Below are 112602 nucleotides of genomic sequence, written 5' to 3'. Positions count from 1 at the left end.
AAGCTGCGGCGCTCGTGCGCCACCACCTCGGCGTCCCACCACGGCGGGTCGTCCACGGACTCGGCGGCCTCCACCATGACCTGGGCCACCAGCTGGTAGGCCGCCGTCCAGTCGGCGGCGAGCTGCTCGTCCCACTGGGGGTCGAAGTGCTCCAGCGTGGCCAGGAGACTGGCGCCGACCGCCGGGTAGTGCGCGGCGACGGTGCCGAACTTGCGGTGGTCACGACCCAGCTGCTGCAGGATCGGCACCAGCGAGTCCAGGTCGTCCACCCGGGCCACCACCTCGCCCAGGGCGGCGAACAGCCGGTCCCGCTGGTGGGCCATCGAGACCGGGAACAGCTGCCGGGTCTCGGGGTGGCTCAGGAACAGGTGTGAGTAGAACCAGAGCGGCGCCTCGTCCCCGGCCGCTGCCGCCTTGCCGAAGTTGGCCCGCATCGCCGCGACGTCCACGCGCGCGCTCCCCCTTGCCTTGCGGTGGTGCTGCCGTGCCCTGTCAGCGAAACTCTAACGACCGTAAGCACACGCTGCGCAACCGGCGATCAGCTCGCTGTCCCGCCCCGGGTCCCCGGGCCGGGGGCCGCGCCCGAACCGACCAGGAGTGCCCGTGCTGTCCGACCGTTCCCGTCCCGTGATCGAGGCGACCCTGCCCGCCGTCGCCGACAACATCGAGGAGATCGCCCGGCGCTTCTACCAGCACCTGTTCACCGCCCACCCCGAGCTGTTCGACGGCGTGTTCAACCGGGGCAACCAGTCCGAGGGCACCCAGCAGGTCGCGCTGGCCGGCTCCGTCGCCGTCTTCGCCAGCGCGCTGGTGAAGACCCCGGAGCAGGTGCCCGAGCACCTGCTGGCCCGGATCGCGCACAAGCACGCCTCGCTCGGCGTCACCCCCGCCCAGTACGACGTCGTCCACGAGCACCTGTTCTGGGCGATCGTCGACGTGCTCGGTGACGCCGTCACCCCCGAGGTCGCCGCGGCGTGGGACGAGGTCTACTGGCTGATGGCGCACGCGCTGATGAACATCGAGCGCGGCCTCTACAGCGCCCGCGGGGTGCGGCCGGAGACGGTATGGCGGGACTGGGAGGTGACCGAGAAGGTCGAGGAGACCGCCGACGTGGTCACCTTCCGGGTCCGGCGGGTCGACGACCGGCTGGTGAAGACGTCGCTGCCCGGGCAGTACGTGACGGTCAAGGTGCCGATGCCCGACGGCGTCCACCAGCCGCGGCAGTACAGCCTCACCCGCGCCGACGACGGCGAGCACCGACAGTTCTCCGTCAAGCGGGTCCGCGCCGAGGGCGGGAAGCCCGCCGGCGAGGTGTCCACGCTGCTGTGCGACTCCGTCGGCGTCGGGGACGTGCTCACCCTGTCGGTGCCCTTCGGCGACGTCGTGCTGGACGACTCCGGCCGCCCGGTGGTCTTCGCCAGCGCCGGGATCGGGATCACCCCGATGGCCGGCATGCTGTCCCACCTGACCGCGGCCGGCTCCCGGCTGCCGATCACCCTGCTGCACGCCGACCTCGACGAGGAGTCCTTCGCGCTCCGCTCCCAGGTGCTCGCGGACGTGGACAAGCTGCCGCACGCCACCGCGCACGTCTGGTTCGAGCGGGGCGCAGGCGGCACGCTGCCGGTGGCCGGCGTGCACGAAGGCGTCATGGACCTCGACGAGGTCGAGCTGCCCGAGGGCGCCGCGTACTACCTCTGCGGGCCGCTGCCGTTCATGAAGGCGGTGCGCAGCGCCCTGCTGGACCGCGGCGTGCCGGCCCGCGACGTGCAGTACGAGGTCTTCGGCCCCGACCTGTGGCAGGCCGACCTCGTCACCGAGCCGGTCCCCGGCTGACCCGCCGGGGAGCTCTGGGTACCGGGAGCACGGGCGCTCCCGGTACCGGGAGCCCGCCTGCTGGGTCGACCGGCGACGGGGGAGCCGCCGGTCGGCCCGCTCAGGCGGCCTGCAGTGCCCGGCGGACCTTCCGGCCACCGGTGGTCATCTTGTACAGCTTGGCGACCTGGGCCGGGGCGTTGGCCGGCGTCGTCGCGGCGAGCCAGCCGTTGGGCAGCGACAGCCGGAAGACCTTGTGCCAGGCCGAGGCGACCTGCCGCGGCAGCGACGCGGTGTGGTAGGTCAGGCCGTAGCGGTCGAAGAGGTCGCGCACCTTGGGGGCGATCTCGGCGTACCGGTTGCTCGGCAGGTCCGGGAACAGGTGGTGCTCCACCTGGTGGGAGAGGTTGCCGGTCATGACGTGCATGGCCTTGCTGCCGGAGATGTTGGCCGACCCGAGCATCTGCCGCAGGTACCACTCACCCCGGGTCTCGCCCTCGATGGAGGTCTTCTCGAACGTCTCCACGCCCTCGGGGAAGTGCCCGCACATGATCACCGAGTGCGACCACAGGTTGCGGACCACGTTGGCGGTGAAGTTGGCCGCCAGCGTCGGCACGGCCGACGGTCCCGACAGCAGCGGGTGGACCAGGTAGTCCTTGGTCGCCTGGCGGCGGATCTTGCGCAGCACGGCCTTGGCCGCGGCGCGGAAGGCCGGGTCGCTGCGCCGCTTCGCGGTGGCCAGGTTCTTGCCCAGCTCCAGGTCGTAGGCGGCGATGCCGTACTCGAAGAAGCAGGCGTTGACGAAGTTCCACAGCGGCTGGGCCAGGTACAGCGGGTGCCAGGGCTGCCCCTCGTCGACCCGCATGATGCCGTAGCCCAGGTCGTTGTCCTTGCCGATCACGTTCGTGTACGTGTGGTGCAGCTGGTTGTGCGAGTGCTTCCACTGCTCGGCCGGGCTGGCCATGTCCCACTCCCAGGTCGTGGAGTGGATCTCCGGGTCGCGCATCCAGTCCCACTGCCCGTGCAGGATGTTGTGCCCGATCTCCATGTTCTCGAGGATCTTGGCGACCGACAGGCCGACCGTCCCCACGAACCAGGCGGGCGGGAACCTCGACGCCAGCAGGACGGCGCGGCTGCCCAGCTCCAGCGAGCGCTGCACCGCGATGACCTTGCGGATGTAGGCGGCGTCGGACGCGCCCCGGCTGTCGAGCACCTCCTGGCGGATGGCGTCGAGCTCGACGCCGATGGCCTCGACGTCGGCGGGGGTCAGGTGGTCGATGGGGCTCTGGGACTTCTTCTGGACGGTCGTCATGGCCGGCTCCTCGTCGTCGTCGGTGGGGTCGGTCAGTGGTCGATGGCGCAGGCGCCGGCGGCGGCGCTGACGCAGGTCTGCACCAGCACGCCGTCCCCGGGGACGGCGGTGGTCACCTCGCCGTTGCGCAGGTCGCGGACCGCGCCCTCGCGCAGCGGCAGCACGCAGCCGAAGCAGATGCCCATCCGGCACCCGCTGGGCATCAGGACGCCGGCCTCCTCGGCCGCGTCCAGGATCGGGGTGGCGCCGTCGGCGTCCACGGTGGTGCCCGACCCGGTGAAGGTGACCGTGCCGCCCTCGCCGGTCACCAGCACCGTGGGGCGGAAGCGCTCGGTGTAGAGCCGGTCGGCCAGCCCGGCCGCGGCGAAGTCCGCCTCGAGCGCCTCCAGCATGCCGACCGGGCCGCAGGCCCAGGTGGCGCGCTCGGCGAGGTCGGGCACCAGCGCGGCGATCGCGGCGGCGTCCAGCAGGCCGGCGGAGTCGGTGTGCTGCTCGACCAGCCGGATCCGGCCGGCGGCGGCCAGCGCCCGCAGCTCGGCGCCGAAGACGACGTCGTCCGCGGTGGGCGCGGAGTGCACCAGGACGACGTCGGTGTCCGGCCCCTCGTCGAGGTGCCGGAGGATGCCCATCACCGGGGTGATGCCGGAGCCCGCGGTGACGAAGAGGACCTTGGCCGGCCGCTGCGCCGGGAGCACGAACTTCCCGGCGGCCTGGTCGAGCTGGACGACGGTGCCCGGCCGCAGGGCCCGGACCAGGTGGTTGCTGACCTTCCCGCCCGGGATCGCCTTCACCGTGATGCTGATGCACCCGTCGGCCCGGCCGCGGTGCGAGGTGAGGGAGTAGGCCCGCCACTGGCGGACGCCGTCGACGTCGACCCCGATGCGCACGTACTGGCCGGGGACGTGCCCCTGCCAGCCCCGGCCGGGCCGGATGACGACGGTGGCCGCGTCCCGGGTCTCCGGCTGCACGGCGACCACCCGGCCGCGCAGCGCGGCGCCGGACCGCAACGGGTCCACCAGGTCGAGGAAGTCGGTCGGCACGAGGGGCGTCGTCGCCAGCTCGGCGACGCGGAGCACGCCGTCGCGCAGCGCGCGCAGCGGGCGCCGGGCAGCCGGGCGTTCCACGGTGGACGTCATACCTCGATACTTCCCACCCGGTCCGGCGAGTACCTGTGCTCCGGACGTGAATCGCGCGGTAGCTTTTGTCCTCTCCGAACAAGAGAGGTGCCGTGGTGTCGAGCCGGACCACCGTCCCCGCCGAGGTCGCGGCGGCCATCCGCGCCGGGCTCCCGACGATCGCGGAGCGGACCGTGGCCGCCATCGTGGTGGAGGTGCCCAGCTACACCGACGCGTTCGGCGGCGAGATGGGCCGAGCGATCGAGAACGCCGTCCAGCTGGCCCTCGGCGGGTTCCTCGAGCTCGCAACCTCCGGCGGGGACGCCGACGCCGGCACCCCGATCGACCCTGCCCTGGACGGCGCCTACGCGCTGGGTCGCGGCGAGGCCCGCGGCGGCCGGTCGATGGACGCCCTGCTGGCCGCCTACCGGGTCGGCGCCCGGGTGGCCTGGCGGGAGATGAGCGGCACCGCGGTCGCGGCCGGCCTGACCGTCGAGTCGCTGGCCCGGTTCGCCGAGCTGGTCTTCGCCTACATCGACCGGCTGTCCGCCTCCAGCGTGGCCGGGCACGCCGACGAGCTGGCCGTCGGCGGGCGGGTCCGGGAGCGCTACCTGGAGCGGCTGGCCGCGCTGCTCGTGGCCGGTGCGCCGTCCGCCGACCTCACTGCCGCCGCCGAGAAGGCGGACTGGGCGCCGCCACGCTCGCTGACCGCGGTGGTGCTGCCCGAGGCCCGCGCCCGCGGCGCCCTGCTGCTGCTGGACCCCCGCACGCTGCAGTCCGGCGAGGGCGGGCTGCCGCCCGGGTCCGACGAGCTCACCGTGCTGCTCGTCCCCGACGCCGACGGCGCCGCCCGGCCCGGCCTGCTGCGCGGCCTGGAGGGCCGGGCGGCCGTGGTGGGCCCGGCCCGGCCGTGGCAGCAGGCCGCCGCCTCCTGCGAGCGGGCGGTCCGGGCGGTCCGGCTCGGCCTGGAGCCCGACGGCACCGCGCCGCTGGACACCTCGGCCCGGCTGGCCGACCTGGTGCTCCGGGCCGACGAGGAGTCCCTCGCCGACCTGCGGGCGCAGGTGCTCGCGCCGCTGGCAGGACTGGCGGCCGGCGCGCGGGACAAGCTGGTGGAGACCCTCCGGGCGTGGCTGCTGCACCACGGCCGGCGGGAGCGGATCGCGGCCGAGCTGTTCGTGCACCCGCAGACGGTGCGCTACCGGATGGGGCAGCTGCGCGAGCGCTACGGCGACCGGCTGGACGACCCGGGGACGGTCCTGCAGCTCACCCTGGCGCTGGGCCTCCCCGACCGTCCCAGCCGGTGAGGGGGCCGCACCCGGCGGCGGTCAGGACGCGGGCGCGCGGAGCTGGGCGTAGAGCCGGGCCAGGTCCGGCAGCTGGTGGTGGGCGTTCAGCCCGCTGGGGTTGGGCACCGCGAAGGTCCGCGCGCCGCCGACCCGCTCGGGCTGCAGGCCCAGGGCGGCCCGGGGCCGGTCGAACGCCTGCCGCCAGGCGGTGATCCCCAGGACGGCGAGCGTCCGCGGCCGGTACCGGGCCACCAGCTCGGCCAGGGCCGCCGCCCCGGCCCGCAGCTCGGCCGGCTCGAGCTCGGCCGCCGTCCGGGTCGGGCGGTCGACGATGTTGGTCACGCCCAGCCCGTAGCCGAGCAGCTCGCGGTCCTCCTCGGGTGTCAGCCGGCGCGGGGTCAGGCCGGCCAGGTGCAGCGCGGGCCAGAAGCGGTTCCCCGGGCGGGCGAAGTGGTGCCCCACCTCCGCCGAGCGCAGCGACGGGTTGATCCCGCAGAACAGCACGTCCAGGCCGGGGGCGACGACGTCCGGCAGCGGCTTGCCCAGCCGACCCACCTCCCGCGCGTACGCGCGTACGCATCCATGTGTACGGTCGTACACATGCTGGACGACGGGCGCACCATGCGCGAGCGGATGCTGGCCGGCGACCCCTACATCGCCGACGACCCGCAGCTCGCCGCGGACAACGCCCGGGCCCGGTCGCTGACCCACCGGTACAACACCATGGACCCGAACGACGGCGCGCTCCGCCGGGAGGTGCTCACCGAGCTGCTGGCCGCCTTCGGGCCCGGCAGCGAGATCCGGGCGCCCTTCTCCTGCGACTACGGGCAGCACATCTCCGTCGGCGCGCGGACGTTCGCCAACTTCGGCCTGGTCGTCCTGGACGTCGCCCGGGTCACCATCGGCGACGACGTGCAGATCGGCCCGTACGTGCAGCTGCTCACCGCCACCCACCCCCTGGAGCCGGGGCCGCGGCGGGACAAGTGGGAGGGCGCGGCCCCGATCGTCATCGGCGACAACGTGTGGCTCGGCGGCGGGGTGGTCGTCTGCCCGGGCGTGACCATCGGCGCCGACACCGTCGTCGGGGCCGGCGCCGTCGTCACCCGGGACCTGCCCGCCGGGGTGCTGGCGGTCGGCACCCCGGCCCGGGTCGTCCGCCCGCTGCCGTGACCCTCGACCCGGGCTCCCGCCCGGTCCGCCGGCACGACCCGCACCGCGCCGACCGGATCGTGGACGCCGCGCTCGACGTGATCGCCGAGCACGGCGTGCCGAACACCACGCACCGGCTCATCGCCGCCGCCGCGGACGTGCCGCTGGGCTCGCTGACCTACCACTTCGCCAGCCTGGACGAGCTCCGTGCCCGGGCGTTCACCCGGCACGCGGAGCGGATGGCAGAGGTCTACGAGGCGCACTTCGCCGGGGTCCGGGACGTGCCCGGCCTGGTCGAGGCGGTGACCGCGCTGGTGCACGGGGACGCCGGCGCCGACGCCCGCGACTGGGCGATCGCCTACGAGCTCTACCTCGCCGCGCTGCGCGACCCGGCGCTCCGCACGGTCACCGAGTCCTGGATGCGGCGCAGCCGCAGCGTGCTCGAGCGCTTCGTCGACCCCACCACCGCCCGCGGGGTGGACGCCCTCGTCGAGGGGCTCGTGATGCACAAGATCCTGTCCACCGCCCCGGCTACCCGGGACCAGACCCGCGAGATCGTGGCCCGCGCCGTGCGGCCGACCGGTACCGCAGAGGAGACGTCGTGACGGCCACCGACAGCCCCGCCACCCCGTCGGTCGGCGAGGTGCGGGCCGCCGTCCGCGCCACGTACGCCGCGTTCATCGGCGCCGGCTTCGCCTTCGCCAGCTGGGCGGCCCGCATCCCCCAGGTGCGCACCCGGCTCGAGCTGGACCCGGCCGCCCTCGGCCTGGTGCTGCTCGCGCTCGCTGCCGGGTCGGTGGTCGCCCTGCCGCTGTCCGGGCCGGTCATCGCCCGGCTGGGCTCGCGGCGCACGGTCGTCCTGATGTCCTGGCTGCTCACCGCCGCCCTCGTGGTCATCGCCGTCGGCCACCTCGCCGGCGTCGTCCCGCTGGTCGTCGGCCTGTTCCTGATGGGCTTCGCCAACGGCGCGTGGGACGTCGGGATGAACGTGCAGGGCGCCGTCGTCGAGCGGCACCTGGGCCGGCCGATCATGTCCCGGTTCCACGCCGGCTTCAGTCTCGGCACGGTGGCCGGCGCGCTCATCGGCGCGGCCATGGTCGCCCTGTCGGTGTCGGTGACCGCCCACCTGCTCGCCGTCGCCGCCGTCGTGGGCGTGCTCGTGCCGGTCGCCGTCCGGGCGTTCGTCCCCGACGTCGACGAGGGCGCGGCCGCCCCGGAGGGCGGCGCCGGCGGGGTGCTCGCCGCCTGGCGGGAGCCGCGGACGCTGCTCATCGGTCTGTTCGTGCTGGCGTTCGCCTTCGCCGAGGGGACGGCGAACGACTGGATCACCGTCGCCCTGATCGACGGCCACGGGACGTCGGAGGCGATCGGCACGCTGGGGTTCGCGGTGTTCCTCACCTCGATGACCGCCGCGCGCTGGGTGGGTCCGGGGCTGCTGGAGCGGCACGGCCGGGTGGCCGTCGTCCGGCTGCTGGCCGGGCTGGCGGTCGGAGGGCTGCTGCTGTTCGTCTTCGGCCCCAACGCCCCGGTGGCCTTCGTCGGCGCGCTGCTGTGGGGGGCGGGGACGTCGCTGGGGTTCCCGGTCGGCATGAGCGCCGGCGCGGACGACCCGGCCCGGGCGGCGACCCGGGTCAGCGTCATCGCCTCGATCGGCTACTGCGCCTTCCTGGCCGGTCCTCCGCTGATCGGCTTCCTCGGGCAGCAGGTGACCGTGCTGCGGGCGCTGACCGTCGTCGCCGTGCTGCTGGCGGTGGCCACGGCGATCGCCGGGTGCCTGCGGGAGCCGGCCGCCCGGGACTGAGCGGCGGCCGCGCGGTCAGGACCGGTGCCAGCGCACCGCGCCCGCCGCGGCCAGCGACAGCACGGTCAGGGACAGCCCGACGCTGCGCCGGGCGACGTCGCCGCCGCGGCCGGCGACCAGCACTGCGGCGGCGTCCAGCCCGGTGAGCAGCAGGGTGACCTCGGTGGTGCGGCGGGCCTCGGGGACCGGGGTGGCCAGCAGCGCCGCGCCCATCGCGATGTTGCGGGCGGCGATCAGCCGCACCAGCAGCGGCAGCGCCACGTCCCCGGTCGCCGCCGCGTCCCGCACCCCCAGCACACCGGCCATCGCCCGCGGGGCGAACAGCGCTCCGGTGCCCAGCCAGATCGACAGGCTCCCGATGATCTTCCGGGTGGTGTCCCAGGGGTCGCTCACCGCCCGGGGATGCCCGCCGTCCGGCCGGCTCAACCCGCACCGTCCCCGCGCCCCCGCCCGGCGGCGAGGACCAGGACGACGGCGAGGAAGGGCAGGGTGAGCCAGCTGGCCACCGCGTCGCTGGCCGTGGCGACGGCGAAGCCGGCCGCGGACGGGTCGTCGAGCGGGCCGACCACCCGGTGCAGCCCGATCGCGGCCACCGACGCCGGCAGCGTCACCAGGGCGGACACCCCGCCGCCGAGCAGCACCCCGGCGAGGACCGTGCCCGGCGCCCGGCGGACCGCCCGCGCGGCAAGGGCGACCCCGCGGCCGAGCGCGCCGCGGAGACGGAGCCCGCCGTCCGTGGGGAGACCGGCCACCACGCCGGTGAGCCACAGCTGGGCGGCCAGGCCGGTCAGGAACCCGACGACGTCGACCAGGAGCGCGGCGGCGATCCGCGGGTCGTCCCACACCAGCAGCTGGCGGAGCACGTCCGGGACGGTGTTGAGCAGGGTGATCCCGGCGGAGGCGGCGTAGACGGCACCGGCGTGCCGGCGCAGGAGCCGGAGCGCGGACCGCACCGCCGGCGCCGGTGCGGTCACTCCTTGACCGCGACCAGGGCCGTCCAGCACCCGGCGACGCGGGTCTCCTGGGCCGAGACGCGCAGACCGGCGTCCCGGCAGGCCGCGGCGAGGGACTCCGGCGTCGGGCGGTCGCCGTCCGCCGGGTGGAACGAGACCGCCCGCAGCGGCCGGCTGTCGACGATCCGCGCCGTCATCTCGCAGCTGTAGAAGCGCCCCCCGGGCCGCAGCACCCGGGCCGCCTCGCGCACGGCGTCGCGCCAGGCGGCGCAGTGGTGCAGCACGTGGTAGCCGAACACCGCGTCGTAGGAGGCGTCCGCCCCGGTGAGCGCCGTGGCGTCGCCCTCGGTGACGCGGACCCGGTCGCCGAGGTCCGCGACGGCGTCCCGGCAGGCCCGGACGCTGGCCGGGTACAGCTCGACGCCGTCGACCCGCGCGGCGCCGAACAGCTCCAGCGCCAGCCGCAGACCGGTGCCGCGGCGGCCGGTCCCCAGCTCGAGGACGTGCCCGTCGGGGACCGCGCCGCCCAGCCGGCGCAGGACCGGGGCCTCGAAGCGGCGCTGCGCGGCCGCCCGGGGGCGCGAGTCGACCCACAGCCGGTTGGCGTCGACCCGGGTCCGCGGGACGGGACGGGCCTGACCTGGGCGGTCCGGGGCACTCACGCGGGGGTCCTCCTCGGGCTGACGGATGGACTCGGCATGCCCGCCGGGGCAGCCGCGCAACCCTCGCCCCGGGCCGCGTCGGCGCGGGCCAGCAGCGAGGCGAGCTCCCCGGCGGGCACGTCCGCGCCCATGTCCGACAGGAACCGGCGCATCGGCATCGACCCGATCATCAGCAGCATCCCGGCGTCCCCCTGGGGGTCGTCGTCCCCGCCGGAGAGGCCCCGCCGCAGCAGCGCCGAGGTGTCCCCGCCGACCACCGGGTGGCCGACCCAGTCCTCCACCGGGGACTCCAGCGTCAGCGCGGGGACCAGGTCGTCCCCGGCCAGGGTCACGGTCGCCTCCGCCACGACGTCCGCGGCGCTCTCGCCGATCTGGACGACGTGCTCCCCGGGCGCGACGACCCAGCCGCCCTCGCGGACGTCGTAGTAGGCGAAGGCGCGGCGGTCCAGCTCGAGGGTCACCGTCCGGCTCTCCCCCGGCTCGAGGGACACCTTGGTGAAGGCGCGCAGCTCCCGCGCCGGACGCCGGACCGGCCCGGCGTCCGTCGCGACGTAGACCTGCACCACGTGCCTGCCCGCCCGCGCACCGGTGTTGGCGACCGTCACCGCCACCGTGGCGGAGTCGTCCCCGGTGGCGGTGACCCGCAGGTCCCGCGTCTCCACGGTGGTGTAGCCGAGCCCGTGGCCGAACGGGTACCGGGCCGCGACGCCGGCGGTCTCATACCAGCGGTAGCCGACCATCACGCCCTCGCCGTAGCGGACGTGCCCCTGCTCCCCCGGGAAGTTGAGGAAGCTCGGGGTGTCCGCCAGCCGGACGGGGACCGTCTCGGCCAGCCGACCGGACGGGGCCACCACGCCGTACAGCAGGTCGGCCAGCGCGCCGCCGCCGGCCTGGCCGAGCAGGGCGCCGTCCAGCACGGCGTCCACCCGGTCGTGCCAGCCCTCCACGGTGACGACCCCGCCGTGGGACAGGACGACGACCGTCCGCGGGCTCACCTCGGCGACCGCCCGGATCAGCTCCACCTGGGCGGCCGGCAGGTCCAGGGTGGTGCGGTCGCGCCCCTCGGACTCGTCGGACTCCGCCAGCCCGGCGAAGACGACGGTGACCTCGGCGGCGCGGGCCACGGCCACCGCCTCGGCCCGGAGCGCCGCGGCGTCCCCCAAGCCGTCCAGGGTGGCGCCGGGGGCGAACTCCACCGGCCCGCCGGCGAGCGCGCGGACCGCGTCGAGCGCGGCGTCGACGCGGGTGGCGTGCACGCGGGAGCTGCCGCCGCCCTGGTACCGCGGGGTGCGGGCGAACTCGCCGACGACGGCGACGCGGGTGCCCGGGCGGAGCGGCAGCGTGCCGGCGTGGTTGACCAGCAGCACGGCGCAGTCGGCGGCCAGCTCCCGCGCCAGGGCGTGGTGGGCGTCGGCGTCGAAGCCGTCGGCCGGTCCGGTGACCAGGGCGGCCAGCCCGGCCACGCGCGCGGCGCTGACGTCGACGAGCGACTCGTCGAGGCCGCCGGTCCGCACCGCCTCGACGACCCGCCCGTTCCCGGCCCCCCGGTCGCCGGGCATCTGCAGGTCCAGCCCGGCCGCCAGGGCGGCCACCCGGTCGTCGACCGCGCCCCAGTCGGAGACCACCGCGCCGGGGAAGCCCCACTCGTCGCGCAGCACCTCGGTGAGCAGCCAGCGGTGCTGGGAGGCGTAGACGCCGTTGACCTTGTTGTAGGCGCACATGACGGTGGCCGGCCGCGCCTCGGTGACCACCCGCTCGAAGGCCGGGAGGTAGATCTCGCGCAGCGTGCGCTCGTCGACGTCGGCGCTGACCTGCATGCGCTGCGTCTCCTGGTTGTTGGCGGCGAAGTGCTTGACCGAGGCGCCGACGCCCTGTGCCTGCTGGCCGCGGACGTGCGCGGCGGCCAGCACACCGGCCAGCAGCGGGTCCTCGGAGTAGTACTCGAAGTTGCGGCCGCACAGCGGACTGCGCTTGATGTTCACCCCCGGCCCGAGCACGACGTGCACGCCGAGCGCACGCGCCTCCCGGCCGACGGCCGCGCCGATCCGCTCGGCCACCTCCGGGTCCCAGCTGTTCGCGACGGCGACCGCGGGCGGGAAGCAGGTGGCGGGCAGGCTGTCGCGCAGACCGACCTCGTCGAACCCGGCGGCTTGCCGTCGGACGCCGTGCGGACCGTCGGTGAGCACCACCGAGGGCAGGCCGGCCTCCTCCACCGGGGCGGTCGACCAGAAGTCCTGCCCCGACAGCAGCAGCGCCTTGCGCTCCAGTGGCAGGGCGCTCACGTCGGGCGGGGCGGCGTCGGCCATGGCCCGATCATGCCGGTCCCCCACCGGGCCCGTCGGCGCCGGAAGCGACCCGACCCGCGGCGGCGGGCCCTGATGCTGCGATGCTGGGCGGCAGACGCCCCACCACCCGGGAGGTGCAGCACCGGTGTCCTCCCCCGTGGACCCTCCTGGACCGGACCCGGCCGAGGACGGCGGGGACGCCGTCTGCTGGCTGGACCGGGTCTGCCCCGCCTGTGGCCGGCTCGACGACGGTCCGCCGCCCGAGCGCTGCCCGGGCTGCGGTGCCCCCGTGGGGGCGGCCGGACGCTGACGGTCCCGGCGGTCAGCGGCCGCCGAGCCGCCGCAGCACGTCCTCGTACACCGCGAAGGTGTCGGCGGCCATCCGCTTGGCAGTGAAGTCCGCCAGGTACCGGCGTCGTCCCGCACCGCCGTAGTGCGCCCGCAACTCGGGGTCGGCCAGCAGCTCCGCCAGCGCGGCCGCCAGCGCGCGGGTGTCCCGCAGCGGCACCAGGAGGCCGGTCTCGCCGTGGACGACGACCTCCGCGGTGCCCAGGACGTCGGTCCCCACCACGGGCAGCCCGAGGTCCATGGCCTCCAGCGCGGCCAGCGGGAGGCCCTCCTGCCGGGACGGCAGCACGAAGACGTCGGCGGCGTCGAGCAGCATCCGGGCGTCGGTGCGGTGCCCGGGCAGGTGGACGTGGTCCGCGATGCCGAGCTCGGCGACCCGCCGGGTCAGCAGGCCGCGCATCGACCCCTCACCGAGCACGACGACCGCCACGTCCGGGAACCGCTCGACGAGCGGGGGCACGGCCTCGACCAGCAGGTCGTGGCCCTTCTGCCGCACCAGCCGGCCGACGGTCAGCACGACCGGCTGGTCGGGCCCCAGCCCCAGCTCCGCCCGCGCGGCCGCGCGGCCCGGGCCCGGGCCGCGCGGGACGATGCCGTTGGGCACGGTGACGATCCGGCCGGCGGGCACGCCGACCCGCTCGTAGCTGCGCTGCATGCTCTCCGACACCGCGATGAGCTGGTCGACGGGGCGGATGGCGCGGGTGAAGCGGACCAGCTTGCGCGGTGCCCGGAACAGCCACGGCTGGTGCTGGGTCTGCACCACCGCCGGCACGCCGGCCCGCCGCGCGGCCCGGGCGCCGTCGAAGTCCTCCCGGCCGCTGCCCACGTGCAGGTGGAAGACGTCGGCGGGGTGCTCGCCCAGGAACGCGACGATGGCGTCGCCGAAGGCCGGGTCCCGGGGGTGCGGCAGGGCGTGCGCGGTCGCGCCCACCGCGGCGGCGCCGTCCAGGACCCGCCGGCCGGCGACCGTGTCCCAGCACAGCACCGAGACGTCGGCCCCGGGCAGGAACTCCACCGCCAGGTCCAGCATGTGCGACCCCATGCCCGACGGGTTGGCCGACGGCGTGTACAGGCAGATGGACAGCCGCCGGTCGCCCAGCGACCGGAGGGCCTCCGGCCGGGGGGTGCCCGGGTCCCTGTCCTGCCCGTCGCCGATCGACCCCGCCATGCCGTCCCCTCGCTCGACCGGGGAGTTGGCTGATGGGCGCGGACGCGCCACCCGGCGAACGCTCAGTAGTACTGCATGCCGGCGTCGACGGACAGGTGTTCGGCGGTGATGAACCTCGCCTCGTCGGAGGCCAGGAACGCGACCGCGTTGGCGATCTCCTCCGCCTCCATCCAGTTCTGCGGCAGGAAGACACCGCTCATCCCGGCCAGCGGCGGGTTGCTGGCGACCGTCCGCTCGATCGCGGCGACCATGTCGCCACTGCCCATCGGGGTCGCCACGGCGCCCGGGTGCACGGAGTTGACCCGGATGCCGTGCTTGCCGAGCTCGGCGGCGAAGGCGCGGGTCATGCCGGTGACGGCGTGCTTGCTGGTCGTGTAGTGGATCATGAAGGGCTGCATCTTCTTGCCGGCGTAGGAGCTGATCAGCACGATCGACCCGCCGGCACCGCCAGCGACCATGTGCGGTGCGGCGGCCATGACGGTGTTCCACACGCCGGTGACGTTGACGTCCATGGTGTCCCGGAACATCTCCGGGGTCGTCTCGTCCCAGGTCGCCGGGATGCAGATGCCGGCGTTGGCCACGACGACGTCCAGCCGGCCGAACTCCGCGACGCCGGCGTCGACGAAGGACTTCATGTCCCCGAGCTCCCGGACGTCGCCCCGGTGGGTGAGCACCCGGCGGTCGAGGGCCTCCACCAACCGGGCGGTCTCCGCGAGGTCGTCGGGCGTGGCCGAGTCGTAGGGCACGCCGGGCAGCGGGCCGGCCAGGTCCAGCGCCAGGACGTCGGCGCCCTCGGCGGCCAGCCGGAGCGCGTGTGCCCGGCCCTGCCCGCGCGCGGCTCCGGTGACGAAGGCGACCTTGCCCTGCTGGCGCTGCGGAACGGTGCTCACCGGGGGTGCTCCTCGGTCGTCGGGACCGGCGCGGTGCGGCCCGCCGGGAGGGTCAGCGACCCTGGCGGGCACGGTAGCGGGCCGCCCGCTTCGCGGCGGCGGCCCGGCGCCGGTCGGTCTCGGCGGCGGCCCGGCCGATCGCGGCCCGGTCCCGGACCGCCTGGGCGGTCCCGGCCGGGTACCCGGCCTTCTTGACCCGGTTCTCGGTGGTCTCGGTCATGTAGGCCAGGGAGAAGATCAGCCCGAGCAGCAGGCCGCCGAGCGCCGTCATCCCGCGGATCCAGAACGGGCCGGGGACGAGCAGCAGCACCAGGAGGACCGGCAGGGCCATCTGCACGGCGGCGCGCAGAACGTGCCGCAGGGCCCAGCCGGCGGTGGTGGTGTCGTGCAGCACCCAGCCGGAGTGCCTGGCGGGCAGGCCGCCGCCGAGGGCGTACCAGAGCCAGCGCAGGACGCCGGGCCGTTCCCGTCCGCCCGGGGGCGGGGCGACGGGGGCCGGGGGCCGGTGGCCGTCCGAGGGGACCGCGCCGTGGGAACCGGACATGGGACCACGCTACGCACGGACGAGCGGCCCTGAGGGAAGTCGGTTGCCTCCTGGGGGTGTCCCTGGACACCATGCCGGGGATGGCACCGCGGGGCATGCACACCGGCCAGGTGCCGACCGACGTCGATCTGGTGCGCCGGCTCGTCCGGAGGCAGTTCCCGCGGTGGGCCGCCCTGCCCGTGCGCGCCGTCGCCACCACCGGCACCGACCACGACGTCTACCGGTTGGGGGACGAGCTCGTCGTCCGGCTGCCGATCGTCGACTGGGCCGCCGGCCAGGCGGCGTCCGAGGCCCGCTGGCTGCCGGTGCTGGCGCCGTACCTGCCGCTCGCCGTCCCCGTCCCGCTGGCGCTCGGCGAGCCCGGCGAGGACCACCCGTTCCCCTGGGCGGTCTGCCGGTGGCTGCCGGGCCGGGACGCCCACGGCAGCCTCCGGGACCTCGACCGGGCCGCGGACGACCTGGCGGGCTTCGTGCGCGCGCTGCGCGGCGTGCCGACGACGTGCGCACCCGAGCGCCCGCCGGGCGCCCGCGGCGGGCCGCACGCCGAGCGGGACGCGTCGGTGCGGGGGTGCGTCGCCGTCCTCGGGGACCGCGTCGACGGCCCGGCAGTCCTCCGCTGCTGGGAGCAGTCGCTCGAGGCGCCGCCGCACGCCGGTCCGGAGGTGTGGCTGCACGGCGACCTGCTCGCCGGCAACCTGCTGGTCGTGGACGGCCGGCTGTCGGCGGTCATCGACTTCGGCGGGCTCGCCGTCGGCGACCTGGCCTGCGACCTGCAGCCGGCCTGGCAGCTGTTCCACGGGCGCAGCCGCGCCCGGTTCCTCGACGCGCTGGACGCCGACCCGGCGGCGCGGCTGCGCGGGCGGGGGTGGGTGCTGTCCCAGGCCGTGATGGCGCTCCCCTACTACTGGGACACCAACCCGGCGATGGTCCGCCAGGCCTCGGCCGCACTGTTCCAGGTACTCGCCGACACCGACGACTGAAGGCGCCATACCCCATCTGAGCTGCGCTTTCGTCTTGCGCCCACGCTCTCGCCGCGGTAGTCTTCGAACGCGTGTTCGAGACGGTGGGAGGTGTCCGGTGGGCGAGTTGACCTCCGTACTGGACGCCTTTGCCGCCGATGACCTCGACTCGCTGGCCGGCCCTGCACTGCTGGACCGGACGGCGGAGCTGCTGGCGGCACGGAACCGCATCGACGCCGAGCTGGCCCGCACCGTGCGCAGGAGCGACCTGACCCAGGCCTGCGAGCACGACGGTATGCGGACGATGCAGTCCTGGTCGCGCGGGCACGGGCGGCTGTCCTCGGCGGCCGCGTCACGACTCGTGCACTCCGGTCGGGCGTTGGAGCACCTGCCCGCGGTGGCCGCCGCGTTCGCCGCCGGGGCGGTGACCGCGGAGGCGGTGGCGGTGATCGCCTCGATCACCACGACAGACCGGCTGGCAGCGGCGGCGGAGCAGGACGTCGACCTGGCCGAGATCGACCAGGCGCTGGCGCTGGTCGCGGCCACCCAGCCCCACGACACGCTCAAGCAGACCGTCGAGCGGTACAAGGCCACCCTGGACCCCGACGGTCCCGAGCCGGACCCCACCGAGGAGCGGCGGCTGAGCCTCGCGAAGCACGCCGAGGGCGGGAGTGGTCGATTCGAACTGGACACCGTCGGGTTCGAGAAGGTCCAGGCCTCACTCGAGTCGATCGTGCAGGCCAACCGCCCCGAAGGCGACACGCGCACCCGGTCCCAGCAGCTGGCCGACGCCCTCGTCCAACTGTGTGACAACGCCCTCGCCTCCGGCAACCTCCCCTTCTTGCGGACGGTGAAGCCGCACGTGGTCGTCTCCCTCGACGTCGAGGACTTCGCCGATGAGGCCACCGGCCACGGTGCGGCCGAGACCGGGTTCGGGGCGCGGATCTCCGCCGAGCGGGCGCGCTGGCTGGCGTGTGACGCGGTGCTCTCCCGGGTGGTGATGGGACCCGGCGGAGTGCCGCTGGACCTGGGGCGCACCCACCGGGTGGTCACCCCCGGACTGCGCCGAGCGGTCGTCGCCCGGGACAAGACCTGCGTGTTCGCCGGATGCGGCGCCCCGCACTGGTGGGCTGACGTCCACCACCTCGTGCACTGGGTCCACGGCGGCGAGACCAACCTCGAGAACTCAGCCCTGCTCTGCGAACGCCACCACACCAAGGTCCACCACGGCTTCCGGGTCGAACGACCACCCGACGGCCGATGGCGCACCTACCGCCCCGACGACACCGAGATCCTCATCGGCCCACGCCTGTAGCCCCGGTGGAGCACGTACGAGTGCCGGAACGGCCGGCTGCCCCCGGCAGAGCGCTCCGCCGCTGTCCGGGGCAACTTGGACCGGGCATGGGCGAGGGCGGCCGCGCAATCGGAGGTGCGGCGCCAAAGGCCGACCAATCACTATCGCCCAGACGCGCGCATGAGCTCGAATAACGCTTCAAAGGCAGCGTCATAGAGACTTGCCAACACTTGATCCGCACGGGCGTGTGGAAATGCTCGTTGAACAAGTGGCTCACCAAAGTACAGCTGGAACGAGATATTGGTTGTTGCCATCGCCACATCGACCATAGAGCCCGACCCGGTCCACAGTGCGGCGCCCGCCTCAAGCGCGAGGCGGGTTTCGTCCTCGAAGTGGAAGCCGAAGGGGCTGCGTCCCACCATCAAGCCGAACTCGCTCGTCCGTCGGTCCGATGTCATCAGCGTTGTCGCGATGCCTCGATGTTTATCAACGATGTCAAGCTCGTGAAGCAGCCAAAGACTTTGCCCTAACGGGTTCGACCCACCAGGCCATGCCTCCAACTGCTTGATCTCTTGAGATACTCGCGGGTCCGCCCGGTTAAAGCCACGTTCGCACAGCTTTTTAGTCACTTCATCCTCGTTTCGGGGCGCCAAGCGAAGGATGGGAAAGGTCGTCTTATCGTCGGCATCGGGCACCACGGCGTATGCGAAATGGTCCAGCGCCGCGCGGATGTTGTGCACGCAATCTCCAGCGAGAAGGCTCAGGCTAAGTAGTGCCGAGTCGACCCAATCCTCCAGTTGCGTCACATAGATTTCGCACAGCTCTTCATTGACTTCGCGAACCCCCACCTTCACCGGCGGGCGGTTTGCGAACTTGGAGAGTTCGTCAATGAACTCGCCTTGCAGGTCCATAGCTCTGTTCATCTTCGCGGTGGCGCCGAGAAAAGCATTCACGGTCGAGTACTCTAGCCGCGCCGGGCGACGCGCGTAACACACGAGACGGTCGGAGAAGTAGCGATCTGAGGCCTGACGGGACGACGTGCTGAAGAGAGACACGACCACTGGGCCGTGAGGGTGAATGTCCTTCCCGTTCTCCCACTGCCGTGCGCGGTCGTCTGTTCCCCTAACCGCCGCGAGACCGCGGTCAAGGGTGCCAAATGCGCCGCGTAGAGGCCGGCAGCGCCCATGACGGTCGCGTGCTCGGCTAGGGGGAAGGCTCAACGCGCCCGATGCGCGTCTAGCCAACTTGGGAATGACCTTTCCGCCGACGCGACTCTGGTTGCGCTGCAGTGGCGCGTGCGTAACGCAGCCCGTCGCCCAAGCCGGTCAGCATCCACTGATGGGCCGGGCGCGCTTGCCCGGGAAGGCCCCGGATCGTGGTCCACGTACTCCTAGGTGTCGTGACCAGGGACGTTGTTGACGGTCGGCGTGGCGGCTTGATCACGTAGGAGACCTCCGGCAGGAGTGGCGGTGCTTGACGTCGCCGTTCCCAACCGGAGGTCTCAGTGGCCCACGCTAATGCCCGCACGACCGTCTATGCCCGCAAGCTGATCGTCGACCGTGTGCTGGCCGGTCACCGGCCCGGCGAAGTCGCAAAACAGCTCGCGATCAGCCGGCAGACGGTCTACAAGTGGGTGCGCCGGTGGCGCGCCGAGGGTGAGGCCGGGCTGGTCGACCGCTCGTCGCGGCCGCACCACACGCCGCGGCGGACCCCGCCGGAGACGACCGCTGCGATCCTGGCCGCGCGGGTCGCCCACCACGCCGGACCGGTCCGGCTGGCCGCGATCCTGGGCGTGGCCGCGTCCACGATCGGCGCGGTGATCGCCCGCGCCGGCCTGCCCCGGCTGGCCGACGTCGACCGGCTGACCGGTCAACTGCTGCGCGGGCGGCGGCACAGCGACCGCCGCTACGAACGCGCCCACCCCGGCGACCTGCTGCACGTCGATGTGAAGAAGCTCGGCCGGGTGCCCGCCGGCGGTGGCTGGCGGGTCCACGGCCGCTCCGATGAGGTCCGCGGCCGCGGCCTGGGCTGGGACTACGTGCACGTGGCCATCGACGATCACACCCGGCTGGCCTACGCCGAGGTGCTGCCCGATGAGCGGGTGGCCACCTGCGCCGGCTTCCTGACCCGCGCAGTCGCCTGGTTCGCCGCGCACGGCGTGACCGTCGCCCGCGTCTTGACCGACAACGCCATGAGCTACCGCAAGGGACGCGCGTGGATTACCGCCTGCGCCCAGCTGGGTATCGCCCGCCGGTTCATCAAGCCCGGCTGCCCGTGGACCAATGGCAAGGCCGAACGGTTCAACCGCACCCTGCAAACCGAGTGGGCCTACGCCACCGCCTGGACCAGCAACGACGAACGCACCGAAGCCCTCGACAGCTGGCTGACCCACTACAACACTGCCCGCAGCCACTCCGCCCTCGGAGGCCGCCAACCGATCAGTCGACTCGCCGCGTGAACAACCTGCATGGTCACGACACCTAGGCCATGGCCATCCCCGTCAGTCTGCCGGCCAACCGACGGCAGTCCTCCAACTGCCGGGGAGACCCCCAGCGTCTTGCCTTCGCGATACTGCTGATCCGGGCGTGAACCGCCACCGCTCGGACGTCCGCCATCGGAGCAACTGGGTCGAGACGAATTCCGTCCGGCCCTGCCCACCAGGCCACGCCACGGGCCCGCGGCGAGCTTGCGAGTCGTGGGGAGGGGGTGGTCCTTCTGCTACCGACCTGACGGCAGCGAGATCCTCATCGGCGCACGGATCTGACTGTGCGCCGCGGCGGCCGAGGCCCGGTGGTCAGCTGCGCAGCGACCGGACGACGGCCCGGGCGCCGACGAAGGCCACCGCGCCCGCCGCGACCCACGGCCCGACCACGATCACCGGGTCGAGGGCCTGGTGGTTGACGTCCGCCCGGCGCTTCCCGAGCCGCGAGCTCAGGCCGGAGTGGGTGAACTCGCTGCGCACCCCGGTCTGGGTGAGCGGCTGGTCGGGCCGCAGCGTGGCGAACGAGCGCAGGTGGCTCTCCCAGGCGTCCACCCGGTCGGCCAGCACCAGCAACAGCCAGTGGGCGGCGCGGCCCTCGCTGTACGTCGCGTACGAGTACTTCCGGATCGCCCCGGACAACCCCTTCGTCGGCTGCGCGGTGCCGAACACCGGGGTCAGGAACGCGTGCTCGATCGACCGCTCCCGCGGCTCCCTCTCCGGCTGCCGGTCCGGGAACGCCCAGTGGGCACCGGTCTCCGCCGGGTACTGCAGCTTCGGGTACGACGGACGGTCGGCCGGGTCCAGGTCCGCCCCCCACCCGGGGATCCGGGCGCGCAGTTCCTCCGGGCTCTCGATCGGGCGCCGCTTGTCCGCGACGTAGGCGATGGGCAGGTCGTTCGGAGGCGTGGTCATGGCGCTCCCTCAGGCGGCGTCGGGCAGGACGATCGGCTTGATGCAGCCGTCCAGCTTGGCCGAGAAGATGTGGTACCCCTCGGCGATGTGCTCCAGCGGGATCCGGTGCGTGACCATGTCCCGCGGCGTCAGGTGACCGTTGCGGACGTGCTCGAACAGCCGGGGCCACTGCCGCTTCACCGGCGTCTGGTTCATCCGCAGGGTCAGCCCCTTGTTCACCGCGTCCCCGAACTTCACCGCACTGAAGATCGGCCCGTACGCGCCCACCACCGCCACCGTGCCGCCCTTGCGCACCCCGTCGATCGCCCAGTTCAGCGCGATCGGTGAGCCGCCCTGCAGCTTCAGCTTCGCCGCGGTCACGTGCTGCAGCAGGTTCCCGTCGGCCTCGGCCCCCACCGCGTCGATGACGACGTCCGCGCCGAGGAAGTCCGTCTGCTTCTTCAGCTCCACCACGATGTCGTCGTACTCGGTGAAGTTGAGCGTCTCCGCGTACGCGAAGCTGCGCGCCTTCTCCAGCCGGTACTCCAGGTGGTCGACCACGATCACCCGGCCGGCGCCCATCAGCCACGACGACTTCGCCGCCACGAGGCCCACCGGCCCGGCCCCGAACACCACGACGGTGTCGCCCTGCGCGATCTCGCCCAGCTGCGCGCCGAAGTACCCGGTGGGCACCGCGTCGGTGAGCAGCACGGCGTCCTCGTCGTGCATCCACTCCGGGATCCGCACCGGGCCGACGTCGGCGAACGGCACCCGCACGTACTGCGCCTGCCCCCCGTCGTACCCGCCCGTGGTGTGCGAGTAGCCGTAGATGCCGCCGACCGCCGTGGCGTTGGCGTTCACGTTGTGGCAGTTGGAGAACAGCCCGCGCGCACAGAACCAGCACGACCCGCAGAAGACGTTGAACGGCACCATCACCCGGTCGCCGACCGCCAGGTTCTCGACCGACGGGCCGACCTGGTCGACCACCCCGATGAACTCGTGGCCGAACGTGTGACCGATCCGGGTGTCCGGCAGCAGCCCGTGGTAGAGGTGCAGGTCCGAGCCGCAGATCGCGCCCATCGTCACCCGGACGATCGCGTCGTTCGGGTGCTCGATCCTCGGGACGTCCTTGTCCTCCACCCGGATCTTGTAGGGGCCGCGGTACACCATCGCGCGCATGGGGGAGCCTCCGGTGGAGCCGTCTGCCGACCGGCTCCCGGGACCGGGGAGCCTCCGCCCAGCCTGCGGCACCCCGCCGTCCGGGGCGACCCGAGCCGGCCCCGGACGCGGTGCCGTGCCCCGGACCGCGCACCACGGCGCCGAGCAGGGCAGACTCGGCGGCCGTCGGCACCACCCGCGACGCCGCCTCGCGGCTCGAGCCCCAGGAGGTCCCGTGCCCGTCCCCGACCCGACCAGCGAGGGCTTCGTCGACTTCGGGGGCTGGCGGACCTGGTACCGGGTCACCGGCGACCTCGAGGGCAGCCGGGCGGCCGGGCGGGCGCCGCTGGTCGTGCTGCACGGCGGCCCCGGCGCGACGCACGACTACACGCTCTCCATCGCCCGCCTCGCCGAGCAGGGCCGCGCCGTCGTCCACTACGACCAGCTCGGCGCCGGCCGCTCCACGCACCTGCCCGACCGGGGCGCGGACTTCTGGACCGTGCAGCTCTTCCTCGACGAGCTCGACGCGGTGCTCGGACACCTGGGCATCGCCGACCGGTACGCCCTGCTCGGGCAGTCCTGGGGCGGCATGCTCGCCGCCGAGCACGCCGTCCGGCGGCCGGCCGGACTGACCAGCCTGGTCATCGCCGACTCACCCGCCTCCATGGAGCTCTGGGTCAGCGAGGCCAACCGGCTCCGCGAGGACCTGCCGCCCGACGTGCAGGCCACCCTGCTGCGGCACGAGGCCGCCGGCACCACCGGCGACCCGGAGTACGCGCGCGCCGAGCAGGTCTTCTACGACCGGCACGTCTGCCGGATCGTGCCGAACCCGCCCGAGGTGGCCGCCAGCTTCGCCGCCATCGAGGCGGACCCGACCGTCTACCACACCATGAACGGCCCGAGTGAGTTCCACGTGATCGGCACGCTGCGCAGCTGGTCGGTGGTCGACCGGGTCTCCCAGGTCGCCGTCCCGACGCTGGTGGTCACCGGCGCGCACGACGAGGCCACCCCCGCCACCGTCCGCCCGTTCGTCGAGGGCATCCCGGACGTGCGCTGGGAGGTCTTCGCCGACTCCAGCCACATGCCGCACGTCGAGGAGGAGGACCGCTACCTCGCCGTCGTCGGGGCGTTCCTGCAGGCGCACGACCTGGACGAGCACGACCGCACACCGGTCTGAGCCCCTCCCGTCCCGCAGAGAGAGAAGGAGCACGCCCGTGCGCGCCGCGCTGTTCATGTCCCCCGGCGACGTCGTCGTCGACGACGTCCCCGACGCCACCCTGGCCGAGCCCACCGACGCCGTCGTCCGCGTCCTGCGCTCGTGCATCTGTGGCTCGGACCTGTGGTCCTGGCGCGGAGTGACGAAGCGGGCCGCCGGGTCGCGGTTGGGCCACGAGTTCCTCGGCACGGTGGAGGCGGTGGGCGCCGACGTCCGGACCGTGGCCGTCGGCGACCTGGTGGTCGCGCCGTTCCAGTGGTCGGACGACACCTGCCCGACCTGCGCCGACGGCCTGCAGAGCTCCTGCGTGAACGGCGGCACCTTCGGCGCGCCCGGGACCGACGGCGGCCAGGGCGAGGCGGTCCGGGTGCCGCAGGCCGACGGCACGCTGGTCACCGTCCCCGGGGGGACGGCGGCGGTCGACGACACCACCCTGACCGCCCTGCTCGCCGCCACCGACGTGGCCGCCACCGGCCTGCACGGCGCCACCCTGGCCGGCACCACCGAGGGCTCGACGGTGGCGGTGATCGGTGACGGCGCGGTGGGCCTGTGCGCGGTGCTCGGCGCGGTGCAGGTGCTCGGCGCCGAGCGGGTCGTCCTGCTCAGCCGGCACGCCGACCGGGCTGAGCTCGGCCGTCGGTTCGGTGCCACCGACGTCGTCGCCGCCCGCGGCGAGGAGGGCATCGCCGCCGTCCGCGAGCTGACCGGCGGCTGGGGGGTGCGGCACGTGGTCGAGGCCGTGGGCACGCCGGAGTCCTGGGCGATGGCCACCGGCATGGCCCGGGACGGCGGCACCATCGGCGCGGTCGGCGTCCCGCACACCACGCCCCAGCTGCCGCTGCTGCAGCCGTTCGTGCACCACCTGACGATCCGGATGGGCGTCGCCCCGGTCCGCCGGTACCTGCCCGACCTGGTGCGGCGGATCACCGCCGGGAGCTACGACCCCGGGCCGGTGTTCGACCGCACCCTGCCGCTGGAGCAGGTGGCCGACGGCTACGCGGCGATGGCCGCCCGCGAGTCGATCAAGGTGATGCTGGCGTGATCCGGCCGGCCCGGGCCTCGGACCTCCCCGAGCTGGCCGACATCGAGCGGGCCGCCGGCGAGCAGTTCCGCGAGCTGGACATGGCGGCGGTCGCCGACGACGACCCGCCGACGGCCGCGACCCTGCAGGGGTACCTGGACCGGGGCGCCGCCTGGGTGGCGGCGGGCCCCGACGACCGGCCGCTGGGCTACCTGCTGCTGGACGAGGTCGACGGGGCGCCGCACGTGGAGCAGGTGTCGGTGCACCCGTCCGCGGCCGGCCAGGGCTTGGGCCGGGCACTGATCGAGGTCGTCGTCGAGCACGCCCGGGCGCGCGGCGCGGACCGGGTGACCCTGACGACGTTCGCCGAGGTGCCCTGGAACGCGCCGTACTACCGGCGGCTGGGCTTCGCCGTGGTCCCACCGGAGGAGCAGGGCCCCGGGCTCCGCGGCGTCCGCGCGCACGAGGCGACGATCGGGCTGGACCGCTGGCCCCGGGTGGCCATGGCCCGGTCGCTGCGCGGCGGTCAGCCGGGGTAGATGCGGGCGGCGTTGCCGCGCAACACCAGCTCCCCGTACCGCAGCGCGGTGGGCTCGTCGACGACGCCGCGGTCCACCAGCTCCCCCAGCGCCTGCGCCAGCGACTCCCGCCACCACCGCGCGCCCAGGTAGAACAGCTCGGGGACGCGGAAGCCGTCGGTGGCGAACAGCAGCTTGCTCATCGGCGCCACGCCGAGGACCTCGTGCACCAGCTCCGCGCCCCGTGTGCTGCCCACCCACTGCATGGCCATCGACAGGTCCAGGTGCACGTCGGGGTACAGGCCCGCCAGCCAGGACGCCTCGCGGAGGTAGGGCCAGCAGTGCAGCACCACCACCGGCACGCCGCGGTGCTCCGGACGGTTCAGCCAGCTGCGCAGTGTCGCCGGGTCCCCGGCCCGCAGGTCGACGTCGGTCCCCACCGCACCGGCGTGGAACTGCAGCGGCAGCCGCGGCTCGGCGGTCAGCTCCAGGGCCTGGTCCAGGAACCAGGCGACGACGTGCGGGTCGACCAGCCGGGGGCTGCCGCCGTCCCGCCAGGTCTCGTACCCGGCCCGGGCGGCGGCCTCGTCGGCGGCCGGCAGGTCCAGCCCGCAGCGGTAGGCGGCGATCGACTTCAGCGCGGCCAGCCCGCCGGCCACCGCGCGGCCGAGCTCCGCCCGGAACCGGTCGGCCACCTCGTCGAACGGCGGCCAGCCGGCCGCGGCCTGCTGCACCAGCACCTCGACCCGGGCAATCCGGCGCACCGGCACGCCGGTGACCTGTTCCTGCTCGGCCGGCGTCATCAGGCCCGGCCAGCTCAGCCCGTCGTCGACGTACATCGACGCCAGCCGGGACTCCTGGAGCAGCAGGCGGACGTAGGCCGCGTGGCCGCGCTCGGCGCGGGCCCCGGCCACCGCCTCCTCCGTCGCGGGCACGCCGAGCAGCCCGGCCAGGTCCCGCATCGCCCGCGGGTGCGAGGGGTGGTCCCGGACGTGCAGCCGGGCGCGCTCGGGTTCCGGGCTCTCCAGCACCAGCTCGTACAGCGGGGCGGCGTCGTCCCCGAGGGCGAACACGCCGTCATCGCCCACCATCAGGTGCGCGTGGTGGTCGACGCCCGGGACGTCCCAGAGCTGCTCCAGCAGCCGGGGGACGGCGCCGGTGCTCACGCCGAGGACCCGCCGTCGACCACCAGCACCGAGCCGGTGACGTAGGCGGCGGCCGGTGACACCAGGAACCCGACGGTCTCGGCGACCTCCGCGGTGGTCCCCATCCGGCCCGCGGGCAGGCCGGCCTCGAAGGCGGCGAGCGCGGGCGGGTCGTGCCGGATCCAGTCGGCCATGTCGGTGTCGATCAGCCCGGGCGCGACCACGTTGACCCGCACGCCGTCCGGCCCGTGGTCGACCGCCAGGCTGCGGGACAGCTGCAGCAGCGCGCCCTTGGCGGCGCAGTAGGCGGCCCGGTCCCGCCCCCCGCGCAGCGCCGCGGTCGAGGCGACGTTGACGATGGCGCCCGCCCCGGCGGCGATCATGGCCGGCAGCACCTCGCGGCAGACCAGGAACGGGCCGGTGGCGTTCACCGCCAGGAAGCGGTCCCAGTCGGCGAGGGACAGGTCCGGCACCCGGTGGCGGTCGAACCAGCCGGCGACGTTGACCGCCGCCGTGGGGGCGCCCCACCGCTCCGTCAGCGACCGCACCGCCCCGCGGACGGCGGACTCGTCGGTGATGTCGGCCGGCAGCGGCAGCACGGCGCCGGACGCGCCGGCCAGCCGCTCCAGCCCCCGCTCGTCGACGTCCAGCGCGCCCACCCGGAAGCCGTCGCGCAGCAGCCGGGCGACCACGGCGCTGCCGATGCCGCCGGCCGCGCCGGTGACCAGCGCGACCCGACCGGCCGGGTCGGCCGGCCGGCCCGCGGGGTCGGTCACTCGACGATGGCCCGGGTGAGCAGCACCACCGTGACGAAGGTGCGGAAGAGCGCGATCGGGTCCGCGTCGGTGATCCGCACCTCCCGGGTGCCCGACCGCTGCACGCCGACCACCCGGGTGGCCATCTCGGCGAGGTCCCCGTTGTGGAAGGACACCTCCAACGTGGCCGGCAGCTCGATCTGCGGCGGGCGCGCCGAGCCCAGGCCGGCGACCGCCGCCGCGGCGGCCTCGCGGATCCGGGCGCAGGCCTCGGCCGGGTGCAGGCTGTCGGCGGCGAACCGGGTCACCGAGCGCTTGACCACGACGGCGGTGATGTCGGGGCAGACCGCCCGGGCCTCCTCCGCCGTGGTGTCGTCCCCGGTGACCAGCACGATCGGCACCCCGTGCCCCTGGGCGACCAGGGCGTTGATCCCCGACTCCCCCACCTCGACGCCGTTGAGCAGCACCTTGGCGATGGCCCGGGGGTTGTAGGTGTGCGACAGCGTGGAGGCCTCGCTGGCCATCGAGCCGTGGTAGCTGATGAAGAAGACCGCGTCGAAGGAGGAGTCCAGGCCCTCCATCATGTACATCGGCTTGTGCTTGCCGGAGAGGTAGCGGGCCTGGCCCAGCAGCTGCGCCGGCCGCAGGTTCTGCATGGTCGAGTGCGAGTCGTTGACCAGGAACTCGGTCGCCCCGGCCGACATCGCCCCCTCGATGGCGGCGTTCACCTCGTCCTGCAGCAGGCCGCGGTAGTGCTCGTACTCGGTGCTCGGACCGATGCACTGGGCCCAGTCGACGACGCCGGCGGTGCCCTCCATGTCGGAGGACAGGTACACCTTCACAGCACGCTCCTCGGGTGGGTCTCCGGTCCGGTCGACCGGTCGGTCATCACCGCGTAGGTGGCGCCCGGCTGGCCGGAGGCGCCGCCGTGCCGCCCGTCGGGGGTCAGCGCCAGCACCCGCAGCTCGGTGCGGAACTCGTCGGGCAGCGTGGCGGCGTCGGCCAGGGCGGCGCGGCACGCGGACTCGACGTCGTCCCCACGGGCGAGGGAGTCCACGACCGACCGCGCGGTGCCCGAGCGCATGCTCAGCTCTCCGCGCCCGGTGCAGGCGGCGCCGCCGCCGGAGATGTCGCACCAGATGCCCGCGCCGGGGATCGCGGAGTCCCCGATGCGGCCGGGGTACTTCCAGGGGTAGCCGCTGGTGGAGACGCCGACGACGAGCTCCCCGGACCGGTCCAGGGCGAGCACGTTGATCGTGCCCCACGGCCCGTCGTGCGGGGCCAGCCGTCCGACCAGCTCCAGCGCGGCCAGCCGGTACCGCTCGTCACCGGGCAGGCTCGCCGTCGCCTCCCCCTCGACGCTCTCGTCGGAGGGGGCGAGCGCCTCCCGGAAGAGCCGGCGGGACTCGTCGGTGAGCAGGTCGGCGGTCTCGAAGCCGCACTCGGCGGCGAACAGGGCGGCGCCCTCCCCCACCAGCAGGCAGTGCTGGGGCAGCCGCTCGAGCACCGCGCGGGCCACCGAGATCGGGTGCGGGTAGCCCTGCAGCGCCCCCACAGCGCCGAACCGCCGGGACGACGCCACCATCAGCGAGGCGTCGAGCTCCACGACCCCCTGCGCGTTGGGCAGCCCGCCGGTGCCGACGTAGCGGTCGGCCAGGTTGTCCTCGCAGGCCCGCAGCGCCACCTCGACCGCGTCCATCGCGCTGCCCCCGGCGCGCAGCACGTCCATGCCGGCGCCCAGCCCCGCCTCGCTGCGCTCGCTGCCCACGATGACCGGCGAGGTCACGTCCGCTCCGCCTCGAGCTCGACGAGCTGGTCGGTCTGCCCGGCGTCGACGACGGGGATGGTGCCGGCCGCCAGGCGCGGCACGGAGGCGAGCAGGAGCCGGGTGTAGGAGTCCTGCGGCCGCTCGAAGACGTCGTCGGTCCGGCCCTGCTCGACGATGACGCCGTCGTGCATCACGGCGATCCGGTCGCTGATCTGCCGGACGACGGCCATGTTGTGCGAGACGAACAGCATCGACAGCCCGAGGGTGTCCTTGAGGTCGAGCAGCAGGTTGATGATGTTGGCCTGCACCGAGACGTCCAGCGCGGAGACCGGCTCGTCGGCGATGAGCACCTTGGGCTCCAGGGCGAGCGCCCGCGCGATCCCGATCCGCTGCCGCTGGCCGCCGGAGAAGGACCGGGGCAGCTGGTCGACCGCCCGCTGCGGCAGCCCGACCAGGTCGAGCAGCTCCGAGATGCGGGTCGTCACGCGGTCCCGGGGCACCACCCGGTGGTAGCGGAGCACCTCCCCGAGGGTCTGCCCGACGGTCATCCGCGGGTTGAGCGAGCTGTACGGGTCCTGGAAGACCATCTGCACCAGTCGCCGCTGCTCGGTGGTGGGCGCCCCGCGCAACGGGGAGCCTGCGTAGTAGACGGTGCCCGCGGTCGGCCGGTACAGCCCGACCGCGCAGCGGCTGAGCGTCGACTTGCCGCAGCCGGACTCACCGACCAGACCCAGGGTCTCCCCGCGGTGCAGGGTGAGGTCCACGCCGTCGACCGCCCGCACCACCGAGGGCTCGCCCCGGCGCAGCAGCCGGTCCAGCGCCCCGTGCTTGCGGCCGAAGTGCTGGACCAGCCCCTCCACCCGCAGCAGCTCCTCCGTCATGCGGGGGTCCCTCCTGCCGCGGCCTCGGCCAGCGCCGTGGGCCAGCGTTCCGGTTCGTGGGCACGCCAGCAGGCGCTGGTCCGGCCGGGCAGCACCGCCTCCAGCGGCGGGGCCTGCTGGGTGCACCGCTCGACGACCGCGGGGCAGCGCGGCGAGAACGGGCAGGCGTCGTGGTCGTCCATCAGGTCCGGCGGCTGGCCGGGGATGGTCAGCAGCCGGTGCACGGGCACGTCCGGGTCGGGCACCGACCGCAGCAGGGCTGCGGTGTAGGGCATCCGCGGGGTGTGCAGCAGCTCGTGGGTGGGGCCCTGCTCGACGATCCGCCCGCCGTACATGACGTTGAGCCGCTCGCAGGTGCCGCTGACCACGGCCAGGTCGTGGGTGACCAGCACCAGCCCGAGGTCGCGGGTGCGCCGCAGCCCGGCCAGGACCCCGAGCACCTGGGCCTGGATGGTCACGTCCAGGGCGGTGGTGGGCTCGTCGGCCAGGATCAGCCGCGGGTCGGTGGACAGCGCGATGGCGATGCAGATGCGCTGCCGCATGCCGCCGGACAGCTCGTGGGGGTAGGCACGGTACCGGCGCTCCGGGTCCTTGATGCCGACCTGGGTCAGCAGGTCCAGGGCCCGCTGCCGGGCCTCCCCGCGGGACATGCCCAGCCGGCGGACCGGCACCTCGGCCACCTGGTCGCCGACCCGCATGGTCGGGTTCAGCGCGGTGAGCGCGTCCTGGAAGATCATCGCCATCACCGACGACAGGTGCTGCCGACGCTTCTTCGGGGGCATGCCGGTGACGTCGACGCCGTCCACCACCACCGTCCCGCCGGAGATCCGCGCCGGTACCGGGAGCAGGTCCATGATCGCCCGCAGGGTCAGGCTCTTGCCCGAGCCGGACTCCCCGACCAGCCCTACGGCCTCACCCGCGGAGGCGTCCAGCGACACGCCCCGGACGGCGTGCAGCCGGCCGCCGGGCAGCGGGATCTCGACGTCGAGGTCGTGCACCTCCAGCAGGGCGGTCACTGGCGTCCGCTCCGCTGCACGATGCCGTCGGCGATCAGCGCCAGGGCGAGTCCGGTCAGGACCACGGCGAACCCGGGGACGGCCGCGAGGTGCCACTTGGTGAGGATGAACGTCTGCCCCTCCTGGATCATCGAGCCCCAGTCCGGCGTCGGCGGCGGGACGCCCAGCCCGAGGTAGCCCAGGGTCACGATGCCGAGGATGCAGAGCACCACGTCGCTCATCGCGAAGACGAACCCCTGCTGCACCACGTTGGGGAGCAGGTGCCGGAGCATGATCCGGTGGGTGGGCAGGCCGCTCACCCGGGCGGCCAGCGCGTACTCCTGCTCCTTCGCGACCAGCACCTCGCCGCGGACGATCCGGGCATAGGCGACCCAGCCGACCAACGTGATGGCGATGTAGATGCTCCGGGTCCCGGCGCCGAGGACGAACACGAGGGCGATGACCAGCACGAACCACGGGAAGGCGACGACCATGTCGACCACCCGCATCAGCAGCGTGTCGAACCAGCCGCCCCGCCAGCCGGCGATCAGGCCCAGCGTCGTACCGATCAGGAACGGGAGGATCACCGCGAGGGCGCCCACCCGCAGGTCGACCCGGGCGCCGTAGAGCAGCCGGGAGAAGACGTCGCGGCCGAGCTGGTCGGTGCCGAGCAGGTGACCGCCGGTGCCCGGGTCGGCCAGCGCGTTGCCCAGGTCCTGCTCGATGGGGTCGTAGTCGGTGAGCAGAGGGGCGCAGAGGGCGGCCAGCACGATCAGCGCCAGCAGCCCGAGCCCGACCAGGAGCGTCGGGTTCATCCGCCCGCTGCGCCGGCGGCGGCCCGGCTCGGGGGGCGGCAGGTGCCCGCCGACCGCGGGGTCGTCGGTGGTCGTGGGGAGTGCCGAGCTCATGCCAGCTGCACCCTCGGGTCCAGGGCCGCGTGGGCCACGTCGGTGAGCAGGTTCACGACCACGACCATGATCGCGAAGACCAGGGTGACGCCCTGGACCACGGCGAAGTCGCGGTTGAAGATCGCGTCGAGCATCAGCGTGCCGAGGCCGGGGAGCGCGAACACCCGCTCGACCACCAGCGTGCCGCCCACCAGGAAGGCGATGTTGACGCCGAGCACGGTGACCGAGGACACCGCCGCGTTCCGCAGGGTGTGGCTGACGATCACCCGGCCGTGGCTGAGCCCTTTGGCGTTGGCGGTCACCACGTAGTCGCTGTCCAGCACACCGATCATCGAGGTCCGCAGGCTGCGGATGAGGATCGGGGTGAGCGCCAGCGCCACGGTCAGGCCGGGCAGCACGATGGAGTGCAGGTGCTCGAGTGTGGTGTCGCCGAACCCGGACACCGGGAACAGGCCCGCCTTCAGCGACAGCAGCAGGATCAGCATGATCCCCACCCAGAACGCCGGCATGCCGAGTCCCGCGAGCGGGACGGCCCGCACCAACTGGTCGGTGAGGGTCCCCCGCCGGCTTGCGGCCAGGACGGCGAGCGGCACGCTGATCAACAGCGACAGCACGGTGGCCGCGCCGAGCAGCCACAGGGTGGCCGGCAGCCGCTCGACGACCAGGTCGTTGACGTCGGCCCGGTAGAACAGCGACTCGCCGAGGTCGGCGCGGAGCAGCCGGCCGAGGAAGTCCAGGTACTGGGACCACAGTGGCTGGTCCAGGCCCAGGGAGGCGCGCAGCGCCGCCACGCCCTCCTCCGTGGCCCGGGTGCCCAGCAGCGTGCGCGCCGGGTCACCCGGGACCAGGTGGATCATGAAGAAGACGACCAGCGTGATGCCGAAGAGCACGGGCAGCAGGTGCACCAGCCGGCGCAGTACGTACGTCAGGTGCCTCATGCTGCCCGTGCCCTCCCCTCGATGGACGTCGTCGTGAGGCCGGTCACTCGTTGAGCGTGACGTCCTCCATGTGGAAGTTGCCGGTCGGGTAGACCTGGAAGCCCTCCACCTCGTCGCTGAAGGCGTAGCTGAACGGCGAGTAGAACAGCGTGGGGAGGAAGGCGTCCTCGGCCGCCTGCCGCTGGACCTCGCTGTAGAGCCGCTGCCGCTCGTTCTCGTCGAACGTCTGGGCGGCCGCCCGGGCGTTGGCGACGACCTCGGGGTTGTTGTAGCCGGTGAAGAACGACTCGGCGCCGGCCTCGGGGTCGACCGCGAAGCTCACGAGCTCGTCGGGGTCGGCGATGTCCATCGTCCAGTAGGAGTGCGAGATCTGGTAGTCCAGCGTCTGCTGGCGCTCCTGGGCGGCGCTGGGGTCGAGGTTCTCGATCTGCATGTTGATGCCCAGCTCCTTGAGCGAGGCCTGCAGGATCTGGGCGATGCCGGCGTCGGCGACGTCCCCGCTCGAGGCGAGGAACGTGGTGTCGAAGCCGTTGGGCACCGAGGACTGCGCCATCTCGGCCTTGGCCGCCTCCATGTCGTACTGCTGGCCCGGGGTCTCCGGGTCGTAGAACGGGACGCTGGGCATCAACAGCGAGTTGCCCGGGTCCCCGTTGCCGAACAGCACGGTGTCGACGATCGCCTCACGGTCGATGGCGTAGGAGATCGCCCGGCGGACGTGCACGTCGTTGTAGGGCGCAACGTTGTGGTTCATCATGATGTAGTCGGTCTTCGTCGAGGGGAACAGCTCGACCTGCACGCCCTCCTGACCCCGCAGCTGCTCGATGCTGGAGAACGGCGGGCTCTGGTTGATGTGCGCCTGGCCGCCCTGCAGCTGCAGCGTGCGCGCGTTGTCGTCACCGACGACCTTCCAGGTGACGCTGTCGAGCGACGGCGCCCCGTCCCAGTAGTTCTCGTTCTTGACCAGCTGGAGCTCGCTGCCCCGGTCCCAGTGGTCCCAGATGAAGGGCCCGGTGCCCACGGGCGCCTCGTAGAACTCCTCCTTGGTCTTGCCGCCCCAGTCCTTCGGGACGATCGAGTTGCTGAAGTTCGCCAGGTCGGCGAGCAGCGGCGCCCAGGGGTACTTGGTGGTGACGACGACGGTCTTCTCGTCGGGCGCCTCGACCGAGGCGATCGCGACGTTGAGGAACTCCCACCCGCCGTCGGTGCTGCTGGCCTCGTCGATCGAGAACTTCACGTCCTCGGAGGTCATGGGGTCCCCGTTGCTGAAGGTGATGCCGTCCTTCAGCGTGAACGTCGACGTCAGCTTGTCCTCGGACAGCTGGTAGTCCTCCACCAGCAGCGGCTGGACGTCCTGGCCGTCCGGGGTCACCTCGTACAGCGACTCCATGATCTGCTGACCGACCCAGATCGAGTCGTTGTCGTGGACCATCGTGAGGTCCAGGTTGGTGGAGTCCGCCGGCCGGACGAGGACGAGGTCGCCGCCCCCGCCCCCCGAGCCCCCCGATCCGCCGGAGCCGCCGGAGTCGCCCCCACCGCAGGCGGTGAGGCCGAGTGCCGCGACGCTCAGCGCGGCGATCAGGACGTGGGGTCTGCGCAAGGTGGGCCTCCAGCGGCGCCGTGACGGGTCAGCGAACGGTAGAGCCTGGTATGGCAGGCGTAAACAACTCCGATGTCAAGAGTTGATGTCGATCCCCGAAGTCTGGTGAGAGGCCCGCTCCGGGTGTTTGCTCTGCCGCATGGAGCTCACCGTCATCGGGGCCGGTGCCATCGGCGGCACCGTCGCGGCCCACCTGATCCGCAACGGGCACGAGGTGCTGCTCTGCGACGCCGACGCCGACCACGTGGCCGCCATCAACGCCCGGGGACTGCGGATCACCGGACCGGTCGAGGGTTTCACCGTGCCCGCGCGGGCGGTGGGGCCCGACGACCTCCCACCGGTCGTCCGGCGCGCGGTCATCGCCGTCAAGTTGCACCACACCGCCTCGGCCGCGGCGCTGCTGCGCGACCGGCTGACCGACGACGGCTACGTGCTGTCCCTGCAGAACGGTCTGACCACCGACGCCATCGCGGCCGCCGTCGGGCCCGGCCGGGTGGTCGCCGGGTTCGTCAACTTCGGCGCCGACTACCTCGAGCCCGGGGTCGTGATGCAGGGCAACGTGGCGACCTTCCGGGTGGGCGAACCGGGCGGCGGGATGAGCGACCGGGTGCGGGAGCTGGCCGAGGCGCTGCCCTGGGCGGAGGCCACCGACAACATCGCCGGCTACCTGTGGGCCAAGGAGGCCTACGGCGCGATGCTGTTCGCCACCGCGGTGTCCGACCTCTCCATCGCCGACGCGCTCGCCGAGCCCCGCTACCGCCCGCTGATGCTCGCCCTGGCGCGGGAGGTGCTGGCCCAGGCCCCGGTGCGGCCGATGCCCTTCGACGGCTTCGACCCCGAGGACCTCGAGGGGTCGATAGACCGGCTGGTGGTCTTCAACCGGGCGAGCGCCAAGAGCCACAGCGGCATCTACCGCGACCTGATGGTGCGCCGGCGCAAGACCGAGGTCGACGACCTGCTCGGGGACCTGGCCGGCCCGCTGACCCGCTACGTCGGTGAGCTGGTCACCGCCATCGAGCGCGGCGAGCGCACCTGCGAGGTGGCCAACCTGGAGCTGCTCGCCTCGTACGAGCGGCTGGAACGGGTCGGCCGGCCGCTGCACGCGGTCGCGACCGTGCTGTCCGCGCCGCTGCGCGCACCGGCCGGCCCGCTGCACGGCGTCCAGGTGGCGGTGAAGGACAACGTCGCCGTCGCCGGCGTCCCCCGGGGGAACGGGAACCCCCGGGCGATGGCCGGGCCGCCCTCGACCACGGACGCGCCGGTCGTGGCCCGGCTGCGCGACGCGGGCGCCGACGTCTTCGCCACCGCCTCGCTGCTCGAGTACGCCGCCGGGGCGCCGCACCCCGACGTCCCCGAGGCACGCAACCCCGTGGACCCCACCCGGACGGCCGGCGGGTCCAGCGGCGGGTCGGCCGCCCTGGTGGCCGCCGGTGTGTGCCCGGCCGCGATCGGCACCGACACCGGCGGGTCGATCAGGATCCCGGCCGCCTACGTGGGCGTCGTCGGGCTGAAACCGACGCACGGCCTGGTCCCCGCCGAGGGCGTCACCCCGCTGGCCCCGACGCTGGACACCGTGGGGGTGCTGGCCCGCGACGTCGCCACGGCCGGCGCGGTGCTCGGCGCGGTCGCCGACGTCCGGCCGGCCCCGGAACCGGCGACCGTCACGATCGGGCTGCTCACCGACCAGCTCGACGACCCGCGCCTGGAGGCCGGCTCCCGGGACGTGCTGCGGGCCGCGGTCGACCGGCTGCGCGCCGCGGGGCTCCGGGTGGTCGAGTGCAGCGGCGCCGCGCTGCGGGCCCTGGACGTCACCTTCGGGCCGATCGTGCTGCACGAGGCCTGGGCGGAACTAGGCCCGCTCCGCCGGAGCGACCCCGGCCACTTCGGCCCGGACACCGACCGCCTCCTGCAGCTGGGGTCCCGGATCGACGACGCCACCTACCGCGAGGCGCTGGCCCTGCGGGAGGACCTGCTGCCGGCCGCGCACGCGCTGCTGGACGGCGTCGACGTGCTGGCCGGTCCGGCCGTGCCGTTCGTGGCCCCGGAGAGCACACCGGTGCTCGACTCGCCCGAGGGCGAGCTGGAGGGGCTGTTCTCCGCGCCGGCCAACTCGACCGGCCAACCGGCGCTGGCGCTGCCCTGCGGCCGGGACCCGCAGGGCCTGCCGGTCGGGCTGCAGCTGACCGGGCGGCATGGCGGGGACGCCGAGCTGCTCGCGGTGGCCGCGGTGGTCGAGCGGGCGCTCGGCGGGGGCGCTGCATGAGCGGCCTCGCCGAGGGGCGGGTCGCGCTGGTCACCGGGACCGCGCACGGCATCGGGGCCGCCATCGCTGCGATGCTCACCGCCGAGGGGGCGCAGGTGCACGGCGTCGACCGCGACACCGTCGACGTGACCTCACCCGCCGCCGTGGACGAGTACGTGGCGGGCCTCGGTCGGGTGGACGTGCTGGTCAACAACGCCGGCGGGGTCGTCGGCCAGACCGGGCGGCCGATCGAGGAGGTCGGCGTCGAGGACTGGACGGCGGTCGTGGACGCCAACCTGACCAGCACCTTCCTGTGCACCCGGGCGGTGGTGCCGGGGATGAAGGAGCGCGGCTGGGGCCGGATCGTGAACATCTCCTCCGGCGCCGGGCGCAGCGTCAGCCTGACCGGCATCCAGGCCTACGCCAGCGCCAAGGCCGGCCAGATCGGGCTGACCCGGCAGACCGCCCACGAGCTGGGCCGGTTCGGCATCACGGTCAACTGCATCGCGCCGGGGTTCGTGCTGTCCAACCCCAGCACGCACGCGCAGTGGGAGAGCTACGGGCCCGACGGGCAGGCCGCGCTGGTCGAGGGCATCGCGGTGCGCCGGCTGGGCAGGCCGGAGGACATCGCCAACGGCGTGCGCTTCTTCGTCTCCGGCGAGTCGTCCTGGGTCACCGGGCAGACCCTGTCGATCGACGGCGGCCATGCCATCTTCTGACGACCTCACCGCCGGGCTGGACGTCGCGGAGCTGGCCGAGTGGGTGGCCATCCCCAGCATCAGCCGGGACGCCTCCCCCGAGGTCATGCACGCCGCCGCCTCCTGGCTCGCCGACCGGCTGGCGCCCCTCGGCGGCCGGGTCGAGACCACGGCCGGCCACCCCGTCGTCCGGGCCGAGTGGCTGGGTGCACCCGGCGCGCCCACCGTCCTGGTGTACGGCCACTACGACGTCCAGCCGCCCGGCGACCTGGCCGAGTGGGACACCCCGCCCTTCGAGCTCGCCGTGGCCGGGGACGTGCTGCGGGGACGCGGGGTCAGCGACGACAAGGGCCCGGTGTACCTCGTGGCCACCCTGCTGACCGGGCTGCTCGCCCGGGACGGCGGGCTGCCGCTCAACGTGAAGGTCCTGGTCGAGGGCGAGGAGGAGATCGGCAGCCCGCACCTGCCCGGCTGGCTGCGCGAGCACGCCGACGAGCTGGCCTGCGACCTGGTGATCTCCGCCGACGGGGCGATGTGGCGGCCCACCGAGCCGTCGCTGTCCACCGCGTCCAAGGGGCTGGTGACGCTGTCGGTGCAGGTCACCGGCGCGGACGACGACCTGCACTCCGGCCGCTACGGCGGCACGGTGGCCAACCCCGCGCACGCCCTGGTCGAGCTGCTGGCGTCGCTGCACTCCCCCGACGGCGCCGTCGCCGTCCCCGGCTTCTACGACGGCATCCCGGCCCTGACCCCCGAGCGGCGGGCGCAGATCGCCGCGGTCGGCTTCGACGACGCCGGCTACGCCCGGGAGCTCGGCGTCGACGCGGTGTTCGGCGAGCCCGGCTACAGCACCCTGGAGCGGCTGTGGGAGCGACCCACCCTCGAGGTCAACGGGATCTCCGCCGGCGGCAAGTACACCGTCATCCCGCACGTCGCGACCGGGCACGTGTCCTGCCGGCTGGTCCCCGGGCAGGACCCCGACGCCGTGCTGACGGCGATCGCCACCCACCTGGACCAGCAGCGGCCGCCGGGCGTCCGCGTCGCCGTGCTCCCCGACGAGGCCCGGGTGCCGGCCTACACGATCCCGCGCGACCACCCGGCGATCCGGGCCGCGACCGCCGCGCTGGAGGACGTCTACCCCGGCGAGCAGGTGCTGCTGGCCTGCATCGGCGGCACCCTGCCCGCGTCGGCGCTGTTCGAGGACGTCCTCGGCGCGAAGACGCTGTTCTTCTCGTTCTCCACCGCCGACGAGCGGCTGCACGCGCCCGGGGAGTTCCTCCGGACCCGGCGGCTGGCCGAGGGGGTGCGCGCCTGGGAACGGCTCTGGGTGCTGCTGTCCGACGGGCCGCACCGGCTCGCCCCCCTGATGAGAGGCGCCTCATCGGCATGACGCCCGACCCCTACCAGTCGTACTCGTACCTCCCCGACGGCACGCTGCCCGCCTTCGACCTGGCTCCGGAGTTCGGCCGGGTGCCGCCGTACGAGCGCCGGCTGGACGCCGGGCAGGCCGAGCGGGCCGACCGGCTGCTGCGGAACAGCCTGGTGATCAGCCTGCACGACCACCCGGTCCGCTTCCCCCGGGACATGCGCGACACCCCCGCCTACAACCGGGGCGGCCGGCAGCACACCGCGTTCGCCGGCCTGGCGGCCTCGGGCATGACGGTCGTCTTCGACAACATGATGGACGGCACGGCCTGCGTCACCGGGCACGCGCCGTGGCGGTGGGACGACGTCGTCACCGACCTCGGGATGCGGCAGGCGGACATCGCCCACCAGTCCGACGTGGCGGTGGTGCGCACCGTCGCCGACGTCGAGCGGGTGCAGGCGGCCGGCCAGGTGGGGCTGGTCTTCGGCCTGGAGGCGGCCACCCCGATCGAGAACGAGCTGGACCGGCTCGACGTGCTCTACGGCCTGGGCCTGCGGCAGATCGGCATCGCCTACTCCGACTCCAACGCCCTGGGCAGCGGCCTGGCCGAGCGGGTGGACGGCGGGCTGACCGCCCTCGGGCACCGCGCGGTGGCCCGGATGGACGACCTGGGGCTGGCCATCGACGTCTCCCACTCCTCGGACCTGACCAGCCTGGACGTGTGCCGGGCCAGTCGGAACCCGGTCTTCCTCACCCACGGTGGCGCCCGTGCGGTGTGGGACATCGCCCGGATGAAGCCCGACGACGTGCTCCGGGCGGTCGCCGACACCGGCGGGGTGATCGGCATGTCCGCCGCGCCGCACACCACCCTGTCGGCCGCCCACCCGCTGCACACCATCGACTCGGTGATGGACCACTTCCAGTACTGCCTGGACCTGGTCGGCCTCGAGCACGTCGCGTTCGGCCCGGACACCCTCTACGGCGACCACGTGGGGCTGCACACCGTCTTCGGGCACCTGATGGCCATCGGCGGCGCCACCGCCGGCCCGCCGCACGAGAAGGTGCCCTACGTCGACGGCCTGGAGAACCCGACGGAGAACTTCGGGAACATCTGCGGCTGGCTGGTCGGGCACGGGTTCAGCGACGACGAGATCCGCGCCGTCGTGGGCGGCAACGTGCTGCGCGCGCTGCAGGGGATCTGGGTCTGATGCCCGACCCCGAGCTGCGCCGGCTGGGCGCGGAGTTCTTCGCGCTGCGGCACGGCAGCGACCCGTTCAACGCCACGATGCTGGGGGTCGCCGGGTTCGACGACCAGGTGCCCGACCCGAGCCGGGACGCCGCCGCGGACACCGCCCGGCGGCTGGCCGCCGTCGAGCGGGCCGCCGCCGCGCTGGACCCGGCCGCCCTGGACGACGACGACCGGGTGGACCGGGCGGTGCTGATCGGGCTGTCCGAGGGGGTGCGCAGCGACCTGGAGCACGGCAGCTGGGAGGCCAACGCGTCGGCCGACGGCTACGGCAACCCGCAGGGCACGGCCTTCCTCGCCGTGCCCACCGTCTCGCTGCCGGACGCCCCGGCGGTCGAGGGGTACCTGCGCCGGCTCGACGCCCTGGGGGGCTTCTTCGACGCGCTGGACACCCGGTACCGGCAGGCCGCGGCCGACGGCCGTCGGCCCACCGCCGTCGGCGTCGCCCAGGCCGTGGACCAGCTGCGCGGCCACCTCGGGCGGCCCGCGGACGCCGACGTGTTCCAGCGGCCGGCGCTGCCCGGGGACGTGGACGCCGCCCGGGTGCGGGCAAGGATCGCCGAGGTCACCGGGACGCGGGTGCGGCCGGCGATGGCGCGACTGGCCGCGCTGCTGGACGACGAGCTGCGGCCCACCGCCCGGACCGACGCCGAGGTGGGGCTGGCCTCCGTGCCCGGCGGGGAAGCGGCCTACTCCGCTGCCGTCCGGCGGCAGACCACCACCGACCTCACCCCGGGGCAGGTGCACGAGATCGGCCTGGCGGTGCTCGAGGACCTGAAGGACGAGTGGCGCGAGCTCGGCGGCCGGGTGCTCGGCACCAGCGACGTCGCCGAGGTGCGGGACCGGCTGCGCACCGACCCGGCGCTGCGCTTCGAGTCGTCGGGGCAGCTGGTGGACGTCGTCCGCGGCGCCCTGGAGCGGGCCGAGGCCGCCCGCGACGACTGGTTCCCGGCCTACGCCATCGCCGACTGCGTCATCGAGGAGATCGACCCGGTCGAGGCCGGCAACGCCGCGCTCGCGCACTACCGGCCGCCGTCGGCCGACGGGTCGCGGCCCGGCGCGCACTGCGTGCTGACCGTCGACCCGCAGGAGCGGTTCGCCTACGAGTACGAGGCGCTGGCCTTCCACGAGAGCACCCCCGGCCACCACCTGCAGATCGCCAGCGCGCAGACCCTCACCTCCCTCCCCGAGTACCGCCGCTTCCTCGACGCCGAGGTCTGCGCCTACGTCGAGGGATGGGGGCTCTACAGCGAGCGGCTGGCCGACGAGATGGGGCTGTACACCTCCGACCTCCAGCGGCTGGGCATGGTCTCCTTCGACGCCTGGCGGGCCGGCCGGCTGGTCGTGGACACCGGGATGCACGCCCTCGGCTGGTCCCGGGAGCAGGCCGTCGAGTTCATGTGGTCGCACACGGCGACCACCCGGGCCAACGTGGTCAACGAGGTGAACCGGTACATCGCCTGGCCGGCCCAGGCGCTGGCCTACATGGTCGGCCGCCGGGAGATCGTCCGGCTGCGCACCGGCGCCGAGACCCGGCTGGGCAGCCGCTTCGACGTCCGCGGGTTCCACGGCGCCGTGCTCTCCAACGGCGCGGTGCCCCTCGGCGTGCTCGCCGACGTCGTCGACCGCTGGGTGGCCGCCCAGTCCCCTCCCGAGCCAGGAGCCCCGACATGACCGTCTCCGTCCTCGACCTCCCCGACCTGGCCGGCGGCCTGCAGATCCCCTACGTCGACGTGCGCGGGTCCGCCGACGGCCCGCACCTCACGGTGATCGCCGGGGTGCACGGCACGGAGTACACCTCGATCGCCGCGGCGCGGGAGTTCGCCCTCGACCTGGACCCGGCGACCGTCTCCGGGCGGGTGACCGTGGTCCCGCTGGTCAACCTGCCGGCGTTCTGGGCCCGCTCGCCGTTCGTGGTGCCGCAGGACGGCAAGAACCTCAACCGCTGTTTCCCCGGGGACCCGGGCGGCAGCTGTGCCGAGGCGCTGGCCGACGCCGTCTTCACCACGTTCCTCCTCGGCAGCGACGCCGTCCTGGACCTGCACGCCGGCGACCTGCCGGAGGCGCTGGAGCCGTTCACCATCTACGAGGAGTCGCCGGTGGAGGGGGCGGCCCGCGACCTCGCGCTGGCCTACGGCCTGGGCCACGTGGTGCGGCAGGCCCGGGAGGCGCGCACCGTGGCCGGCAGCTCCGCCGCCGCGGCGGCCGACGCCGGGATCCCGGCGATCATCGCCGAGTCCGGGCAGAACGGCCTGCTCGACCGGCCCTCGGTGGACCGGCACCTGGCCGGGCTGGCCAACGTTGCCCGCTCGCTGGGAGTGCTTCCCGGTGAGGTCGTTCGGCACCCGGCGCCGGAAGAGCACGAGGGGTGGCACTGGCTCCGCACGCCGACGGCCGGCTGGTGGGAGCCGGCCGTCCCGGCCGGGGCTGCCGTGGGTGCGGGCGAGCTGCTCGGCACGGTCAGCGGGCTGCTCGGCGGGGTCGAGCACGAGGTGCGCGCCCCGGAGGCCGGCGTCCTGCTGTTCCTCACCACCAGCCCCGCCGTCGTCGCCGACGGCCTGCTCCTGGGGCTGGCCCGGTCCTAGCGCGGTCCCCGGGTGGCGGCGAGGGCCGCGACCCGGGCCATCTCGTTGCCCACCACCATGACGCCCTCGTCGACACCCATCCCCGGCTTGGCCAGCACCTGGTCGGCGCCGCAGGCCATGGCCACGTGCGCGGTCACCTGCGCCGACCGGTCGGTCTCGGTCGCGCTCCCCCCGCAGTAGGCCAGCAGCCCCGCCGCCCGGACCAGCAGGAGCGCCTCGACGGTGTGCTGCAGCCCGCCGAGGTCGGGCACCTTGACGTGCACGACGTCGGCCGCACCCGCGGCGACGAAGGCCGCGACGTCGTCCACCGTGTTGCACCACTCGTCGACCGCCAGCGCCACGCCCCCGCCGCGCCGGGCCACCGCGGCCCGCAGCGCCGCCATCACCGCCAGCTGGCCGGCCCGGCTGCCCGCGTCGACCGGGTGCTCGACCCGCAGGGGGAACGGCGCCGCGACCTCCGCCAGCCGGACCAGGTACGCCGCGACCCGCTCGACGTCACCGCCGAAGACCAGGCCGAGGGTCCCGTAGACGTCCAGGTGCAGCACCGGGACGTATGCCGGGTCGGCTCGCAGCGCCAGCACCCGGTCACGCACCCACTGCACGTACGCGGCGAGCACCTCCCCCTCGGCGCCGACCCGTGACACGTCGTTGACCAGCCCGTGCGGCAGCGCCCCCACGCCGCGCAGGACCATCTTGTCCACGTTGTCGTGCCGCTCGTCCCCGCACTGGGCGAACAGCCCCACCGGCGCCAGCTCCACACCGGTCCGGTACTCGTCGCGGACGACCTCGGCCATGGTGACGGCGCGGGTGCGGGCCACGCCGTCGAGCACCGCCTGGCCCAGGCCGTAGCTGAGCGCGGTGTGCAGCGGTGCGCCGTCGGCGCGCAGGTCGTCCAGCGCCGCAGCCGTCTCGCGGAAGGAGCCGAGCTCCCGTCCCACGAGCCGGGGCGCCACGACGTCGGCCACCACGCGCGCCGCGGCGGCCGCGTCGAACACCCGGTCCCGGCCGCCGACGGCGGCGTACTGCACCGTCACGGCGTCGCCGTGCGCGACCTGTCCGTCCGCCAGCTCCAGCAGCACCGACAGGGCTTCGGCGGGCTGCCGGACCGAGCGGAAGCCCGGCGTGACCGGCCGGCCCGCGTAGGTGAACCCGTCCCGCGCCCGCCCCTCGCGGATGGCGGCCTGGTCGTCGTTGAAGAAGCCACCCCGCACCGGGACGGCGAGGACGCGGCGGACCCGCACTAGAAGGCGGCCTGCAGCAGCTGCTTGCTCTGCAGGATGTGGTGGCGCATGGCCTCCTCGGCCGCCGCCGGGTTCCGGGCCTCCAGCGCCTCCAGCAACGCCGCGTGGGCCAGCATGCTCGAGTGCTGCACCGGCCGGCTGGACCAGTAGGACCGCCAGAAGCGCAGGTTGTGCTTGAGCAGCCGGTGAGCGGCGTCCTGGAGCAGCGGGTTGCCCGCCATGTGCACCAGCGCCGAGTGGATCTCGTGGTCGTCGCGGAGGAAGGCCAGCGCCTGCGCGTCGTCCCGGGCGGCGTCGGCGGAGGCGATCAGGGTCCGCAGGTCGGTGAGGTCGCCGTCGCTGGCCCGCCGGGCGGCGATCCGCGCGATGGCGCACTCGATCACCTCCCGCGCCTCGAAGAGGTCGAGGACCTCCTCCAGGTTCAGCCCCGTCACCACCGTGCCGCGCCGGGGCATGACGGTGATCAGCCGGTCGCCGGCCAGCCGGGCCAGCGCCTCGCGCACCGGCATCCGCCCCAGGCCGATCTCCAGCGCGAGCTGCTGCTCGTTCACCACCGTGCCCGGTGGGATGCGCAGGTCCAGGATGCGCTCGAGCAGCAGCTGGTAGGCCTGGTCGCTGGCGCGCGGCGGCGCCGCCAGGCGCACCTCGGTCACGAGACCGCCCGGACCGGCTCGAGGGTGGCGACCGGCAGGATCGTCGTCGCCAGCGACCCGCGCTCGACCACCAGCAGCTGGCCGTTGCTGACCGTATTCCAGCCGGCGCTGTCGGTCCATCCGGTGGAGGCCACCACGACCGTGTCCCCGACCCGGCGGTACAGCAACGGGTAGTAGTCCCGATCGTCGCCCCACTCCGGGTCGTAGCAGCACACGGCGAGCAGCGCGTCGGGGGTGAGCATCAGGCAGTTCAGGCTGTGCACCCGGGCTTCGCCGGCAAGGACGTCGCGCACCACCGCGGCCAGCGCCTCGGCGGGCGGGAGCCCCTCCGCCATCCGGGACAGCACGGCCAGGAAGTACCGCTCGCTGTCGGTGTCGCCCTGCTGACGGGCCCGGAGCTCCGGGGCGATCAGGGCGTCCAGCGCGGCGGGCGGGGACACCGAGCCGTTGTGCGCGAAGGCGACCCGGCCGTCGGTGAACGGGTGGGTGTTGTCGGGCCGCACGGTCAGGCCCAGGGTGGCCCAGCGCAGGTGGGTGAGCGCGGCCTCGGCGGCGCGGGTGCCGGCGAGGTCACCGAGCTCAGCGCTGTCGAGCGCGGACTCCGGCGACTTGCGGACCTCCAGTTCGCCGGGGCCGGTGCTCCAGGCGTGCCCCCAGCCGTCCCCGTGGACCGCTGCGAGGCCCAGGAAGGCCCCGCGCTCGGTCCCGAGGACGTCGTCGAGCGTCACGGGTGTCGTGGACACCGTTCCCAGCAGGCGGCACATCGGTACGTCTCCTCGTCAGCGGGCTTGCCGTCCTCGCAGGCTCCGTTGCCGGCGGTGGGGTGGGTCGGGCCGGGTCCGGTGTCAGAACCGGTGGAAGTGGTGGCGGATCTCGAAGTCCTGGTCGTGGGTGGAGAACGCGGCCTCCTCCGACCGCCGGACGGCGAGGTAGCAGCGGGCCAGCAGCGGCCCGAGCGCGGACAGCAGCACGTCGTCCCCGGCCAGCGCGTCCAGCGCCGCCCCCATGGAGTCCGGCAGCGGCCGCACGCGGCCGCGGGCGAGCTCCTCGGGCGACAGCACCGCGGGGTCCCGGCGGCACGGCTCCCCCGGCTCCAGTCGCCGCTGCACCCCGTCGAGGCCACAGGCGATCAGCGCGCCGAGGGACAGGTAGGGGTTGGCGCTGCCGTCGGACACCTTGTACTCGATGTTGTAGGAGGCCTCCTCCCGGCGGTGGAACGGCGAGACAACCCGCAGGGCCACCTCCTTGTTGTCGAAGCCCCACGAGGTGGTCGCCGACGCCCAGGCACTCGGCGTCAGGCGGCGGAAGGAGTTGTAGCTCGGCACGGTCAGCGCGGTCAGCGCGGGCAGGTGCTCGACGACGCCGGCGATGAAGTGCCTGCCCAGTGGGGACAGGTCGCCGGGCTGCGCCCGGTCGTAGAGCAGGCTGCGCCTGCCGTCGAGGTCCCAGAGGCTGAAGTGCACATGGGCACCGCTGCCGATCTCCTGCGGGAACGGCTTGGCGGCGAAGGACGCGACCAGCCCGTGTCGGCCGGCGACCCCGCGCACGGTGTCCCGGAACTTCATCTGGTTGTCCGCCGCTCCCAGCGCGGTGGTGTGCCGGATGGAGATCTCCTGCTGGCCCGGCCCGTACTCGTTGATCGCCTGCTCCACCACCATGCCCTGCGCGCCCAGCGCGTCGACCGTCTCGAGCATGACCGCGGCCGCGAAGTCGTGCCCGATCGAGCTGTAGACCGGCGCGTGGCCCGGGGCGTCGTAGGGGTGCCAGCCACCGTCGTGCGGGGTCGCCAGGTAGAACTCGTTCTCGAAGGTGGCCTGCACGGTGATCCCCAGGCCCGCGGCGCGGTCCACCATGCGCTTCAGGAAGGAGCGCGGGCAGGCCCCCCAGTCGGTGCGGTCGTGGTCGAGCTGGTCGCACAGCACACCCGCGGTGCCCGGCACCCACGGCAGCACGGTGAACGTCGCCGGGTCCGGCACCAGCCGGATCTCTCCCACCGGCTCCATCCCCTCGATCGGCACCAGCTGCTCGAGCAGGTCGATCGCCATCTGCGCCCGGGTCAGGCTCACGCCCTCGAGGAGCTTGTGCCGCAGCTGCCCGACGTGGATCGCCTTGGTCCGGGCCACCCCGCTCACGTCGCAGTAGCCGAACCGCACCAGCCGGACGTCGGCCGCGTGGGCCGCGGCCACCACCGTCGCGATCTGGGCGGCCAGCGCGTCCTCCGCGTCGTCCTGGACGGCGGTGCCGCCCGGTCCCGGTGCTGTCACAGCATCACGTCCCCACCGTTGGGCCCCAGCGTCTGACCGACGTGGTACGAGCCGTCCTCCGAGGCGAGCAGGACGGCGGTCGGGACGATCTCGCCGTCGGCGAGCCGCCCGGTGGGCAGCTCGGCGAGCTCGGCCGAGCGGCCGACCGGCCACCGGCCACCGGTGGCCGGGTCGCGGAGCTGTGCTGGGTCCATGCCCGCCGACCTCCGCTCCATTTGATGTCCGTCAGAGATATCAGAGAACGGGGGCTGTGTCGCGCGACTGCCGGCACGCCGTCCCGGACGCACCGGACCGCGGGGGGACAGCCGTGGCCGTGGACCCGCCCGGGACCCCGATCCCCCGGCAGACTGCACCGCAGGCGGCGCCCCGGACGGCGGGCGCCGGTCGGAGAGGAACGGGATGAGCGACTTCTCCGCCGCGAGCGGCGGCGACGACGGCGTGGCCCTGACCGCGACCCTGTCCGCGGCAGGCGTCGACACGGTGGCCGTGGCCATCGTCGACCCGGCCGGGGTGGCCCGGGTGAAGATGGTCCCGCTGTCCCGCCTGGCCGCCGTACGACGCTCCGGGATGGGGTTCTCCCGGGCCATCTCGGTCTTCAGCATCGACGACCTGCCGGTCGCCGTCCCCGGCCTCGAGGGTCCGATCGGCGACCTCCGGCTGCTGCCCGACCTGACCGCCTGCGTGCCGCTGGTGACCGAGCCCGGCGTGGCCTGGGCGCCGGCCGACCAGTACGACCAGGACGGCGGCGCCTGGCCGACCTGCCCACGGCTCTTCCTCCGCCGGATGGTGCAGCGGCTGGCCGACCGGGGTCTGCACCTGCAGGTGGGCCGCGAGCTGGAGTGGTTCCAGGGCGTCCGCGGCGCCGGGCCGGACGACGCGCCGATGCCGGCCTCCGACGGTCCCGGGTACAGCGCCGCAGCCCTCGCCTCCACCGACTTCCCCATGGCCCTGCTGCGGGCCTGCTACCAGCAGGGGGTGCCGGTCGAGCAGTTCCATGCCGAGGTGGCGCCGGGCCAGTTCGAGCTGGCCCTGGCCCCGTTGCCCCCGCTGGAGGCGGCTGACGTCGACCTGCTGGTGCGCCAGCTGGTCCGGCAGGTCTCCCGGCCGCTGGGCCAGCGCCCGTCCTTCTCGCCGATGACGGTCGCCGGCGGTGTCGGCAACGGCGCGCACGTCCACCTGAGCGTGTGGTCCGACGGTGGCGACGGGGCCCCGGGCCGCAACCTCTTCGCCGGCGACGGGCCGGGCGGGCTGACCCCGCGGGGGGCGTCCTTCCTGGCCGGCGTGCTGCGCGAGCTCCCTGCGCTCACCGCGGTCACCAGCCCCAGCCCGGTCAGCTACCTGCGGCTGCGCCCGCAGCAGTGGGCCGGGGCGTACCAGGCGTGGGGGGTGGAGAACCGCGAGGTCGCGCTGCGGGTGGTGCCGGGGATGGCCGGGCACCGGGCCACTGCGTCCAACGTGGAGTACAAGCCGATCGACCCCGCCGCCAACCCCTACCTCGCCCTGGGCGCGATCGCCGCCGCCGGGCTGGCCGGCCTGGACGCGGAGCTGACGCTCCCCGACCCGGTGCCGGTGGACCCGTCCTCCCTCGGCCCGGACGGTCCCGTGCGCCGGCTCCCCGGCTCCCTCGGCGAGGCCGCCGACGCGCTCGAGGCCTCGACGGTGCTCCGCGAGGCGATGGGCGACCTGCTGCACACCTCCTTCCTGGCCACCCGGCGGGCCGAGGCCGAGACCTACCGGGACGTGCCCGACGCGGAGCTGGCTGCCGCGCTGCGCTGGCGGTGGTGACCGGGCCGCGTGCTCGGGGCCGGGTGCCCAGGGTCGGCGCGGCGTGCCGTCGGCGGCCAGCCGGAGCACGGTCGCCCGACCGATCCCGCTCCCGGCCCCGGTGACCACGGCAGGAGGCGACCGCATGCCGGCCCCGCGCACAACCCGCTCGCGCAACGCCGGTGGGCGGACGGCTCCGGGCGTACTGTCCGGCCATGAGCGGCGACACCCGAGCGGCCGGTCGGGTGGTGGCGGGGCGCTACGCGCTGGACGACGAGCTGGGCCGCGGCGGCATGGGCGTCGTCTGGCGGGCGACCGACCTGGTGCTCTCCCGCGAGGTGGCGGTCAAGGAGGTCACCCTCGCCTTCCACCTCAGCGACGAGGAACGCGCCGTGCTGCGGGAGCGGACGCTGCGCGAGGCGCGGGCCGCCGCACGGCTCACCCACCCCTGCGTCACCAGCGTCTACGACGTGGTCGAGGACGAGGGCAAGCCGTGGGTGGTGATGGAGTGCGTGCCCTCCCGGAGCCTGCAGCAGCTGCTGCAGGAGGGCCCGCGGTCGCCGCACGAGGTGGCCCGGATCGGCATGGACGTGCTGGCCGCCGTGGAGGCCGCGCACGCGGCGGGCATCGTGCACCGCGACGTCAAGCCGGCCAACGTGCTGGTCGGCGAGGACGGCCGGGCGCACCTCACCGACTTCGGGATCGCCACCAGCACCGGTGACTCCACGCTCACCACCCAGGGCGCGGTGCTCGGCTCGCCGAGCTACATGTCCCCGCAGCGGGCCAACGGCGAGGACCCGCAGCCCGCCGACGACCTCTGGTCGGTCGGCGCGACGCTGTACACCGCCGTCGAGGGCCACCTGCCCTTCGACCGCGGCGAGCCGATGGCCACGCTGTTCGCGGTGGTGTCCGAGGACCCCGAGCCGATGCTGGCGGCCGGCCCGCTGGAGCCGGTGCTGCGCGGCCTGCTCACCAAGGAGCCCGGCCGGCGGATGTCCGCCGCCGAGGCACGTCGCCGGCTCGAGGAGGTGCTCACCGGCGCAGCACCGCCCCGCGCGGCTGCCCGGCCGGCCCGCTCGCCGCGCATCCGGGACGCCGTGCACCGCGGCGGCCAGCTGGCCCGGTTCGACCGCGCCGAGCTCCGGTCGGTGGCCTCGGCGTCCCGGGCCGTCCTCGGCTCGGTGGCCGGCACCGTGGCCGAGTCGGTGGTCCGGGAGGCCCGCGACCAGGCGCGCACGCTCGTCGACCGGAAGCTCGGGCGCCCCGACCCGGCACCGGGCAGGAGCGACCCTCCCGGGCGGGACGCCGGTGCGGCCGGGCCGGTGACCACCCCGCCGCGCTGGCGCTTCAAGCGCCGGTGGGTCGTCGTCCCGGTGGTGGTGACCACCCTCCTCGCCGTCCTGGTGCTGGTGGGCCTGGCGGTCCTGCTGGCCCGGACGGGCGTGTTCGGCGGCTGAGTGAGCCGGCCGGTGACCGACGACCCCCTCACCCCGGACTTCGCCGCGTTCGTCCGGGAGCGCCGTCCCGAGCTGCTGCGCACGGCGCTGCTGCTCACCGGCGACCGGGCGTCCGCGGAGGCCCTCGTCCAGCAGGCGCTGACCCGCGCCCGGCGCCGGTGGGGACGCCGCAGGGCCGGCGACGACCCGCACACCGCCGTCCTGCGGTCGATGGTCGCCGCGGTCACCCGCCGGGGCGCCGGGCTGCTGCGCGCCGAGCAGGTGCTGGAGTCCGGGTCCGCCGCCGCCCCGGCCTGGCAGCACCGGGAGCTCGCCCGGGCGCTGCGCGAGCTCCCGCCGCGGACCCGGGCGGTGGCCGTGCTGCGCTGGCACGAGGACCGCGACGTCGCCGCGACCGCGCGGCTGCTCGGCTGCTCCCCGGAGTCCGTGGCCGGCGACGCCGCCGACGCGCTCCCCCGGCTGGCCGCCGCGCTACCGGTCGGCTACCAGCGGGACGCGGACGAGGCCGGCGACGAGGACCGGGTCCGGCAGCAGCTGGCCCGGCTGGCCGCGGACCCCGGCCCGTGGCAGCTGGACGACGCCGAGGCGGTGGCCGACGTCGCCGCCCGCCGCCGCACCGCCCGCCGCCGGGTGGTCGCCGGCCTCCTGGCCGCGGCCTGCGCGGTCGGCGTCGGGGTGCCGCTGGCCCGCACGCTCCCGGACCCGGCGCCGCCACCGGCCACCCCCGCGGCACCGGGCCCGTCGCTGGACCGTCCACCGCCGATCGTCCCGCGGTCGACACCGGTGCTGACCGGCCCGACCCGGGGGTCGCTGGCAGGCGACCCGGTGTTCCTCGGCGCCGTCCGGCAGGTCGACTGGGGCGGCCTGACCGCGCCGCCGCCCCACCGCAGGCAGGTCGTCTACGCCGGGGACACCCCGTCCGGCCGGGCCGCGCTGGTCACCGGCGTCGTCGACGAGGACTTCCGCGGGGTGTGGCTGACCGGCCCGGTCGGAGCGGCCGCGGAGACGCTGGTCCCCTCCCTGCCGGCCGACCTCGGCCTGGACCGGCCGGCCTCGCTGGTGCTCGGCGGGCCCGGGCCGGCCAGCCTGCTGGTGGTCGCCGGCCGGGACGACCGGGTGGAGGTCTCCGACCGGCTGCGGATCGGCCCGCGCGGCACGGTGGGCCGCACCTACGAGGCCGTCGACGCGCCGGACGGGGTCGCGGTCGTCCCCGTCGCGACCACCGCCCGCGGGACGGCGGTCAGCGTGCGGGTGCTCGCCGAGGGCGAGGTCGTGTACCGGTCCGGCGCCGACTGGCCCGGCGCGGGCTCCCCCGGCCCGGTGCCGCTGCCCGCGGCGGACCCGCTGCGGCCCGCCACGGTGCTCCCCGACGACGCGCTGGTCGCCACCGCGCTGACCACCCTCGCCGTCCCGCTGGGCGTCGAGCCCGACGCGCTCGAGGCCGAGCTGGTCTGGTCCGGCGCGCTGCCCGACGGCCGCCCCGGCACCGCCGCGGTCCTGCTGGCCCGCAGCCCCGGCGGCGCGCTCCTGGTCAGCACCTGGGTGCGGGCCGGTGCCCAGGTCGTCCCCTGCGGCGTGGCCACCCCGCCGGGCAACGCCGACGTCGCCCGGCTGACCGTGGCCCGGATCTGCGACGTCGCCTCCGGCCCGCCCGCGCGGGCCGGCCGGGGCCGCTGGCTGGTGGTCTCCGCACCGCCGGCCGGCGTCTCCGCCGAGGTCCTCGACGGCCAGGGGCGGCCGGTGGGCAGGGTGCCGCTGACCGGCGGAGGCGCCGTGGTCGCCGTCCCCGGGGGCGCGCGTGCGGTGCGGGTCCTCGACGCCGCCGGCCAGGTGGTGACCGGTGCCCCGGTCGCCCCGGCGGCCGTCGAGCCGTTCGGCGACTTCGGCCCCGGCAGCGGACGGTGACCGGCAGGGCGCCGGCCCGGCGGGGTCAGGCCGGGGCGGCGCCGCCGGCGACCCTGATCTCCGTGGTCACCCGCTCGACCTCCCGGCGCAGGTCGCGGCGCCGGCCGGCGGCCTCGTGCCGGCGGCGCTCCTGCGCCGTCCGCGGCTCCCACGGGGGCACGGCCACCGGCCGCCCGTCGGGGTCGAGGGCGACCATCGTGAAGTAGCAGCTGTTGGTGTGCCGGACGACCTGCCGGACCAGGTCCTCGGTGCTGACCCGCACGCCGATCTCCATCGACGTCCGGCCGGTCCGGTTGACCGAGGCCTGGAAGGTGACCAGCTCCCCCACGTGCACCGGCTCGCGGAAGACCACCTGGTCGACCGACAGCGTGACGGCGTAGTTGCGCGCGTAGCGGGTGGCGCAGGTGTAGGCCACCTGGTCCAGCAGCTTGAGCAGCGTGCCGCCGTGCACGTTGCCCGCGAAGTTGGACATGTCCGGCGTCATCAGGATCGTCATGGACAGCCGGTGCAGGTCCTCGGCGCTGCCCCGCGCCCCACCCGGGTCCTCGCTGGTCTGCGGCACGGCTCTCCTCGGGACGACGCGGACGGTGCGCGCCGCCATGCTGCCGTACCCGTCAGCCGCTGACGAGGCCGCCGACCAGCCCGCGGAGCGCCTCGGCGTCCCGGACGGCGTGGCCGTGGCCGTCGTTGTTGAAGTAGACGTAGACGTCCCGGCCGTCCCCGGCCCACTCGCCGATCCGGTCGGCCCACCACCGCAGGTCGGCCTCGCCGTACGAGCCGGCGTAGAGGTGCTCCCGGTCCGGGCCGTGCATCCGCACGTAGACGAACGGCGCGGTCGCCCGCAGCACGCACGGCAGCCGCGCGCCGCTCATCACGCAGTACGCCGCGCCGTGCCGCTCGAGCAGGGCGAACACGTCCTCGGTCTGCCAGCTGGGGTGCCGGAACTCCACGGCGACCCGCATCCAGTCCGGCAGCAGGCCCAGGAACCAGTCCAGCCGGGCGTCGTCCCGCTCGTGCCCCGGGTGCAGCTGCACCAGCAGCACCGCCCGCCGGTCCCCGAGCTCGTGCCAGCAGGACACCAGCCGCTGCACCCAGACCTCGGGGGCGTACAGCCGCTTGGCGTGGGTCAGCCCGCGCGGCGCCTTGACCGACAGGCCGAACCCGGGCGGGAGCCTGCGCCGCCAGCTCGCGAACGTCGCCGTCCGCGGCCAGCGGTAGAAGCTGGCGTTGAGCTCCACGGTGTCGAAGCGCCGCACGTAGTGCGCCAGCCGGTCGGCCGCCCGGGTGCCCGGCGGGTAGAGGACGCCGTCCCAGTGGTCGTAGCTCCAGCCCGACGTCCCGATGGAGACGGTCACGGGGCCATGATCGACCCATGACGGGGAACGCACTCCAACCGGTCCGGTTCGGCCTCGTGGGCTACGGCTTCGGCGGGCGGTGGTTCCACGCGCCGCTGCTGGCCGCCGCGCCGGAGTGCGACCTCCTCGGAGTGGTCACCACCTCGGCCGAGAGGCGGTCCCTGGTCGCTGCGGAGCACCCGGGGACGGCGACGTTCGGCTCGCTGGCCGAGCTCGCGGCCGCCGGCGCCGAGGCGGTGGCGATCTCCACCCCGGCCGACACGCACAGCGCGCTGACCGACGAGGCGCTGCGGCTGGGGCTGGCCGTGGTCTGCGACAAGCCCTTCGCGCTGGACGCCGCGGCCGCCCGGCGCAGCGCCGAGCTCGCCGCCGGGCTCGGCCTGCCGCTGTCGCCGTACCAGAACCGGCGCTGGGACGCGGACTTCCGGACCGTCCAGGCGCTCGCCGCCGACGGCACCCTCGGCGAGCTGACCCGGCTGGAGTCCCGGTTCGAGCGGCTGGCTCCCGACACCGGCCCGGGGCGGTCCGGCGGCGGGACGCTGCTGGACTTCGGCAGCCACCTGGTGGACCAGGCGCTCGTGCTGCTCGGGCCCGTCCAACGGGTCTACGCGGAGTGGCGGCTGCGGGAGGACGGACTGGACGACGACGTCTTCGTGGCGCTCACCCACACCGGCGGCGCGCACGCGCACCTGTGGGGCAGCTGGAGCCAGGGCGCACCCGGGCCGCGGTTCCGGGTCACCGGCACCACCGGCAGCTACGTCGTCACCGGCGGCGGGGTGGGCGGCATGGAGGGCCAGGAGGACGCGCTGCTGACCGGGCACACCCCGGCCACCCTGGGCGAGCGGTGGGGCGCCGAGCCGGAGGGGACCTGGGGTCGCGTGCACCGCGGCGGCCCCGGCGAGCCGGTGCCGACCCTGCCCGGGGCGTGGGACTCGTTCTACCCGGCGTTCGCCCGGGCCCTTCGGGGCCGCGGCCCGGTCCCGGTCGAGGCGGCGGACGCGGTGGCGACTGCGACCGTGCTGGACGCCGCCCGCCGCAGCGCGACCGAGGGCAGGACGGTCGACCTGGCCGGCTGACCTCCCGGGGGCCGGGACGGGAGCCGTCCGGCCGGCGCGGGCGCCCGGGCCGGACGGCGACGTACGCTGCTCGGGGATCCGGCCGCCGCCGTCCGGATCACAGGGGTACGCCGTCCTCGACGGGGTACCCGGAGCGACGACCGGGGCGCCGTACGAGTATGGAGCCGACCTCCACTCGACAGGACCTGTGCAGATGCGTGGCAACACCACCCACCGATTCGCCAACACCACGATCCTCGACGTCAGCTCCGCGGACGCCTCCCAGGTGGTCACCTCGGCGTCGCTCGACGAGCGGCTGGCCGAGACCTACGAGCGGGTCCGGCTGCGCCCGGGGATGCTCGAGCGGCTGGTCGGCATCCGGGAGCGCCGCTGGTGGCCCGAGGGCGTCACCTTCGTCGACGGCGCGGCTATGGCCGGGGCGAAGGCGATCAGCGAGAGCGGCATCGACCCGGCCGAGATCGGCCTCATGGTCAACACGTCGGTCAGCCGCATGCACCTGGAGCCCTCGACGGCGACCGCGGTGCACCACGCGCTCGGGCTGCCCAGCTCGTGCCAGAACTTCGACCTCACCAACGCCTGCCTCGGCTTCGTCAACGGCATCGAGCTGGCCGGCGCGATGATCGACTCCGGCCGGGTCGACTACGTGCTGGTGGTCAACGGCGAGGACTCGCAGAAGGTGCAGGAGCGCACCATCGCGAACCTGTCCCGCCCCGGCACCACGTCCAAGGACGTGATGGCCCAGTTCGCCTCCCTCACCCTCGGCTCCGGCGCCGCCGCGATGGTGCTCGGCCGCGCCGACCGGCACCCCGAGGGCCACCGGGTGGTGGCCAGCGCCAGCCGGGCCGGCACCGAGCACCACGAGCTGTGCATCGGCGACAACGACGGCATGTACACCGACCTCAAGGGGCTGCTGGACGCCGGCCTGCAGCTGTCGCAGGACCTGTGGACCGAGGCCACCGGCGAGTTCGACTGGGCCCGCGGCATGGACCGCTACGTCATCCACCAGGTGTCCCAGGTGCACACGAACGCCGTCTGCGAGCGGCTGGGCATCGACCCGGCGCGGGTGCCCCGCACCTTCCCCGACCGCGGCAACATCGGCCCGGCGTCGGTGCCGTTCACCCTCGCCGGCGAGGCGCACGACCTGGTGGACGGCGACCGGGTGCTGCTGATGGGCATCGGCTCGGGCCTCAACGCCTCCATCCTCGAGATCGCCTGGTGACGGCGGCGGCCGCCCCCGACGTCCCGCACCCCCTCCCCGGGCTGGACCCGGCCTGGTCCCGGACGCTGCGCGTCCCCGGCGCCGACGGCGTTCCGCACACCTGGCACGTGCTCGACAACGGCGTGACCGACCCGGTCGGGACCCTGCTCTGCGTGCACGGCAACCCGACCTGGTCCTACCTGTGGCGGCGGCTGCTGGCCGCCGCGCCGCCGGGCTGGCGGGTCGTGGCACCGGACCAGCTGGGGATGGGGTTCTCCGAACGCCTCGGCACCGCCCGCACGCTGCCCCAGCGGGTCGCCGACCTCGGCGACCTGACTGCGGCGCTCGGCGTCACCGGGCCGGTGGTGACCGTCGCCCACGACTGGGGCGGGGTCATCTCGCTGGGCTGGGCGCTGGCGCACCGGGACCAGCTGCGCGGCGTGGTGCTCACCAACACCGCCGTCGCCCAGCCCGACGACGACCTCGGCCCGGTGCTGATCCGGCTGGCGTCCTCCCGCGCGCTGCACGAGGTGGTGACCGTCCGCACCCCGCTGTTCGTGGCGACCACGACGCGGCTGTCCCGGCCCGCGCTGCCCGCCGACGTCCGCCGGGCCTTCGCCGCGCCCTACCGCTCCGCGGCCCGCCGGCGGTCGGTGGGCGACTTCGTCGCCGACATCCCGTTCACCGGGGCGCACCCCTCCCGGCCCACCCTGGACGCGATCGGCGAGGGCGTCCGCGCCCTGGACGTGCCGGCGCTGCTGCTGTGGGGCCCCCGCGACCCGGTCTTCGCCGACCGGTACCTCGCCGAGATCCGCCGCCGGCTGCCGCAGGCGCAGCTGCACCGCTACGAGAACGCCTCCCACCTGCTGCCCGAGGACGCGCCGCAGTACGCCGACGCGGTCGCCCAGTGGGTCACCGACCTGGACGCCGGACCCCCCGCGACGCCCGCCCGGACGACGTCCGTCCCCGACAGCCGCCGGCTGTGGTCGGCCCTGGCCGAGCGGGCCGGCGACGACTCCCCCGCCGTCGTGGAGGTCGGCGGCGCCGCCACCAGCTGGTCGGCGCTGTCCCGGCGGGTGGAGCAGCTGGCCGCCGGGCTGGCCGCCTCCGGCGTCCGCCCCGGCCACCGGGTCGCGCTCCTGGTGGAGCCCTCGGCCGACCTGACCGCCACCGTCTACGCGGTGTGGCGGGCCGGCGGGGTGGTCGTGGTGGCGGACAAGGGGCTGGGCCTGGCCGGCATGCGCCGGGCGCTGCGCAGCGCGGCGGTCCGGCACGTCGTCGCCGGCGGCCCCGGCCTGGCCGCGGCCCGGCTGATGGGCCTGCCCGGGTCCCGGATCGCCGCCGGCGTGCACCCGGCACTGCGCCGGGCCCTGGGCGCCGACTCCGACCTGGCGGGGCTGGCCGACCTGGGCCGCGCCGCCCCCGCCCCGGCGGGCATGCCCCTGGACGCCGACTGCGCGGTGCTGTTCACCTCCGGCGCGACCGGCCCGGCCAAGGGCGTGGTCTACACCCACGCCCAGGCGCTTGCCCAGCTGGAGCTGGTGCGCAGCACCTACCGGCTCGGCCACGACGACCGGTTCGTCGCCGCCTTCGCGCCGTTCGCACTGCTCGGGCCGGGACTGGGCATCGGCTCGGCGGTCCCGGCGATCGACGTGACGAAGCCGGGCACCCTGCGGGCCGCGGACCTGGCCGACGCGGTGGCCGCCGTCGACGCGACGGTGGTCTTCGCCTCCCCGGCCGCGCTGCGCCGGGTGGCCGCCACCGGCGGGGAGCTGTCGCCGGCGCAGCGGGCGGCGCTGGGCGGGGTCCGGCTGCTGATGTCCGCCGGCGCCCCGGTGCCCGCGCCGCTGCTCGAGTCGGTCCGGGCCGTGCTGCCCCGCGCCGAGGCGCACACCCCCTACGGCATGACCGAGGCGCTGCCGGTCACCGACGTGTCGGCCGCCGAGGTCGCCGCGGCCGGCCCCGGCGACGGCGTCTGCGTGGGCCGGCCGCTGCCCGGCGTCGAGGTGCGGCTGAGCCCGCTGTCGGCCCTCGGCCGGGCCGACGGTGCGCTCACCGCCGAGCCGGGGCGCACCGGCGAGGTCTGCGTCCGCGGCCCGCACGTCAAGGACCGGTACGACGCGCTGTGGGCCACCGAGCGGGCCTCCTCCCGGGACCCTGGCTGGCACCGCACCGGCGACGTCGGACACCTCGACGACGCCGGCCGGCTGTGGATCGAGGGCCGGCTGCCGCACGTCGTCAGCACCGCCGACGGCGTCCGCACCCCGGTCGGCCCGGAGCTGCGGGTGCAGCGGCTGGCCGGCGTCGAGGCCGCCGCGCTGGTCGGCGTCGGCCCGCCGGGCACCCAGGTCGCCGTCGCCGTGGTGGTGCCCGCGCGGACGGGGCGGCGGGCCGGGTGGGCCGGCCGGGACCGGCTGACCCCGGCGGACCCCGACCTCGCCGACGCCGTGCGGACGGCGGCCGGGGTGGACCTGGCCGCCGTGCTGGTCACCGGCCGGCTGCCGGTGGACATCCGGCACGCGTCCAAGGTCGACCGCACCGAGGTCGCCCGCCGGGCGGCCCGCGTGCTGGACGGCTCGGGCGCGCGCCGGCGCCGCAGGTCCGGCCGCCGGTGAGGGTGCTGGTCACCGGGGCGAGCGGGATGCTCGGCCGGGCGACGGCGCAGCGCCTCGTCGAGCGCGGCGACGAGGTGACGGTGCTGCAGCGCCGGCCCGCCCGGATCGGCTGCGCGGAGGTGCTCGGGGACGTCGCGGACCCGTCCGCGGTGCGCCGCGCGGTCCGCGGCCAGGACGCCGTGGTGCACCTGGCCGCCAAGGTCGACGTGGTCGGCCGGTGGGCCGAGTACTCCCGGGCGAACGTGACCGGCACCCGCACCGTCGTCGCCGCCTGCCGGGAGCTGGGCGCCGGCCGCCTCGTGCACGTCTCCTCCCCGTCGGTCGCGCACGCCGGCAGCGCCCTGGCCGGCGTCGGCGCGGAACCCGCGGACCCGGCCGCCGCACGCGGTCACTACGCCCGCTCCAAGGCCGTGGCCGAGCAGGAGGCGCTGGCCGCCGACGCCCCGGACCTGGCCGTGCTCGCCGTCCGCCCGCACCTGGTGTGGGGCCCCGGGGACACCCAGCTGGTCGGCCGGATCGTCGAGCGGGCCCGGGCCGGCCGGCTGCCGCTGCTGGGCTCGGGAGCCGCCCTCGTCGACACCACCTACGTGGACAACGCGGCCGACGCGCTTGTCGCCGCGGCCGACGCCTGCGGGCCGGTGCACGGCGAGGCGCTGGTGGTCTCCAACGGCGAGCCGCGGCCGGTCGGCGAGGTGCTGGCGCGGCTGTGCCGGGCAGCCGGCGTGCCCGGCCCCCGGTTCCGGGTGCCCTTCCGGGCCGCCTGGCTGGCCGGCGCCGCCATCGACGCCGGCTGGGCGCTGGCCGGCGCCCGCAGCACGCCGCCGCTCACCCGCTTCCTGGCCGAGCAGCTGGCCACCGCGCACTGGTTCGACCAGCGCCGCACCCGGACGGCGCTGCGCTGGGCGCCGCGGGTCAGCCTGGACGAGGGGTTCGCCCGGCTGGCCCGCTGGTACGCGACCCGGCCGTGACGTCGGCTCTGACGTCGCGGCGCAGCACGAACGGGAACGGCTCGGGCACGCCCCGGGCGTCCATCAGCCCCAGCAGGGTGTCCGGCCCGACCTGGCGGAAGGCGTCGACGACGGGCAGCCGGTCGTAGACCAGCGCGCCGGTCAGGACGCCGCGGTGCAGCACCTCCCGCACCCGCGCCTGCGGCCGCCGGCCGGTCAGCAGCGGCCGGACCGCGGCGAACGCCGCGCGGGCCGGCGCGGTGCGGGCCGCCCCGGGGACGGTCCGCAGCAGCCCCAGCGGGGCGAACCGGGGGTCCACCGGCCGCGGCACGCCGGCCCGGTCCCGGAACAGCAGCGGGAAGACCGTCTCGGCGTCGACCACCTCCTTGCCGTACCAGCCGAAGGCGGTGAGCAGGCCGTCGAACCGGTGGCCGGTGGGCAGCTCGCTGCCCCGCCAGCGGCCGGCCAGCCCGGCGGCGGGCACCGGCGGCAGCCCGTCGAAGAAGGCCAGCACGTCGGCTGCCGCGGCCCCCGCCTGCAGCAGGGCCAGCCGCTCCAGCGCGGCGTCCCCGGTCACCGGGGGCCCGTCCAGCCCAGCCAGTCGGCCGCCTCCGCGGCGACCTCCGGCGGCACGACGTGCGCACCGGCGAACTCCCGGTAGGTCACGTCGTACCCCTCGTCGGTCAGCCGGGGCACGATCCGGCGGCTGGTCGCGTCGACCGGCAGGACGTCGTCGGCGTCGCCGTGCGACACGAACACCCGCGGCCGGCCGTCGGCCGGCGACGACCGCGGCCCGCGGGGCACGAAGCCCGGGGAGAAGGCGACGACCCGGCCGAACAGGCCGCCGTTGGCCAGCCCGAGGCCCAGGGCGTACGACGCGCCGTCGGAGAACCCGGCCACCGCGACCTGCCCGGCGTCCACCGCGACGAGTCCGAACACCCGGTCCAGCGCCCGGTCGAGCAGCGCGGCGTCGGGGCCGTGGTCGCCCCCGACGGCGTCCCAGGTCGAGCCGCGGGACGCCGGCCCGAGCAGCAGCAGCCCCCGCTCGTCCGCCTGGGCCCGGAGCAGGGCCAGCCCGCCCTCGGCGTCGCCGCCGGCGCCGTGCAGCGTCACCACCAGCGGCGCCGGGCGGCCGGGGACCAGACCGGGCGGCAGGTGCAGCAGCGGGTCGCGCCGGGACTCCAGCCCCAGTGGCGTCGTCCCCGGCGGGGGCGCGCCCGCCGGGGGCGTGGCGGGCGGGCGGGCCGCCAGGACGGCGGCGGGGTCGCCGCCGTCCTCGAGCAGGTCGCCGGGGAGCCGTCCGGTGCAGCCGGCGAGGACCCCGGTGAGCGCGGCGGCGGCCAGGAAGCGTCGGCGGGTGGGACGGGAGCGGGTCGGCACCGCGGCCCTCCTACCCCCTCGGGCGGCCGCCACCCGTGCCGCGCGCAGCCGCCCGGAGCGGGGCCGTGCCGGCGGTACAGTCGGCGCGGTGAGGATGGGTCCGCGGGCCGTCGTCGTCGGCCTGGCCGCGCTCGGCGCCGTCCTCGGGCTGCCCGCGACCGCCTCGGCCGAGACCGGTGGAACGGACGCCCCCGTCGGCTACGACGTCTCGCACCCCCAGTGCGGCACCGAGCTCCCCGAGGACCACGCCTTCGGCGTGGTCGGGGTGAACGGCGGTCTGGCCACCCGGGAGAACCGCTGCCTGGTCGAGCAGCTGCGGTGGGCGGCGGAGGCCAGCGGCGCGGTGCGCACTCAGCCGGGGCTCCAGCTGTACGTCAACACGGCCAACCCCGGGCAGGTCCGCGACCGGGTGGACACCTGGCCCGCGAGCGGGGACTCCCCCTACGGCGAGTGCGACGGGACCAACAGCCTGGCCTGCTCCTGGGTCTACGGGAAGACCCGCGCCCTGGTCACCGTGCACGCCTTCTTCCGGCCGGCCGCGCGGGCGGCCGGCGTCCCGGAGGACCCGGCGGCGCACCGCTGGTGGCTCGACGTCGAGACGATGAACACCTGGCAGACCGGCTCGCCCGCCGCGCTGGACCGCAACCGGGCGGCGCTGGAGGGGATGGCCGCGCTCTTCCGCTCCGTCGGGGCGGAGGTGGGCGTCTACTCCACCGGGTACCAGTGGCGCCGCATCGTCGGGACGGTCGGGCCGGACAGCGTGCTGTACGACGTGGACAGCTGGCTGGCCGGTGCGGTGTCCCGGGTGGGCGCCGAGGAGAACTGCGACGCGCCCCCGCTGACCGGCGGCGGCGAGGTGCTGCTGTCCCAGTACGTCAGCGCGGACCTGGACCACAACGTGCCCTGCCCGGCGGGCCGCTGACCCGGCCGGACCGGCGGCGCCCTACTGGACGGGCGAGTCCGGCGGCGGCAGCTGGTGCCGCAGCCGGGCGTCCACCGAGGCCACCCCGGCCACACCCGACAGCGACGCCCGGGCCGACTCGGGCGCGGCGCCGGTGACGATGCCCAGCTCGTCCAGGACCTGGGTGACCTGCATGCCCCGGGCGCGGAGGTCGGCCACCACGCCGGCGAGGGCCGGCAGGTGGTCATCGTCGACGGTCACGGTGATCTCAGCCATCCGCGGTGGCCCGGCCATGCGCGCAGGTTACGCCCGCGACCGGCTCACGCGGGGGCCACGACGAGCCCGCTGCCCACGTCCACCGAGGGCTCCGTCAGCCGCTGCGCCTCCGCGCAGAGCGTCGCCCACAGGTCCAGGCCGCGGCGGCCGGTCTGCTCCGCCCACAGCGCGGCGACGCCCGCGACGTGCGGCGTCGCCATGCTGGTGCCGCTGATGACGCGGTAGCGCTCCGGCATCGGCCACGAGGACAGCACCTGCCAGCCGGGCCCGGCGATGTCGACCTGGCCGCCCCGGCCGCTCGTCCCGCTGCGGGCGGAGAAGTACGTCGTCACCAGCTGCTGGTCCAGGGCACCGACCGCCATGATCTCCACGCTGTTGGCCGGCGCGCCGACGAAACCGGGGTCACCGGCCCGGCGGTCGGCGTTGTTCCCCGCCGCCGCGACGATGAGCGAGCCCCTCCGCAGCGCCCGGCGGCCGGCCGCCGAGTACGGCGGGTGCGACTGCTGGACGTCGGCGCCCAGCGACATGGAGATCACGTGGCAGCGGTTGGCCACCGCCCAGTTGATCCCGGCGAGGATCCCCGCGTCCTCGCCGCTGCCGGCGTCGCTGAGCACCTTGCCGGCGAGGATGCGGGCCTCGGAGGCGACCCCGTAGCGGGGACCGGTGTCGGGCTCGCGGGGGCCGCAGGCGGTGCCGATGCAGTGCGTGCCGTGGCCGTGCCCGTCCTGGACCGCCTCTCCGGGGACGAACGACTGGGTCAGCACGTCCCGGCCGGCGAAGTCGGGGTGCCCGACGTCGAAGCCGGTGTCCAGCACGGCCACCGAGATGCCGCGTCCCGTGTGGCACGACGCCACGGCTCGGGTGGCGTGGATGCCCCACGTGGCGCGGGCGTCGTCGGCGAACGCCGGTGGCGTCGGCAGCTCCTCACCCGGACCCCCGTCCTCCCCGCCACCCACCAGCCGCGCGGTGAGGTCGGCGACCCCGTCCCGGTAGGCCTGCGCGTACTCCACGGGGTCCGGTGCCAGCACGTGGTGGACCAGCTCCGGGGAGACCGAGAGCACCCGTCGGCCCGACGCGGCGCCGGCCGTCTGCAGCACGCCCAGCTGGCGGGGCTCCGCGGTCACCACCGCGATGCCCAGCTCGGCGAAGAAGGTGGCCCCGGCCCTGGCGACGGTGGCGGCCACGTCGTCCTCGGACAGGTCGCGGGAGTCCGCGACGTCGGCGATGCCGGCCGCCTCCCACGCCACCGGCGCCTCCTCGGCGTCGTCGGCGAAGACGACGATGGTGCGCCCGGTGGTCTCCACCGGGGGCCGGTCGCTCCTGGACGGCACGGACGTCTCGATCACGGCGTTCCCCCTCGATCGGCGCCGCGGGCCGACCGGCCGGGCGCCCCCCACCTGCGGGCGCCGGCCGGCGCCCGTCCTCCTGGAGTCTCGTGGGCGCGGTGGCCGCCCGCCAGGGCAGGACCGGACGGGCACCGCGGGCGGCCTGGCAGGGTGTGGTGCCGACGACCCCGGGGCAGGAGGACGGCATGGCGATCGACGAGACACCCGAGTGGCAGGCGCTGGCCGCACACCACCAGCAGGTCCGCGACGTGCACCTGCGGGAGCTGTTCGCCGACGACCCCGACCGCGGCAGCACGCTGGTCGTGCGCGCCGGCGACCTGGTCCTGGACTACTCGAAGAACCGGCTCACCCCGGAGACGGTCCGGCTGCTGGTCGCCCTCGCCGAGCGCGCCGGCCTCCGCGAGCGCACCGAGGCGATGTTCCGCGGCGAGCACGTCAACAGCACCGAGGACCGCGCCGTCCTGCACACCGCGCTGCGGGACCCGCGCACGTCCGGCGTCCAGGTGGACGGGCAGGACGTCGCCGCCGACGTGCACGGGGTGCTCGACCGGATGGCCGACTTCGCCGACCGGGTGCGCGGCGGCGGGTGGACCGGGCACACCGGCGAGCGGATCCGCACCGTGGTCAACATCGGCATCGGCGGCTCCGACCTCGGCCCGGCGATGGCCTACCTGGCGCTGCGCGACTTCTCCGACCGGTCGCTGGCCTTCCGGTTCGTCTCCAACATCGACCCGACCGACCTGGCCGAGGCCACCCGCGACCTGGACCCGGCCAGCACGCTGTTCATCGTCGCGTCCAAGACGTTCACCACGCAGGAGACGATCACCAACGCCACCGAGGCCCGCCGCTGGCTGGTCGAGGGGCTGGGCGGTGACGAGTCCGCGGTCGCCAAGCACTTCGTCGCGGTGTCCACCAACGCCGCCAAGGTGGCCGACTTCGGCATCGACACCGACAACATGTTCGGGTTCTGGGACTGGGTGGGCGGCCGGTACTCCTTCACCTCCGCCGTCGGCCTGTCGCTCCTCGTCGCGATCGGACCGGCGCACTTCCGGGAGCTGCTCGACGGCTTCCACCGCATGGACGAGCACTTCCGCACCGCCCCCTACGAGCAGAACCTGCCGGCGCTGCTCGGGCTGATCTCGCTCTGGTACGTCGACTTCTTCGGCGCCCAGACCCAGGCCGTGCTGCCCTACTCGCAGTACCTCGCCCGCTTCCCGGCCTACCTGCAGCAGCTGTGCATGGAGTCCAACGGCAAGTCGGTGACCCTGGACGGGACGCCGGTCGCCGTCTCCACCGGGGAGATCGTCTGGGGCGAGCCGGGCACCAACGGCCAGCACGCCTTCTACCAGCTGCTGCACCAGGGCACCGTGCTGGTGCCGGCGGACTTCCTGGCCTTCGCGCTGCCCGGGGACCTCGCCGCCGGCCGCGGCCTGGACGACATGCACGACCTGTTCCTGGCCAACTTCCTGGCCCAGCCGCGGGCGCTGGCGTTCGGCCGGACCGCGGAGGAGGTCGCCGCGGACGGGACGGCGGCCGACGTCGTCCCGCACAAGGTCATGCCGGGCAACCACCCCTCCAACGCGATCGTGGCGCCGCGGCTGACCCCGGGCGTGCTGGGCCAGCTGGTCGCCGCCTACGAGCACCGGGTCTTCACCCAGGGCGTGATCTGGAACATCAACTCCTTCGACCAGTGGGGGGTGGAGCTGGGCAAGGTCATGGCCGCCCAGCTCGCGCCGAAGCTGCAGGGCGAGGCCGCCCCCGACTACGACGCGGACTCCTCCACGAACGCCCTGGTGCGGTACCTGCGGGAGGGCCGCGGCCGCCCCGCCTGAGGCCCGTCCCGACGCCCTAGGGTGCTCGGATGGTCGGCACCAGCGGGCGGTCGTGGCCGCCGCGGCGACGCTGGCACCCGGCCCAGGCGGTGGTCGGGGCCTACGGCATCGGGCTGGCCGCCGGCACCGCCCTGCTGACCCTCCCGGTGGCCCGGCGCGGACCCGGCGGGGCGGGGTTCGTCGAGGCGCTGTTCACCGCGACGTCGGCGCTGTCCCTGACCGGGCTGGCCGTCGTGGACACCGGCACGCACTGGAGCGGGTTCGGCCAGGCCGTCGTCCTCGCCCTGGTGCAGGTCGGCGGGCTGGGGATCATGACGCTGACCTCCGTGCTCGCCATCCTGCTGGCCCGCCGGCTCGGTGTGCGGGCGCGGCTGAACGTGGTGGCCGAGGCGCGCAGCGTCGGCGTCGGCGACGTCCGGCGGGTGCTGCTCGGTGTGGCCACGGTGAGCCTGCTGATCGAGGCCGCGGTCGCCGCCGTCCTCACCCTGCGGCTGGCCGCCGGATACGACGAGCCGCTGCACCGGGCGCTGTGGCTGGGGGTGTTCCACGGCGTGCAGGCGTTCAACAACGGCGGCCTGTCGCTGTACCCGGACAGCCTGGTCCGGTTCGTCACCGACCCCTGGGTGCTGGTGCCGATCGACCTCGCGGTGATCGCCGGGGGCCTGGGCTTCCCGGTGCTGTTCCAGCTCCGCCGGGACCTGCGGGTGCCGCGGCTGTGGACGATGAACACCCGGCTGGTGCTCGCCGGCACGGCCGGGCTGCTGGGGGCCGGCACCCTGGTGCTCACCGCGCAGGAGTGGCAGAACGACGAGACCCTGGGCCCGCTCGGTGTGGGCGGCAAGCTGCTCGCCGGGTTCACCAGCACCGTCATGACCCGCTCCGGCGGCTTCAACGTGGTCGACGTCGGTGCGATGGAGCCGGGCAGCTGGCTGGTGTCCGACGTGCTGATGTTCATCGGCGCCGGACCGGCCGGGACCGGCGGCGGCATCAAGGTGACCACGTTCCTGGTGCTGTTCTTCGTCATCTACGCCGAGGCGCGGGGCGAGGGCGCGGTCAACGTCTTCGGCAAGCGGCTGCCCCGGTCGGTGCACCGGCAGGCCATCGCGGTGGCCCTGCTGTCGGTGGCCGGCGTCATCGTGCCCACGCTGGTGCTGCTGCCCCTCACGCACCACACCCTGGACGTCGCGCTGTTCGAGGTGATCTCGGCGTTCGCGACCGTGGGGCTCTCCACCGGGATCACCCCCGACCTGCCCACCGCCGCGCACCTGATCCTGGTCGTGCTGATGTTCATCGGACGGCTGGGGCCGATCACACTGGCCTCGGCACTGGCCCTGCGGCAGCGCCGGCAGCTGTTCGACCTCCCGAAGGAGCGACCCGTCATTGGTTAGCCTGCTGCGCCCCCGGCACCCGGAGGACCGGTCGTCCGGCGCCGTCGTGGTCATCGGCCTGGGCCGGTTCGGGTCCGCGCTCGCGCTGGAGCTGATGGCCGGCGGCACCGAGGTGCTCGGCATCGACGACGACCCGGACATCGTGCAGGCGCTCAACGGTCAGCTCAGCCAGGTGGTCCGCGCCGACAGCACCAAGGAGGAGGCGCTGCGCCAGCTCGCCGTCCCCGACTTCGAGTACGCCGTGGTGGGCATCGGCAGCAACGTGGAGGCCAGCATCCTGACCGCGTCGCTGCTGGTCAGCTTCGGGGTCGGCCAGGTGTGGGCCAAGGCGCTCAGCGAGCCGCACGGCCGGATCCTGCGCCAGCTCGGCGTCTCCCACGTCGTCTCCCCCGAGGCCGACATGGGCCGCCGCGTCGCCCACCTGGTCCGCGGCGCCGTCCTGGACTACATCCAGTTCGAGGACGACTTCGCGATGGTCAAGACCTGCCCGCCGGCGGAGATCGTCGGCCGGCGGCTCGGGGACACCCGCGTCCGGAGCAGGCACGGCGTCACCGTCGTCGCCGTCCACCGCCGCGGGCAGGGGTTCACCTACGCCACGGCCGACACCGTGGTGGAGCCCGACGACATGGTGATCGTGGCCGGCCGGACCCGCGCCGCCGAGCGCTTCAGCCGGCTCTCCTGAGCCCTCAGGGACGGCGGTCGGCGAGGAAGCGCAGCCGGTCGCGGGTGGCCGCGACCTCGGCGGCGTCCACGTCGGCCAGCACGATCGTCTCTACCCCGGAGGCGGTGGCCAGCAGCTCCCCCATCGGGTCGACGATCCGGCTGTCCCCGGCGTGCCCGGTCCCGTCGCCGGCCGTGCCGACCCGGTTGCAGCCGACCACGTAGGCCTGGTTCTCGATCGCCCGGGCCTGCAGCAGGGTCGACCAGTGGTGCCGCCGGGCGGCGGGCCAGTTCGCCGGCACCAGGTAGAGGTCGGTGTCCGCCGCGGCCGCCCAGAAGACGTTGGCGAACCGCAGGTCGTAGCAGATGAACGGGGTGATCCGCAGGTCCCCGACCTGCACGGTCACCGGTCCCTCCCCGGACCGGAAGCGGTTCCGCTCGTCGGCGAAGGGGTGCAGCTTGCGGTACCGGTGCGTGCTGCCGTCCGGGCCGGCCAGCACGAACGAGTTGTAGGGCAGCTCGCCGTCGTCAGCCGAGGACCCCGGGACCTCCGGGCAGGTGCCGGCCACCCACACCCCGTGCTCGGCGGCCTGCGCGGCGAGGAACTGCGCCGAGGGGCCGCCCTCGGGCTCACCGATGCCCGGCGTCATGGAGAAGCCGGTGGAGAAGGTCTCGGTGAGCAGCACCAGCTCCGCGCCGGCACCGACCGCCCGGGCCACCTGGGGCGCGAGCCGGTCGAAGTTGGCCTCCCGGTCCTCCCACACGATGTCGTGCTGCACCGCCGCGATCCGCATGTCCCCATCCTCCCCGACGGGAGGCCGAGGGCGGGTACAACCATCGGCATGACGCGGACGGCACTGGTCACGGGCGGTTCGGGGGGACTGGGCACGGCGGTCACCCGCAGGTTCCTCGACGGCGGCTGGCGCGTGGTCGTGCCCTGGCTGGTGGAGGCCGAGCTCGGGCGGCTCGGCGCCGAGCCGGGGCTCGAGCTGGTGCGGGCCGACCTGTTCGACCCGGCCGCGGTCGCCCCGGTCGCCGAGCTGGCCGCGGGCGACCCCGACCGGCCGCTGGGCGCGGTGGTGAACCTGGTCGGGGGCTTCGCGATGGGGGCCCGGGTGGCCGAGGCGCCGGTCGAGGACTTCGAGGAGCAGCTCCGGCTGAACCTGCGGGCCACCTACCTGGTCTCACAGGCCTGTCTGCCGCACCTGGTGGCGGCCGGCGGCGGGGCGGTCACCGCGATCTCCAGCCGCGCCGCGGTGCGGCCCTTCGCCGGCGCGGCCGGGTACGTGTCGAGCAAGCTGGCGCTGCTCGGCCTGGTCGACGTGATGGCCGCCGAGCACCTGCAGGACGGGGTGCGGGTCAACGCCGTGCTGCCCAGCGTCATCGACACCCCCGGCAACCGGACCGGCCAGCCGGACGCGGACCACTCCCGCTGGGTCCGCCCGGAGCAGGTCGCCGAGGTCGTGTACTTCCTGTCCAGCGACGCCGCGTCCGCGGTGAGCGGAGCGCACGTGCCGGTCTACGGCCGCGCCTGACCGGGGCGGGGGTCAGACCCGCAACCGGCTCAGCCGCTCCGCCGCCTCGGTGAGCACCTCGTCCCGCTTGCAGAAGGCGAACCGCACCAGGTGCCGGCCCAGGTGCGCGTGCGCCGGGTCGTAGAAGACCACCATCGGGACGGCGACCACCCCGGCCCGCTGGGGCAGCGACCGGCAGAACGCCAGCCCGTCGCCGTCGGGCTGCACCGGGCGGACGTCCACGGTGGCGAAGTAGGTGGCCTCCGGGCTGACCACCGGCAGCCCGGCCGCCCGCAGCCCGGCGACCAGCACGTCCCGGCGGCGCCCGAGGTCCGCGGCGACTCCGGTGAAGTAGGTGTCGGGCAGCCGCAGCCCGGCGGCGATCGCGGGCTGGAACGGGCCGCCGTTGACGTAGGTGAGGAACTGCTTGGCGGTGCGGACGGCGGCGACCAGCGGCGCCGGGCCGCACACCCAGCCGATCTTCCAGCCGGTGGTGTTGAAGGTCTTGCCGCCGCTGCTGACGACCAGCGTGCGTTCCCGCATGCCCGGCAGCGTGGCGATCGACCGGTGCACGGCGCCCGGGAAGACCAGGTGCTCGTAGACCTCGTCGGCCAGGACCAGCAGCTCGTGCTCCATCGCCAGCGCCGCCACGGCCGCGAGCTCGGAGGCGGTGAACACCTTGCCGGTCGGGTTGTGCGGGGTGTTCAGCAGGAGCAGCCGGGTGCGCGGGGTGACCGCGGCGCGCAGGTCGGCCACGTCGAACGCCCACGGCCCGGTGAGGTCGGCCGGCGGGTGCAGGGGCACCGGCCGCAGCACTCCCCCGGCCATGGCGACCGCGGCGGCGTAGCTGTCGTACATCGGCTCGAACAGCACCACCTCGTCACCGGGCTCCAGCAGGGCCAGCAGCGCGGCGGTCAGCGCCTCGGTCGCCCCGGCGGTGACCAGCACCTCGTCGGCCGGGTCGTAGGTCAGCCCGCGGAAGCGGTGCACGTGCCCGGCGACCGCCTCGCGCAGCTCCGGCAGGCCCGGCCCGGGCGGGTACTGGTCGTGCGGGGTGCCGATGGCGGCGCGGGCCACGTCGAGGACCTCGGCCGGCCCGGGGGTGTCGGGGAACCCCTGGCCGAGGTTGATCGAGCCGGTGGCCACGGCGAGCGCGCTCATCTCGGCGAACACCGTCGTCCCGAAGCCCTGCAGGCGGGCGGACAGGTACGGAACCCTGGTCACCGCCTCATCCTGCACCGTGCCCGGCCAGCTCCCGCACGGCCCCGACGAGCGCGTCGCCGTCCAGCAGCACCCGGTCGTTGTGGTCCGCCCCGGGCACCTCGACCAGCCGGTGCAGCCGCGCGGCGGCGCCGGCCACGGCCCGGCTCTGCTCGGGCGGCACCACGGAGTCCGCCGTCCCGAGGACGACGGTGGTCGGCACCCGCACCCGGGCGACGTGCTCGGCGACCGGGAACCGGTCCCGCAGCAGCGCCCGCACCGGCAGGAACGGGTAGTGCACGCTGCCGACCGCGGCGAGGTCGACGAACGGCGAGCGGAGCACCAGCCCGGCCGGCGGGTGCTCGGTGGCCAGCTCCGTGACCACTGCGGCGCCCAGGCTCTCCCCCAGGTACAGCAGCCGGTCGGCGGGCACGCCGGCGTCCTCGAGCAGGAAGGAACGGGCCGCGCGCACGTCCAGCGCGAGCCCCCGCTCGCTCGGGCTGCCGGGGTTGCCGGCGTAGCCGCGGTAGTCGAAGAGCAGCACCCCGAGCCCCGCCCCGCGCAGCGCCGCCGCCAGCGGCGCCCGGAGGCCGCGGTGGCCGCCGTTGCCGTTGGCGACCAGGACGGCCGGCGCGTCCGGCGCCGGGCCGGGCAGGTACCAGCCGGCCAGGGACAGGCCGTCGGCGGTGTGCAGGACGACGTCGCGGGCCCCGGGGAGCACGGCGGCGGCCGGCTTCCCCGGGCCGGCGTCGGGCAGGTACACCAGGTGCCGCTGGAACGCCCACAGCAGGCCGGTCAGCACGACGACCACCGTCCCCACGACCGCCGCGCCGATCAGGACCGGGCGCAGCACGCCCCGAGGATCCCGCATCGGGCCCGCCGGCTCGACCCGGGCCGGGCACCGGTCCCGCCGCCGGGGACACTGCGGGCATGGGAGCCGAGTACGCGCCGAGCACGGTGCCGTGGGTGCGCGACGAGGTCGCGCACATCGAGCGGACCGGCGCCGCGTTCGGCGGCCGCCCGGTCGTGCTGCTGACCACCGTGGGCGCCCGGACCGGGAAGCTGCGCCGGACCCCGCTGATGCGGGTCACCCAGCGGGGCGTCTACGCCGCCGTCGCCTCCGCGCGCGGCGCCGACCGCCATCCGGACTGGTACGCCAACGTGCTGGCCGAGCCCGCGGTCGGGCTCCGGGACGGGGACCTGGAGCTGGACCTGGTGGCCCGGGAGGTCACCGGCGACGAGCGCTCCCGGTGGTGGTCGGTGGCCTGCACGGCGTTCCCGTCCTACGTCGGGTACCAGCGGCGCACCCGGCGCCGGATCCCGCTGCTGCTCCTCGAGCTCCCGGCGCCCGCGGCAGGCTGAGCCCGGGACGGCGTCCTCCGCCGGTCCCCGCTGCGGCGTCGGGGCTGCGCCGTACCGTGCAGCCCATGAGTCGCACGCACCCTGAACTGCGCACCCCGCCGGCACTGGCCGATGGCGGGCTGCGCGTGGTCGCCCTGGGTGGCCTCGGCGAGATCGGCCGGAACATGACGGTCTTCGAGCACGCCGGGAAGCTGCTGGTCGTCGACTGCGGCGTGCTCTTCCCCGAGGAGCACCAGCCCGGGATCGACGTCATCCTCCCCGACTTCACCTCCATCCGGGACCGGATGGACGACGTGGTGGCGATCGTGCTCACCCACGGCCACGAGGACCACATCGGCGGCGTCCCGTACCTGCTGCGCGAGCGGGCCGACATCCCGCTGGTCGGCTCCAAGCTGACGCTGGCCTTCATCGAGGCCAAGCTCAAGGAGCACCGGATCAAGCCGTCCACCGTCGAGGTGTCCGAGGGCGACCTGGTCGGGTTCGGCCCCTTCGACCTGGAGTTCCTGGCGGTCAACCACTCCATCCCCGACGCGCTGGCGGTGGCGATCCGCACCCCGGCCGGGCTGGTGCTGCACACCGGCGACTTCAAGATGGACCAGTTCCCCCTCGACCGTCGGATCACCGACCTGCGCGGGTTCGCCCGGCTCGGCGAGGAGGGCGTCGACCTGTTCCTCACCGACTCCACCAACGCCGAGGTGCCCGGGTTCACCACGTCCGAGGGCGAGCTGACCCCGGCGATCGAGAAGGTGTTCCGCACCGCGCCGAAGCGGGTGATCGTCTCCAGCTTCGCCAGCCACGTGCACCGCATCCAGCAGGTCCTCGACGCCGCGCACGCGCACGGCCGCAAGGTGGCGTTCGTGGGCCGGTCGATGGTCCGCAACATGGGCATCGCCCGGGACCTCGGCTACCTCGACGTGCCCAAGGGGCTGGTCGTGGACCTCAAGGCGCTGGAGAAGATGCCGGCGGACAAGGTGGCCGTCGTCTGCACCGGGTCCCAGGGCGAGCCGATGGCTGCGCTGTCCCGGATGGCCAACCGGGACCACGTCATCCGGATCGAGGAGGGCGACACGGTGCTGATGGCCAGCTCGCTCATCCCGGGCAACGAGAACGCGATCTACCGGATCATCAACGAGCTCACCCGGTGGGGCGCGAACGTGGTGCACAAGGGCAACGCCAAGGTGCACGTGTCCGGCCACGCCAGCGCCGGCGAGCTCGTCTACTGCTACAACCTCGTGCAGCCCCGCAACGTGATGCCGGTGCACGGCGAGTGGCGGCACCTCAAGGCCAACGGCGAGCTCGCGATCCGCACCGGCGTGCACCCGCGCGGCGTGGTGCTGGCCGAGGACGGCATGGTCGTCGACCTGGTCGACGGCCGGGTGAAGATCACCGGCAAGGTGCCGGCCGGGAACGTCTACGTCGACGGCGAGACCGTCGGCGGGGCCACCGAGGCGTCGCTGAAGGACCGGCGGAACCTGGCCGAGGAGGGCGTCATCACCGTGGTGGCGATCGTCGACGTCGAGACCGGACAGCTGGCCGAGACCCCGGACTTCCTGGCCCGCGGCTTCGTGCACGACGAGAGCACGTTCACTGCCGTCGTCCCGCTGATCGAGAAGGCGCTCGCCCGGGCCGCCGAGGAGGGCGTCGGCGGGGCGATCCAGCTCGAGCAGCTGATCTCCCGCGCGGTGCAGAACTGGGCGCACCGGACCTACCGGCGCAGCCCGATGATCATCCCGGTGGTCATCGACGCGTGAAGGACCCCGTCCTCCTCACCCTTCGCAGGCTCAGGGTGAGGAGGACGGGGACGCCCGCCGGGGAGTGCCGCGCCGGCCCGCGCGCTACGTGCGGAGCTGGAGGATCACCCTGCCGTCGATGACCGCGGGCGGATCCACCGTCAACTGGGGCAGGTTCTGCCTCACCCAGTCTCCCGCCACGCGCGTGGACTCATCCGTCCCGGTCCGGTCCTCGAAGACGCTGACGCTGAAACCCCCGTCCTCGGTCCTCACCAGGAAGTAGCTGACGAACCCGGACACACCCCGGATGACCTGCTCCACCTCATCGGTCCGCCGCTCCAACTCATCGAAGAGCTGCGAGTTGCCCTTGTAGTGCCGGATGACCGCGTGCACGTGGTCCTCCTCGAGACGTCGACGAACTCCTCGGCCGACATGGTCCGGCTGCCTGCGCAGGTGGACAACGGCACAAGGTCCCGTAGCCGGTCCTCTCTCCCGCAGGGACCCCGGAGACACTCGGCGACCGCCTCGGGCCGGGCATGGCACCCGAGTCGGCACCGGCCGCCACCCCGGCCGCCGGACCTGCCGCCCGCGCACCTGTCCTCGGGCTCGTGCGCGACGAACCGCCGGGGGCCACCGCGCGGACCCTGCCAGCGGGCACATCATCACTGTGCAGGTCGCCGACGGCGAGCTCCCGTCTGGCGTTCACCCCGTGACCGCCCCACCCGGCGCAGGGCCCACGGGCGGCTCCTCCACCACCACCACGACGTTGCCGTCGGGGTCGCGCAGCATGAACATGAGCGGAGCGCCGGGGGTGCGCATCGGCTCCGGGTCGAGGTCGATGCCGCCGATGGCGGCCAGGCGCGCGTGCTCGCCAAGGACGTCCGCCGTCTCCACCCCGATCGAGCTGCCGCCGGGCTCGCCGCCCATCGGTGGGTTGAGCGCCAGCCGCGCCCGGGACCCGGGCGGGGCCACCTCCAGCCAGCGCATCTCGTCGTGCTCACCGAAGCGGGTGTCGCCGCGCACCTCGAAGCCGAGCTTCTCGGTGTAGAAGGCGAGGGCCGCGTCCTGGTCCTCGACGGCGAACATGGCCACGCCGATGTTCGTGATGGTCGTCCGGGTCCGCTGTGTTCCACTCATGACCTCTGGACCGGGCGAGCCGGGGGATCCCATCGGTGCCGTGGCCCTGTCTCTGCGGGACGTCCCATCCCGGACCGCCGGCACCGATCGCGGACGCCCGGCCCTCTCGCCGTTGTGCACCCCCTGCGGTCTCCGCGGGGACCGAGGCAGCAGGTGGTGCACGACGGCAGGGCTGCCTCATCCGGCCAGGAGCTCGTCGAGCCGTTCGTAGCCCTCACGGACGCCGGTCTCCATGCCGCTGGCCAGGAAGGCGTCCCGGCCCTCGAAGGAGTCGACCAGCGAGGTGGCGGTCAGCCGGGTCCGGCCGTCCCCGAGGTCGGTGAGCACCAGACGCTCCAGGGCGACGCCGTCGGGCATCCCCTCGAAGGTGAAGGTCTGCACGATCAGCTCGGCCGGGCGCACCTCGTGGAAGCAGCCGCGGAAGCCGTACTCCTCGCCGTCCGAGGTGTGCACGTACCGGTAGGAGCCGCCGGTGCGGCAGTCGAAGGAGTCGACCCGCATCTCGACGCCGCGCGGGCCGAGCCAGCGGACGAGCAGCTCCGGGTCGGTGTGCGCGCGGAACACCTTCTCCGGCGGGGCGTCGAACTCGCGGGTGATCCGGACGAGCGGGACGTCGGGGTCGGCGACGATCGCGGTCTCGTGGTGGGTGCCGGCGGTGGTCATGTCGGTGCTCCTCTCTCGGGTGGTGCGGTGCGGGGCACGTCGTCCGGCATGGCCCGGAGGACGTCGTCCAGTCGGCGGTACCGCTCCTCGGCCTCGCGGCGGTAGCGCTCGATCCACGCGGTCATCAGGTCGAACACCTCGGCCTCCAGGTGCACCGGCCGGCGCTGCGCGTCCCGGCTGCGGGTGACGAGGCCGGCGTCCTCGAGCACCTTGAGGTGCTTGGACACCGCCTGGAGGGTGACCTGGTAGGGCTCGGCCAGCTCGTTGACCGTGGCGTCCCCGGCGGCCAGCCGGGCCACCATGTCCCGCCGGGTGGGGTCGGCCAGCGCCGAGAACACCCGGGACAACGGGTCCGCCACGGCAACCTCCTCAACCGGTCGGTTGACCACGAGGGTGGCCCGGTCCGACGCGGTTGTCAACCCCCCGGTTGACCACGACGGCCGACTACCGCAGCCGCCCCCGCGCCCGGCATGATCCAGGTTCCGCGTACCGCCGCCGGTCGTCCCGGCGGCGGACGGGGTCCCTGGGTGGTCACCGAGGCCGGCCCGGTGCTGAACGGAGTGCTGCGTGCGGATCGGTGTCCCCCGTGAGTCCCGTCCCGGCGAGACGCGCGTCGCCACCACCCCGGCCACCGTCGTGCAGCTGCGGGCGCTCGGCCACGAGGTCCTGGTGGCCTCTGGGGCGGGCCTGCCCAGCAGCTTCCCCGACGAGGCCTACGCCGCGGCCGGCGCCGAGGTGGTGGACGACGACACGGCGTGGCAGGCCGAGCTGGTGCTCCGGGTGAACGCGCCGACCCCGGCGGAGATCGGCCGGCTCCGGGACGGCGCCGTCCTGGTCAGCCTGCTGGCCCCGGCGCTCGCACCGGAGCTGCTCGACGAGCTCGCCCGGCGTCCGCTCACCGCGCTGGCCATGGACGCCGTCCCCCGCATCTCCCGCGCCCAGTCGCTGGACGTGCTGAGCTCGATGGCCAACATCGCCGGCTACCGGGCCGTCATCGAGGCCGCGCACACCTTCGGCCGGTTCTTCACCGGCCAGGTCACCGCCGCGGGCAAGGTCCCGCCGGCCAAGGTGCTCGTCGTCGGCGCCGGGGTCGCCGGGCTCGCCGCGATCGGTGCCGCCAGCAGCCTGGGGGCGATCGTCCGCGCCACCGACGTCCGGCCGGAGGTCGCCGAGCAGATCCGCTCGCTGGGCGGCGAGTACGTGGCGGTCCCGGCCGGCGAGCAGGAGGTGAGCGCCGACGGCTACGCCCGCGAGATGGGCGAGGACTTCAACCGGCGCGCCGCGGAGATGTACGCCGAGCAGGCGCCCGACGTCGACATCATCATCACCACCGCGCTCATCCCCGGCCGGCCCGCGCCCCGGCTGATCACCGCGGAGATGGTCGCCAGCATGCGGCCGGGCAGCGTGGTCGTGGACATGGCCGCCGCGATGGGCGGCAACGTGGCCGGCACCGTCCCCGACGAGCTGGTGGTCACCGACAACGGGGTGTCGATCATCGGCTACACCGACCTCCCCGGGCGGCTGCCCGCGCAGGCCTCGCAGCTCTACGCGACCAACCTGGTGAACCTGCTGAAGCTGCTCACCCCCGGCAAGGACGGCCGGCTCGTGCTGGACCTCGACGACGTCGTGCAGCGGTCGATGACCGTCGTCCACCGCGGGGAGAAGACCTGGCCGCCCCCGCCGGTGCCGGTCTCGGCCGCACCGCCCGCACCGGCCCGGTCCGCCGAGGTCGTCCCGGCGGCGCCCAAGCCACCGCCGTCCCCGGTGCGGCGCTTCGCCCCGGTCGTGCTGGGCGCGGGGCTGTTCTTCCTGCTCACCGCCCTCTCCCCCGCCGACCTGCGGGGGCACCTGACGGTGTTCGCGCTGGCGATCGTGATCGGCTACTACGTCATCGGGCACGTGCACCACGCGCTGCACACGCCGCTGATGTCGGTCACCAACGCCATCTCCGGGATCATCGTGGTCGGCGCGCTGCTGCAGATCGGGCACGGCGAGCCGGTCGTGACCACCGTGGCCGTCATCGCCGTCCTGCTGGCCAGCATCAACGTGTTCGGCGGATTCGCCGTGACCCGCCGCATGCTCGGCATGTTCACGAGGGGCTGAGGCATGACCGAGCCTGCGAGGTCCGGCAACAGAGTCGCTGCGGGCAGACGCTCGACGAGCGCCAGCGAGGAGAGCGCGTGACCGCCGAGTCCGCCGTCCAGGCGGCGTACGTCGTCGCTGCCCTGCTGTTCATCCTCAGCCTGGCCGGGCTGTCCCGGCACGAGACCGCCAAGGCCGGCAACGCCTTCGGCATGGCCGGCATGGCGGTCGCGCTGGCCGCCACGATCGGGCTCGCCACGCGGAGCAGCAGCGGCACCGGCATCGCCCTGCTGGCCGGCGCGATGGTGGTCGGCGCCGCGATCGGCCTGTGGCGGGCCCGCCGGGTCGAGATGACCGGGATGCCCGAGCTGATCGCAATCCTGCACAGCTTCGTCGGGCTCGCCGCCGTGCTGGTCGGCTGGAACGGCTACCTGTCGGTGGAGGCACAGCCCGACGAGCAGACCGAGGTGGCCGCCTCGCTGCTGGGCATCCACTCCGCCGAGGTGGTCATCGGCGTGTTCATCGGCGCGGTCACGTTCACCGGCTCGATCGTGGCGTTCCTCAAGCTGTCCGGCCGGATCCGGTCCAACCCGCTCATGCTGCCCGGCCGCAACCTGCTCAACCTGGGCGCGCTGGTGGTCTTCGCCGTCCTCACGGTGCTGTTCGTCGTGGCGCCGTCGCTGGGGCTGCTGATCGCCGTCACGGTGCTCGCCCTGGCGCTGGGCTGGCACCTGGTCGCCTCGATCGGCGGCGGGGACATGCCGGTCGTGGTGTCCATGCTGAACAGCTACTCCGGCTGGGCCGCGGCCGCGTCGGGGTTCCTGCTGGCCAACGACCTGCTGATCGTCACCGGGGCACTCGTCGGCTCCTCGGGTGCCTACCTGTCCTACGTCATGTGCCGGGCGATGAACCGGTCCTTCCTGTCGGTCATCGCCGGCGGATTCGGCAACGAGGGCGGCACCGCCGCCGACGTCGACCACGGCGAGCACCGCGAGACCAGCGCGGAGGACGTCGCCCAGCTGCTCCGGGACGCCGACTCGGTGATCATCACGCCGGGCTACGGGATGGCGGTGGCGCAGGCGCAGTACCCGGTCGCCGAGCTCACCCGCCGGCTGCGCGAGCAGGGGGTGACGGTGCGCTTCGGCATCCACCCGGTCGCCGGCCGGCTGCCCGGGCACATGAACGTGCTGCTGGCCGAGGCCAAGGTGCCCTACGACGTCGTCCTGGAGATGGACGAGATCAACGACGACTTCCCCGACACCTCGGTGGTGCTGGTCATCGGCGCCAACGACACGGTCAACCCGGCGGCGATCGACGACCCGGCCAGCCCGATCGCCGGCATGCCCGTGCTCCACGTGTGGGAGGCCGAGGACGTCGTCGTCTTCAAGCGGTCGATGAGCACCGGCTACGCCGGCGTGCAGAACCCGCTGTTCTTCCGGTCCAACAGCGCCATGCTGTTCGGGGACGCCAAGGAGCGGGTGGAGGACATCCTCCGCGCCCTGTGACGTCCCGACGCACGGACGGAGGGACGATGCCGCTCTACCTGACCAGGTTCAGCTACACCCCCGAGACCTGGGCCCGGCTGATCGAGCACCCGGAGGACCGCCGGGTGGCCGCGCAGACCTACATCGAGTCCGTCGGCGGCCGGCTGCACGGGTTCTGGTACGCCTTCGGGAGCCACGACGGCTACAACCTCTGGGAGGCCCCGGACAACGTGTCGATGGCCTCCGTCGTGCTGGCGATCGGCGCCGGCGGGGCGCTGCACTCCATCGAGACCACCGTGCTGATGTCGGTCGACGAGACGCTCGAGGCGCTCGGGCGGGCCCAGCAGGTCCGGTACCGGCCGCCGGCCACCTAGCGACCTCCCGCCCCCGGCCCACGGCGACCGCGGCAGCCCGACCGCCGCGGGGGTCTCCCGTCACGGTCCCGGGCCGTCCACCCGGTGCGGTGCCGGCAGCAGCACCAGGGCGGTCGTCGCCACGACCAGCGACACGGCACCCACCAGGGCGGACGCTCCACGTTGTCCGGCGGCTCCGCTGAGGACGCCCGCCGCGAGCGGCGCGACGAGGCCCGCGCACCCCCAGGACGTGAAGACCCTGGCGTACACCCGGGGGAAGGCGCGCACGCCGACCCGGTCGGCGGTGGCGGCCGGCACCAGGGCGGACACCGCTCCGTACGCCAGGCCCGTCCCGGTGAACGACGCCAGGACCAGCCCCGCGCCGGCCTGCCCGGCCAGCCCGGCCACCGAGCCGGCGGCCACGGCCAGCGCCGTCGCCAGCGCCGGACCTCGCCCGACCCGGTCGGACCACCAGCCGCACGCCAGCCGTCCGACCAGGTTGCCGGCGGCCAGCAGGGAGACGGCCGCACCGCCGGCAGCCGGGCTGAGCCCGAGTCCGACGGCCAGCGGTGCCGCCGTGCCGAAGACCAGGAGCCCCGGCGCCGCCCCGCCGGCGAAGAGCAGCCACAGCAGGACGACGGTCCGGCGCTCGCCCGGCGGCTCCTGACCACGAGCCCGCTCGCCCGACCGGTCCGCCGGTGCCAGCGCCGCCGCGGCTCCGAGCAGGGCACCGACCGCCACGGCCAGCGTGGCGAGACAGGCCCGCCAGCCCACGCCCGACACGGCGGCGGGGGCCACCAGCCCGAGCAGCACCGGACCGGCAGCATAGGCCGCCACCACCAGGCCGGTCACCGTCCCCCGGCGGGCGACCGGAGCGCGGGCGGCGAGCCCCACCGCGACGCCGCACCCGACTCCGCTCGCGGCACCGAACAGCACCGCGATCCCGCCCCACAGGGCGAGCGGGTGCTGACCGGCGGCGGCCGACCCCAGTCCGGACGCCGCAGCCACGGCGGCACCGGCGAGCAGCCACCGGGGCCCCAGCGTGTGCACCGCCCGGCCCGCCCACAGCAGCGCCAGGGTGAAGGCCGCGATCGCGGCGGCGAAGACCGCACTGCCCGTGGCGGCGGGCGCCCCGACGTCCGCCACCGCCTCGGCGGCGACCAGGCTCCAGCCGAAGAGGGTGCCCGCCGCCAGGTTCGCGACCACGGCGGACACGACCGACCGCTGCACCGCTCCATCCCACCGCGTCGACGTGCCCGCGAGGAGACCTCGCTGCGGGCCCGCCACCGCCCGACCGCGAAACATGATCGACATGCACGCGTCATCCATCCGACACACCGGAGGAGAACTGCCGGTCGGTGACGACGCGCCGGGGCCCGCGTCGGAGACCCGGGACAGCGGGCTGGGCAGTGCTGCGACGGGTTGACCGCCTGCTGCGGCCGCGAGAAGGGTCTCCCTGGTCCAGGAGGTGCCGGGCGGGCCCGGTTCCAGCCGGAGGTGCGCCATCGCCGTCTACGTGTACCGGTGCCCGGACCACGGCCCGACGGAGGTCAGCGCCGGCATGGGCACGGCCGGCACGGCGGTCCCCTGCCCCGTCTGCGGCGGGGCGGCCCCGCGGGTGTTCACCGCTCCGCGCCTCTCGTTCGGGTCGCCGGTCCGGCGCGCGCTCATCGACCGCACCGAACGCACCCGCGAACAGCCCGACGTCGTCGCCGCGCCGCCGCCGCGACCGGTGCGGAGACCGCGGGACGACGGGGCGCGCAACCCCGCCCTCGGGCGGCTGCCCCGGCCTTGAGGACGACGTCCGACCCACCGGCACCGGGACACCGGATCGGCGGCACGAGGGAGGAGACGACATGGCCAGCGTTGGTCTGCTCTACGTCGGGGCGGTCCTCGTCGTCAACGGGTTGATGCTGCTGGGCCGGGTGGACGCCCCGGCGGCAGCGCCGCTCAACTTCTTCGTCGGCGGGCTGCAGGTGGTCACGCCGACGTACCTGCTGTTCACCTCCGGCGGCGACCCCGACGCCGTCCTCGCCGCCTCCGGTCTCTACCTGTTCGGCTTCACCTACCTGTACGTGGGCCTGAACCTCACCCTCGGCCTGGACGGCACCGGGCTGGGCTGGTTCTCCGCCTTCGTGGCGGGGTGTGCGGTGGTCTACGCCGGACTGAACTTCGGCCGGCTCGACGACCCCGCCTTCGGCGTCATCTGGCTGTACTGGGCCGTGCTGTGGGCGCTGTTCTTCCTGGTGCTCGGCCTGAAGCGGGAGGAGCTGACCCGGTTCACCGGGGTGATCGCCATCGTCGCCGGGGTGGTGACCTGCGCCGTCCCGGCCTTCCTGCTGCTGACCGGCGTCTGGGCGGACAACGTCTCGACGTCGGCGATCGTGCTGGCCGTCGTCCTGCTGCTCTCGCTGGCCCTGTTCCCGGCGTTCCGTGACCGGCGTGCTCCGGCGGCCGGCGCCCCGGCGCCGGAACTGCGCGAGGGCTCGGACGCCGGACACCACCGGCCGGACGCCCCGACGAACCGAGGGAGGTGACGCTCATCGACGACCTGCCCGACCACCCGCACCCGGACCAGGAGGCCAGGAATGCCCGACGTCGTCTTCCCCCTCGACTCCAGCAGGAAGTTCACCGACCAGCAGTACCTCGGCCACAACCGGTGGCACCCCGACATCCCCGCCCAGGTGACGGTCCGGCCCGGGGACAGCTTCCGGGTGCACTGCCGCGAGTGGTTCGACGGCGCCATCCACAACGACGACTCGGCCGACGACGTGCGGGACGCGCCGCTGTCCACCGTGCACGTGCTCAGCGGTCCCTTCGCGATCGAGGGCGCGGAGCCCGGTGACCTGCTGATCGTCGACATCCTCGACGTCGGGCCCATCCCGCAGGAGGACTCGGGACCGCTGGCCGGGCAGGGCTGGGGCTACACCGGGATCTTCGCCACCCAGAACGGCGGCGGCTTCCTGACCGAGCAGTTCCCCGACGCCTACAAGGTCATCTGGGACTTCTCCGGGCAGACGGCCACCTCCCGGCACGTCCCCGGCGTGTCCTTCACCGGGATCGTGCACCCGGGCCTCATGGGCACCGCCCCCTCGGCGGAGCTGCTGGCCCGCTGGAACCGGCGGGAGGGGGCACTGATCGCCACCGACCCCGACCGGGTGCCCCCGCTGGCCCTGCCCCCGCTGCCGCAGGACGCGATCCTGGGCGGGCTGGAGGGCGCGGAGTTCGACCGCGTCGCCGGGGAGGCCGCCCGGACCGCTCCGCCGCGCGAGAACGGCGGCAACCAGGACATCAAGAACCTGACCAAGGGCAGCCGGGTGTTCTACCCGGTCTTCGTGCCCGGCGCGAAGCTGTCGATGGGCGACCTGCACTTCTCCCAGGGCGACGGGGAGATCACCTTCTGCGGGGCCATCGAGATGGGCGGGTTCATCGACCTGCACGTCGACCTGATCAAGGGCGGCATGGAGACCTACGGGGTGGGCGAGAACGCGATCTTCATGCCGGGCAACGTCGACCCCCGGTACGAACGCTGGCTGGCCTTCTCCGGCACGTCGGTGACCCTGGACGACGAGCAGCACTACCTGGACTCGCACCTGTCCTACCAGCGGGCCTGCCTGCACGCGATCGACTACCTGACGAGGTTCGGCTACTCCCCCGAGCAGGCGTACATGATCCTCGGCGCCGCCCCGATCGAGGGCCGGCTGTCCGGGGTCGTGGACATCCCGAACTCGTGCTCCACGGTCTACCTCCCGACCGCGATCTTCGACTTCCCGGTCGCCCCGTCGGCGTCCGGCCCGGTCCGGGTCGACCCGGGCATGGGCGTGCCGCGGTCCAGCTTCTGAGCCCCCCACCTCCACCCCCGAGGAGCAAGCGATGCCCGAGGTCATCTTCGAGATCAACCGCGACCTGAGCGTGCCCATGCGCGACCAGGCGGTGCCCGGCCACAACCGCTGGCACCCCGACATCCCACCCGCGGCGACCATCCGCCCCGGCAGCACGTACCGGGTCGAGTGCAAGGACTGGACCGACGACCAGGTCCGCAACAGCGACGACGCCGACGACATCCGCGAGATGAACCTCGACCCCTGCCACGTGCTCAGCGGCCCGTTCGCGATCGACGGCCTCGAGCCCGGCGACATCCTCGTCGTCGACATCGTGGACATCGGGCCGTTCGACGTGCAGCCCTGGGGGTACACCGGCATCTTCGCCAAGGAGAACGGCGGCGGCTTCCTCACCGACTACTCCCCCGGGGCCTCCAAGGCCATCTGGGACCTCGACGGCATCTGGACCAGCTCCCGCCACGTCCCGGGCGTCCGGTTCATCGGCAACTCCCACCCCGGCCTGTTCGGCTGCGCCCCCTCCGCCGACCTGCTCGCCGAGTGGAACCGGCGCGAGCAGGCGCTGATCGACCTGAACCCCGACCGGGTGACCGGCGACGTCCCGGCCAACCAGGGCGACGTGCAGGGCGCCCCGCAGGTCCCCGGGCTGGCCCTGCCCCCGTTGCCCAAGGACGCGCTGCTCGGGACGCTCAGCGGCTCGGCGTTCGAGAAGGCGGCCGCGGTCGCCTGCCGCACGATCCCCCCGCGGGAGCACGGCGGCAACGTCGACATCAAGGACCTCGGCGTCGGCAGCCGGGTGTACATGCCTGTGTTCGTCCCGGGCGGGCTGTTCTCCATCGGCGACCTGCACTTCGCCCAGGGAGACGGCGAGATCACCTTCTGCGGCGCCATCGAGATGCCGGGGTTCATCGACCTGCACTTCGACGTCATCAAGGGCGGGATGGACCGGTACAAGACCGACATGCCGTTCTTCAAGCCCGGCCGGGTCGGCCCGAACTACTCCGAGTTCCTCACCTTCGAGGGCATCAGCGTGGAGGACGGCCGGAACTACTACATGAACGCCACGGTCGCCTACCGCCGGGCCTGCATCAACGCCATCAACTACCTGATGCCGGCCATGGACTGGACGTTCGAGCAGGCCTACCTGTTCCTGGGGGCGGCGCCGATCGACGGCCGGATCGGCGGTGTGGTCGACATCCCCAACAGCGCGGTGTCGCTGAGTATCCCGTTGTCCATCTTCGACCGGAACCTGCTGCCGGACGGCGCCGGCGGCGGCCGGGACCTGACCGCCGACTGACGCGCTACCGCGGTCCGGGGGCCGTGGACGCCCCCGGACCGCCCGCCCGAGAGGAGCACCTCACGTGCCGCTGTACGAGTTCCGCTGCGCCCGGTGCGGCCCCTTCGACGTCCACCGGGCCATGCAGGACGCCTCGGCGACGGCGCCGTGCCCGTCCTGCCGGCAGCCGGCCACCCGTTCCTACGCCGTCGGGGTGGGCCGGCCGTCCGGAGGCGCGCTGCGCGATGCGGGACGGGCGGACCGCGCCCTGGTCGAGCGCGCCTACAGCGGCGAGCCGGTGGTCACCGGCCCACCGTCCGGTCGCCGGCTGCCGCGCCCCGGTGCGCACCGGCACTGACGCCCACCGGGCACCCGCCCGGCTCGACCGCCCGACAGGAGCAGCCATGCCACGACCCACCGACCACGAGTACTTCGACCTGGGGGACGTCGTCTTCCAGCGGGGCGCCACCCTCCGCGGCGCCCGGCTGGCCTACAAGACCTACGGCACGCTGAACGCCGAGAAGTCCAACGTCATCGTGCACCCGACCTGGTACAGCGCCTGGCACGACGCCAACGAGTGGACGATCGGACCGGGGCTGGCCTGCGATCCCGAGCGGTACTTCATCGTCGTCCCCAACCAGCTGAACAACGGGCTGTCGACCTCGCCCAGCAACACCCCGCCGCCCTTCGACGGGCCGGACTTCCCGCCGGTCACCTTCTACGACCAGGTCGAGGTCCAGCACCGGCTGCTCACCGAGAAGTGGGGCATCGAGTCCGTCGAGCTGGTGCTCGGGTCCTCGATGGGTGCCGCGCAGACCTACCAGTGGGCCGTCAGCCACCCGGAGATGGTGAAGCGGGCCGCCCCCATCGTCGGCGCGTCGATCACCAGCGAGCACAACCAGGTCTTCCTGAAGAGCCTGCGGGCCACCCTCACCCTCGACCCGGCGTTCGACGGCGGGCGCTACTCCCCCGGCGCACTGCCCACGGCCGGTCTGCGCGCGTTCGCCCGGATCTACGCCGGCTGGGGGCTGTCCCAGGCGTTCTACTGGCAGCGCGAATACCGCAACCTGGGCTTCTCCTCCCTCGAGGACTTCCTCGTCGGGTTCTGGGAGGGCTTCTGGCTCGACGACCGGGATCCCAACGACCTGCTGGCGATGCTGTGGACGTGGGAGCACGGCGACGTCGGGCAGACCCCCGGGTTCGACGGGGACACCGAGGCCGCGCTGCGCTCCATCCGCTGCCCGGTGCTGTCCATGCCGGCGAGGACCGACCTGTACTTCCCGCCCGAGGACGAGGAGTGGGCCTCGCAGTTCATCCCGGACGGCGAGGTCCGGGTCATCCCCACCGTCTACGGCCACTTCGCCGGGCTGGGCCAGAACCCCGCGGACAACGACTTCATCGACCGGGCGCTCCAGGAGCTGCTGGCCCGTCCGGTCTGAGGGCCGGCGGTGACGTGGGCCACACGTCGTCCTTGCCGTGCCGCGGACCGGCTGCGAGGCTCGGCTCGCTGCGGGGGGACCCGCCCGGCCCGGGCGGGCGCACGGGTGAGGGAGGACGCATGGACGACGAGGTCTACGACGTCGCCATCCTGGGAGCCGGTCTGGCCGGCCTCGGGATGGGCATGAAGCTGAAGATGGCCGGGGTGGACTCCTTCGTCATCCTGGAGAAGGAGGACCGCGTCGGGGGGACCTGGCGCGACAACAGCTACCCCGGGGCCAGCTGCGACGTGCAGTCGCACCTGTACTGGTTCTCCTTCGACGAGCAGCCGGACTGGAGCCGGGTCTTCGCGCTGCAGCCGGAGATCCAGGCCAACATCGAGCGACTGGTCGCCCGCCGCGGCCTGAACCACCACATCCGGCTGGGCGCCGAGGTGACCGAGGCGGTGTGGAGCGAGGACGCCGGTCAGTGGGTGGTCACCACCGCCACCGGCGAGCAGCTGCGCGCCCGCGCGTTCGTCACGGCGTGGGGGCAGCTCAACCGCCCCAGCTTCAAGGGCATCGAGGGCCGCGAGCACTTCGACGGGGTGTCCTTCCACTCCGCCCGGTGGCGGCACGACGTCGACCTGGCCGGCAAGCGGGTGGCCAGCATCGGCAACGGGGCCAGCGCCGTCCAGTTCATCCCCGAGGTGGCCGAGGTCGCCGAGCACCTCACGGTCTTCCAGCGGACGCCGAACTACGTCGTCCCGCGGCAGGACCGGCCCTACACCGAGGAGGAACGCCGGATGTTCCTCGACGACCCGGCCCGGCTGCGGGAGAGCCGCGAGGGCTTCTACTGGGAGCACGAGGGCTGGCTGGGTGCGATGAAGCTGGAGACCAACCCGGTCGCCGAGGAGTTCACCCGGGTCGCCCGGGAGCACCTGGAGACCCAGGTGCCCGACCCGGAGCTGCGCGAGAAGCTGTGGCCGAGCTACCCGATCGGCTGCAAGCGGCTGCTCATCGCCGACACCTTCTACCCGGCGCTGATGCGCGACAACGTGGAGCTGGTCACCGAGCGCATCCAGCGCATCGAGGGCCCGGGGGTGCGGACCGTCGACGGCCGGCTGCACGAGATGGACGTGATCATCTACGCCACCGGCTTCGAGACGCTGTCCTTCATCGGGCACGTCGACATCGTCGGCCGCCCGCCCCGCAGCTGGCCGCCCCGCCCCGGGGACGGCGTCACGCTGCGGGACGCCTGGCGCGAGGTGCCCGAGGCCTACCTCGGCATGACCGTGTCGGGGTTCCCCAACCTCTTCATCATGTACGGCCCCAACACCAACCTGGGCCACAACTCGATCCTGGCGATGCTGGAGTGCCAGTTCGACTACGTGCTCCAGGCGCTGGCCGCCAGCCGGGAGAAGGGCGCCGCGCTGGACCTGCGGCCCGAGGTGCTGGAGCACTACAACGCCACGCTGCAGGACGAGCTGCAGGGGACGTCGTTCGCCGGCTCGTGCAACAGCTGGTACAAGACGCCGGACGGCCGGATCACCAACAACTGGTCCGGCAGCGTCGAGGACTACCGGGCCCGGACCGCCCGGTTCCAGCTGGACGACTACGAGATCGTGCCGGTGCCGGTGCACAGCTGAGCCGGCGGGTCCCCGCACGCGCCGGCGTGCGGGGACCCCCGCTCAGATCGGCTCGACGTGGTCGGCCTGCAGGCCGCGCTGCCCCGGGCTGGCCTCGTAGGCGACCCGCTGGCCCTCGTCCAGGCTGCGGTAGCCGCCCCGGTCGGCGATGGCCGAGAAGTGCACGAACACGTCCTGGCCGCCGTCGTCGGGCTCGATGAACCCGAAGCCCTTCTCGGCGTTGAACCACTTGACCGTGCCCTGCGCGCCGCCGCCGGCGGACGGACCCCGGCCGGAGGGCGCCGGACCGCGGCCCCGGGAGTCGTCGCGCCCGCGTTCGTCCCGGCCCCAGTCGCCCCGACCACGGTCGTCACGGCCACGGTCGTCACGGCCACGGTCGTCACGACGACCGCCACCACCGCCGCCGCCCACCGGGACGACGTCCTCGGCCTGCGGCCCGCGGTCCCCCGGCCGGGTCGCGAACTCGACCCGCTGCCCCTCCTCGAGGCTGCGGTACCCGCCGGTGTCGGCGATCGCGGAGAAGTGCACGAACACGTCCGGCCCGCCGTCGTCGGGCTCGATGAACCCGAAGCCCTTCTCGGCGTTGAACCACTTCACGGTGCCCTGCCCGCCGCCGCCGGCGGACTGCCCCCGGCCGGAGGGTGCCGGGCCGCGGGCGCCGCCGCGGGGCTCGTCCCGCCACTGGTCCCGGCCGCCGCGGTCGTCCCGGCCGCTCCGGCCCCGCTCGTCGCCGCGGCCCCGGTCGTCCCCGCGGCCGCCGCCCCGGTCGTCCCCGCGGCCGCCGCCACCACCGCCGCCACCGAGCGGGACGGCGGAGTCGGCCTGCAGCCCGCGCTGTCCGGGGCTGGCCTGGTACTCGACCCGCTGCCCCTCCTCCAGGCTGCGGTACCCGCCGGTGTCGGCGATCGCGGAGAAGTGGACGAAGACGTCCTCGCCCCCGTCGTCGGGTCCGATGAACCCGAAGCCCTTCTCGGCGTTGAACCACTTCACCGTGCCCTGCGGCATGCTGCTTCTCCTGCACTGATCGACGTCTGCGGCCGTTCCCGGCGACTCCGGCCGCCAGCCTCCCATCATCCCGGTGCCGGCGGCGCCCGCCCACGGGGGTCCGGGAGTACGGGCTAGGGCACCAGCAGGAGCTTGCCGGTGGTACGCCGCCCCTCGAGGTCCTCGTGTGCCCGGTGGGCCTCGGCCAGCGGGTACCGGCCCCCGATCCGGACGTCGAGACCGTCGGCGACGAGGGCGAACACCTCGCGGGCCCGGTCCTGGAGCAGCTGCGGCGTGCGGGCGTAGGTCTTCAGCGTGGGCCGCTGCACGTACAGCGACCCGCGGGCGGCGAGCGTCGACACCTCGACCGGCTCGGGCGGGCCGCTGGCGGCGCCGAAGACGATCATGCGGCCGCAGGGGCGGAGCGCCTCCAGGCCCTCGGAGAACGTCGTCCGGCCGACGCCGTCGTAGACGGCCGCCACGCCCTCGCCGCCGGTGATGTCGCGGACCCGCTGCGCGAAGGACTCGTAGCCGATCACCTCCTCGGCGCCCGCGGCCCGGGCCAGCTCGGCCTTGTCCGGGGTGGACGTCGTCGCGATGACCCGCCCGCCCCGCCGGACGACCATCTGGGTGAGGAGCAGGCCCACCCCGCCGGCAGCGGCGTGCACCAGCACCCAGTCGCCGGGCTGCACGGGGTAGGAGTCCGCGGCGAGGTAGTGGGCGGTGAGCCCCTGCAGCATCACCGCGGCCGCCACGTCCAGCTCGACCCCGTCGGGGACCGGGACCAGCAGCTCCTCCGGTGCGGCCAGCTTCTCCGCGTAGCTGCCCGGGACGTTCATCCAGGCCACCCGCCGGCCGGTGCCGGCGACCGTGCCGGCGCCCTCGGCCCCGGGGACGGCGGGCGGCGGGGAGCCGTAGCCGCCGCCCTGGCGCTCGTAGACGTCCATGTAGTTGACCCCGGCGGCGGCGACCTCCACGAGCACCGTGCCGTCCCCCGGCTGCGGGTCGGGGGCCTCGGTGTACTGGAGCACCTCGGGACCGCCGTTGGTCTCGAAGACGACTGCGCGCATGCCGGCCCACCTCTCTCTGCGCGGCCTCCCCGGGGGCCCGGGGCCGTTGCCGCTGTGCGGGGTCGAGTGTCGCCGACCGTGCCGCGCGCCACCCGGCGAGGGCGGTGCCGGGTCAGCCGGTGGCCGTCGGGGACACCGGGGCGGAGCCGCCCTGCGGCGCCTCCTCGGTCATCAGCGCGATGATCTCCGCCTGGTCGGCGGCCGACGGGAGACCCCAGTCGGGCTGGTAGCCGTAGACCTCGTGCAGCGGCGTCGCCGCGGTCCGGCCGTCGAGCACCTCCACGGCGCTGCTGTCGATCAGGCCGGGGTGCTCGACCCCGCAGGCCTCGGCGACCTTGACCAGGTCGCGGCGCAGCGTCTTGACGTAGTTGGCCGCCCGGACGGACTTCAGCTGCGGGTCCAGACCGCGGGTCAGCCAGGCGTTCTGGGTGGCCACGCCGGTCGGGCAGGTGTCGGTGTGGCACTTCTGCGCCTGGATGCAGCCGATGGCCAGCATCGCCTCCCGGGCCACGTTGACCATGTCGCAGCCGAGCGCGAAGGCGACGATCGCGTTGTCCGGCAGCCCCAGCTTGCCGCCGCCGATGAAGGTGACCTGATTGTGCAGCCCGCGGCGGGCGAAGGTGGCGTAGACCCGGGCGAAGCCGAGCTGGAAGGGCAGCGACACCGAGTCGGTGAAGATCATCGGTGCGGCCCCGGTGCCGCCCTCGCCGCCGTCGACGGTCACGAAGTCGACCCCGCGGCCGGTGGTGTCCATCAGCCGCGTCAGGTCGTCCCAGAACCCGAGGTCGCCGACGGCGGACTTGATGCCGACCGGCAGGCCGGTCTCGGCGGCGAGCAGCTCCACCCAGTCGAGCAGGCTGTCCGGGTCGGAGAACTCGGCGTGCCGGGACGGGCTGATGCAGTCCACCCCCTCCGGCACGCCGCGGGCGGCGGCGATCTCGGCCGACACCTTGGGGCCCGGCAGCACCCCGCCGAGGCCGGGCTTGGCGCCCTGGCTGAGCTTGACCTCCAGGGCCCGGACCGGCGCGCCGGCCACCAGGTCCTTGAGCCGGGCGAGGTCGAAGCGGCCGGCGGAGTCCCGGCACCCGAAGTAGGCGGTGCCGATCTGGAACACCAGCTCTCCGCCGTGCCGGTGGTGCACCGACAGGCCGCCCTCGCCGGTGTTGTGCATGCAGCCGGCCAGCGCCGCGCCCCGGTTGAGCGCCTCGACGGCGGCGCCGGACAGCGACCCGAAGCTCATCGCCGAGATGTTGACCACCGACGCCGGTCGGAAGGCGCGGGCCCGGCCCCGGGGCCCGCCGAGGACCTTGGCGCTGGGCAGCTCCACCTCGTGCCCGGCCTGCACCGTGGTGGCCGGGACGGCCCGGCCGAAGGTGCGGTGCTTGATCACCGGGTACCCGGCGGTGTACTCGAGGTCGTTGTCGGTGCCGAAGCCGAAGTAGTTGTTCTCCTTCTTCGCCGACGCGTACACCCAGCGGCGCTGGTCCCGGGTGAACGGCCGCTCCTCGTTGTTCCCGGCGACCAGGTACTGCCGCAGCTCGGGGCCGATCGCCTCGATCAGGTAGCGGGCGTGCCCGACGACCGGGAAGTTGCGGAGCAGCGCATGGTCGCGCTGGACGAGGTCGCGGGTGGCCAGGGCACCGAGCGCGGCGAGAGCGGTCGCCACGCCGGCCGGGACGGCGCGCTTCATGCCGTCACCATCCTCGCCGCCGCGAGCGGTGCCAAGGGGTCGTGCGCCGGTCGGCCGCGGGTCGTGCGCCCGTGCTGCGCCGGCCGGGCCCGGGCGGCCGCCGGCGGGGCGCCTGCGGTCGTGGCGCGCCGTCGTCGCGCGTAGCGTCGCGGCCCCAGGGAGCAGGGGGGACGCATGCCCGGCGAGGGACGGATCCGCAACGCAGCGCTGGCCGCGAAGGTCGTCCCGCCGGAGGTCGCCGCGGCGGCCATCCGGCCCGGGGACACCGTGGGGATGAGCGGCTTCACCGGTGCCGGCTACCCCAAGGAGGTCCCCGCGGCGCTGGCCCGGCAGATCTCTGCCGCGCACGAGGCGGGGCAGGAGTTCCGGGTCGACGTCTGGACCGGGGCCTCGACCGCCCCGGAGCTGGACGGCGCGCTGGCCGCCGCCGACGGCATCGAGCTGCGGTTGCCGTACCAGTCCGACCCGGTCAGCCGGGAGAAGATCAACGCCGGCCGGATGGAGTACCTGGACGTCCACCTGTCCCACGTCGCGCAGATGGCGTGGATGGGCTTCCTCGGCGACCTGGACGTCGCGCTCATCGAGGTCAGTGGCATCACCGAGGACGGCAGGCTGGTGCCCTCGGCGTCGGTGGGCAACAACAAGACCTGGATCGAGCAGGCCGACCGGGTGGTCCTGGAGGTCAACGCGTGGCAGAGCGCCGAGCTCGACGGCATGCACGACGTCTACTACGGGACGGCGCTCCCGCCCGGCCGCCGGCCCATCCCGCTGACCCGGCCGGGTGACCGGATCGGCGTGCCGTACCTGGAGTGCCCGCCGGAGAAGGTCGTGGCCGTGGTGCAGACCGACGCGCCCGACCGCAACAGCGCCTTCAAGGAGCCCGACGAGGCCTCGCGCCGGATCGCCGGGCACCTGATCGAGTTCCTCGAACACGAGGTGCGGCGCGGCCGGCTGCCGGCCTCGCTGCTCCCTCTGCAGTCCGGGGTCGGCAACGTGGCCAACGCCGTCCTGGCCGGTCTCGAGGCGTCTGACTTCCAGGACCTCACCGCCTACACCGAGGTCATCCAGGACGGGATGCTCGGGCTGCTGCGGTCGGGGAAGCTGTCGGTCGCCTCGGCCACCGCCTTCTCGCTCAGCCCCACGGCGGTCGCCGAGTTCAACGCCTCGGCGGCCGACTACCGGGACAGGATCGTGCTGCGGCCGCAGGAGATCAGCAACCACCCGGAGATCGTCCGGCGGCTCGGGGTGCTGGCGATGAACGGCATGATCGAGGCCGACGTGTACGGCAACGTCAACTCCACCCACCTGATGGGCAGCCGGATCCAGAACGGCATCGGGGGCTCCGGGGACTTCGCCCGCAACGCCTACACCTCGTTCTTCGTCACCCCGTCGACCGCGAAGGGCGGCGCGATCTCGGCCATCGTGCCGATGGTGTCCCACGTCGACCACACCGAGCACGACGTCGCGGTCATCGTCACCGAGCAGGGGCTGGCCGACCTGCGCGGCCTGCCGCCCCGGCGCCGGGCGGAGCAGGTGGTGGCGCGCTGCGCCCACCCGGACTACCGGCCGCTGCTGGAGGACTACCTGGCCCGCGCCGCACGCGGCGCGCACGGCCAGCACACCCCCCACCTGCTGGCCGAGGCGCTGAGCTGGCACACCCGCTACCTGGAGACCGGCACGATGATCCCGGGTCACTGAGCCGGGCAGCCCTCAGTCCGCGGCCAGCGCCCGGGCGACGGCGAGCGCCTCCGGGGCCACCGTCGGCGCGCCGGCGGCGGCGCGCAGCCACGCCGCGAGGGGCGCGGCCACAGCCGGGCCCACCGTGACGATCCACCGGGCGGTGCGCGCCCGCGCCTCCGCGACGTGCTCGGTCCCGCCGTCCGGGAGGTGCGCGACCACCTCCGGGCGGGAGGCCAGCAGGCCCGCGGTCCGCCAGGTGCCCCCGGTGGTCCGGGCGGCCACGGCGTCCAGCAGGTCGGCGGCGCGCAGCAGCTCATGGGCCTCGTCGTCCACGGCCCTGAGTCTGCCCGCGCGCCTGCCGCCCGCCGGGCGGCGGCGGTCAGCCCTTCTTCGGGTGGGTCAGCTTCTCCATCCCCGAGGAGGTGTCCGCGGCGGCCTTCTTGGCCGCGCGCTTCTGCTTGATGGTGACGCCGGACTTCTTCGACTTGGACCCGTGCGGCGACTTGTCGGACATGACGACTCCCTCATCGGGAACCGGGTGGCTCCAGGCCGGTGACGCTACGCGCCGCCGCACCGGCGCACACCGGTCGGGCGCGCGCCGTCAGGCGCCGGCCGCCCGTGCGGCGCGGCGCTGGTCGACGACGGCGCGGGTGGCGCGCCGCCGGGCGGCGGCCGCGCTGCTCGACCGCACCCGCTGCCGGGCGGAGCGGCCGGCCTCCTCGGAGAGCTGCTGGGCGGCCAGCAGCGTGGCCGAGGGCAGCACGGTCGCCGCGGCCGGGGACCTGACCACCAGCCGGTCGCCGCCACCGTCGGTGATCGGGTCCGGGACGACGGGCGGCGGCGGCCCGACGACGTCGGGCTCGACCACGTCCGGCCCGCACACCGGGACGGGCGGGACGGTCAGCACCGGGCGTTCCCCGAGGACGGCATGGCGGACGGTCCTCACTGTCGATCGGCGGCGACCAGCGGCCCTGGTGACGAGGCGCGGGCGGAGGGGAGCCCGCCGGCGGGCCGTCCTGAACCTACGCGAGTGGCCGCGGTCCCGCGCCTCGAGCGCGCGGGCCGCCACCCGACCCGCGCGCCGCGGCGACCGGGTGTGCCACCGTTCCCGGCATGGTGAACGTCCTCTCCATCCAGTCCCACGTCGCGTACGGGCACGCCGGCAACGCCTCCGCGGTCTTCCCGCTGCAGCGCCTGGGCATCGAGGTGTGGCCGGTGCACACGGTGCAGTTCTCCAACCACACCGGCTACGGCGCCTGGACCGGCCGGGTCTTCGACGGCCAGGCCGTCGAGGAGGTCGTCGGCGGGATCGCCGACCGCGGGGTGCTGGGCAGCTGCGACGCGGTGCTGTCGGGCTACCTGGGCTCCGCCGACATCGGCCACGCGGTGGTGCAGAGCGTGGCCCGGGTCCGCGAGGCCAACCCGGACGCCGTCTACTGCTGCGACCCGGTGATCGGCGACGTCGGCCGCGGGGTGTTCGTCCGGCCCGGGATCCCCGAGCTCATGCGGGAGGTCGCCGTCCCGGTCGCCGACGTGGTCACGCCCAACCACTACGAGCTCGACCTGCTCGCCGGCACCACCACCGGGTCGCTGTCCTCGGTCCGGGACGCCGTCGCGGCGGTGCAGGCGCTCGGCCCCCGGGTGGTGCTGACGACCTCGCTGGTGGCCGAGGACACCCCGGACGACGCGGTCGACCTGCTGGCCAGCGAGGGCGGGCGGCACTTCCGGGTGCGCACGCCCCGGCTGGACGTGGCGGTGAACGGCGCCGGGGACGCCGTCGCCGCGCTGTTCCTCGCCCACTGGCTGTCCACCCGGGACGCCGGTACCGCCCTCGGCCGGGCCGCGGCGTCGGTGTTCGGCCTGCTCCGGGCCACCGCGGAGGCCGGCTCGCGGGAGATCCTGCTGGTCGCGGCCCAGGACGAGTACGTCTCCCCCACCCGGACCTTCGACGTCGAGGAGGTCTGACGTGGCCGGCGAGTTCCCGTCACTGGCCCAGCTGGCCGCCGAGGAGGACGAGCTGCAGTTCACCGCGTTCGGCAACGACGACGCCTGGGCGCTCGGGTCGGCGCTGGTCGCCGCCGCGCGGGACCAGGACGCCCCCGTGGCGGTCGAGGTCCGGCGCAACGGCCACCAGCTGTTCAAGGCGGCGCTGACGGGGGCCACCCCGGACAACGACTCCTGGATCGAGCGCAAGGCGGCGGTCGTCCACCGGTTCGGGCACAGCAGCCTCTACGTCGCCCAGCGCAGCCGGGAGGCCGGCACCACCTTCGAGGCGGAGTTCGGGCTGGACCCGCAGCGGTACGCCGCGCACGGCGGCGCCGTCCCGGTCACCGTGCGGTCGGTCGGCCCGGTCGGCGTGGTGGTGGTGTCCGGGCTGCCCCAGGTGGAGGACCACCGGATGGTGGTCGCCGCCATGCGGGCGCACCTGGCCGGCTGACGGCGGCGCGGCCGGGCCGACCCGAGGTCGGCCCGGCCGCTGGGGGCAGGGGGGTCCTTCCTCAGGCCGAGGTGCGGATCCGCTCGTACTCCTCGCGCGGGACGACGGGGGCGTCGGCGCGGCCCAGGTCGTCCATCCGCACCCGGAAGGTCTCCCGCGCCGAGAAGGCCGCGACGGCCACGATGACCCCGATGCCGAAGGTGAAGCCGCCGACGATGAGCGGCACGTTGGACTCCGGCGGGGCGATCGCCCCGTACAGGCTGGGCAGGAAGGCGGTGATCATCGTGCCGATGTTCTGGGACACCGCGAACCCGGTCACCCGGGTCTTCGCCGGGAAGAGCTCCTGGTAGAAGGACGGGAAGACCGCGTTGTAGCCCTGGTAGACCGTGCCCCACATCAGGATGGCGAAGACGAAGGCCATCGGGACGTTGTCCTGGCTGATGAAGTACAGGTAGGGGAAGGCCAGCGCGCCCGAGCCCAGCGCCCCCACGATGATGCACGGCCGCCGCCCGATCCGGTCGGACAGGCTGCCGATGTAGGGGATCAGCGCCATCGCGACCAGGTTCCCGGCCACGGAGATCCACAGGTAGACCGTGGTGCTGAACCCGTTGCCGTAGATCTCGTTGGTCGCGTAGGTCGCTCCGAAGACGGTCGCGGCCAGCGGCACGGCGTTCATCAGGGCCATGCAGACGACCCGGAGCATGTCCGAGCCGCTCTCCCGGACCGCCTGCACGATCGGCGCCTTGGGGACCGCGCCGGCCTGGGCCTCCTCGACGAAGACCGGCGTCTCGTCGACGCGGCGGCGGATGACGTAGCCGGCGACGACCACCAGGGCGCTGAGCAGGAACGGGATCCGCCAGCCCCAGGACATGAACGCGTCCTCGGGCAGGATCGCCGACAGCGGCAGGAACACCGCGGCGGCCAGCAGCTGCCCGCCCTGCACCCCCTGCAGGGTGAAGCTGGCGTAGAAGCCGCGGCGGCCGAACGGCGAGTGCTCCACGATCATCGCGCTGGCCCCGGAGATCTCCCCGCCGACGGCGAAGCCCTGGATCAGCCGCAGCGCGACCAGCAGCGCCGGGGCCAGCAGCCCGACCTGCTCGTAGGTCGGCAGCAGGGCCACCAGGAAGGTGGACGCCCCCATCAGCAGCATGCACAGCACGAGCACGTTCTTGCGGCCGTGCGTGTCACCCCAGTGGCCCAGCACGAAGGCCCCCAGCGGGCGGGCGACGTAGCCGACCCCGAACGTCGCCAGCGAGATCACGATCGCCAGCTGCGGGTCGTCACCGGCGAAGAAGACGGTCGGGAAGACCAGGGCCGCGGCCTGGGCGTAGATGAAGAAGTCGTAGTACTCCAGCGCGCTGCCCATCCAGCCGCTGGCCGCGGCCTTGCGGGGCGTCTGCGCGACGTGCGTTCCGGCGCCCGGACCCGGGGGCTCGGTGACTGAACCGTGCATGGGGGCTCTCCTGGAGTCGGACGCCTCGTCGACGGGGCGTCGTGGGGATCGGGCGGGGCCCCTGCGGAGGTGCGTGCGGAGGGCAGCCGCCCGTCGTCCCAGCGGCTTATGTACCAACTGGTTATGTACTAGATGGTGAGGTGATGGGGCTCACCGTGTCAAGCGCCGCCTGCCGAGGGCGCGACGAGGGCGTGCGGGACCGCCCCCGGCGCCGTCGTCGGGCGGGGGTGGGGTCCTCTGGGAGGAGGAGGCGGGTCAGCGGTCCGTCAGGAACGACACCAGGAGGTCGCCCAGGAGCTGCCGCTGGTGCTCCCGCCGCGCCGGGTCGAGCATGTCGCGGCCGAAGATGGCCCCGAAGGTGTGCCGGTTCGCCGTCCGGAAGACGCAGAAGCCGCTGATCACCTGGTGCACGTCCAGCGCGTCCACGTCGTCGCGGAACAGCCCCGCCTCGCGACCGCGGCGCAGTATCGCGTCCAGCACGTCCAGCGCCGGGTTGGCCAGCCCGGACAGGATCTCCGAGCGGGCGATGTGCTCGCCGTGGTGGATGTTCTCGATGCTCACCAGCCGGATGAAGTCCGGATGCGACTCGTCGTGGTCGAAAGTGAGGCCGGCCAGCTCCCGGATCGCCGCCACCGGGTCGAGGTGCTCGACGTCCAGCTGCTGCTCGAGGCTGCGGATCTGGGTGTACGCCTGCTCGAGGACGGCGATGTAGAGCCGCTCCTTGCCGCCGAAGTAGTAGTAGATCATCCGCTTGGTGGTGCTGGTCTTGGCGGCGATCTCGTCCACCCGGGCCCCGGCGTACCCGCGGTCGGCGAACTCGCGAGTGGCCACCGCGAGGATGTCCGCGCGCGTCCGCTCGGCGTCCCGGATCCGCTCCGGGCCTGCCGCGACCGGCTCGCCGCCGGCGCGGCCGGACGGCGGTTCGACCTCGGACGGCTGCGCGCTCACGGATCCTCCACCCTCGACGGACGACCACGAGCCTAGGCGCAGCACCCGGACCCACATCGCACGGCCGACGCGTGACCGGCGTCCTTCCGAGGGCTGGCGCGCGGGCCGCGCGTGTGGTCCCCTCAGGACAGCAACTCACCAACTGGTACATCAGCGGAGGCCCTACGTGTCCCCCAGCTCCAGCGGATTCCTCATCGGCCTGGTCGGCACCGGCATCGGCCCGTCGCTCAGCCCCGCGCTGCACGAGCGGGAGGCCGACCAGCTCGGCGTCCGCTACCTCTACCGCCGCCTGGACCTCGACCGGCTGCAGGTGCCGGCGAGCGCGGTCGGGGACGTGCTGGCCGCCGCCCGGCTGGCGGGGTACGACGGCCTCAACGTCACCCACCCGTGCAAGCAGCTGGTCCTCGACCACCTGGACGAGCTGTCCCCCGACGCCGAGGCACTCGGCGCGGTCAACACCGTGGTCTTCCGCGACGGACGGGCGGTCGGCCACAACACCGACTGGTCGGGGTTCGCCCGGGCCTTCGACCGCGGCCTGACCGAGGCCCCGCTGGACCGGGTCGTGCTGCTCGGCGCCGGGGGCGCCGGGGCCGCCGTGGCCCACGCGCTGCTCACCCTGGGCACCACCGCGCTCACCGTGCTGGACGTCGACGCGGGCCGGGCGACCGCGCTGGCCGCGGCGCTCGAGGACCGGTTCGGCGCGGGCCGGGCCACCGGCGCCGACCTGGGCCGGCTGGACACCGCCGTGCCGGCCGCCGACGGCCTGGTGCACGCCACCCCGACCGGGATGGCCGCCCATCCCGGTCTCCCGCTGCCGGCCGGGCTGCTGCGCCCGGACCTCTGGGTCGCCGACATCGTCTACCGCCCGCTGGAGACCGCGCTGGTGCGCACCGCCCGGGCGTTGGGCGCCCGCGTGCTCGACGGCGGCGGGATGGCGGTCTTCCAGGCGGTGGACGCCTTCCGGCTGTTCACCGGGCTGGAGCCGGACCCGGACCGGATGCTCACGCACTTCACCGAGCTGGTCGCCACGCCCGACGTCCGGATCGGCTGAGCCGCCCCGTGCCCCGTCGCGCGATCGCCACCGTCTGCCTGTCCGGCACGCTGGAGGACAAGCTCGCCGCCGCCGCGGCGGCCGGCTTCGACGGCATCGAGGTGTTCGAGCCCGACCTGCTCGCCTCGCCGTGGGCACCGCAGGAGCTGGCCGCCCGCTGCGCCGACCTGGGCCTGGCCGTCGACCTCTACCAGCCCTTCCGCGACCTGGACTCCACGGACCCGGACCGCTTCGCCCGCAACCTCCGCCGGGCCGAGCGCAAGTTCGACCTGATGACCCGGCTCGGGGCGACCACGGTGCTGGTCTGCTCCTCGGTGTCGCCGGACGCGGTCGCCGACCCCGACCGGCTCGCCGGGCAGCTGGCCGCCGCGGCCACCGCCGCCGGCGAGCGCGGCCTGCGGATCGCCTACGAGGCGCTGGCCTGGGGCACGCACGTGTCCACCTGGGAGGCCTCCTGGGACGCCGTCCGCCGGGCCGACGTCCCGGCCCTCGGACTGTGCCTGGACAGCTTCCACGTGCTCTCCCGCGGCGGGGAACCGGCCGGGTTCACCGACGTCCCCGGCGACAAGCTGTTCTTCCTGCAGCTGGCCGACGCGCCGGCGCTGCGGATGGACGTGCTGCAGTGGAGCCGCCACCACCGCCTGTTCCCCGGGCAGGGCGCCTTCGACCTGCCCTCCTTCCTCGACTGCGTGCTCGCCGCCGGCTACGCCGGGCCGCTGTCGCTCGAGGTCTTCAACGACGTCTACCGGCAGGCCGACCCCGCGAGGACGGCGGTCGACGCGATGCGCTCGCTGCTCTGGCTGGAGGAACAGCACGCCCGCCGGCACGCCTCCGGTGCGCCGGTGCCGCCCGGGGCGCCGGCGCTGTCCGGCCACTCGTTCACCGAGCTGGCCGTCGACGGCGTGTCCGGCCCGCAGGTGGCCGGGGTGCTGGACCGCCTGGGCTTCACCCACACCGGGCAGCACCGCTCCAAGCCGGTGCAGCTGTGGGAGCAGGGCGACGCGCGGGTGCTGCTCAACGCCTCGGTCGTCCGGCCCGCGGCCGCCGGGGTCGCCGCCGTCGCCGCGTTGGGCCTGGAGAGCGCCGACCCCGGCCGGTCGGCACAGCGGGCCGAGGCGCTGCGGGCACCGGTCCTGCCGCGCAGCCGGGGCGCGGCCGAGGCCGAGCTGTCCGCGGTCGCCGCGCCCGACGGCACCTCGGTGTTCTTCACCCGCACCGGCCCGGACGGCTGGCCGGCCGACTTCCTGCCCACCGGCCGGTCCGCCGGCCCCGGCACCGGCCTGACCGGGGTGGACCACGTCGGGCTGACCCAGCCGTTCGACTCCTTCGACGAGGCGGGGCTGTTCTACCGGGCGGTGCTGGGCCTGGACCCGCAGGCGGTCACCGAGGTCGCCGCGCCCTACGGGCTGGTGCGCACCCGCGCGGTCACCGACCCCGGGCGGGCGGTGCGGCTGGCGCTCAGCGCGACGACCCTGCGCCGCGGCGGCTGGGCCCCCGGCGTCCCCGACCCCCAGTACGTCGCCTTCGCCACCGACGACGTGGTGGCCACCGCGCGGGCGGCCCGGGCCGCCGGGGCGCCGCTGCTGCGCCTGCCGGCCAACTACGCCGACGACCTCGAGGCCCGCTTCGACCTGTCCCCGGACCTGCTCGCCGCGGTCCGGGAGCTCGGGCTGATGTACGAGGAGGACGACGGCGGCGCGTGCCTGCACCTGGCCACCGAGGTCCTGGGCGACCGGGTGTTCTTCGTGGTCACCCAGCGGCTGGGCCGCTACGACGGGTACGGCACCGCCGACGCCCCGGTCCGGATGGCCGCGCACCGCCGGCAGCGCAGGGCCGCGCTCACCCCGACCTGAGCCCGCCGGGTGCGGCAGCCTGCTCGATCCGCCGGGTGAGCAGCCACAGCCCGACCGCCGACGCCGTGGGGAGCGCGGCGAGCACCAACCAGGGGACGGCGGCGGTGGGCCCCGGGACGCGGGCCAGGTCCAGCAGGGCACCGATCCCGGTGCTGCCGACCAGCACGGCGGCCCCACCGGCGGAGGCCAGCACGCCGAAGTGCGCGCCGAGCCGGCGCTCGCCGGCGAGCCGGGCCACCAGGTCGCGGGCGACCGGGACGGCGGTCATCTCGCCGGCGTGCAACAGCAGCACGAGCCCGACCGCGGGGGCCAGGGCCAGGACGCCGTCCGGCGGGGCGAACGGCGCGCAGCCGGCCACCAGCGCGAACGACGCGGCCATCAGGGCGAAGCCGGCCGGCAGCGCCCGCCGGGGGCCGGCCCGTCGCGCGCGGACGGCGATCGGCAGCTGGAGGAGCAGCACCACGACCGCGGCCAGCGCGAAGAGCCCGCCGAGCGCCGCGGGGCTCCCGGTGGCCCGGGTCAGCTCGACCGGCAGGGCCAGGTACAGCTGGTCGTAGCAGAGCTGGTAGGTGCAGTAGGCCGCGGCCAGGGCCAGGAAGGGGCGGTTGCGCAGCACCTCCCGCCACCCCGACCCGACCGCCTCGGGCACGCGCGTCCCCTCGGCCGCCCCCTCGACGGTCGCGTCGGTGCGCAGGTCGCGTGGGAGCCACCGCAGGTGGGCCAGCAGGACGACGGCGAAGACGCCGGCCGCCACCCAGCAGGTGACCGGGAACGGGATCCCGAGCAGCACCGCGCCGAGCAGCGGGCCGGTCACCGCGCCGAGGGTGAGGGCGACGGCGTCCAGGGCGAACACCTCGGCACGGGTCACCACCCCCGCCTCCTCCAGCGCGCGGCCCTGCCCGGCCAGCGCCGACTCCACGGCCGGGGAGAACAGCGCGGCGGCGAACCCGACGAGCACCGTGCCGGCCAGCACCCCGGGCAGCGACCCGGCCACGGCCAGCGTGAGGAAGCCGGCGATCCGCACCGAGCAGCCGACGAGCACCAGCGGCCGCACCCCGAACCGGTCGGCCAGGCCGCCGCCGAGGAAGAACAGCCCCTGCTGGCTGAACGTGCGCAGGCCGAGCACCAGCCCGACGACGCCGCCGGTCAGCCCCAGGTCCTCGGTCAGGTGGACGGCGAGGAAGGGCACCACCAGGAAGAAGCCGACGTTGAACGCCAGCTGGGAGAGCAGCAGCAGGCGCGGCACGCCCGGCAGCCGGCGGAACGTCGCGACCGGGCCGCGCCGGACGCGCGCCGGTCCGGCCCCGCCCTCAGCCCACATCAGGGCCGGCCCCGCCGTCACCCGGCACCGGGGCCGGCCCCGCCGTCACTCGGCGGCGGCGCCGGCCGGGTCCCCCGCGGTCTGCTCGCTGCTGGGAGCGCCCACCCACACCGTCTTGGCGTTCATGAACTCCCGCATGCCCAGCGCGGTCAGCTCGCGCCCGTAGCCGCTCTGCTTGACCCCGCCGAAGGGCAGCTCCGGGTAGCTGGTGGTCATCCCGTTGATGAAGGCCATCCCCGACTCGATGTCCCGCACGAACAGCGCCCGCTCCTCCTCGTCCTCGCTCCACAGGTTGGAGCCCAGGCCGTAGGGGTGGCTGTTGGCGATCTCGATCGCCTCCGCCAGGCTGCCGACGGTGTACAGCGCGGCGACCGGGCCGAAGACCTCCTCGGCGTGCATCGCCATCTCCGGCGTCACGCCGGTGAGCAGGGTCGGCTCGTAGAACCAGCCCGGCCGGTCCGGCCGCTTCCCGCCGACCACCACGGTGGCGCCCTTGTCCACCGCGTCGGCGACGTAGCGCTCGACGTCCTCCCGCCCGGACTCGGTGGCCAGCGGGCCCACCTGGGTGTCGGGGTCCCGGGGGTCGCCGACGGTCAGCTCGCCGATCTTCTCGGCGAACAGCCGGGTGAACTCCTCGGCGACGTCGGCGTGCACGAAGAACCGCTTGGCCGCGATGCAGCTCTGGCCGTTGTTCTGGTTGCGCGAGGTCACCGCCACGGCGGCGGCGGCCGCCAGGTCCGCCGAGGGCATGACGATGAACGGGTCGCTGCCGCCGAGTTCCAGCACGGTGGGCTTGAGCGCGTCCCCGGCGATCGAGGCGACCGACTGGCCGGCCGGCGCGCTGCCGGTGAGGGTGGCGGCGACCACCCGGTCGTCGCGGAGCACCCGCTCGATGGCGCCCGACCCGATGAGCAGGGTCTGGAACACGTCGTCGGGGAACCCGGCGCGGCGGAACACCTCCTCCATGTACAGCGCGGTCTGGGGCACGTTGCTGGCGTGCTTGAGCAGGCCGACGTTGCCGGCCATCAGCGCGGGGGCGGCGAAGCGCATCGCCTGCCACAGCGGGAAGTTCCAGGGCATGACCGCCAGGACGACGCCGAGGGGCTGGTGCACCACGTAGGCCTCCTGGGCGCCCACGGCGCCGGCGTCCCGGCGCTCGGGCTCCAGGAACTGCGGCCCGTGCTCGGCGTAGTAGCGCAGCGCCTTGGCGCACTTGCCGACCTCCGCCTTCGCCGACGCGAGGGTCTTGCCCATCTCGGTGGTCATCAGCTCGGCGACGCGGTCGGCGTCCTCGTCGAGCACGTCGGCTGCCGCGCGCAGCCAGCCGACCCGCTGCTCCACCGGCGTCAGCCGGTAGGACGCGAAGGCCGCCGCCGCGCGGGCGATCTTCTCCTCGAGCGCGTCGTCGGACAACGGCTCGTACGTCTTCAGGGTCTCCCCGGTGGTGGGGTCGATCGTCGCGATGGCCATGGTCCTGACCTGCCCGGCTGCCGTCCGGCGAAACGGCACCGTCGCGGTACCGGACCGGCATTGCCCTGGGGTGTGACGCGGCTTACGTTCGGCCGACACCGTCCCCTTCTCGAGGAGATCCCATGGACAGGCTGCGGTTCGGCACCTTCCTCGCCCCGTTCCACCCCGCCGGCGAGAACCCCACGCTGGCCCTGCAGCGGGACCTCGAACTGGTCGAGCACCTCGACCGGTTGGGCTACGACGAGGCCTGGATCGGTGAGCACCACTCGGCGGGCACCGAGATCATCGCCTCGCCCGAGATCTTCATCGCCGCGGCCGCGGAGCGGACCAAGCACATCAGGCTGGGCACCGGCGTCACGTCGATCGCCTACCACAACCCCCTGTGGGTGGCCGAGCGCATGGTGCTGCTGGACCACCTGACCCGCGGGCGCACCATGCTCGGCTGCGGCCCCGGCTCGCTGCCCACCGACTCGATGATGCTGGGGCTCAACCCCACCGACACCCGGGAACTGCTCGAGGTCGACCTCGACATCATCATGCGGCTGCTGCACGGGGAGACCGTCACCGCGCAGACGAAGACCCACAACCTGATCGACGCGCGGCTGCACCTGCGGCCCTACACCCAGCCGTGCTTCGACGTCGCCGTGGCCGCCGTCGCCTCGCCCACCGGCCCCCGCATGGCCGGCCGGCACGGCGTCGGGCTGCTGTCCATCGGCGCGACCCTGAGCAAGGACGGCTTCGACGCCCTGGCCCACCACTGGAACGTGGTGGAGGAGCAGGCGCAGAAGCACGGCCAGAGCGTGTCCCGCGCCGACTGGCGGCTCGTGGGCCTCATGCACGTCGCCGAGACACGGGAGCAGGCCTACCGGGACGTCGAGCACGGCATCGAGACCTGGTTCCGCTACTTCCAGAAGACCGCCGCCTTCCCGCAGATGGCCGTCGAGGGCGGCGACGTGAAGGAGATGATCGACTTCATCAACGAGGCCGGCGTGGGGGCGATCGGCACGGTCGAGGACGCCAGGGCCCAGGTGCAGCGGCTGTGGGACCAGTCCAACGGCGGCTTCGGCGCGATGCTGCTGCTCGGCCACGAGTGGGCCAACCCCCAGGCGACCAAGCGCTCCTGGGAGCTGATCGCCCAGCACGTCATGCCGCACTTCCAGGGCGGGCAGACCACCCACGCCCAGGCCACGCTGCAGGCCAAGGAGCGGGCGATGGGCAAGCGCGAGGACTACGCGGCACAGCAGCTGCAGGCCGTCAGCACCATGACCGAGCGCTACGAGCAGGAGCGGGCCGCCGGGAAGGGCTGACCGGGCGCAGCCGCCGCGCTGAGTGCGCGGTCGTCGGGGTCCCCTGCTGCGGGAGGCCCCGCCGACCGCGCACTCGTGCGCCGGGAGCCCCGCCCGACGTCACCCCCGCTTCTCGTCCAGCCGCTGCAGCAGGTCGTCGGCGGCGCGCTCGATCGCCGGGTGGTCGTTCTGGCTGGCGCGCTGCTTCGCGTGGATGAGCGCTGCCCGGTTGACCTTGGCGTAGTCGCCGTAGGGAAAGTGGTAGCGCTTCCTGGTCCCTTCCCTGGCGTCGGGGTCCACGGCCAGGTGCCAGGCGCCCCAGCCGTCGTGGCCGTGCTCCTCGATCTCGGCGTTGGTGCGCTCGGTGGACGGCGCGGCGTCGGACCACTCCGTGGTGTCGTCGAACGGCCCGGCGTCGATCAGCTCGCGCGCCTGGGTGACTCCCGCCTGGTTCACGTCGTAGCTGGGCATGACGCTCCCTTCCCGGCAATGGACCTCGGTCACGCCCGGCGGGGACGGACCAGCAGCCGCAGCGAGTGCGCGGTCACGGTCAGCCCCGCACCGGCCGGCAGGGCCCCGATCGCACCGAAGGGGGCCTCCGCCGCGGTGTCCAGGCAGCCCTGCCAGGCCGCACCGTAGGCGGGACCGGGGAGGGCGAAGGTCCGGTGCTCCCCGGTCGGGTTGACCAGCAGCAGGAAGGAGTCGTCGACCAGCCGCCGCCCGCGGGCGTCGGGCTCGGGGATGCCCTCGCCGTTGAGGAAGACCGTCAGCGGCCCGGCGTGCTCGGCGGTCCACTCCGCGTCGGTCATCGGCTGCCCGGCCGGGGTCAGCCAGGCGATGTCCTCCAGGTCGGTGCCGCGCACCGGCCGCCCCTGGAAGAACCGGCGCCGCCGGAACACCGGGTGCTCGCGGCGCAGCCGGGCCAGCCGGGCGGTGAACTCGGTCAGCCCGGCGAACCCCGCCGCCCGGTCCCAGTCGACCCAGGACACCTCGTTGTCCTGGCAGTAGGCGTTGTTGTTGCCGCCCTGCGTGCGGCCGGCCTCATCGCCGGCCAGCAGCATCGGCACGCCCTGGCTGAGGAACAGCGTGGCGAGCAGATTGCGCTTCTGACGCTCCCGCAGCGCGAGCACCGCCGGGTCGTCGGTCTCCCCCTCGACGCCGCAGTTCCAGCTCCGGTTGTGGCTCTCGCCGTCGCGGTTGCCCTCGCCGTTGGCCTCGTTGTGCTTGTGGTCGTAGCTGACCAGGTCGTGCAGCGTGAAGCCGTCGTGCGCCGTCACGAAGTTGATCGAGGCGTGCGGGCGCCGCCCGTTGGACCGGTAGAGGTCGCTGGAGCCGGTGAGCCGGGAGGCGAACTCCCCCACCGTGCCCGGCGTCCCGCGCCAGAAGTCGCGGACGGCGTCCCGGTAGCGGCCGTTCCACTCGGTCCACAGCGCGGGGAAGTTGCCCACCTGGTAGCCGCCGTCGCCGACGTCCCACGGCTCGGCGACGAGCTTGAGCTGCGACACCACCGGGTCCTGCTGGACCAGGTCGAAGAAGGCCGCCAGCCGGTCGACGTCGTGGAACTCCCGGGCCAGCGCGGCGGCCAGGTCGAAGCGGAAGCCGTCGACGTGCATCTCGGTGGCCCAGTACCGCAGCGAGTCCATGATCAGCTGCAGCGAGTGCGGGTGGCGGACGTTGAGGGTGTTGCCGGTGCCGGTGTAGTCGGCGTAGTGCGCCCGGTCGGCGGCCAGCCGGTAGTAGGCGGGGTTGTCGATGCCGCGGAAGGACAGCGTCGGCCCCAGGTGGTTGCCCTCGGCGGTGTGGTTGTAGACGACGTCGAGCACCACCTCGATGCCCGCCTCGTGCAGTGCCCGGACCATCGCCTTGAACTCCGGCACCTGCTGCCCGCGTGACCCGCGGGAGGCATGGCGGGCGTGCGGGGCGAAGAAGCCGATGGTGTTGTAGCCCCAGTAGTTGGACAGACCCCGCTGCACCAGGTGGTGGTCGTCGACGAACTGGTGCACCGGCATCAGCTCCAGCGTGGTGACCCCCAGCCGCTGCAGGTGCTCGACGACCGCCGGGTGCGCCACGCCGGCGTAGGTGCCGCGCAGTTCCGGGGGCAGCTCAGGGTGCCGGGCGGTCAGGCCCCGGACGTGCGCCTCGTAGACGACGGTCTCGCTGTAGGGGATCCGTAGCGGGTGGTCGTGGCCCCAGTCGAAGTACGGGTCGGCGACGACGCAGCGGGTCTGGTGCGGGGCCGAGTCGGTGTCGTTGCGGGCGGCGGGGTCGGCGAAGCGGTAGCCGAACAGCGACTCGTCCCAGTCCACCGGCCCCTCGACGGCCTTCGCGTACGGGTCGAGCAGGAGCTTGGCCGGGTTGCACCGCGCGCCGGACGACGGGTCGTAGGGGCCGTGCACCCGGTAGGCGTACCGCTGGCCCGACCGGACCCCGGGCAGGTACGCGTGCCAGACGAAGCCGTCGGCCTCGGTGAGCTCGACGCGGGTCTCGGTGCCGTCGTCGTCGAACAGGCACAGCTCCACCCGCTCGGCGAGCTCGGAGAAGAGCGCGACGTTCGTCCCGGTGCCGTCGTAGGTGGCCCCCAGCGGGTACGGGCGGCCGGGCCAGGTCTCCACCGGGACATCTTCACCGGCGCCCGGGGACCGGGGTCAGCGGGTCGGCTGCCCGGCCGCCGGCAGCAGCTGCCACCGCCAGGTGCAGGCGAGCCGGAGGCTGCCGCCGGCCGGCAGCTCCGTCGCGTCGCCCAGGGCCGGGGCGTCCGGCGGCCCGGTCTGCGGCTCCAGGCAGAGCTCGCCGGGCCGCTCGTCGAACAGCACCCAGTAGTCGGCGCTGGACTCCACCCGCAGCTCCAGGGCTCCGGGCCAGCGCAGCCCGGGCGGCGCGGTGAACCCGCGGAAGACGTCGTCCCAGGGGCCGGGCCGCACCGGGGTGAGCGGGAGGGTCGGCAGCCACTCCGCCGACCGGCCGTACTGCTCGCCGCCGCTGAGCACCCACTCGGCGTCCTCGCCGCGGGCCAGCCGCCGGGCGAACCACGGGTGCCAGCCCATGGTCACCGGCATCGCGTCCTCCGCGTGGAGCACCAGCTCGGTGCTGAGCTCGCCGGCCCCGAGCTCCAGGTGCTGCTCGACCCTCCCCCGGGCCGGCCACTCCGGGCCCAGGTCGACGGCGCACCGGAGCGTGGTGGGTCCGGCGTCCAGGACCTGCCACGGCCGCTCGCTGACCGTGCCGTGGATGGCGTGCGGCGGCGCCAGCCGGGGGAGCTGGTGCACCGTGTCCCCGAGGACCAGCCGGCCCTGGCCCAGCCGCCCGGCGTACGGGGCCATCACGAAGCACCCGCCGCGCATGCCGGGGGGCAGCGTCACGTCCGTCGCCGTGAGCAGCTCCAGGCCGGCCACCCGCCAGGAGGTCCACCGCGCCCCGGCCGACGGGTCGACGGTCAGCTCGGCGTCCTCGCAGGCCAGGTGCACGGTCACCGGGCCAGTATCCCGGCTGCGCGCCGCGGCCGGTCCCCCGCGGGCTGCGCCGGGCCCGAGACGGTCAGAGGCCGAGCCCCGCGGCCGCGACGATCGCCTCGACCTCGGCGGCGGTGTCCGGCTGGACCGGCAGGTGCGGCAGCACCGCCGGCACCTCCTCGAGCAGCAGGCCCTCGGCCAGCAGCGCCGCCACCAGCGCCTCGGCCCCCGACGGGGGCACCGGCAGGGGGAGGCCGGCGGCGCGGAGCGCGGCGGAGGCCAGGAACAGCGTCCCCGCCAGCTCGCCCTCGTCCGGGGGCGCGGCCGCCGCCGAGGCGGCGGCGGTCCGGGTGATCCCCTCCGCCGCGCGGACCAGGGACAGGGGCAGCCCCTCTGCCTCCACCTCGACCAGCGGCACGGCCCCCAGCGCGGCGAGCACCAGGTGCTCGGCGTCGATCCGCAGCGGCGGCTCCCACTCCCCGACCCGGACCACCTCGGCCAGGTCGGCGCCGTCCTCGCCGAGCTCGTCGAGCAGCTCCCGCCACTCGGCCGGGCGGCTGTCCCGCGCCCGCTCGGCGGCGCGGACGCAGGTGTCGAGCACGAAGGGCTCGAGGACCTGGACATCGAAGCGCTCGGCGAACACCGTGCCGTCGGGGGCCAGGGCGTTGAGCGCGTCCTGGAAGCTGCCCGGCCGGGCGTCGCCGAGCTCCAGCCGGCCGTCCTCCTCGCCGCTGAGCGGCTGCCCGGAGGCCGCGCGCACCCCGATGGTCACCCCGGTGCCGACCAGCCGGCCGCCGCGGCGCAGGTGGTGCGGCTGGTCGGACAGCCCGACGCTCCAGGCGCAGGCCTCGGCGATCAGCGCCGGCGCCCGCTCGCGCAGCACCTCGCGGGTCAGCAGGGCCATGAGGTCGACCTCGAACACCCCTCCACCCTGCCTGTCCGGCGCCGTCCGCGCACCGTCCGGGGCGACCTCCCGCTCCCCGTGGCGCGGCCCCGGGCAGGCTGTTAGACAGCGTGGGCACGTCCCACCCGGCTGAGCGGGCCGCACCGTCGCTGCCTGCGTCGACCCACGGCAAGGAGCCCCCATGCCCGTCCCCCGCACCCGATCCGCACGACTGGGCCGGAGGGCGACGGTCACCGCCGCGTTCGCCTGCGCCCTGCTGGTCCCCGCCGGCGCGGTGGCCGCCGCGCCGGCCGGCGACCCCGCCGGCTCCGGCACCCTGCCGCTGCGCGGGCTGGACCTGGACGCGGCCACCATCCCCGAGCTGCAGGCGCGGATGGAGGACGGGGCGCTCAACGCCGTCGAGCTGATGGACGCCTACCTGGACCGGATCGCCGCGGTGGACGCGGAGCTGGGCGCGGTGCTCACGGTCAACCCGACCGCTCTGGAGGAGGCCGCGGCCAGCGACCGGCACCGGGCGGAGGACGGCGCGCGCAGCCCGCTGGAGGGCATCCCGGTCCTGCTCAAGGACAACGTGGACACCGAGGACATGCCCACCACCGCCGGCTCCCGCGCCATGCTGGGCAGCGAGCCCGACGACGCGACGATCACCCGGAAGATCGAGGAGGCCGGCGGGATCGTCATCGGCAAGGCCAACCTGGCCGAGTGGGCGAACTTCCGCGGCGAGGACTCCACCAGCGGGTGGAGCGGCGTGGGCGGGCAGTCGGCCCACCCCTACGTGCTGGACCGCAACCCGTGCGGCTCCTCCAGCGGCTCGGCGACCGGTGTGGCCGCCTCCCTGGCCCAGGTGTCCGTCGGCACGGAGACCGACGGCTCGATCGTCTGCCCGGCCGGCTCGACGGGCATCGTCGGGCACAAGCCCACGCTCGGCCTGGTCAGCCGGGACGGCATCATCCCGATCTCCGCCGAGCAGGACACCGCCGGCCCGATGGCCCGGCACGCCGTCGACGCCGCCCTGTTCCTGGAGGTCCTCGCTGGTGGGGACGAGGCCGACGCCGCGACCCAGGAGGTCCCCGAGGGCACCGACACCCGGTTCGCCGAGCTGGACACCGACGCCCTGCAGGGGGCCCGGATCGGCGTCTGGACGTTGAGCCCCGAGGAGTCCGCGGCCGTGGACGACGTCACCGAGGGCGTGTACGCCGCGGCGCAGAAGGAGATCGAGGCGGCCGGCGGGACCGTCGTCCCGCTCCAGCTGGCCTACCAGCAGGAGATCGGCGCCGGGGAGTTCCCGGCGCTGCTGGCCGAGTTCAAGCGTGACCTCAACGCCTACCTGGCCGACACCCCGGGCGACCACCCGGCGGACCTGGCCGGGCTGATCGAGTTCAACGCCCAGGACGCGGTGGAGCTGGCGCCGTTCGACCAGGAGCTCTTCGAGCAGGCGCAGGCGGCGACCGTGCCCGCGGAGGACCCGGCGATCCAGGCGACCCGGGACGAGATCCGCCGGCTGGCCCGGGCCTCGATCGACGAGGCGCTGGCCCAGGGCCCCGGCCCGGAGGACGACCTGGCGGCCATCGTGGGGCTGACCAACACCCCGAGCTGGCTCACCCGGTACGAGCACTTCGACGGGATGGGCGACGAGTTCGTCTACGCCACCTCGACCCCCGCTGCGGTGGCCGGCTACCCGAACGTGACCGTGCCGGCCGGCTTCGCCGGGCCGCAGGAGGCGCTGCCGATCGGCATCTCCTTCATCGGCACCCGGTGGGACGACGCGGACGTGCTCGACCTGGCCGCGTCGTTCGAGGCCGCCGTCGGCGCCCGGCAGGCGCCGGGCTACCTCCCGACCGTCGGCGAGTGAGCGCCGTCCCCGGGCGGGCGCACGCGCCCGCCCGGGGACCCCTCAGCCGAACAGGTCGCTGAGGAAGGACTGCTGCTTCTTCTTCCCGTGCGTCCCGTAGCCGTGCGGGGAGCCGTGCTGGCCGGCCCGGGCCTGCTTGAGCACCTCACCGACGACGGCGCCCAGCGCGCCGCCCGGGAGCGGCGGCGTGGGCCGGCGGGCCTGCGCCGGGCTGTCGTGCCGGCCGGCCGACGGCGGGGCCGGCTGATGCGCCGGGCCGCCCCCGTGCCAGGCGTTCTCCGCGTCGACCAGGCGCTCGAGCTCACCCCGGTCGAGGAAGATGCCGCGGCACTCGGTGCACTGGTCGACGTGGACGCCGTTGCGCTCGTAGGTGCGCATCGTCCCCTGGCACTTCGGGCAGGTCAGGTCCATGCCCGGCCAACGCCGGCCCGCGGGCACCGGTTCCCCGCCCCGTGCGCGCCGGTGCGGCCGCTCCTCAGCCCAGCAGGGCCAGCCGGAGCTCCTCGACCTCGGCGCGGACCGACTCGAGGACCGGCGCGATGTCGCGCTCGGTCAGCCGCCCGCCGGACACGACCGGCATCGGCGTGCTGCGGTGCTCGTCCCCGCACAGCCGCCCGGCGACCTCGAAGGCCGAGCGCAGCAGGGCGCCGTCGGCCGCGTCGAGGTCGTCGACCTCGCGCAGCGGCGCGATCATCGTCTGCGGGAAGCCCCACTCCTCCAGCGCGACCGAGGTCAGCCGGAGGGCGTGGATGCCGTACCGCCGCACCTCCGCGGCGCGGACCGCGGCGGTGGTGGGCTCGGCCGCGGCGAGCTCGGCGTAGCCGTCGGGGTCGTTGTGGTGCAGCAGCGCGACGCCGAGCTGGGCGAGCAGACCCAGGCACAGGGCGTCCTGGGGCCGCTCGCCGAAGCGCGGGGCGAGGGCGGCGGCGGCCAGCGCCAGGCAGGTGCTGACGTCCCAGAAGTCGGCCGGCAGCCGCGACTCGTCGTCCAGGTCGGTGAGCGCGACGGTGGCCATCGTCCGCACCGTGGTGAAGCCGACGACGGTGACGGCGAACTGCAGCGAGCTCACCCGGCCGCGCATGCCGAAGTAGGCGGAGTTCGACAGCTTCATCACCCGGCCGGCCAGGGTGACGTCGGAGGCCAGCACGGTGGACAGCTCCCGGGCACTGGTCCCGTCCGCGTTGGCCACGGACACGATCTGCGCGGCCACGGGCTTGCGGGCCGCCATCGTGTCGATGCTGGCCAGCACCCGGTCCAGGTCGAAGAGGGGGGCGATGGCGAGCACGGCGGTCATGGGGGGTCTCCGGGAGGTGGCGGTGTCGGTGGTCATCGCAGGGCGCTGCGCCGGCCGGCGAACCAGGCGGCGAGGACGTCGCCGCTCATCGGCTGCGCGAGGCGGAAGCCCTGCAGGTAGCTGGCGCCCAGCAGGGCCAGCTCGGTGGCCTGCTCGGCGGTCTCCACACCCTCGGCGACGGTCTGCAGGTTCAGGCTGCGTGCCAGGGCGATGACGGCGGTGGTGATCTCGGGATGGCCGTCGGCCAGCTCGGCGACGAAGGAGCGGTCCACCTTCAGGCAGGTGACGGGCAGGTGCCGGAGGTAGGCCAGTGAGGAGTAGCCGGTGCCGAAGTCGTCGATGGCGAGCTCGACGCCCAGGTCGCGCAGCTGGAGCAGCACCGCCCGGGCCGATGCCGGGTCCTTGACCAGGGCGGACTCGGTGATCTCCACCGAGAGCCGGCACGGTGCGAGCCCGTGCCGGGCGAGCGCCGACTCGACGTGGCCCCGCAGGTTGCCGTCCAGCTGCAGCGCCGAGACGTTGACGTTGGCGCGGGCCGGGGCATGCGGACCGAGCTCCCGGTCCCAGTCGGCCAGCTGCCGGCAGGTCTCGTCCAGCACCAGCAGGCCGAGCGGGGCGACCAGGCCGTTCTCCTCGGCGAGCGGGACGAACGTGGCCGGGCTGATCGCGCCGCGCTCGGGGTGTTGCCAGCGGGCGAGGGACTCGACGGCCACCGGGGCGCCGTCCTCGGTGCTGAAGATCGGCTGGTAGAGGAGGGTCACGGCGCGGTCCTCGATGGCCGTCCGCAGGTCGGCGACCAGCCGCAGCTTGTCCCGGGCCTGGGCGCGGGCCGACTGGTCGAGCACGGTGACCAGGCCGCGGCCACCGGCCTTGGCCTGGTACATGGCGATGTCGCAGTCGCGGATGAGCTCGTCGGCGTGCGTGTGCTCGCAGGTCTGCACGGTGACACCGATGCTGGCCTGGGGCCGGTGGTCCAGCCCGCCGATGTACAGCGGCCGGCGCAGCGCCTCGCCGATCCGCTCGGCCAGCGCGACGGCGGCGGCCTCGTCGACGTCCTCGCAGACGACGACGAACTCGTCGCCGCCGAAGCGGGCGACCAGGTCGTTGGGTCGGACGGTGGCCCTCAACCGGGCCGCCACCTCCCCCAGCAGCTCGTCACCGGCAGCGTGACCGAGAGAGTCGTTGACCACCTTGAAGTTGTCCAGGTCGAGGAAGATGCAGGCCAGCCCGACATGGCCGGGGGTGAACCGGTCGGCCACGTACTCGGCGAGCAACGTCCGGTTGGGCAGGCCGGTCAGCGGGTCGTGGTTGGCCTGGTGGGCCAGCCGGGCCTCGATGGCGAGCCGGTCGGTGATGTCCTCGATGGTCCCGACGAAGCCGGCCCCGACCGCCGGGGTGAACAGGTGGGCGAAGCGGACCACCGTCGTCCGGACCGTGCCGTCGTCCCGGACCAGCCGGGCCTGCACCTCGCCCTCGCCTCCCTCCAGGACGGCGGCGGCCTGCTCCAGCACCGCGTCGAGGTCGTCGGGATGGAGGACGCCGAGCCAGCCGGTGCCCAGCAGCTGCTCGGCCTGCAGGCCGACCAGCGTGCAGAACGCGTCGTTGACGTGGGCCAGCCGCATGCCCTGCTCGGACAGCAGCGTGGGGACCGGGGACCGCTCGGTGAGGGTGGCGAAGCGTCGCTCGTGGGCGTCTGCCCTGGCCCGGGGCACCCGCTCCTGATCCTCGTCGACGCCGGACACCCGCAGCGTCCACAACCGTCCGGACTGGTCGGGGCTGGCCCGGACCACACACTGCACGGAGGCTCCGCTGGCGCAGCGCACCGGCAGGACCATCTCCGCCACCCGCTCCCGGCGCAGCAACAGGTCGAGTTCCCCTCCGGCGAGGGTGGGCAGCAGCTGCCCGAC

Annotated in this window: 107 protein-coding genes (2 of these 107 only partly in view); 48 read left to right on the top strand and 59 right to left on the bottom strand. The window is 74.6% G+C overall.

Going from position 1 to position 112602, the window contains the following annotated elements:
- Positions 1-449, bottom strand: the beginning of a protein-coding gene (locus ACWIX6_RS10640; protein ID WP_448616821.1) for a globin domain-containing protein. The gene continues 688 nt to the left of window position 1, outside the view; the window shows 449 of its 1137 coding nt (coding positions 1-449); the start codon lies at positions 447-449; its stop codon lies off the left edge, out of view.
- A gap of 154 nt (positions 450-603) precedes the next feature.
- Between ACWIX6_RS10640 and ACWIX6_RS10635 the strand changes: the two genes are divergently transcribed.
- Complete coding sequence (locus ACWIX6_RS10635; RefSeq protein ID WP_448616820.1) at positions 604-1833, top strand: globin domain-containing protein; 1230 nt, start codon at positions 604-606, stop codon at positions 1831-1833.
- 100 nt (positions 1834-1933) lie between these two features.
- Here the strand turns inward: ACWIX6_RS10635 and ACWIX6_RS10630 are convergent, their stop codons facing one another.
- On the bottom strand, positions 1934-3124 hold the full coding sequence (locus tag ACWIX6_RS10630; RefSeq protein ID WP_448616819.1) for a fatty acid desaturase family protein: 1191 nt from the start codon (positions 3122-3124) through the stop codon (positions 1934-1936).
- Positions 3125-3156: 32 nt separating this feature from the next.
- Positions 3157-4248 (bottom strand): ferredoxin reductase, encoded by a 1092-nt coding sequence (locus ACWIX6_RS10625; protein WP_448616818.1) that lies wholly within the window; start codon positions 4246-4248, stop codon positions 3157-3159.
- 107 nt (positions 4249-4355) lie between these two features.
- Here ACWIX6_RS10625 and ACWIX6_RS10620 point away from each other — a divergent pair, with 107 nt between their 5' ends.
- Complete coding sequence (locus ACWIX6_RS10620; RefSeq protein ID WP_448616817.1) at positions 4356-5546, top strand: PucR family transcriptional regulator; 1191 nt, start codon at positions 4356-4358, stop codon at positions 5544-5546.
- A 21-nt stretch (positions 5547-5567) separates the two neighbouring features.
- Here the strand turns inward: ACWIX6_RS10620 and mug are convergent, their stop codons facing one another.
- Positions 5568-6083, bottom strand: a complete 516-nt coding sequence (gene mug, locus ACWIX6_RS10615) for a G/U mismatch-specific DNA glycosylase (RefSeq protein WP_448616816.1) — start codon at positions 6081-6083, stop codon at positions 5568-5570.
- 45 nt (positions 6084-6128) lie between these two features.
- On the opposite strand from mug, the gene ACWIX6_RS10610 reads away from it, so the two are divergent.
- Genes ACWIX6_RS10610 through ACWIX6_RS10600 form a run of 3 tightly spaced genes read left to right on the top strand, consistent with a single transcriptional unit; the run spans position 6129 to position 8478 of the window.
- Positions 6129-6698 (top strand): sugar O-acetyltransferase, encoded by a 570-nt coding sequence (locus ACWIX6_RS10610; RefSeq protein ID WP_448616815.1) that lies wholly within the window; start codon positions 6129-6131, stop codon positions 6696-6698.
- Positions 6695-7282, top strand: coding sequence for a TetR/AcrR family transcriptional regulator (locus ACWIX6_RS10605; RefSeq protein WP_448616814.1), 588 nt, complete (start codon positions 6695-6697; stop codon positions 7280-7282). The genes ACWIX6_RS10610 and ACWIX6_RS10605 overlap by 4 nt, the downstream gene beginning before the upstream one ends.
- Positions 7279-8478, top strand: coding sequence for an MFS transporter (locus tag ACWIX6_RS10600; protein WP_448616813.1), 1200 nt, complete (start codon positions 7279-7281; stop codon positions 8476-8478). The genes ACWIX6_RS10605 and ACWIX6_RS10600 overlap by 4 nt, the downstream gene beginning before the upstream one ends.
- A gap of 15 nt (positions 8479-8493) precedes the next feature.
- On the opposite strand, the gene ACWIX6_RS10595 is transcribed toward ACWIX6_RS10600, so the two are convergent.
- The 7 genes from ACWIX6_RS10595 to ACWIX6_RS10565 form a co-directional block, all read right to left on the bottom strand.
- Entirely contained in the window at positions 8494-8871 is a 378-nt protein-coding gene (locus tag ACWIX6_RS10595; RefSeq protein ID WP_448616812.1) for a DUF4267 domain-containing protein, read from the bottom strand.
- Positions 8872-8900: 29 nt separating this feature from the next.
- Complete coding sequence (locus tag ACWIX6_RS10590) at positions 8901-9452, bottom strand: hypothetical protein (protein WP_448616811.1); 552 nt, start codon at positions 9450-9452, stop codon at positions 8901-8903.
- On the bottom strand, positions 9449-10093 hold the full coding sequence (locus ACWIX6_RS10585; protein WP_448616810.1) for a class I SAM-dependent methyltransferase: 645 nt from the start codon (positions 10091-10093) through the stop codon (positions 9449-9451). Before ACWIX6_RS10585 ends, ACWIX6_RS10590 begins: the two co-directional genes overlap by 4 nt.
- On the bottom strand, positions 10090-12399 hold the full coding sequence (locus ACWIX6_RS10580) for a glycoside hydrolase family 3 C-terminal domain-containing protein (RefSeq protein ID WP_448616809.1): 2310 nt from the start codon (positions 12397-12399) through the stop codon (positions 10090-10092). Before ACWIX6_RS10580 ends, ACWIX6_RS10585 begins: the two co-directional genes overlap by 4 nt.
- Positions 12400-12700: 301 nt before the next feature.
- On the bottom strand, positions 12701-13894 hold the full coding sequence (locus ACWIX6_RS10575) for a glycosyltransferase family 4 protein (protein WP_448616808.1): 1194 nt from the start codon (positions 13892-13894) through the stop codon (positions 12701-12703).
- Positions 13895-13956: 62 nt separating this feature from the next.
- A complete protein-coding gene (locus ACWIX6_RS10570) occupies positions 13957-14784 on the bottom strand; it encodes a mycofactocin-coupled SDR family oxidoreductase (protein WP_448616807.1) in 828 nt (275 codons plus the stop codon).
- A gap of 52 nt (positions 14785-14836) precedes the next feature.
- Positions 14837-15328 carry a DUF5313 family protein gene (locus ACWIX6_RS10565; RefSeq protein WP_448616806.1) on the bottom strand — a complete coding sequence of 164 codons (492 nt, stop codon included), beginning with the start codon at positions 15326-15328 and terminating at the stop codon, positions 14837-14839.
- Positions 15329-15408: 80 nt separating this feature from the next.
- On the opposite strand from ACWIX6_RS10565, the gene ACWIX6_RS10560 reads away from it, so the two are divergent.
- Positions 15409-16308 (top strand): aminoglycoside phosphotransferase family protein, encoded by a 900-nt coding sequence (locus ACWIX6_RS10560; RefSeq protein WP_448616805.1) that lies wholly within the window; start codon positions 15409-15411, stop codon positions 16306-16308.
- Between the two features lie 97 nt (positions 16309-16405).
- The gene (locus ACWIX6_RS10555; RefSeq protein WP_448616804.1) at positions 16406-17602 is read left to right on the top strand and encodes a DUF222 domain-containing protein; all 1197 of its coding nucleotides are present in this window, start codon (positions 16406-16408) and stop codon (positions 17600-17602) included.
- A gap of 140 nt (positions 17603-17742) precedes the next feature.
- Here the strand turns inward: ACWIX6_RS10555 and ACWIX6_RS10550 are convergent, their stop codons facing one another.
- Entirely contained in the window at positions 17743-18534 is a 792-nt protein-coding gene (locus ACWIX6_RS10550; protein ID WP_448616803.1) for a hypothetical protein, read from the bottom strand.
- Positions 18535-19085: 551 nt separating this feature from the next.
- On the opposite strand from ACWIX6_RS10550, the gene ACWIX6_RS10545 reads away from it, so the two are divergent.
- A complete protein-coding gene (locus ACWIX6_RS10545; RefSeq protein WP_448616802.1) occupies positions 19086-20039 on the top strand; it encodes an IS481 family transposase in 954 nt (317 codons plus the stop codon).
- Positions 20040-20375: 336 nt separating this feature from the next.
- Here the strand turns inward: ACWIX6_RS10545 and ACWIX6_RS10540 are convergent, their stop codons facing one another.
- Entirely contained in the window at positions 20376-20975 is a 600-nt protein-coding gene (locus tag ACWIX6_RS10540) for a hypothetical protein (protein ID WP_448616801.1), read from the bottom strand.
- Positions 20976-20984: 9 nt separating this feature from the next.
- Entirely contained in the window at positions 20985-22133 is a 1149-nt protein-coding gene (locus ACWIX6_RS10535; protein ID WP_448616800.1) for a zinc-dependent alcohol dehydrogenase, read from the bottom strand.
- 214 nt (positions 22134-22347) lie between these two features.
- On the opposite strand from ACWIX6_RS10535, the gene ACWIX6_RS10530 reads away from it, so the two are divergent.
- From ACWIX6_RS10530 to ACWIX6_RS10520, 3 genes are read left to right on the top strand one after another with little or no spacing between them, the layout of a single operon-like run.
- Positions 22348-23289 carry a proline iminopeptidase-family hydrolase gene (locus ACWIX6_RS10530; RefSeq protein WP_448616799.1) on the top strand — a complete coding sequence of 314 codons (942 nt, stop codon included), beginning with the start codon at positions 22348-22350 and terminating at the stop codon, positions 23287-23289.
- Between the two features lie 37 nt (positions 23290-23326).
- The gene (locus ACWIX6_RS10525) at positions 23327-24370 is read left to right on the top strand and encodes a zinc-binding dehydrogenase (RefSeq protein WP_448616798.1); all 1044 of its coding nucleotides are present in this window, start codon (positions 23327-23329) and stop codon (positions 24368-24370) included.
- On the top strand, positions 24367-24888 hold the full coding sequence (locus ACWIX6_RS10520) for a GNAT family N-acetyltransferase (RefSeq protein ID WP_448616797.1): 522 nt from the start codon (positions 24367-24369) through the stop codon (positions 24886-24888). Before ACWIX6_RS10525 ends, ACWIX6_RS10520 begins: the two co-directional genes overlap by 4 nt.
- On the opposite strand, the gene ACWIX6_RS10515 is transcribed toward ACWIX6_RS10520, so the two are convergent.
- Genes ACWIX6_RS10515 through ACWIX6_RS10475 form a run of 9 tightly spaced genes read right to left on the bottom strand, consistent with a single transcriptional unit; the run spans position 24876 to position 33854 of the window.
- On the bottom strand, positions 24876-26033 hold the full coding sequence (locus tag ACWIX6_RS10515; RefSeq protein ID WP_448616796.1) for an amidohydrolase family protein: 1158 nt from the start codon (positions 26031-26033) through the stop codon (positions 24876-24878). The two genes, ACWIX6_RS10520 and ACWIX6_RS10515, sit on opposite strands and share 13 nt — an antisense overlap.
- Positions 26030-26788 carry an SDR family NAD(P)-dependent oxidoreductase gene (locus ACWIX6_RS10510; RefSeq protein WP_448616795.1) on the bottom strand — a complete coding sequence of 253 codons (759 nt, stop codon included), beginning with the start codon at positions 26786-26788 and terminating at the stop codon, positions 26030-26032. The genes ACWIX6_RS10515 and ACWIX6_RS10510 overlap by 4 nt, the downstream gene beginning before the upstream one ends.
- Positions 26785-27609 (bottom strand): M55 family metallopeptidase, encoded by an 825-nt coding sequence (locus ACWIX6_RS10505; RefSeq protein WP_448616794.1) that lies wholly within the window; start codon positions 27607-27609, stop codon positions 26785-26787. Before ACWIX6_RS10505 ends, ACWIX6_RS10510 begins: the two co-directional genes overlap by 4 nt.
- Positions 27606-28553 carry an isoaspartyl peptidase/L-asparaginase gene (locus tag ACWIX6_RS10500; RefSeq protein ID WP_448616793.1) on the bottom strand — a complete coding sequence of 316 codons (948 nt, stop codon included), beginning with the start codon at positions 28551-28553 and terminating at the stop codon, positions 27606-27608. The genes ACWIX6_RS10505 and ACWIX6_RS10500 overlap by 4 nt, the downstream gene beginning before the upstream one ends.
- The gene (locus ACWIX6_RS10495; protein ID WP_448616792.1) at positions 28550-29416 is read right to left on the bottom strand and encodes an ATP-binding cassette domain-containing protein; all 867 of its coding nucleotides are present in this window, start codon (positions 29414-29416) and stop codon (positions 28550-28552) included. Before ACWIX6_RS10495 ends, ACWIX6_RS10500 begins: the two co-directional genes overlap by 4 nt.
- Entirely contained in the window at positions 29413-30432 is a 1020-nt protein-coding gene (locus ACWIX6_RS10490) for an ABC transporter ATP-binding protein (RefSeq protein ID WP_448616791.1), read from the bottom strand. The genes ACWIX6_RS10495 and ACWIX6_RS10490 overlap by 4 nt, the downstream gene beginning before the upstream one ends.
- The gene (locus tag ACWIX6_RS10485) at positions 30429-31319 is read right to left on the bottom strand and encodes an ABC transporter permease (protein ID WP_448616790.1); all 891 of its coding nucleotides are present in this window, start codon (positions 31317-31319) and stop codon (positions 30429-30431) included. Before ACWIX6_RS10485 ends, ACWIX6_RS10490 begins: the two co-directional genes overlap by 4 nt.
- Complete coding sequence (locus tag ACWIX6_RS10480) at positions 31316-32257, bottom strand: ABC transporter permease (protein WP_448616789.1); 942 nt, start codon at positions 32255-32257, stop codon at positions 31316-31318. The genes ACWIX6_RS10485 and ACWIX6_RS10480 overlap by 4 nt, the downstream gene beginning before the upstream one ends.
- 43 nt (positions 32258-32300) lie before the next feature.
- Positions 32301-33854 (bottom strand): ABC transporter substrate-binding protein, encoded by a 1554-nt coding sequence (locus ACWIX6_RS10475; protein WP_448616788.1) that lies wholly within the window; start codon positions 33852-33854, stop codon positions 32301-32303.
- A 139-nt stretch (positions 33855-33993) separates the two neighbouring features.
- Here ACWIX6_RS10475 and ACWIX6_RS10470 point away from each other — a divergent pair, with 139 nt between their 5' ends.
- Genes ACWIX6_RS10470 through ACWIX6_RS10445 form a run of 6 tightly spaced genes read left to right on the top strand, consistent with a single transcriptional unit; the run spans position 33994 to position 41991 of the window.
- Positions 33994-36117, top strand: a complete 2124-nt coding sequence (locus tag ACWIX6_RS10470) for an amidase family protein (protein ID WP_448616787.1) — start codon at positions 33994-33996, stop codon at positions 36115-36117.
- Positions 36114-36815 (top strand): SDR family NAD(P)-dependent oxidoreductase, encoded by a 702-nt coding sequence (locus tag ACWIX6_RS10465; RefSeq protein ID WP_448616786.1) that lies wholly within the window; start codon positions 36114-36116, stop codon positions 36813-36815. Before ACWIX6_RS10470 ends, ACWIX6_RS10465 begins: the two co-directional genes overlap by 4 nt.
- Positions 36802-38184: a M20/M25/M40 family metallo-hydrolase gene (locus ACWIX6_RS10460; protein WP_448616785.1), complete on the top strand. Its 1383-nt coding sequence runs from the start codon at positions 36802-36804 to the stop codon at positions 38182-38184. The genes ACWIX6_RS10465 and ACWIX6_RS10460 overlap by 14 nt, the downstream gene beginning before the upstream one ends.
- Positions 38181-39368: a dipeptidase gene (locus ACWIX6_RS10455; protein WP_448616784.1), complete on the top strand. Its 1188-nt coding sequence runs from the start codon at positions 38181-38183 to the stop codon at positions 39366-39368. Before ACWIX6_RS10460 ends, ACWIX6_RS10455 begins: the two co-directional genes overlap by 4 nt.
- A complete protein-coding gene (locus tag ACWIX6_RS10450; RefSeq protein ID WP_448616783.1) occupies positions 39368-41080 on the top strand; it encodes a DUF885 domain-containing protein in 1713 nt (570 codons plus the stop codon). Before ACWIX6_RS10455 ends, ACWIX6_RS10450 begins: the two co-directional genes overlap by 1 nt.
- Positions 41077-41991, top strand: coding sequence for a hypothetical protein (locus tag ACWIX6_RS10445; RefSeq protein WP_448616782.1), 915 nt, complete (start codon positions 41077-41079; stop codon positions 41989-41991). Before ACWIX6_RS10450 ends, ACWIX6_RS10445 begins: the two co-directional genes overlap by 4 nt.
- Here ACWIX6_RS10445 and ACWIX6_RS10440 read toward each other — a convergent pair.
- The 5 genes from ACWIX6_RS10440 to ACWIX6_RS10420 all read right to left on the bottom strand — a co-directional run bounded on the left by ACWIX6_RS10440 (position 41988) and on the right by ACWIX6_RS10420 (position 46343).
- Positions 41988-43232 (bottom strand): methylaspartate ammonia-lyase, encoded by a 1245-nt coding sequence (locus tag ACWIX6_RS10440; protein WP_448616781.1) that lies wholly within the window; start codon positions 43230-43232, stop codon positions 41988-41990. The genes ACWIX6_RS10445 and ACWIX6_RS10440 overlap by 4 nt on opposite strands.
- Positions 43232-43885: a GntR family transcriptional regulator gene (locus ACWIX6_RS10435; protein ID WP_448616780.1), complete on the bottom strand. Its 654-nt coding sequence runs from the start codon at positions 43883-43885 to the stop codon at positions 43232-43234. The genes ACWIX6_RS10440 and ACWIX6_RS10435 overlap by 1 nt, the downstream gene beginning before the upstream one ends.
- The gene (locus ACWIX6_RS10430) at positions 43882-44649 is read right to left on the bottom strand and encodes a class II glutamine amidotransferase (RefSeq protein WP_448616779.1); all 768 of its coding nucleotides are present in this window, start codon (positions 44647-44649) and stop codon (positions 43882-43884) included. Before ACWIX6_RS10430 ends, ACWIX6_RS10435 begins: the two co-directional genes overlap by 4 nt.
- Before the next feature lie 81 nt (positions 44650-44730).
- Positions 44731-46149 (bottom strand): glutamine synthetase family protein, encoded by a 1419-nt coding sequence (locus ACWIX6_RS10425; protein ID WP_448616778.1) that lies wholly within the window; start codon positions 46147-46149, stop codon positions 44731-44733.
- Positions 46146-46343: a hypothetical protein gene (locus tag ACWIX6_RS10420; protein WP_448616777.1), complete on the bottom strand. Its 198-nt coding sequence runs from the start codon at positions 46341-46343 to the stop codon at positions 46146-46148. Before ACWIX6_RS10420 ends, ACWIX6_RS10425 begins: the two co-directional genes overlap by 4 nt.
- Before the next feature lie 205 nt (positions 46344-46548).
- Between ACWIX6_RS10420 and ACWIX6_RS10415 the strand changes: the two genes are divergently transcribed.
- The 3 genes from ACWIX6_RS10415 to ACWIX6_RS10405 all read left to right on the top strand — a co-directional run bounded on the left by ACWIX6_RS10415 (position 46549) and on the right by ACWIX6_RS10405 (position 51275).
- Positions 46549-47934: a glutamine synthetase family protein gene (locus tag ACWIX6_RS10415; protein ID WP_448616776.1), complete on the top strand. Its 1386-nt coding sequence runs from the start codon at positions 46549-46551 to the stop codon at positions 47932-47934.
- Positions 47935-48128: 194 nt separating this feature from the next.
- Positions 48129-49370 carry a serine/threonine-protein kinase gene (locus tag ACWIX6_RS10410; RefSeq protein ID WP_448616775.1) on the top strand — a complete coding sequence of 414 codons (1242 nt, stop codon included), beginning with the start codon at positions 48129-48131 and terminating at the stop codon, positions 49368-49370.
- A gap of 12 nt (positions 49371-49382) precedes the next feature.
- Positions 49383-51275 carry a hypothetical protein gene (locus tag ACWIX6_RS10405; protein ID WP_448616774.1) on the top strand — a complete coding sequence of 631 codons (1893 nt, stop codon included), beginning with the start codon at positions 49383-49385 and terminating at the stop codon, positions 51273-51275.
- A 25-nt stretch (positions 51276-51300) separates the two neighbouring features.
- Here ACWIX6_RS10405 and ACWIX6_RS10400 read toward each other — a convergent pair whose 3' ends face one another.
- Complete coding sequence (locus ACWIX6_RS10400; protein WP_448616773.1) at positions 51301-51837, bottom strand: acyl-CoA thioesterase; 537 nt, start codon at positions 51835-51837, stop codon at positions 51301-51303.
- 52 nt (positions 51838-51889) lie between these two features.
- On the bottom strand, positions 51890-52630 hold the full coding sequence (locus ACWIX6_RS10395) for a DUF72 domain-containing protein (RefSeq protein ID WP_448616772.1): 741 nt from the start codon (positions 52628-52630) through the stop codon (positions 51890-51892).
- A gap of 17 nt (positions 52631-52647) precedes the next feature.
- On the opposite strand from ACWIX6_RS10395, the gene ACWIX6_RS10390 reads away from it, so the two are divergent.
- The 4 genes from ACWIX6_RS10390 to ACWIX6_RS10375 all read left to right on the top strand — a co-directional run bounded on the left by ACWIX6_RS10390 (position 52648) and on the right by ACWIX6_RS10375 (position 58487).
- Positions 52648-53706: a Gfo/Idh/MocA family protein gene (locus tag ACWIX6_RS10390; protein ID WP_448616771.1), complete on the top strand. Its 1059-nt coding sequence runs from the start codon at positions 52648-52650 to the stop codon at positions 53704-53706.
- A 193-nt stretch (positions 53707-53899) separates the two neighbouring features.
- Positions 53900-54925, top strand: a complete 1026-nt coding sequence (locus ACWIX6_RS10385) for a 3-oxoacyl-ACP synthase III (RefSeq protein WP_448616770.1) — start codon at positions 53900-53902, stop codon at positions 54923-54925.
- Positions 54922-57519, top strand: coding sequence for an alpha/beta fold hydrolase (locus tag ACWIX6_RS10380; RefSeq protein ID WP_448616769.1), 2598 nt, complete (start codon positions 54922-54924; stop codon positions 57517-57519). The genes ACWIX6_RS10385 and ACWIX6_RS10380 overlap by 4 nt, the downstream gene beginning before the upstream one ends.
- A complete protein-coding gene (locus ACWIX6_RS10375) occupies positions 57516-58487 on the top strand; it encodes an NAD-dependent epimerase/dehydratase family protein (protein ID WP_448616768.1) in 972 nt (323 codons plus the stop codon). Before ACWIX6_RS10380 ends, ACWIX6_RS10375 begins: the two co-directional genes overlap by 4 nt.
- On the opposite strand, the gene ACWIX6_RS10370 is transcribed toward ACWIX6_RS10375, so the two are convergent.
- The gene (locus ACWIX6_RS10370) at positions 58432-59043 is read right to left on the bottom strand and encodes a GXWXG domain-containing protein (RefSeq protein ID WP_448616767.1); all 612 of its coding nucleotides are present in this window, start codon (positions 59041-59043) and stop codon (positions 58432-58434) included. The two genes, ACWIX6_RS10375 and ACWIX6_RS10370, sit on opposite strands and share 56 nt — an antisense overlap.
- Positions 59040-59846 (bottom strand): alpha/beta hydrolase, encoded by an 807-nt coding sequence (locus tag ACWIX6_RS10365; RefSeq protein ID WP_448616766.1) that lies wholly within the window; start codon positions 59844-59846, stop codon positions 59040-59042. The genes ACWIX6_RS10370 and ACWIX6_RS10365 overlap by 4 nt, the downstream gene beginning before the upstream one ends.
- Before the next feature lie 88 nt (positions 59847-59934).
- Between ACWIX6_RS10365 and ACWIX6_RS10360 the strand changes: the two genes are divergently transcribed.
- A complete protein-coding gene (locus tag ACWIX6_RS10360) occupies positions 59935-60768 on the top strand; it encodes a hypothetical protein (RefSeq protein WP_448616765.1) in 834 nt (277 codons plus the stop codon).
- A 21-nt stretch (positions 60769-60789) separates the two neighbouring features.
- On the opposite strand, the gene ACWIX6_RS10355 is transcribed toward ACWIX6_RS10360, so the two are convergent.
- Both ACWIX6_RS10355 and ACWIX6_RS10350 read right to left on the bottom strand, forming a co-directional pair.
- Positions 60790-61041: a hypothetical protein gene (locus ACWIX6_RS10355; RefSeq protein WP_448616764.1), complete on the bottom strand. Its 252-nt coding sequence runs from the start codon at positions 61039-61041 to the stop codon at positions 60790-60792.
- A gap of 26 nt (positions 61042-61067) precedes the next feature.
- The gene (locus tag ACWIX6_RS10350) at positions 61068-62369 is read right to left on the bottom strand and encodes a S8 family serine peptidase (protein WP_448616763.1); all 1302 of its coding nucleotides are present in this window, start codon (positions 62367-62369) and stop codon (positions 61068-61070) included.
- Between the two features lie 185 nt (positions 62370-62554).
- Here ACWIX6_RS10350 and pgi point away from each other — a divergent pair, with 185 nt between their 5' ends.
- From pgi to ACWIX6_RS10335, 3 genes are read left to right on the top strand one after another with little or no spacing between them, the layout of a single operon-like run.
- The gene (gene pgi / locus ACWIX6_RS10345; RefSeq protein ID WP_448616762.1) at positions 62555-64201 is read left to right on the top strand and encodes a glucose-6-phosphate isomerase; all 1647 of its coding nucleotides are present in this window, start codon (positions 62555-62557) and stop codon (positions 64199-64201) included.
- Between the two features lie 29 nt (positions 64202-64230).
- Complete coding sequence (locus ACWIX6_RS10340; protein WP_448616761.1) at positions 64231-65589, top strand: TrkH family potassium uptake protein; 1359 nt, start codon at positions 64231-64233, stop codon at positions 65587-65589.
- Positions 65582-66271 (top strand): potassium channel family protein, encoded by a 690-nt coding sequence (locus tag ACWIX6_RS10335; RefSeq protein WP_448616760.1) that lies wholly within the window; start codon positions 65582-65584, stop codon positions 66269-66271. Before ACWIX6_RS10340 ends, ACWIX6_RS10335 begins: the two co-directional genes overlap by 8 nt.
- A gap of 4 nt (positions 66272-66275) precedes the next feature.
- Here the strand turns inward: ACWIX6_RS10335 and ACWIX6_RS10330 are convergent, their stop codons facing one another.
- On the bottom strand, positions 66276-67043 hold the full coding sequence (locus tag ACWIX6_RS10330; RefSeq protein ID WP_448616759.1) for a nitrilase-related carbon-nitrogen hydrolase: 768 nt from the start codon (positions 67041-67043) through the stop codon (positions 66276-66278).
- A gap of 48 nt (positions 67044-67091) precedes the next feature.
- On the opposite strand from ACWIX6_RS10330, the gene ACWIX6_RS10325 reads away from it, so the two are divergent.
- Entirely contained in the window at positions 67092-67784 is a 693-nt protein-coding gene (locus ACWIX6_RS10325) for an SDR family NAD(P)-dependent oxidoreductase (protein ID WP_448616758.1), read from the top strand.
- A gap of 12 nt (positions 67785-67796) precedes the next feature.
- Here the strand turns inward: ACWIX6_RS10325 and ACWIX6_RS10320 are convergent, their stop codons facing one another.
- Both ACWIX6_RS10320 and ACWIX6_RS10315 read right to left on the bottom strand, forming a co-directional pair.
- Entirely contained in the window at positions 67797-68987 is a 1191-nt protein-coding gene (locus ACWIX6_RS10320; protein ID WP_448616757.1) for a pyridoxal phosphate-dependent aminotransferase, read from the bottom strand.
- Positions 68988-68991: 4 nt separating this feature from the next.
- On the bottom strand, positions 68992-69816 hold the full coding sequence (locus ACWIX6_RS10315; protein ID WP_448616756.1) for an alpha/beta hydrolase: 825 nt from the start codon (positions 69814-69816) through the stop codon (positions 68992-68994).
- Positions 69817-69893: 77 nt separating this feature from the next.
- Here ACWIX6_RS10315 and ACWIX6_RS10310 point away from each other — a divergent pair, with 77 nt between their 5' ends.
- Positions 69894-70325 (top strand): nitroreductase/quinone reductase family protein, encoded by a 432-nt coding sequence (locus ACWIX6_RS10310; protein ID WP_448616755.1) that lies wholly within the window; start codon positions 69894-69896, stop codon positions 70323-70325.
- 65 nt (positions 70326-70390) lie between these two features.
- Positions 70391-72076: a ribonuclease J gene (locus ACWIX6_RS10305; RefSeq protein WP_448616754.1), complete on the top strand. Its 1686-nt coding sequence runs from the start codon at positions 70391-70393 to the stop codon at positions 72074-72076.
- Between the two features lie 84 nt (positions 72077-72160).
- Here the strand turns inward: ACWIX6_RS10305 and ACWIX6_RS10300 are convergent, their stop codons facing one another.
- The 4 genes from ACWIX6_RS10300 to ACWIX6_RS10285 form a co-directional block, all read right to left on the bottom strand.
- Positions 72161-72448 carry a hypothetical protein gene (locus tag ACWIX6_RS10300; RefSeq protein WP_448616753.1) on the bottom strand — a complete coding sequence of 96 codons (288 nt, stop codon included), beginning with the start codon at positions 72446-72448 and terminating at the stop codon, positions 72161-72163.
- 309 nt (positions 72449-72757) lie between these two features.
- The gene (locus ACWIX6_RS10295) at positions 72758-73192 is read right to left on the bottom strand and encodes a VOC family protein (protein WP_448616752.1); all 435 of its coding nucleotides are present in this window, start codon (positions 73190-73192) and stop codon (positions 72758-72760) included.
- Positions 73193-73369: 177 nt separating this feature from the next.
- On the bottom strand, positions 73370-73855 hold the full coding sequence (locus ACWIX6_RS10290) for an SRPBCC family protein (RefSeq protein ID WP_448616751.1): 486 nt from the start codon (positions 73853-73855) through the stop codon (positions 73370-73372).
- Positions 73852-74214 (bottom strand): ArsR/SmtB family transcription factor, encoded by a 363-nt coding sequence (locus ACWIX6_RS10285; protein ID WP_448616750.1) that lies wholly within the window; start codon positions 74212-74214, stop codon positions 73852-73854. The genes ACWIX6_RS10290 and ACWIX6_RS10285 overlap by 4 nt, the downstream gene beginning before the upstream one ends.
- Positions 74215-74422: 208 nt before the next feature.
- On the opposite strand from ACWIX6_RS10285, the gene ACWIX6_RS10280 reads away from it, so the two are divergent.
- The 3 genes from ACWIX6_RS10280 (at position 74423) to ACWIX6_RS10270 (ending at position 77795) form a co-directional block, all read left to right on the top strand.
- Positions 74423-75958, top strand: a complete 1536-nt coding sequence (locus tag ACWIX6_RS10280) for a Re/Si-specific NAD(P)(+) transhydrogenase subunit alpha (RefSeq protein WP_448616749.1) — start codon at positions 74423-74425, stop codon at positions 75956-75958.
- Positions 75959-76035: 77 nt separating this feature from the next.
- On the top strand, positions 76036-77442 hold the full coding sequence (gene pntB, locus ACWIX6_RS10275; protein ID WP_448616748.1) for a Re/Si-specific NAD(P)(+) transhydrogenase subunit beta: 1407 nt from the start codon (positions 76036-76038) through the stop codon (positions 77440-77442).
- A gap of 26 nt (positions 77443-77468) precedes the next feature.
- Positions 77469-77795 carry a GYD domain-containing protein gene (locus ACWIX6_RS10270; RefSeq protein ID WP_448616747.1) on the top strand — a complete coding sequence of 109 codons (327 nt, stop codon included), beginning with the start codon at positions 77469-77471 and terminating at the stop codon, positions 77793-77795.
- Between the two features lie 60 nt (positions 77796-77855).
- Here the strand turns inward: ACWIX6_RS10270 and ACWIX6_RS10265 are convergent, their stop codons facing one another.
- Positions 77856-79004, bottom strand: a complete 1149-nt coding sequence (locus ACWIX6_RS10265) for an MFS transporter (RefSeq protein WP_448616746.1) — start codon at positions 79002-79004, stop codon at positions 77856-77858.
- 331 nt (positions 79005-79335) lie between these two features.
- Between ACWIX6_RS10265 and ACWIX6_RS10260 the strand changes: the two genes are divergently transcribed.
- The 7 genes from ACWIX6_RS10260 (at position 79336) to ACWIX6_RS10230 (ending at position 85953) form a co-directional block, all read left to right on the top strand.
- Entirely contained in the window at positions 79336-79569 is a 234-nt protein-coding gene (locus ACWIX6_RS10260) for a zinc ribbon domain-containing protein (RefSeq protein ID WP_448616745.1), read from the top strand.
- A 61-nt stretch (positions 79570-79630) separates the two neighbouring features.
- Positions 79631-80311: an AmiS/UreI family transporter gene (locus ACWIX6_RS10255; RefSeq protein ID WP_448616744.1), complete on the top strand. Its 681-nt coding sequence runs from the start codon at positions 79631-79633 to the stop codon at positions 80309-80311.
- 51 nt (positions 80312-80362) lie between these two features.
- Positions 80363-81616: a formamidase gene (gene fmdA / locus ACWIX6_RS10250; RefSeq protein ID WP_448616743.1), complete on the top strand. Its 1254-nt coding sequence runs from the start codon at positions 80363-80365 to the stop codon at positions 81614-81616.
- A 31-nt stretch (positions 81617-81647) separates the two neighbouring features.
- Complete coding sequence (gene fmdA, locus ACWIX6_RS10245) at positions 81648-82910, top strand: formamidase (RefSeq protein WP_448616742.1); 1263 nt, start codon at positions 81648-81650, stop codon at positions 82908-82910.
- Between the two features lie 64 nt (positions 82911-82974).
- Positions 82975-83247, top strand: a complete 273-nt coding sequence (locus tag ACWIX6_RS10240) for an FmdB family zinc ribbon protein (RefSeq protein ID WP_448616741.1) — start codon at positions 82975-82977, stop codon at positions 83245-83247.
- 46 nt (positions 83248-83293) lie between these two features.
- Positions 83294-84328 carry an alpha/beta fold hydrolase gene (locus ACWIX6_RS10235; protein WP_448616740.1) on the top strand — a complete coding sequence of 345 codons (1035 nt, stop codon included), beginning with the start codon at positions 83294-83296 and terminating at the stop codon, positions 84326-84328.
- Between the two features lie 119 nt (positions 84329-84447).
- Positions 84448-85953: a flavin-containing monooxygenase gene (locus ACWIX6_RS10230; RefSeq protein ID WP_448616739.1), complete on the top strand. Its 1506-nt coding sequence runs from the start codon at positions 84448-84450 to the stop codon at positions 85951-85953.
- A 42-nt stretch (positions 85954-85995) separates the two neighbouring features.
- On the opposite strand, the gene ACWIX6_RS10225 is transcribed toward ACWIX6_RS10230, so the two are convergent.
- The 3 genes from ACWIX6_RS10225 to ACWIX6_RS10215 form a co-directional block, all read right to left on the bottom strand.
- Entirely contained in the window at positions 85996-86958 is a 963-nt protein-coding gene (locus ACWIX6_RS10225; RefSeq protein WP_448616738.1) for a cold-shock protein, read from the bottom strand.
- A 113-nt stretch (positions 86959-87071) separates the two neighbouring features.
- The gene (locus tag ACWIX6_RS10220; RefSeq protein WP_448616737.1) at positions 87072-88007 is read right to left on the bottom strand and encodes a quinone oxidoreductase family protein; all 936 of its coding nucleotides are present in this window, start codon (positions 88005-88007) and stop codon (positions 87072-87074) included.
- A gap of 112 nt (positions 88008-88119) precedes the next feature.
- Positions 88120-89697, bottom strand: coding sequence for an FMN-binding glutamate synthase family protein (locus tag ACWIX6_RS10215; RefSeq protein ID WP_448616736.1), 1578 nt, complete (start codon positions 89695-89697; stop codon positions 88120-88122).
- Positions 89698-89871: 174 nt separating this feature from the next.
- On the opposite strand from ACWIX6_RS10215, the gene ACWIX6_RS10210 reads away from it, so the two are divergent.
- The gene (locus ACWIX6_RS10210) at positions 89872-91395 is read left to right on the top strand and encodes an acetyl-CoA hydrolase/transferase family protein (RefSeq protein WP_448616735.1); all 1524 of its coding nucleotides are present in this window, start codon (positions 89872-89874) and stop codon (positions 91393-91395) included.
- Between the two features lie 12 nt (positions 91396-91407).
- On the opposite strand, the gene ACWIX6_RS10205 is transcribed toward ACWIX6_RS10210, so the two are convergent.
- From ACWIX6_RS10205 to ACWIX6_RS10195, 3 genes are all read right to left on the bottom strand, one after another.
- Complete coding sequence (locus ACWIX6_RS10205) at positions 91408-91710, bottom strand: hypothetical protein (protein ID WP_448616734.1); 303 nt, start codon at positions 91708-91710, stop codon at positions 91408-91410.
- Between the two features lie 46 nt (positions 91711-91756).
- A complete protein-coding gene (locus ACWIX6_RS10200) occupies positions 91757-91891 on the bottom strand; it encodes a hypothetical protein (protein WP_448616733.1) in 135 nt (44 codons plus the stop codon).
- Positions 91892-91978: 87 nt separating this feature from the next.
- Entirely contained in the window at positions 91979-92284 is a 306-nt protein-coding gene (locus tag ACWIX6_RS10195; protein ID WP_448616732.1) for a hypothetical protein, read from the bottom strand.
- Between the two features lie 206 nt (positions 92285-92490).
- On the opposite strand from ACWIX6_RS10195, the gene pdxY reads away from it, so the two are divergent.
- Positions 92491-93342, top strand: a complete 852-nt coding sequence (gene pdxY, locus ACWIX6_RS10190) for a pyridoxal kinase PdxY (RefSeq protein WP_448616731.1) — start codon at positions 92491-92493, stop codon at positions 93340-93342.
- 1 nt (position 93343) lies between these two features.
- Positions 93344-93814 (top strand): heme-degrading domain-containing protein, encoded by a 471-nt coding sequence (locus ACWIX6_RS10185; protein WP_448616730.1) that lies wholly within the window; start codon positions 93344-93346, stop codon positions 93812-93814.
- Positions 93815-93875: 61 nt separating this feature from the next.
- On the opposite strand, the gene ACWIX6_RS10180 is transcribed toward ACWIX6_RS10185, so the two are convergent.
- Both ACWIX6_RS10180 and ACWIX6_RS10175 read right to left on the bottom strand, forming a co-directional pair.
- Complete coding sequence (locus tag ACWIX6_RS10180) at positions 93876-95267, bottom strand: MFS transporter (protein WP_448616729.1); 1392 nt, start codon at positions 95265-95267, stop codon at positions 93876-93878.
- Positions 95268-95522: 255 nt separating this feature from the next.
- Entirely contained in the window at positions 95523-96215 is a 693-nt protein-coding gene (locus ACWIX6_RS10175; protein ID WP_448616728.1) for a TetR/AcrR family transcriptional regulator, read from the bottom strand.
- Positions 96216-96381: 166 nt separating this feature from the next.
- Between ACWIX6_RS10175 and ACWIX6_RS10170 the strand changes: the two genes are divergently transcribed.
- Both ACWIX6_RS10170 and ACWIX6_RS10165 read left to right on the top strand, forming a co-directional pair.
- Positions 96382-97266 (top strand): shikimate dehydrogenase, encoded by an 885-nt coding sequence (locus tag ACWIX6_RS10170; RefSeq protein WP_448616727.1) that lies wholly within the window; start codon positions 96382-96384, stop codon positions 97264-97266.
- Between the two features lie 8 nt (positions 97267-97274).
- A complete protein-coding gene (locus ACWIX6_RS10165; protein WP_448616726.1) occupies positions 97275-99119 on the top strand; it encodes a TIM barrel protein in 1845 nt (614 codons plus the stop codon).
- Here the strand turns inward: ACWIX6_RS10165 and ACWIX6_RS10160 are convergent.
- Together ACWIX6_RS10160 and ACWIX6_RS10155 are read right to left on the bottom strand one after the other, a co-directional pair.
- Positions 99106-100365, bottom strand: coding sequence for an MFS transporter (locus ACWIX6_RS10160; protein WP_448616725.1), 1260 nt, complete (start codon positions 100363-100365; stop codon positions 99106-99108). The two genes, ACWIX6_RS10165 and ACWIX6_RS10160, sit on opposite strands and share 14 nt — an antisense overlap.
- Before the next feature lie 120 nt (positions 100366-100485).
- The gene (locus tag ACWIX6_RS10155) at positions 100486-101910 is read right to left on the bottom strand and encodes an NADP-dependent succinic semialdehyde dehydrogenase (protein ID WP_448616724.1); all 1425 of its coding nucleotides are present in this window, start codon (positions 101908-101910) and stop codon (positions 100486-100488) included.
- Positions 101911-102032: 122 nt separating this feature from the next.
- Between ACWIX6_RS10155 and ACWIX6_RS10150 the strand changes: the two genes are divergently transcribed.
- Positions 102033-103217, top strand: coding sequence for an LLM class flavin-dependent oxidoreductase (locus ACWIX6_RS10150; protein WP_448616723.1), 1185 nt, complete (start codon positions 102033-102035; stop codon positions 103215-103217).
- Positions 103218-103316: 99 nt separating this feature from the next.
- Here the strand turns inward: ACWIX6_RS10150 and ACWIX6_RS10145 are convergent, their stop codons facing one another.
- From ACWIX6_RS10145 to ACWIX6_RS10130, 4 genes are all read right to left on the bottom strand, one after another.
- Positions 103317-103667 (bottom strand): hypothetical protein, encoded by a 351-nt coding sequence (locus tag ACWIX6_RS10145; protein ID WP_448616722.1) that lies wholly within the window; start codon positions 103665-103667, stop codon positions 103317-103319.
- Positions 103668-103696: 29 nt separating this feature from the next.
- Positions 103697-105808, bottom strand: a complete 2112-nt coding sequence (gene glgX, locus ACWIX6_RS10140) for a glycogen debranching protein GlgX (protein ID WP_448616721.1) — start codon at positions 105806-105808, stop codon at positions 103697-103699.
- A gap of 33 nt (positions 105809-105841) precedes the next feature.
- Positions 105842-106666, bottom strand: a complete 825-nt coding sequence (locus ACWIX6_RS10135) for an aldose epimerase family protein (RefSeq protein ID WP_448616720.1) — start codon at positions 106664-106666, stop codon at positions 105842-105844.
- Positions 106667-106730: 64 nt separating this feature from the next.
- Positions 106731-107567, bottom strand: a complete 837-nt coding sequence (locus ACWIX6_RS10130) for a hypothetical protein (RefSeq protein ID WP_448616719.1) — start codon at positions 107565-107567, stop codon at positions 106731-106733.
- A 163-nt stretch (positions 107568-107730) separates the two neighbouring features.
- Between ACWIX6_RS10130 and ACWIX6_RS10125 the strand changes: the two genes are divergently transcribed.
- Entirely contained in the window at positions 107731-109401 is a 1671-nt protein-coding gene (locus ACWIX6_RS10125; protein WP_448616718.1) for an amidase family protein, read from the top strand.
- Between the two features lie 42 nt (positions 109402-109443).
- Here the strand turns inward: ACWIX6_RS10125 and ACWIX6_RS10120 are convergent, their stop codons facing one another.
- From ACWIX6_RS10120 to ACWIX6_RS10110, 3 genes are all read right to left on the bottom strand, one after another.
- Complete coding sequence (locus tag ACWIX6_RS10120; RefSeq protein WP_448616717.1) at positions 109444-109812, bottom strand: TFIIB-type zinc ribbon-containing protein; 369 nt, start codon at positions 109810-109812, stop codon at positions 109444-109446.
- Between the two features lie 64 nt (positions 109813-109876).
- Positions 109877-110695, bottom strand: coding sequence for an HDOD domain-containing protein (locus ACWIX6_RS10115; protein WP_448616716.1), 819 nt, complete (start codon positions 110693-110695; stop codon positions 109877-109879).
- A gap of 32 nt (positions 110696-110727) precedes the next feature.
- Positions 110728-112602, bottom strand: the 3' portion of a protein-coding gene (locus ACWIX6_RS10110; RefSeq protein WP_448616715.1) for a putative bifunctional diguanylate cyclase/phosphodiesterase. Its footprint extends 198 nt past the window's final position; the window shows 1875 of its 2073 coding nt (coding positions 199-2073); the start codon falls outside the window, past its right edge; the stop codon is at positions 110728-110730.

The organism is Modestobacter sp. URMC 112, assembly GCF_053502575.1.
This window is presented reverse-complemented; position numbering and strand designations above follow the sequence as displayed.

Coding starts and splice junctions, on each gene's coding strand:
- ACWIX6_RS10630 (WP_448616819.1), bottom strand. CDS start 3,124: ATGACGACCGTCCAGAAGAAGTCCCAGAGCCCCATCGACCACCTGACC.
- ACWIX6_RS10610 (WP_448616815.1), top strand. CDS start 6,129: ATGCTGGACGACGGGCGCACCATGCGCGAGCGGATGCTGGCCGGCGAC.
- ACWIX6_RS10580 (WP_448616809.1), bottom strand. CDS start 12,399: ATGGCCGACGCCGCCCCGCCCGACGTGAGCGCCCTGCCACTGGAGCGC.
- ACWIX6_RS10575 (WP_448616808.1), bottom strand. CDS start 13,894: ATGGCGGGGTCGATCGGCGACGGGCAGGACAGGGACCCGGGCACCCCC.
- ACWIX6_RS10565 (WP_448616806.1), bottom strand. CDS start 15,328: ATGTCCGGTTCCCACGGCGCGGTCCCCTCGGACGGCCACCGGCCCCCG.
- ACWIX6_RS10560 (WP_448616805.1), top strand. CDS start 15,409: ATGGCACCGCGGGGCATGCACACCGGCCAGGTGCCGACCGACGTCGAT.
- ACWIX6_RS10540 (WP_448616801.1), bottom strand. CDS start 20,975: ATGACCACGCCTCCGAACGACCTGCCCATCGCCTACGTCGCGGACAAG.
- ACWIX6_RS10535 (WP_448616800.1), bottom strand. CDS start 22,133: ATGCGCGCGATGGTGTACCGCGGCCCCTACAAGATCCGGGTGGAGGAC.
- ACWIX6_RS10495 (WP_448616792.1), bottom strand. CDS start 29,416: ATGACGGAGGAGCTGCTGCGGGTGGAGGGGCTGGTCCAGCACTTCGGC.
- ACWIX6_RS10485 (WP_448616790.1), bottom strand. CDS start 31,319: ATGAGCTCGGCACTCCCCACGACCACCGACGACCCCGCGGTCGGCGGG.
- ACWIX6_RS10480 (WP_448616789.1), bottom strand. CDS start 32,257: ATGAGGCACCTGACGTACGTACTGCGCCGGCTGGTGCACCTGCTGCCC.
- ACWIX6_RS10470 (WP_448616787.1), top strand. CDS start 33,994: ATGGAGCTCACCGTCATCGGGGCCGGTGCCATCGGCGGCACCGTCGCG.
- ACWIX6_RS10465 (WP_448616786.1), top strand. CDS start 36,114: ATGAGCGGCCTCGCCGAGGGGCGGGTCGCGCTGGTCACCGGGACCGCG.
- ACWIX6_RS10460 (WP_448616785.1), top strand. CDS start 36,802: ATGCCATCTTCTGACGACCTCACCGCCGGGCTGGACGTCGCGGAGCTG.
- ACWIX6_RS10455 (WP_448616784.1), top strand. CDS start 38,181: ATGACGCCCGACCCCTACCAGTCGTACTCGTACCTCCCCGACGGCACG.
- ACWIX6_RS10450 (WP_448616783.1), top strand. CDS start 39,368: ATGCCCGACCCCGAGCTGCGCCGGCTGGGCGCGGAGTTCTTCGCGCTG.
- ACWIX6_RS10445 (WP_448616782.1), top strand. CDS start 41,077: ATGACCGTCTCCGTCCTCGACCTCCCCGACCTGGCCGGCGGCCTGCAG.
- ACWIX6_RS10430 (WP_448616779.1), bottom strand. CDS start 44,649: ATGTGCCGCCTGCTGGGAACGGTGTCCACGACACCCGTGACGCTCGAC.
- ACWIX6_RS10420 (WP_448616777.1), bottom strand. CDS start 46,343: ATGGACCCAGCACAGCTCCGCGACCCGGCCACCGGTGGCCGGTGGCCG.
- ACWIX6_RS10415 (WP_448616776.1), top strand. CDS start 46,549: ATGAGCGACTTCTCCGCCGCGAGCGGCGGCGACGACGGCGTGGCCCTG.
- ACWIX6_RS10410 (WP_448616775.1), top strand. CDS start 48,129: ATGAGCGGCGACACCCGAGCGGCCGGTCGGGTGGTGGCGGGGCGCTAC.
- ACWIX6_RS10390 (WP_448616771.1), top strand. CDS start 52,648: ATGACGGGGAACGCACTCCAACCGGTCCGGTTCGGCCTCGTGGGCTAC.
- ACWIX6_RS10385 (WP_448616770.1), top strand. CDS start 53,900: ATGCGTGGCAACACCACCCACCGATTCGCCAACACCACGATCCTCGAC.
- ACWIX6_RS10355 (WP_448616764.1), bottom strand. CDS start 61,041: ATGGCCGGGCCACCGCGGATGGCTGAGATCACCGTGACCGTCGACGAT.
- pgi (WP_448616762.1), top strand. CDS start 62,555: ATGGCGATCGACGAGACACCCGAGTGGCAGGCGCTGGCCGCACACCAC.
- ACWIX6_RS10340 (WP_448616761.1), top strand. CDS start 64,231: ATGGTCGGCACCAGCGGGCGGTCGTGGCCGCCGCGGCGACGCTGGCAC.
- ACWIX6_RS10330 (WP_448616759.1), bottom strand. CDS start 67,043: ATGCGGATCGCGGCGGTGCAGCACGACATCGTGTGGGAGGACCGGGAG.
- ACWIX6_RS10325 (WP_448616758.1), top strand. CDS start 67,092: ATGACGCGGACGGCACTGGTCACGGGCGGTTCGGGGGGACTGGGCACG.
- ACWIX6_RS10310 (WP_448616755.1), top strand. CDS start 69,894: ATGGGAGCCGAGTACGCGCCGAGCACGGTGCCGTGGGTGCGCGACGAG.
- ACWIX6_RS10305 (WP_448616754.1), top strand. CDS start 70,391: ATGAGTCGCACGCACCCTGAACTGCGCACCCCGCCGGCACTGGCCGAT.
- ACWIX6_RS10295 (WP_448616752.1), bottom strand. CDS start 73,192: ATGAGTGGAACACAGCGGACCCGGACGACCATCACGAACATCGGCGTG.
- ACWIX6_RS10290 (WP_448616751.1), bottom strand. CDS start 73,855: ATGACCACCGCCGGCACCCACCACGAGACCGCGATCGTCGCCGACCCC.
- ACWIX6_RS10270 (WP_448616747.1), top strand. CDS start 77,469: ATGCCGCTCTACCTGACCAGGTTCAGCTACACCCCCGAGACCTGGGCC.
- ACWIX6_RS10260 (WP_448616745.1), top strand. CDS start 79,336: ATGGGCACGGCCGGCACGGCGGTCCCCTGCCCCGTCTGCGGCGGGGCG.
- ACWIX6_RS10255 (WP_448616744.1), top strand. CDS start 79,631: ATGGCCAGCGTTGGTCTGCTCTACGTCGGGGCGGTCCTCGTCGTCAAC.
- fmdA (WP_448616743.1), top strand. CDS start 80,363: ATGCCCGACGTCGTCTTCCCCCTCGACTCCAGCAGGAAGTTCACCGAC.
- fmdA (WP_448616742.1), top strand. CDS start 81,648: ATGCCCGAGGTCATCTTCGAGATCAACCGCGACCTGAGCGTGCCCATG.
- ACWIX6_RS10235 (WP_448616740.1), top strand. CDS start 83,294: ATGCCACGACCCACCGACCACGAGTACTTCGACCTGGGGGACGTCGTC.
- ACWIX6_RS10230 (WP_448616739.1), top strand. CDS start 84,448: ATGGACGACGAGGTCTACGACGTCGCCATCCTGGGAGCCGGTCTGGCC.
- ACWIX6_RS10225 (WP_448616738.1), bottom strand. CDS start 86,958: ATGCCGCAGGGCACGGTGAAGTGGTTCAACGCCGAGAAGGGCTTCGGG.
- ACWIX6_RS10220 (WP_448616737.1), bottom strand. CDS start 88,007: ATGCGCGCAGTCGTCTTCGAGACCAACGGCGGTCCCGAGGTGCTCCAG.
- ACWIX6_RS10215 (WP_448616736.1), bottom strand. CDS start 89,697: ATGAAGCGCGCCGTCCCGGCCGGCGTGGCGACCGCTCTCGCCGCGCTC.
- ACWIX6_RS10210 (WP_448616735.1), top strand. CDS start 89,872: ATGCCCGGCGAGGGACGGATCCGCAACGCAGCGCTGGCCGCGAAGGTC.
- ACWIX6_RS10200 (WP_448616733.1), bottom strand. CDS start 91,891: ATGTCCGACAAGTCGCCGCACGGGTCCAAGTCGAAGAAGTCCGGCGTC.
- pdxY (WP_448616731.1), top strand. CDS start 92,491: ATGGTGAACGTCCTCTCCATCCAGTCCCACGTCGCGTACGGGCACGCC.
- ACWIX6_RS10180 (WP_448616729.1), bottom strand. CDS start 95,267: ATGCACGGTTCAGTCACCGAGCCCCCGGGTCCGGGCGCCGGAACGCAC.
- ACWIX6_RS10155 (WP_448616724.1), bottom strand. CDS start 101,910: ATGGCCATCGCGACGATCGACCCCACCACCGGGGAGACCCTGAAGACG.
- ACWIX6_RS10150 (WP_448616723.1), top strand. CDS start 102,033: ATGGACAGGCTGCGGTTCGGCACCTTCCTCGCCCCGTTCCACCCCGCC.
- ACWIX6_RS10145 (WP_448616722.1), bottom strand. CDS start 103,667: ATGCCCAGCTACGACGTGAACCAGGCGGGAGTCACCCAGGCGCGCGAG.
- ACWIX6_RS10125 (WP_448616718.1), top strand. CDS start 107,731: ATGCCCGTCCCCCGCACCCGATCCGCACGACTGGGCCGGAGGGCGACG.
- ACWIX6_RS10120 (WP_448616717.1), bottom strand. CDS start 109,812: ATGGACCTGACCTGCCCGAAGTGCCAGGGGACGATGCGCACCTACGAG.
- ACWIX6_RS10115 (WP_448616716.1), bottom strand. CDS start 110,695: ATGACCGCCGTGCTCGCCATCGCCCCCCTCTTCGACCTGGACCGGGTG.